Genomic DNA, 98,057 nt, shown 5'->3' on the forward strand with positions numbered 1-98,057 from the left:
GATACGAATACGTCAAAGTCAGAGGTCAAATTCAAGCCCTTGATTTGTGCCAGCACTTCATCCGAGACTTTCGGTGCATAACCCGACACTTGCAGCAAGGCCAGGATCAAGGAGGTAAATTCATGCCCCATCGGCAGACCGGCAAAGTTCACCCGTGGTTGCTCACCGGCTTTGGCAATCCCGAAGCTTGGGGTGCGTTTGTTAGTGCCATCAAAACGGGCTGTTACCTGATCCGACAGCGCAGCAACCTCAGTCACCAGTTCCTTGATCTTGTCCGATTTGTCAGAAGCATCGAGGGATGCCACCAGTTCAATCGGGCTTTCCAGACGTTCCAGTAAAGTTTTAAGTTGCGCTGAAGTATTTTGGTCTAACATGGCTAAGGTCTCCAGGGGAGTAAATGCTTATTGAATAAGGCTATATTAGGATAAATGAATAAACAGGTAAAACAATTCATTTTAATGTAAATAATCGGATAAATAGATTATATGTTTATCTACGTGATTTATCTTTCGATATTAAAGATAAGGGTTTAATGTGAATATTCAAGTATTTATTGAATATTTCATAGAAAGAATCAGGTTTATGTCATGATCAATAGAAATTTTGATTATGATGAGGGAAAATTTTTCATAGGTAAGAAGTAATGGATCTTAAATCTGGAATTTATCAACATTATAAAGGCAATTTATATCAGGTGTTTCATGTGGCAACACATAGTGAAACGCGTGAAAAGCTAGTGGTATACCAGTGTTTATATGGTGATTATTCGATGTGGGTGCGTCCTTTAGAGATGTTTCAGAAAACGGTCACTCTAGCAGATGGCCAAGTCGTTCCTCGATTTAAATTGATTCAAGAAACTTCATAAGCATAGATTTTTGTTATAGATAAGCTAGACTCAGAATAACCGCCGAAGATAGGGACATCTGCCATGAGCATGAGTTTGACATTCCAACAACGCATGCAAGAGTTGTATCAAAGTTTTATCAAATTTGATGCATTACAACATGAACGTATTCAGCGTTATCGAAATATTGAGCCTGATTCTGCATTATTTTTAGCGATGCAAATTCGTATCCAGCAATCGAAAACAATTTTGGAAATTGGAACGTCTACAGGCTATTCGACTTTATGGCTGGCGAATGCCGCGCAAAATACGCAAGGACATGTGACCACCCTGGAAATAGATCAATCGCGTACCACTCAAGCTCAACAATATGCTCAAGAGTTGGCATTGGATGATGTCATTGATTTCTGGGTGGGGGATGCGCAAAAATTTCTTGAAAAGAGTACCGATCAATATAATTTTATCTTGTTAGATGCCGAGCGCGATGCCTATGTTGGGTATTGGGCTTATCTGAAAAATATGATTCATCCGCAAGGCGGTGTTTTAATTGTCGATAATGTCATCTCTCATGCGGCAGAAGTGAAAAGCTTTATTGAACTGGTCAAAAATGATGGGCGTTTTATCACCATGACCCTGTCTATAGGCGCGGGTTTGTTTATGATTTGCTATAAATAATATAAATAAAAAAAGTCATCATTTTATTGTTAGGCTGAGCATAATAAATCAGGGAAATGACCCTGATTTATCGTATCTGATTTACGTTATTGAATTGAAATACGGGTAAAGTGCACATCGTATTCTAAGTATTTTTGTACAAAAGCGGTTTTATCATTACAGCGCAATAAATTATTATAGATAAATTCAGGAACCGGGTGATATAGCTCGCCTGATCCGTTGTTATAAAAAATTTTCAAATAGCGTGAAGATGCATTGTATTTGTAAGAAGTGACGACAAGCATTGTTCCCATAAGCGCCCCTCATTTTGTAGGGATATAAAGCAGCACTACATTGACTGCATAGTTTGAACTTAAGATAAAAAGATCAGGGCATGTATAGCAGAATTGTAATATTTATCATAAAAAGAATGCTGTTAGATCAACATCAGTCCTGCTTGGAATTTATATCATCATGATTTTAATTTAGCTGAAAAATTGAATATTTAAAGTTTTATATAGACCATAAAAAACCACGCTAAAAAGCGTGGTTTTTTGAATCAGTTCAATCTAATAGAAATTAGATTTTACCCACTAGGTCGATTGAAGGAGCTAAAGTAGCATCGCCTTCTTTCCATTTAGCTGGGCAAACTTCACCTGGGTGAGTGTGAACGTATTGAGCTGCTTTAACTTTACGAAGAAGTTCTTGAGCATCACGGCCAACACCACCAGCGTTGATTTCAACGATTTGGATTTTACCTTCAGGATCGATAACGAAAGTACCACGGTCAGCAAGACCGTTAGCTTCGATTAATACGTCGAAGTTTTTAGCAAGTGTCCAGTTCGCATCACCCACCATTACGTATTGGATTTTTTTGATTTCTTCAGAAGAATCATGCCAAGCTTTGTGAGTGAAGTGAGTGTCAGTAGAAACTGAATAGATTTCAACGCCTAATTTTTGGAATTCAGCATAGTTGTCTGCAAGGTCACCCAATTCAGTTGGGCAAACAAAAGTGAAGTCAGCTGGGTAGAAAAATACTACAGACCATTTGCCTTTAAGATCAGCTTCAGTTACTTCGATAAATTGACCATTTTGGAATGCAGTTGCTTTAAATGGTTTAACTTCTGTATTAATTAAGCTCATCATTGTCTCCATGATTGAGGTTTGTAATTGATTTCCAAAAGGATAGCGAATTTTTTGTTATTGCTGAAACAGTATTTTTACATTATTGAAATCGGAAAAACCGAATTAACTAATATAAAGCCTACAATTCCACCAAATCTGATTCTTTCATCTATTCAGCTACATAAAAAAGAAGACTGAATGACAAAATATCAGTTTTTCAGCTTGCCTAAGAAGATGAAGGTTCAGGGACTAAAATTCAAGGGTAAAATTTTTTTAAATTAAATTTCTTTTTGAAGCTCGAATCATTTTTAGGCTGAGTAAATGGTGATAAGAAGATAAGAAGAAGTATGTGAACATCATTAAAGAGGGTGAATAGTGTAACTGTTGTTATATATGGCGGATTTTAGTGTGGTTGGCGATCTATTTTCTATGCTTTTGAATATTCTTTACATCAAACGCCATGAATAAATATTTGCTTGTCTTTCTCTCTGCGGCGTTACAGCGTAAAATATTCAGTTCAATTTTTTGTTTTGGGATAAATTACCTGTGTTAAGTCATTTAAATGTAGATCAATGGGTCATGGCACGTGACCGTCATCGTTTAAATCGACTACGCAAAGGTAAAGATGCCAGTGAGGCACAATATCAAGAATTATTTGAAAAATCGAATCATAAAGTGCGTGAACGCCTGTCCCGTGTCCCCAATATCAAACTGAATCAAGACCTGCCGGTTACCCAATATAAAGATAAGTTGATTGAAGCAATTCAACAGCATCAAGTGATTATTGTGGCAGGGGAAACCGGTTCGGGTAAAACGACACAGTTACCACAAATTGCCATGCTAGCCGGACGTGGTTTAACCGGCATGATTGGTCATACCCAACCACGACGACTTGCTGCACGTAGCGTATCGCAACGTATTGCTGAAGAAGTCGGTGAAAAACTAGGTGAATCAATCGGTTTTAAAATCCGTTTTAATGAACAAGGTTCGCAAGATTCAATTGTCCGTTTAATGACGGATGGTATTTTGCTGGCAGAATTGACCAATGACCGATTCCTCACCAAATACGACACCATTATTATCGATGAAGCGCATGAGCGTTCACTCAATATCGACTTTATCATGGGCTATTTAAAACAGCTTTTGCCTAAGCGTCGTGATTTAAAGGTCATCATTACTTCAGCAACTTTGGATGTAAACCGTTTTAGCAGTTACTTTTTCGATGCCCCGATTTTTGAAGTTGAAGGGCGTAGTTTCCCTGTAGAGCTGCGTTATCGCCCGATTTCAGAAATGACGATTGGCGGGAGTGATGACGATGAATTTGATGACTTTGAAGAGAACCTGCCACGTGCAGTGGTGCAAGCGGTCAATGAATGTTTTCAGGATGCGCAGGAAAAAGGTCATCCTGAACATGCGGATATCCTGATTTTTGCCAGTACCGAACAGGAAATTCGCGAATTGCAAGAAACCTTGCAAAAGCATGGTCCACGGCATACCGAAATTTTACCGTTATATGCGCGCTTGGCTTTAGCGGAACAACAAAGGATTTTTAATCCGGGTGGCAGTGGGCGACGCATTATCATTGCCACCAACGTGGCTGAAACTGCCTTAACCGTGCCCAATATTCGCTATGTAATTGACAGTGGTTTTGCCCGTATTTCACGTTATAGCTACCGTTCTCGTGTACAGCGTTTACCGATTGAAGCAGTGTCGCAAGCCGCAGCGAATCAGCGTAAAGGTCGCTGTGGTCGTATTGCACCGGGTGTGTGTATCCGACTGTATTCAGAAGATGATTTCCAGAGTCGTCCTGAATTTACCGAACCTGAAATCAAGCGTACCAATCTGGCATCTGTAATTTTGCAGATGCAAAGCCTGAATCTGGGCGAGTTGGAAAGTTTCGATTTTATTGAACCGCCAGATCATCGCTTGGTGAATGATGGTCGCAAGCTGCTTATTGAGCTTGGGGCGATGAATGAAAAAAGTTCTCCTAAAGCTGAAGCTGAAAAGCAAGATTCAACTTCTTCCGCTTTTAATAAAGGTGGGACACATGGCGGCTTAACCAAAATCGGTCAGCAAATGGCGAAGATGCCGATTGACCCACGTTTGGCACGCATGATTTTAGGCGGTGCACATTTTGGTGTGCTGAATGAAGTCCTGATTATTGTTGCAGCGCTGGCGGTACAAGATCCGCGTGAACGTCCGGCAGATAAACAAACCCAAGCCGATCAGAAGCATGCGTTATTTAAAGAAGGTGATTCTGACTTTTTGTTCTACATCAAGTTATGGGAAACCTTGCAGAATAACCGTGATTCGATGAATGAAAAAAAACGTCGTGATTTTGCTCGCCAACACTTTTTAAGCTGGTTACGTTTGCGTGAATGGAAGAAAACCCATGAGCAACTCTCTGAACTGGCTCAAGGCTTAAAGCTTTCCTTTAATGATAAAAAAGCCAGTTATGAAAACCTGCATCGGGCTTTATTGACCGGTTTGCTTTCGTTTATTGCCAATAAAACCGATGAAAAAAATGTCTATATGGCAGTGCGTCAGCAAAAAGCCCGTATTTTCCCAGCATCGACTTTACATAAAGCCGGTGCATCCTGGGTGATGGCTTTTGAGATGGTAGAAACTTCTCAAGTTTATTTGCGCACTTTGGCAAAAATTGAACCGGAATGGATTTTGCTGGCTGCACCTGATTTGCTGAAGCACCACTATTTTGAGCCACATTGGTCGAAGAAAGCCGGCATCGTCAATTGTTATGATCAAATTTCTTTGTTTGGCTTAATTATTGAACCGAAGCGTTTGATGAACTATGAAAAGGTCGATCAGCCGGCTGCGCATGAAATCTTCCTGCGTGACGCTTTAACTACCGGTAATTTGGGTATCACGCCGCCATTTTTAAAGCACAACTTGCTCAAGCTTGAAGAAGTGGAGCGTGTTGAAGATAAACTGCGTCGCCGTGATCTGGTGGTGGATGAAGAAACCATCTATCAGTTCTATGCGTCTAAAGTCCCTGAAGAGGTGGCGAGTCGTCGAACATTTGAAGACTGGCGTGCAACGGTTGAGCCGCAAAATCCACGTTATTTATTTGTCGATGATGATGCGTTGTGGATGAATGATCGTCCAACGACACAACAATTTCCTGATTACTTGCACAACGGTTCTTTGCGTCTGGCAGCGAGTTATCGCTTTGACCCAAGCCATGATGAAGATGGCGCTACGGTTAAAATTCCGGTACAGGCATTGCCACAGGTTGACGAAAATATCTGGTCATGGGGTATTCCGGGCTGGCGTCAGGATTTGATTGAAGCGTTGTTGAAATCACTGCCTAAAGATAAGCGTCGTAACCTGGTGCCGATTCCGGATACTGCGCGTAAGCTGATGAATGGCATTGATGCAGTACATTTACGTGAGCACATTTTCAGTTATTTAGCTTTTCAGTTACGTGGTGAACAAATCACTGCAAAAGATTTCTCCTTTGACCGGGTTGATCAGTATTTATTGCCGTTCATTAAAGTCATTGATGAAAAAGGTCGGGTGCTTGAGAAAGGCCGTGATCTGGCTGAACTTAAAGCGCGTTGTCGTACTGAAACACATAGTCCTGTGAAGCAACTTAAAGGTGAATTTAAAACCTTCCCTGACAATTTTACTTTTGAAGCATCGCAAAAAGTGACAGGGGTGATTGTTAAGCAATATCAAGCCTTGGTTCCGACCAAAGCATTTGCAGAGCTGGATGCAAAAGATGAATCTGGGGTAGTGATTCAAACCTTTAATGATCAGGCTGAAGCCATTCGTCAGCACCGGGAAGGGGTGATTCGTCTGGTTTATATGCAGTTGGGTGACTTGGTTCGTCAACTGAAAAAACAGATTTCTAAACCGCTGGCTTTAGCCTATTCACCGCTGGGTGACAAAGCCAAACTCGAGCAAATGTTAGTTTATGCCACACTGCAGATGACAATAAATGATCTCCCTGTCAATGCTGAAGAGTTTCAAAACTTGATTTTAAATGTAAAAAAATCTTTCCTAATTCATGGACAAGAGGCATTATTAATACTCAGCGATATTTATATCCAGTGGCAGGATATTCGTCGGAAATTGTTGGTTTTAGACGATTCTCTGTTTGGTAAAAATATCGATGATATTGAAGATCAGCTTGATTTGATGAATCTTTCCAACTGTGTGTATGTCAAATCTTCGGACATCTGGCAGGAATTTCCACGTTATTTGAAGGCATTGGTCTTGCGTTTGGAGCGCTTGCCAAATAACCTGCAAAGGGACAATTCTGCCATTGATCAAGTTGACCCATGGATGGAAAAATTATTTAAGTTTAAAAATGACGCTCGCCTGAAAGAACTGTACTTCATGGTTGAAGAATTTCGCATTTCTTTGTTCTCACAGCCAATGAAAACAAAGATGCCGATTTCTCCAACCCGATTGCAAAAAGTATGGGATCAATTAGGCATCAGTTAACATAGCGGAATATTAGGAGTTTTACATGGGCATTCGTATTACAGGTACTGGTCTTTATCATCCAGAAGAAGCCATTAGCAATGAAGAATTAGTGGCAAGTTTAAATGCTTATGTGGAACAGTTTAACCACGACAATGCGGACAAAATCGCAGCGGGTGAAATTGAAGCGCTTCGCGGTTCAAATGCAGAATTCATTGAAAAAGCATCCGGTGTTAAAAGTCGTTATGTTGCTGAAAAGTCAGGTATCCTAGATCCAAAACGTCTATATCCACGTTTGCGTGAACGCAGCAACGATGAACTTTCCATTCAAGCAGAATGGGGCGTGACTGCAGCCAAACAGGCGATGGAAAATGCCGGTGTAACTGCAGAAGATATCGATGTGGTGATTCTGTCATGTTCAAACATTCAGCGTGCTTATCCTGCAGTTTCAATCGAAATTCAAACTGCTTTGGGTATTGAAGGTTACGCCTATGACATGAACGTTGCCTGTTCTGCTGCAACCTTCGGCTTAAAGCAAGCGGCTGATGCGATTAAATGTGGTGCACGCCGTGTATTATTGGTAAATGTTGAAATTACTTCAGGTCATACCGATTTCCGATCACGTGATTGTCACTTTATTTTTGGTGATGTTGCAACAGCATCAATTATTGAAGATACGACCACTAAAACTGGTTTTGAAATTGTAGATACGCATTTATTCACTCAATTCTCAAACAACATTCGCAACAACTTCGGTTACTTGAACCGTAGTGAAGATGCGGTTGTAGATGATAAATTGTTCCGCCAAGACGGTCGTAAAGTCTTTAAAGAAGTGTGTCCACTGGTTGCGAAAATCATTACCAAGCAACTTGAGAAAAATGAAATCGCACCAACCAACGTAAAACGTTTCTGGTTGCACCAAGCCAATGCCAGTATGAATGACCTCATTTTAAAATATGTAGTCGGTAAAGATGCTGATCGCGCGCTTGTGCCAATTATTCTGGATGAGTTTGCCAATACTTCTTCTGCAGGTGTGATCATTGCGTTACATCGTACAGCACATGAAGTGAATGATGGCGAGTACGGTGTACTTTGCTCATTCGGTGCAGGTTATTCAGTCGGTTCGATTCTGGTGCAAAAACACGTTGTTGCATAAGGAACAATACATTGCAGGTTGAGCATGATGCCAGATGGATTAAACGCCTAAGTACGCTATCTAAACTGTATTTCACGCCAACATTTTTCGGTACTGAACATATTGATGCATCCAAACCTGCAATGTATGTTGGGAACCACACCCTATATGGGGTGTTTGATTCACCGATCCTGATTGATTATTTATTTAATTATCATAAAGTGGCTGTGGTCAGTATTGCTGATCATGGCCATTTTTATTTGCCGGGTTGGCGTACCCTGTTTAAAAAATTCGGTGCGATGGTAATAAAGAACATATCCGTGCAGCGATGCAACAGGGTTATTCGATCCTGGTCTTTCCAGGCGGCGGTCGGGAAGTCTTGAAGAGAAAAGGTGAAGCCTACCAGCTGATCTGGAAACAGCGTTATGGTTTCTTAAAACTGGCGCAGGAATTTAACTACGACATTGTTCCATTTGCAGCATTAGGTGGCGATGAAGTCTTTGAACTCGGTTTTGATGCCAATCAGATTATTGAAAGTAAATGGTTTCAAAAGCTGTTGAAAGTACCTCAACTGGATAAATTACTTCGGCATGGTGACGTGATTCCATCCTTGCCTAAAAACCTTATTCCAAAACGCGTACCCTTTTATTTTCAGTTTATGCCACGACAAAATTTAATGCATATTGAAAATGCTGAACAATTAAAAGATTTTCGTGATCAGATTCAGCAACAAATTTATGCCGGATTAGAACATTTAAAACAACAACGTGAAATTGAGAAAGCTTGAGTAGGCTCGGTGAATATTTTATATAATGGATGATTAAATCGTTAAGCCTAGATGAATTGCCGAGCAGGTTTGATTAAATTCTCAAGTCAGCATACAGTAGCTTCATTCTATTATTAAATTCATCTCAGGATGGTTGTTTAATTTGAGGCGAGTATGGAACAGGATCGTTTAGTACCGCAGTATCAATTGGTTGCGAAACAGTTACTCAGAATTTCTAAAAATCTAAATGAAATTTTTCAGGATCAGCTCCGTATTGTCGGTGATCTGAATGCGCAAAATATGTTTCATATTGATCAAGAGCGGCATGCTGTAAAAATAGCCAATGGTTTATTTCAACTCCAATTTCATGCACCAGACTCAGATCTGAAAAGCATCTTGCAGTGTGATTTTACTTGTTTGGGACAAAAAGCAGAAGCATTAGAAGAATTTATACTGCATGATCTATATTTTTTAACTGGCGATTTAAAGCCGCAACATTCGCTTTTTTTACGTCAAAAAGCCCAACAATTACGACAATTATTACTTGAGCAGATTTATGTATGGGTTAATGGAGCTGAACGGGTCAGTGCTTATTTAAAATGTCTGTGCATAGATGAAGCTGAAATTATTGATCAGCTGATGATGAATGCAGAGATTTATCACTTGAAAATTCTGAGCGATTATGTACTGCATAAAACGGCATTACCTGAAGCTATTGTTCAAATGCTGCAACAGATTTGTTCTATTCAAATGGTGTGTGGTGATGAGTTTTTACCACTGCAACCCTTGATGGAATGTCTGGATGAGTTTTGTTTTAGTGCCTCGCAGTTTTTACCTGCCGCCATGTATCGCATTATGGCACTGTCATTTGAAGAGCGTTTCAATTTAAATGAGTTAATCGATCATCAAGATGATATCCATTTGCTATATCGTCATGCGCAAGAAAAAACACAGTTATTAGGTTTTGTCCGTTTAATGCGACGCGAACTTTGGCAACGGGATGATTTATTGTCAAAGCATAATTTTCTTCATGCGACCTCTACAGTTTGGCAAAAGAAAGTTGCCAAACTGCCATTATTTGATTATCCACGTGCAGTGAATTGGTTATTTAAACAATCCAGTGAGGTGCTGGATTGGTTAAGTACTCATATTCAACACAGCAGTGTCAGAGTTGCTGTGACAGCTTTAAGTTTTGTAGATACCAGTCGGGTTCACCCACAAGTCATTTTGGCCACCTTACAGTATTTTCAGCATTCTTCAGCGCGCATGTATATTCATAGTTGTCACTATTTTGCCATGCAAGAAGCCTTGTTTGAGCATGAAAACAATCATAGTGTGGTGTTAAAGGGGCAGCGGCAAGCCCTGGATGATCATCGGATCGCGATTAGTCCTTCTATTTTGTATTTAGATGAATGGATGGAGCTCATGCGGAATGTCGCCAAAGGCAATGAGCAAATCGTTAAGAAGATCTATTTACGTTTAAGTCGGGTGATGCAAGCTTATATGTTGCATCTACAGAAAATAACCCAGGCTTTACCTGAAGACTTAATGTTTTATATCCGTCCTGAAACCCATCAAAATCGTGATTTTTATCCTGTATTACAGCGCTATAAAATGCAGCTGGATGAATTTCGGCAAATCTTTTATTTACGTGATCAGCATACCAGAGTGTCAGTTTTTGATTCCTATGTGCGAGATTATTTGGTCGATTATTTTAGCGACAATAAAATGGTTCTGAAAAGCACAACCTGGATGGGGCTTTTTCATCAAGCCATTCATTGGCATGATCAAATCCAGAAACAGGAAATTATTGCCCAGTTAAAGAAAAATTATGCTAAAGCTGTATGGCAACCGCTAATGGTTGAGAAAAAGATTCAGTTTGCAGGCTGGAGCTTTGAAGAACTTGCGGATTTAGACCGAATTATCGAAGAATCTAAAAGATGCCATCATTGCCTAGCAGTCAGCTATGCACAGCGTATTATGGACGGGGAATATGTGGCTTTTCATATGGCATTGCAATCAGGTACACATCATATGACTCTAGGCTGTCATTTAAGAGATGGGCAGTTGGTCTATGATCAGTTGGAATATCCGCATAATCAAAAAGCTGAATATCTTTTTGTGAATGTCGCTCTGCAATTTATCTCCTGGTTAAATTTACAGTTAATCGCGTTTAAGTGACAGTTGCTGTCGTTAAACTTTTTTCTGTGCTTAACTTTTAGGGAAAAAATCGGTAGGCTATAGCCGTTAATTTACGGTTATAGGTCTTATGAAACAAGAAACTGCACTCAAGCTTTTAAAAGCGGGCGAAAATGTCTTTTTAACAGGTTCGGCTGGTGCAGGGAAAACCTATACTCTCAATCAGTACATCAATTATTTAAAAGCCCGTAAAGTACCGGTGGCGATTACTGCATCAACCGGTATTGCGGCAACCCATATGAATGGCATGACTATTCATACTTGGGCAGGCATCGGCATTAAGGATTTTTTATCTGATGCTGACCTGAAAAACATGAAAGAACGCAAATACTTAAAAGAGCATCTAGAAAATGCCCAAGTGCTGATTATTGATGAAATTTCAATGTTGCATGCCAAGCAGCTGAATTTGGTCAATCAGGTTTTAAAATATTTTAAAGAAAGTGATGAAGCTTTTGGTGGCATTCAAGTGATTGTCGCAGGTGACTTTTTTCAGTTACCGCCAGTCGGTAAAAATGACGAACGCAATCGCGATAAATTCTGCTTTATGTCCGATGCTTGGGTCGAAGCCAAATTCCGCGTCTGTTATTTGACTGAGCAACATCGTCAAGGTAACGATTATTTAAATGACATTTTAAATGCGATTCGTAGTCAAAGCATTACCGCTGAACATTTACAGGCTTTAGAACAAACCCGCCAGCAGGATATTGGTGAAACCTTTACCCGTTTATATACCCATAACATGGATGTGGATGCGATCAACTTTAAGCATCTGAATGCCATTGAAGCGGATGAGCGACAGTTTGAAGCTGTATGTGATGGTAATGACAAGCTGATTGAAACTTTAAAGTCATCAGTGCGTGCGCCTGAAAATCTCACCTTAAAGAAAAATGCCAAAGTCATGTTTGTAAAAAACAACTTTGACATGGGTTATATCAACGGCAGTTTGGGCGAAGTGATTGGTTTTGAAGAAGATGATGATCATGGCATTTTACCTAAAGTAAAACTCACCGATGGCACGGTACTGGTTGTGACACCTGAAACATGGTCGGTGGATAACGATGCCGGTAAAACCATTGCCAGTTTTCAACAAATTCCACTGCGTTTGGCCTGGGCGATTACCATTCATAAATCTCAAGGCATGACCCTGGAAGCGGCTGAAATCAATCTGGCCCACACTTTTGAGAAAGGTCAGGGCTATGTTGCAATATCACGTCTAAAAGCTTTAAGTGGCTTAAAACTGCTCGGGATTAATGAACAAGCTTTGGAACTGGATAGTTTAGCGATTAAAGCCGATCGACGTTTTCAGGAATTGTCCGATGAAGCGGAAAATCACTTTGAGTCGATTGATTTAGCACCGCAACATAAAGCCTTTATTCGTCATTGTGGCGGTACCTTGAATGAAACTGAAATTCAGCGCAATGAAAAGAAAATAACGAAAAGTAGCGGCAAAACCAATTATGCCACTGCTACATTGGATGAAACGCGTGAACTTTTTGTCGAAGGTTATGAAATTCAGGATATTGCGGTTGAACGTGGTTTAACCCCTGCAACGATTATCAATCATTTAGCGAAATTGCATAAAGAGCAGGGTCTGGATATTTCTGTAGCACATCCGGGTGAAGAGGTTGTTGAACAAGTGCGGAAAATTTATAAACGCTTAATGAAACGGCAAAGTCCTGAACATTTTAGTGAAGATGGTGTAATTAAGCTGCGTCCAATTGTGGAAGCAACTACACCGCGTATGGGTTATGATCAGGTGCGCTTGGCTTTGCTTTTTGTTGAATAAGCCTTAATGCTTTGAGCAAAAAAAGGACATCAAATGATGTCCTTTTTATTTAAATCTTTGTTGTGATATGAATGTTTTATGACTCAATCAATGTTTATGCTTTGGGTTCAGCAGTCATCATGCCCATACCTGCAATCCATTCCTGAATCGGTTCATAATAATGCACTTCTGAATCATATTCGCCACTTGCATAAAGTGCTGCGAAGGCTGCAATCCAGGCACGAATTTCCTGACCACCACGTCCGCCATCACGACGAATTTCATCATTAGTCATATTGGCTAAGTAATCAAAATCCGCATTTTTAAAGCGCTGTAATAAGTCTTTATCCCATTCTGGATTCAGTGGGAGCGCTACTGATAAGTCACCACTAGCCAAGCGTTGTCCAACTGCAATGACTTTGGATTGACGATGCTCACGTGCTTCTGCTGTCGGGTTACGGCCAGCAATTAAGAATTCCTGAACTTCGGGTGCTGCGGTGCTAATTTGCGGTGTCGGTGGATCATGTGATAAACCACCAGATCCAATAATTAAAATGCGTTCATCTAAGGTTTTAAGATATTCACCAATCACTTTACCCAGTTCAATCACACGTTTGGTACGTGGCATAGGGGCAGCAGCACCATTAATAAACACCGGAATAATGGGATAACGATCAAGCTGACCTTCACAAAGTAAATCGAGTGGTTGGGTAAAACCATGATCGGCCTGCATCCGATATGAATAGGAAATATCAATATCGTGATCTAAACAGTGTTCAATTAAACCTAGGGCTTTATCTTCTGGAACGTCCAATGGTGCAGGTCCATAGTTCCAGTCACCCGCAGCCGTTGCACGTAAACCGACACAGAAACTTGGCATCAGGTCGTAAAAGAAGCCATTAAAATGGTCTGGACCAAAGACCACAATGAGCGTGGGATCATAGGCTTTAACCTGTTCAGCCAGTTTTTGAAATGTTGCGCGTGCAGCTGCTTCAATCTCTGCAGGAGGAGATGCAAAATCCAGTAACGGCGTGTGCGAGACACATATGAGTTTTATGGGCATTTTTTTCTCTCAAATCTGCATTTGTTAATGATTTGAGCTTAAATATAAAGGGACAGGTAAATACAATATTTATCTTAGATCGAACTATAGGAAAAACATTCATATTAACCAGATGTCGTTAGGTTGATTATTTTTAGCGTATTGAAATATATTTGTTTATTTTATTTCTGATGAGCTTTAGATAGAGTGTATTGAAAAGATCATAGTCAGTTTAGTTTTAATTCCTGCAAGGCTAAGACCAAAGTTCTAAAGGTATTTAGATTTCTAAGTTAGGGATAGTGAAAAAGTTATTTAAAGTTAAATTTTAGGTATTATAAAAGTAATACTTTAACTTAAAAAAATAATTTGTTATGTTGTTTCTGAATAAAAAAAATTGAATAAGTTTTAAAATAGAAAAATAGGATGATTTTTTCTATTACTCAAGACAATTAAAAAAATAAAAGGGAAGAATTTATGAAGCAGTATCAGAGAGCGGCTCTCGCTTTAGTGGTGGCCAAGCTGGAATTTGGCAACACTAAATCCAATATTTATGATTATAACGAAAGTGCATATCCTCAAATAAGCGGCAATGTGAATCAACATGAAGCTAAACTTTATGATTATCAGCGATCAGTCATTTTTGAGGGGCGAAATACCGGTCGAGAGTTTAATTTATATGATTATGGTCATAGCGAATTTATCAGTTTAAAAAAGAAAGGTGTAAAAAAATACGAAGGTTATCATTATGGAAATTCAAGTTATTTCGAGATTACGATTTCGGGTTCTACCTTAAGTTTTTATGACTTTAGCACAGGGCAATATTATCGCTTTTCCTAATAGATGATTCATTTTATCCTAAGTAAATCGAGGTGGAATCACGCCTAAACGTAAAGCATGCGTCAAAATACTGTCATAAAAAAATAAAGTCACCAACCGTCACAAATGAAAGTCCGGCATCAACTTTCACTTTCCAGTTGCTTGCTTCAACCGCTTGTGCTTTAGTCAAAAAATCGACTTGGGTAGATTCGCCTTTCCAGTATGACTCGGAAGCAAATTTAAGTTCACGTTTTGCCCCAACACGTGGGTAGTCAAGAATGTGAGAAGTAATAGTCATGATGTTTTCCCTGTAACGAGATTCTTTTCGTTGAAAAGATCATCGAATAGAACCAAGCATGAAAAAAACTAATTAACTTCGTGGTATATTGAATTATATTCATTATTATTCTTTTGAAAATTTATCTGAGTGCGTATCTTTAAGTAGAGTTATTTTCTATAAAGGTTTTCTCACATGTGGCTTTGCTACATGTCTTGCACTCGGAAAAAGTTTCATTTTGCGGATCCTCCTTCACATGCTAGAAATTCGTCACTTAAAAACTTTAACTGCTTTGCGTGAGCATGGTTCATTGGTGGCTGCAGCCAATGATTTGTGTTTAACGCCCTCAGCAATTTCTCATCAATTGAAAGAACTGGATCATTGGTATGGGGTAGAGGTGGTGAATCGCCGTAGTCGCCCGGTGACTTTTTCTAATGTTGGACAGCGTTTACTCAAATTGGCTGATGATGTATTGCCACAAATTCAGATTACCCAAACTGATATTACCCGTATTGTGCATGGTCAAACCGGGCGTATTATTTTCTCATCTGAATGTCATAGTTGTTTTGACTGGTTGATGCCTTTGCTCAACCAGTATCGTCATTTATATCCAGATGTAGATCTGGACTTTGCTTCAGGTTTTGAATCCAATCCGCATGAACTTTTGCAAAATGCAGAATTTGACATGTTGATTACAGCTGATCCGATTGCATTAAAAGGCATTGAATATTTCCCGATTTTTGAATATGAATCACGTCTGGTTTTATCCAATACCCATCCATTGGTGCGTGCCGAACGTATTACCGTTCAAGAGTTGGCGGATGAAACCCTGATTACTTATCCGGTCGATAAGCACCGTTTAGATATCATGGCGAAACTGTTTATTCCTGCAAATATCCAACCGAAGCACGTACGCACCACAGATTTAACCCAGATGCTGATTCAGTTGGTGGCGAGTGGTCGAGGTATTGCGGCACTTCCAGATTGGGTGGTGAATGAATATGAGCAAAAGGGCTGGGTCACTTCACGCCGTTTAGATTGCGTCTCTGCTACAGGTTTGCGTCGTACTTTGTATGCGGGCTATCGAACCGAAGAGAAAGAGAAAAGTTACTTTGAAGGTTTCTTAAAGCAATTGGCTAAATTCTCGCAAAAGCGTAATCAGTATTATATGAATTAATCCGTATTTGAATGCATTGGCTAGGCATGTGTATACGTTTGTATATTGCGCATGCCTTAAATTGATTATTTACGATTGAATACATCTACAATCAGATTGGTGCGTGTGAGAATAAAGATAAATATCGAGAGAAAGATTGCCATAATGGCTAAATATCGAGTCCATGAATATTTGGAACCTTTTCCTTCCCAAACTTGTAACTGCACGCTTTGAAACTGAAAGTTGCTACGCTCGGTGATTTCAGCATGTGTGGCAAAACTTGAGTCTGATGTATCTTGTGTAGCATCAACAGAAAATGGATCCGAAGCCAGTACCAGTAAGACAGGCTCGTTGGCTTTATAATTATGAGTATCATCTTCACGAAAAGCTTCTGGGTGATAGCCAATTTTGCTCATTCGTTCAGTTCCTCCAATAAAGCGTAATTCTACTTCACCATCTGCAATAGCATAGCCACGAGCTACCATAACAAAACGGTAAGGGTTATTTGCTGCTGTTGCTTCATAGCCGATTGAGAGTTTAGGGCGTTTATTTATATCGGGTTTAGGCATTGTAGTGTTGTTGAGTGCCTCAATTTCTTCAAGGGTGAGATCATATGTACCTATGAGTTGTTGTCCATACTCACCAGGTTTAGGTTCATGAGAAACTTTAGCGCAAGCAGTAAGAACCAGTATTAATCCCCCAAACAATAAGACCTGCGTTTTTTGTAAAATATTTATATTTTTTAAGAGTTCCATAATTATTCCTTTTATTAGGTTTAAAAAATAACAAGCGAGTCATGTTGTTTGAAGAATAGGCGCAACGCCGCACTTTGTTGTTGGAGTGTTGGACGACTTAACATCACATCAAGACTACGTATAATGACGTCACAGCTTTTTGGATTTTCCCCATCGATATCATGCAATAACCAAATATCATCACCAAACTCTGAACGAAGGTCTTTGGAAATTTCGGACCATTGGCTTTTAGCAAAATTTTCATCATAAGGCACAGATGTTTGCTTGTGCTTCAGTACTGCTGTGATTGCCTGTATGGTTTTTTGCTGTGTGGATTTAGAAATGACATTCTGAACTTGAGTAATATCTTTATTATGGCTAGGTGAGGTAATTAGAGCACATGCTTTGTTGCGCCGGGCATCACGCAGTTGCTGAACATAAGCTTCAGACCATTGCACAAGTACAGCATCTGGTAGTTTAAAAGGAATCAGAGGATCGATATTGTGATGTAAGGTTGAAGAAACAAGAGACTTAAAGTTTTGATCATCCATACTATTGTTGGGTAGTTTAATTAATTCACTATAAGTAACAGAATCACCAGTTTCAAAAGCCCGTAGGATTTTGAACTGTTGTAATATTTCTTGTCTGTGCTGAATTGGGCTATCACTGTATTGATATTTATTTTGTTCCTGTTTGGCTTGATATTGATTGATTCCCCAAAACAATACGCAAAAGCCAATAACGGTCATAGTGATGAATTTCATAATGATTATAATGTGCTGTTTTTATCAGTGAATAATATAATATTGTTTGAAATTTAAACACATGTTTTATAGGAAATTTTCGCTTAATTCATTATATTATTCACTATGCAAAGCACAGATCGATTAGATTATAGACCTATCCTTTCTTCATATTTTAGCAATCAGAAAGTAGAAAATTAATCACGTGACATAAAACAGCTAAAACGAGTACCCTGACACGGAGTTAGCCTATACAATTTCTTCGAAAATTTCTAAAATTCATTAACACTTTTTCTTTAAATCTCCTGCATCTTTTTCGGGTCGCTTTATGCCTAAATCTAAAAAACCTTCGCAAGAACAACTAATGTCAGTCATTTAGACACAAACGGCTATTGTGAAGCTTGGACTCGATCTGAATGCAGTCATGACATTGGTGGCTGAACAAGCTCAAAGCATTACCCAAGCCAAAGGGGCTGTGGTTGAGTTGGCTGAAGACGGGGATATGGTTTACTGTGCTGTAACGGGTGGTGCTTCACGTTTTCTGGGCTTGCGTCTGAAACTGCAAAATAGTTTATCTGGCTTATGTATTGCGCAAAATGAAATCTTGTATTGTCAAGATAGTGAGGTAGAGATGCTTTTAAAGTCGGTGATTTACAGATTTTAAGCTTGATCTCAGCTGTGATGTATCATGTAATACAGTTTGGTGCGCAGGAACTTTATAAACTGGCAACTCAAGGTAATCTCCCTGGTTTAGCTAATCGGGCTCACTTTTTTAAGAATGACCAATAAACAGGGTTAATATCCCTGCAGCGATCAAAGGACCAACTGGAACACCGCGTAATACAGCAACGCCTGCAACTGTCCCGATGAGTAAGCCTGCAACTACATCAGGTTGATTGGTCATCAGCTTAACCCCGCGTCCACCCAGCCAAGCGACTAAAACACCAATGGCAATTGCCAGTAATGATTTCCAGCTCATAAAAGATTTTAAAATGGCCTCTCCCGGAATTTTTCCACTAGCAATGGGAGTCAGAACACCAATGGTTAAAATAATGATGCCAATATTTAAACCGTGTTGCTGCAAGTAAGGAAAAAATTCACTCAGCGGTGTAATGCGAAAAACAATCAGCACACCGGCAGCAATCGTGACTGCACTATTATGACTAAAAATACCGCAAGCCAATAAAACCAAGAGAACGATCAGATTCAAATCTAAATTGGACATTATTTTCAGGAGAGTGGGAAAAATAAGACCTATTGTATCGGGTTTTGAGTATAGATTTACTTTAAAGGGTGTGAACAATAAAATTAGTCTGCATTTCAGTATAGAATGCGGCTTTCGTGATAGTTAAAGGATAAGGTTTATGTTCTTGGAAAAGATGTTGCAATCGCAAGGTTTTGGTTCGCGTAAACATTGCCAACAGCTCATTAAAAATGGAGCGATTGCCATCCAAGGTGAAGTTATCACCACTGCAAAACATAAACTGGATTTAAATAATTTAAGTTTTTCCGTGTATGGCGAACGTTTTGATTATCGTGAAAAGGTTTATATCGCTTTAAATAAGCCTCAAGATTATGAATGTTCACATCAAGCCACCCATCATTTTAGTGTGTTTGACCTGTTTGATGATGTGTTGATGAACCGTGGTTTGCAATGTGTGGGCCGTTTAGATCAGGACACCAGTGGGCTTTTATTGCTTACAGATGATGGTCAGTTTCTACAAGTCTTAACCCATCCTAAAAAACACGTGGCTAAAGTCTATCGAATGCAAACCGCTGATCCTGTGACAGAGCAACAAATTCAGCAATTGCAGCAGGGCGTAGAATTGCGCAATGAATCAGGTGTTTTTGCAGCGACAGATGTGATTCAACTTGCAGAAAATGAATTACAGTTGACCATTCATCAAGGCGTTTATCATCAGGTTAAACGGATGTTGGCTGCTGTGGGAAATAAAGTTGAACGATTGCATCGTCAGCAAATTGGGGCTTTAGCGCTTCCTGAATTAGAGCAAGGGAAGTGGATTTATTTAACGGAACAACAGGTAGAGCTGGCCAAGACACGCATGGTTATTTAAGGAAACAATGATAGATTTTAAATTCATCATCTTTCACAAAACCCATTTGCTCATAGAGTTTATGTGATTGGTAATTGGTTTTTTGAGTTTCTAAGCTAATGCGTAGTGCATTTTCATGGCGTGCAAATAAAATAGCTGTATCAATCAGTTGTTTTGCTGAACCCTGACGTCGAAACGTTGGGGTGACATACACATCATCTAAAATATAATAGATGGAACAAGCGACTGAAGAAAAACCTAAATAGAGTAAAATAAAACCGGTAAAGACATCGTCTTTGATATGAATAAAAATCACACTTTCCTGATTTTCAAAGCGTTGTTTTAAGAATTGATAAGACAAATTTATGTTGGAAGAAGCACCATAAAATTGGCGATATTCATCGAATAAAACTGCAAGTGGATGTAAATCTTCTAGAGTTGCGCGTCTTACGATCATTCTATACTCCATGCTTTTTTTGTCTTCGCATGAAGCATAACTAATTTTTTATATTCAGTTTTTTAAAATTTGTTTGTAAATGCAACACTGTTAAGTTTTGTCACTTTCACCCAAAATGGCATTCAGCTCTTCAAACAAATCTAAATGGTCATCATCTAAAATAAACTCTTCGTCAGCATCAACAGATTGTTCTACATCATCATTTAAAGTGCTTTGCTGTTGCTTTAATTTACGAATTTTATACAGTTGCTCAAGGTCAATGCTTTGATTTTCAATGGAAAAGGGGATTGATTTGGTTATAACGACTTGTTTGAAAAACAGTCGAATCGCTTGTGCTGGCGTAATCCCCAATTGTTTAAACACTGCAAAAGCGTGCTTTTTTTCTTGGGAGTCAAGTCTTATTTGATAAACTTCTGTTTTTCTCATGATTTTTTGAATACGTCTAATTACTTAACTTTTCAGCATTTATTTTAATCAAATCTAATGTAATTTCAATATTCATACACTATATTTACGAAAATAAATTGTAATGACAAGTATATTACAATGTCAATTCAAACTTTGATGAAAATTCCATCTCTTTAAAAGTCACTGGATCATTGAAGCGAATATGCTTTGCTAAAAGCTGCAGTGGTGCGGAAAAGTCATCTTCCCTTTTATGCTGTACCACTGGATAAAAAGGATCATTTTTGATGGCGATGCCCAAACTGTTCAAGTGAACACGCAACTGATGTTGCTTGCCAGTGATCGGTTTAAGTTGGTATTTTGCCCAAACAGAATCATGTTCAATTAAATGAATTTCTGTTTCGCTATTTATTTGTCCTTCAACGACTTGCATCGTATAAAAGGGTTGACCTTTTTCCATTCGATAGCGTGTATAACAAGGAAATGTTAAATCTGCATGAAAAGGTGCAATGGCATGATAGGTTTTTTTAACCTGGCGTTGTGCAAACATTTCTTGATAGGCAGCACGAGTCGCTGCCTGTTTCGAGAATAAAACCACACCTGCCGTTTCACGGTCAAGACGATGAATAGGGGTCAAAAATTCATTCCCCGTTTGTTTTTTTAAACGTACTAACAGTGTTTCTTGAACGTACTGACCGGTTGGGCTGATGGTTAAAAAATGCGGTTTATCAATGACCAATAAGTGGTCATTTTCAAATAAAATTTCATGTTCAAACGGAATATGTATTTCATGGGCTAGAAAACGGTAGTAAAACACGTGGCTATTTTCAATATAATCAGAATCAAAACTTAAGATATTCCCTAGGGCATCATAAATTAAACGATCCGCAAAGCGTTGCTGCCATTCATCTGCTGCAATATGCGGAAACTGTTGACACAGATATTGATACACAGTTGCCGGTGCAGGCTTCATTTTAGGAAGAAATACTTTGCTTGCGCTTACGCCATCAATCATTGGCGGAATAAATTCAGTGCTGGTCATGTGATTTGTCGTGGATCAATCTGTCGTCAATAGAAATTAATGATATTTACAATGAAATGTAGGAAAAGTTACACATTTAGAAGTGTGAGCATGGGCAATAAAGCGGTGCGATGCTATCATAATTGGTCTTTGGAATCATGTCGTGAGTAATATGCAGTATTCATTTAATTTAGCCTTGAACAATGAAGACGATACCCAAAATTTAGCACAGGTTTTGGCGCAGCATTTTAGCACGGGCGTGGTTTATTTAATTGGTGATTTAGGTGCAGGGAAAACCACACTGACACGCTATTTTTTGCAAAGTTTAGGGCACAAAGGTGCGGTAAAAAGTCCGACCTATACTTTGGTTGAACCCTATAATATTAACGGTAAAGATATCTTTCATTTCGATTTATATCGTTTAAATGATCCTTATGAACTTGAATTGATGGGTATTCGCGATTATTTGGAAACACCGAATGCGCTATTTTTATTTGAATGGCCTTCAAAAGGTGGCGATGAAATTCCCGAGCCGGATTTGATCATTAATATTGAAAAATCTGAAGATGAACTGACACGTACTGCAAGTTTAAGTTTCTCATCGGCAGCATTAAAACAAGCCTTAGAGAGTCAGTTGAACAATGCGTGATAATTTAAGCGAACGTCGTATTCATACCCTTAATCCTGCACTGGCGAACCAGATTGCCGCAGGTGAGGTGATTGAGCGTCCAGCATCGGTGGTGAAAGAATTATTAGAAAATTCAATTGATGCGGGTGCGACTGAACTTATTATTCGCGTTGAACAAGGTGGCAGTACCTTAATTGAAATCATCGACAATGGTCATGGGGTGCATCCTGAAGATTTAGCCTTGGCGGTCATGCGTCATGCCACCAGTAAAATTCAAACTGTGGATGATTTACAGGCCATTGTCAGTTTGGGTTTTCGTGGTGAAGCATTGGCCTCGATTGCTGCTGTTTCACGTTTAACCCTGACCAGCAGCCAGAATGATGAAGGTATTGGTTATCAGGTTGAAGTGAACGGTACTGCTTTTGATCATCAGGAAATTCAAGCGGTAGCGACGCAAAAAGGCACCCATATTCGAATCCAAGACCTGTTTTTTAATGTGCCTGCACGGCGTAAATTTTTAAAAAAGCAGGGTACTGAGTTTGGGCATATTGAAGAAATTGTCCGTCGTCTGGCATTAATCCATTTTGATATCCGTTTTGTTTTAGAGCATAACAATAATATTCGTTTGAATCTGCCGGTTGCTGATAGTGGTGAGTTGCGTTTTCAGCGTGTTCAGCAATTATTGGGTCGCCAATTTACTGAAAATGCCTATTGGATTGATGCCGATAGCATCAGCATGCGTTTGTCTGGCTGGTTAGGCCATCCATCTGATGCGCGTTCACAAGCAGATTTGCAGTATGTCTATGTGAATGGGCGGATTGTGAAAGATAAAACCATTTCACATGCCTTGCGTATGGCTTACGACGGGATTCTACATGGTCATCAACATGCTGCGTATTTGCTGTTTTTAGAAGTTGATCCTGAAAATATTGATGTCAATGTGCATCCAACCAAACATGAAATTCGTTTTTTAAATCAACGTGAAGTACATGAATTTGTACGTCATTTTGCCAAAGAAACCTTATCTCAGTTTCAAACGGCAAGTGCTGACTTAGCTCAGGCAATGAAAACGCAAGATGAGGCAGCTCATACCCTTCAAACGCAACATCCGCGTTATCAGGAACAGTTTCAACTCCATCGTGCTGTGGAGACTTTACAGCCAGTAATGTCAGTTGAATCATCCACTGATTTATTAACGGATTTTAATGCCAGTAGTCCACAAACCGTTCAATATTCATCCCAGTCTTCACAAAGTCGTTATGCGGGATCACAGCAGCTCAATAATGCCTTGCAAAGCTATTTAGCGCCATTACGTGAATCAACTTCATCGACTGCCGATGCAGCATTGAATCAATTTGAACAAAGTGCAGCCGTTCATGTCGATGAGCATCCATTGGGTATTGCGATTGCACAATTGCATGGAATTTATATCCTGGCGCAAAACACCGAAGGCTTGATTATTGTGGATATGCATGCTGCGCATGAGCGGATTGTGTTGCAGCAAATGAAAGCCGCGTGGGATCAACCAGAATTTTGGACATCACAACAGCTGCTTATTCCCAAAGTCATCAGTATCAGTCGTATGCAAGCCATGCGGGTCGATGAGCTAAAAGATCAGCTTGCACATTTAGGTCTGGAAATTGACCAATATGGCGATGAACAAGTGATTGTGCGTGGGGTGCCTGCCATTTTACATAAGGCCGATTTTGAATCTTTAGTGCCAGAACTGTTGAATGATTTGGACCCAAGTGATGAAGCCCAAGGTTTGCTGCAAAAGCGTGATCAAATTTTGGCGGGAATGGCATGTCATGGCGCAGTTCGTGCGCATCGTATCCTGAGTCTTTCGGAAATGAATGCTTTGCTGCGCCAAATGGAACAAACCGAATTTGCCAGTCAGTGTAATCATGGACGTCCAACCTGGCGTGCATTTCCGCTGTCACAATTAGATAAACTTTTTGCTCGAGGAGAGTAGTTGTACATGTCAAATCAATTGCCGGTCATCAATTTAATGGGACCTACTGCAAGTGGTAAAACCGCTTTGGCATGTGAACTTTATGAGCAAGGTCGTTTTGAGCTGATTTCCGTCGATTCTGCGCTGGTTTATAAAGATATGGATATTGGTACAGCCAAACCGACGAAAGAAGAGCAGGCGCGTTATCCGCATCATCTGATTGATATTATTACGCCTTTGGAAGTGTATTCAGCTGCCCAATTTGTAGAAGATGCCTGTGTATTGATTGATGATATACATGCACGGGGTAAAACACCGATACTGGTGGGTGGAACCATGCTTTATTTCAAGGCTTTACTGGAAGGGTTGTCAAGCAATTTACCCAGTGCAGATCATGCTATTCGGGCTGAAATCGAAGCGCAAGCAGAGCAGCAAGGCTGGGAGGCAGTTTATGCAGAATTGTGTGCTGTCGATGCTTTAGCGGGTCAGAAATTTAAGATCAGTGATAAGCAACGCATCATCCGTGCACTGGAAGTATTTAAGCTTACAGGGCAGCCGATTACAAAACTACAAGCCGAGCAACCTAAAAATATACCCTATCGTTACACTTTTCATAATCATGCTTTATTGCCCGATCGTGTAGAATTACATAAACGTATTGAACAGCGGCTTAAAACTATGTGGGATATCGGATTTTTACATGAAGTAGAAGGTCTGATTGAAAAATACGATTTAAATGATAATTTACCCTCAATGCGCTCTGTCGGTTATCGTCAAACTTTAGAATTCCTGCAAAAAAGTGATCAAAGTAACGAAAAACGGCAAGAAATGAAGGATAAGTCTTTGTTTGCGACACGACAACTTGCAAAACGTCAATATACCTGGTTAAGATCTTTGCAAGAATCGCATAGTTTTAAAACATATTTGACGATAACGCAGGCTCAAGAAGACTTGCGAAACTGTTACGGATAAAGCAAAATTTGGTAACTGTCTTTTTATAATTTTTATTTGAAAAATAGAGATAGTTTTTTGCGCTGATTTTTAAAATTTTTTGGAGTTATAACATGTCTAAAGGTCAAACTTTACAAGATCCGTTCTTGAATTCTCTCCGTAAGGAACGCATCCCTGTTTCTATCTTCCTTGTTAACGGTATTAAATTACAAGGTCATATTGAATCTTTTGACCAATATGTCGTTTTATTAAAAAATACTGTAAGCCAAATGGTTTACAAACATGCGATTTCTACAGTAGTTCCTGCACGTAACCCACGTCCTGCTGGTGCTCCTGCTGGTGCTCAAGGCGCTCCTGGTAGCTTTGGTGCGCAAGGCGGTCAAGGCGGCTTCGGTGGTCAACCTGGCGGCTTCGGTGGTCAAGGCGGCTTCGGTGCTCAAGGTGGATTCGGTGGTCAAGGTGGATTCGGTGGTCAACCTGGCGGCTTCGGTGGTCAAGGCGGTTTTGGTGGTCAACAAGGTGGTTTCGGTGGTCAAGGCGGTTTCGGTGGTCAAGGTGGCTTCGGTGGTCAATCTACCCCTGGTTTTGAAGGCGAAACAAAATTTGAAGATCCTCAAGATGATGAAAATAATCGTTAATTGTTGATTTTTAAAAACCTCTCCTCGTGAGAGGTTTTTTTTATTTAAAAATTTATAGTTTTAAAATAAATGACCCTGCCAAATTCTTATGTAGAGCTGGACCCAATATTAATGAAATAAAAAACCAGTTGCTCATCACAACCGGTTTTTTAAGAATTAAATAAATCAAGTTTATTTATTTTTTTTACGATCCAGACTCGGATCCTTAATCTCTACGAAAGCATTGCTACGAATTTCACGTAACCAGCTATCTAGCTCTGCATCAAATTGGCGTTCACCTAGAATTTGTCGCGCCATACGTTCTTGATATTCACGTGTCATGTCTTGTTGGCGAGTATCTGTCACTTGAAGAATGTGCCACCCAAATTGTGTTTGGAATGGGGCACTGGTTTGACCTACAGGCGTGTTTTTCATCTGTGTTTCAAACTCAGGAACCATAACACCCGGGCTAACCCAGCCCAAGCTACCGCCATCGCGAGCAGAACCTGGATCATTAGAGAAAGTGGAAGCCAATACCGCAAAATCTTCACCCGCTTTTAAGCGATTATAAATGCTGTCAATTTGCTGTTTTGCATTTTCAGGACTCACCACTTCAGACGGTTGAATCAAAATATGGCGTGCTTTATATTGAGGCACAATGGCTTTTTGCTCTGCACCTTTACGATCTAATAATTTTAAAATATGTATTCCATCTTGTGCAGCAATCAGATCAGTTGTTTGTCCTGCCTGGAGAGGGCTTACACGTGCTGCAAGTTCGCTTGGAAGGTCAGATAGATTACGAAAGCCCGTATCTGCACTTTCTACTTTTACGCCATTGGCAGTGAATTTTTTATCAATTGCACTAATATCATTGCTGTCTTTTAATGCGGCTTTAACTTGCTCAGCAACTTTTTCCAGGTTTTTTTCACCCGAAATACGAACATGCAAAACATGCACTTGATTGCCTAAGGTTGCTTGACCTTGTGGGGTTTTTAGAAAATTTTCCACATCTTGATCACTGATTTTAATACGTGACATTACCATTTGTTGACGTAGGCGATTGATGGCTAAATCTTCTGCAATACGGTTGCGCAACGATTCATAAGTTCCTGGTGCAATCCCATCCAGTTTTTGCTGAAACGCTTCTAAGCTTGGGCTGTTAGACTGTTTTGCAACCTTCATTACCGCTTCGTTAAGCTCTTTTTCATTGGGTTTAATGTTATAGCGTTTGACTTGCTCAAGCTGTGCTTGGCGAATAATCAGCTGGTCAAGTGCTTGTTGTTGCAAAAACTGCGCTGGTGGGACTGGTTTTTTTTGAGCTTCAAGTTGATGTTTTATTTCTGCAATACTTTGATCTAAATCACTTTTTAAAATGACACTGTTGTCTACCAAAGCAACCACTTCGTCTGTTGGTTGTGCGAATGTAGTCATTGATGAAGAAAGGGCTAAAGCAAGAGCAGTCGCTTTAAAAAAATGTTTTAACTGTATTGTCTTCATTAACGTTGTGTCCAAGATTGATTAATTTTATTAAAACCTAGAATACGATTTTCTAGTAATGATGAAAGTTTTTTGTTGAAACCACCTAGGCCTTTAAGGCTGACTTCCGCCATAATAGCGCGTTTTGCACTCACGCCATCCGCATTCACATCGTCCAGGTCATTATAGTAAGAACGTCCATAAACCGAAATGCCCCAACAACAGGCTTCATAATTTACACCCAGTAGATATTCACGTGCGACGTTGTTTTCTATGTCGTATTGAGCATGCCCCATAATGCGCCAGTTGTTAGATACTGGCTGAATGAAGGATGCAACGACTTGGTCATATTGCTTTTGCTGGTTTGGAATATCTTTACGATAGAAGTAACCCAGGTTATATAGATTGCCTTGCTCGCCAGTGTAATAAAGCTGGAAGTCACGTTGAGCATTGTCGCCATTCGACATCCATGCCGAGTTTGCACCAATGGTGAAATTTTGTGACAGTTGACTAGATACGCTTAAAACAGGACCGGTACGACGTTCAGTATCAAACTGATCAGGTTCATTGTTTAGGTTTACACGACGATCTTCGAAGTAAAAGCTTTGTCCAACACTGGTTTTTAAACGTTCCAGACCAATTTCATCAAATAAGCTATAACTTAGACCTAAAGATAAGAAATTGTTGTCTTCTAAACGGTCATGACCATAAAAGCGACGCGGGCTGAACAATTGATCATAATTGATTGATGCCGTTGCCGAGTCGAAGTTTGGATGGCCATCCTGGTTTTTATACGGTGCATAGGCATAAAATGCACGGGGAGTGATGGTTTGTAGGTATTTACCTTCTTTTTCAAAGGTCAAGCCGGTATCTAAAGTGAATTGCGGTACAGTTACCGATTGATTTTCATTAGAAGAATTGAGGTCTTGATTAGCATTAATAGTGTCTTGATCGTAGAAAGTATTGATGTTACGAATCGACACTTCTGGAATGACAAATGACCACGGATTACGGTAGTTATAACGAACAGCGAAGTCATTATAGATACGCGTACCACTTGGCTCATAAGAACCAGTATTAGCTGCATTGGAAAGGCTAATATCTTTTTTAAAGTAAGCAGTATCGTTATTAAATTCGTATTGTAAACCCAGTGGATTGCCTGTTTTATAATTTAACAGGAACTGTGGTAAACGGGCATAAGGACGGTCTTCATCGGGAACAGAATTATCCAGTGTCTGGAAATCTTCAACTTTTAACTGAGCTTTTAAACCGGGAATGCCATTTTTATAGTTAACTTCCCAAGCGCGACGTAAGTTTAAGTCGGTCTTGGAGTTGGGGTTACTATTTAAATCAGAGAAATAATCTTTATCTGAGGCATAGTTATAATCTAGGTTGGTAGAAAATTGATCGTTGATTTGCCAGTTATGTAATAGATGTAAGTCTTTACGGTCTTGGCCCTCATATTTATCATCAGAAGGTAAATAACCGCCCCAAATCATGCCCGAGCCGAAATTCTCTGTTAAATAACGGAATTCGCCTTCAAGCATCGCTCCGCGATCAGCAATATATCGCGGAGTAACTGTAGCATCGTAATTCGGTGCCAAATTTAAATAAACTGGAACAGCAAGTTCTATACCACCATCATTGGTAAAGCCGAAACTTGGTGTCAAAATACCTGTAGTGCGGCGGTCATCAATCGGGAAGTTAAAGTAAGGAACCGCTAAAACTGGAACATCTTTAACATACAGCTTGGTTCCGCGAGTTTCGCCGCGACCTGTTTCCTGATTTAAAGTGATTTTATTGGCTTGAATTTTCCAGGTTGGTGTTTCATCGGGTGGACAGGTGCTGTATGTCGCATTGTTCATCACCACCACATTGTCAGAAGTGCGGGCAATTTTTCCCGCATGACCATGCGCATGTTGTTCTTCAGAAATATAGAAGCTGTTGTTTAAATCGCCTTGCTGGGTTTTTAAATTGTAATTAATTTGATCACTTTGTGCGAGTAATCCGGCTTGAGCCATTTGCACACGACCTTCAGCATTGGCAAAAGTTTGTGTTTGATCAATGGTGATTTTGTCGGCACGAATTTGACGGCCTTGTTGATCAATGAGTACATTGCCTTGAAGGACAGAGTCGCCATTTGGATCGTAATGACCATAATCTGCAGTAACGACTGAGGTTGCTTCAGATGCTTCTACGGCTTTGGTTTCTGGACTAATAGGCGTAATCCAGGCACCTTGACAATAGGCAGAGCTTAAATATTGTCCTTTACGTTGTTGCGCTTCAGGCGATGATTTATCAACGTAGTATTGTTCAAAAAATTGTTGTCCAGGATAAGCTTCCTGAATGCTGTCCTTCATTTTTTGGTTGTCGACAGTCGAAGCTGGAAGTGTGGACTCAGCATAGCTTGAAATCGAGCTGCCACATAAAAGGGTCAAGATAGCAGTCGCTAAAGGATTAAATTTGAACTGATGCTTCATTTGTATCATTAACCAAGTATGCTTAATCGCAATTAATTATTCTCGCATCATAGAGAAAAAGTTGATAAGTGGCTACACTTAGTACTTTAAAAACTCAGCCTGTTTTAGAATTTATCGCAAATGAAAACACAACGTGAACAAATCATACATACATGGATTAAATCTGTACTTGATTCAGATCAATTTGAAATTAATTTTTTGCCAGGCGATGCAAGCTTCCGTCGTTATGCACGAATCAAGCTGAATAATAAAACATTTATGCTCATGGATGCACCACCAGAAAAAGAAGATTGTGTGCCTTTTGTGACGATTGACCAGTTTTTCGATACACATGGTGTTCGAGTACCACATATCGTTGCTCAAGATTTACAGCAAGGCTTTTTATTGCTGGAAGATTTTGGTGATGTTTTGCTCTCAACCTTGCTGAACGATGACACGGTTGATGGCTATTATGCGCAAAGTTTTAAGCAGTTAATTGAATTGCAAGCAATTGATGGTACACAAAACTTTCCGGCTTATTCCTATGAGAAACTCATTTCTGAAATGGAATTGCTGACTGACTGGATGTTGCCTTCATTACAGATTCAACCCACTCAAGATGAGCAAGCATTAATTAAACGTACATTTGCTATCTTGGCCAATGCAGCACTGGCGCAACCGCAAGTGATTGTACATCGTGATTTTCATAGCCGTAACTTGATGAAAATTGAAAGTGAGACAGATCTGGGTGTGATTGATTTCCAGGATGCGGTAATTGGTGCAGATACTTACGATTTGATTTCAATTACTCGTGATGCTTATGTACAGTGGAACGCAGATCAGGTTTATCAATGGTTTAAAGTCTTCTATGACTTGTTGCCTGAAACTGCAAAACAAGATCGCGATTTTGAACAGTTTAAGCGTGATGCGGACTTCATGGCGATTCAGCGTCATCTTAAAATTTTGGGTATCTTTGTGCGTTTATTTGAACGTGATGGAAAAACAGGTTACTTGAAAGATTTACCACGTGTGATGTGGTATTTGCTTGAAGAAAGTAAAGATTATGCAGAACTACAACCCTTTATGCAGTTTATCCAAGCGAAAGTAATGCCGAAATTTTCAGCCAAATATGGCACGTATGAGGTTGCTGCATAATGAAAGCGATGATTCTTGCAGCGGGGATGGGTAACCGTATGCGTCCACTGACGCTACATAAGCCAAAGCCTTTGCTTGAAGTGGGTGGCAAGCCACTCATTGTTTGGCATATTGAAAAATTACAAGAAATCGGTGTGACTGAAATTGTCATTAATACCGCGTGGTTGGGTGAAAAACTAGCTATAGCTTTAGGTGATGGTTCGCAGTTTGGTGTAAACATCTTGTGGTCACATGAAGGCGAAGGCCTGGAAACAGCTGGCGGTATTATCAATGCCTTGGCGTTATTGGGCACAGAACCGTTTATTTTGGTCAATGGCGATGTCTGGACCACCATGGATTTTAGTTCTTTATTAAATGTGCAGCTTGCAGAAGATTTAGCACATCTGGTATTTGTAACCAATCCAGAACAGCATCCGAATGGTGATTTCACCTTGTCGAATGGTCGCGCCTATACCTTTGAACAAGAACAACCGGGTGAATCGCTCACTTATAGTGGTGTGGCAGTCATTCATCCTAAAATGTTTGATGGTCTGGAAGGTGGTAAACGCCCGTTGGCACCCTTACTGAAACAAGGCATGCTTGAACAGAAAGTATCTGCTTCGAAGATGCATGCTGTTTGGGTCGATGTTGGCACTCCGGAACGATTAAATGTACTGGATCAACAAATTAAGCGAGGCTTGTACGCTTAAGTGCGTATTCACTAAGCACTCGCTACTGTGACTTCATGTATAAATCGGTATACTTCACCTAACTTTTTCGAGACGTTAATTGTATATGCATACGTTTTTTCAAGAACTCAAGCAGGGTAGTCAGGCTTTGGGTTTAGAGCTCAGCGATGAGGCTTTAAATTTATTACTCAAATACCAAGATGCTTTGGTGTTGTGGAACAAAGCATATAATTTGACAGCAATTCGTGATCCGAAGGAAATGCTGGTTAAGCATTTGCTGGATAGCTTAAGTATTTTAAAAGACTTACCAAAAGGACGTCTGCTGGATATTGGTACGGGGGGCGGTATGCCGGGCATGATCATTGCATTATGTCAGCCAGAACGTGAATGTGTTTTGCTCGATTCAAATGGCAAAAAAATTCGTTTCTTGAAGCAATTTATTGCTGATTTAAAACTAAAAAATGTGATTGCAGTGCAAACGCGTGTCGAAAATGCAGACAGCATCAATGACTTGGGGCAATTTGATGTCATTACCAGTCGTGCCTTTGCTTCATTAACCGACTTTGTTGCTGCATCGAAACCTTATATGCATGAAAACAGTATTATTGCTTCAATGAAAGGCTTAATTCCTGAAGAAGAAGTAGCAACCATTAAGCAAGAATTTAGCTGTGACATCATTGCGTTAAAGGTTCCGCGACTGGATGAACAGCGTCATCTGCTTTTGTTAAAACGTATTTAATTATTTTCGAAGGATTGGGGTTACCATGGCACAAATTATTGCGATTGCGAACCAAAAAGGTGGTGTAGGTAAAACCACAACCGCAGTAAATTTGGCAGCATCGTTAGCTGTGTTAAAGAAGCGCGTTTTACTTGTGGATATGGATTCACAAGGGAATGCCACGATGGGGTCTGGTATCCAAAAAAATGATCTTTTGTATTCTGTCACCGATGTTTTGTTGGGTGAAGTTCCGATTGAAACAGCAATTAGCAAAGCGGAAGTCGGTTATAAAGTTTTAGGTGCAAACCGTGATTTGGCCGGTGTAGAGCTTGCGATTGCGGAACAGGATGGTCGTGAGTTTATTCTGCGTGAAGCGTTAAAAGAAATAGAACATTCTTTTGATTATATTATCGTGGACTGTGCGCCAAGTTTAAGCTTGATTACGGTAAATGCTTTGGCAGCGGTCGATAGTGTGCTTATTCCAATGCAATGTGAATATTACGCACTGGAAGGCTTGGCGGATTTAACCCAAACCATTGATCGTATTCAGCAGGCACTCAATCCGGATTTGCAAATTATAGGTGTGTTACGCACCATGTATGATGCACGGAATGCATTGACACGTGATGTTTCAGAAGAACTTGAACAATACTTTGGCAAGAAGCTGTATGAAACCGTGATTCCGCGTAATGTACGTCTGGCTGAAGCGCCTGCGCATGGTTTGCCAATTATCTATTTTGAGAAAAATTCAAAAGGCGCAGTTGCTTACTTAAATTTAGCGGCTGAAGTGTTAAAGAAAAGCAAAGTAAAAAAAGGAATTAAAGCATGACCACAAAAAAACGCGGGTTAGCTAAAGGTCGTGGTTTGGATGCCTTGCTTGGTTCAATCCAAAAAGAAAAATTACAGATGGAGGCGCAAGGTTTAGATCATGGGCAGTTGAAACAGATTGATGTTCACTTGCTGAAACGTGGTGAATATCAACCGCGTCGTTTTATTCATGAACCTGATCTTCAGGAGCTTGCAGCTTCTATTGAAAAACATGGGGTGATGCAGCCCATCGTCATTCGTCCAATCGATGATGAAAAATTTCCCTATGAAATTATTGCTGGTGAACGTCGTTGGCGTGCTGCACAGCTTGCGGGCTTAACTGAAATTCCTGCTATTGTGCGCGATTTAACCGATCAAGTTGCCATTGCATTAGCCTTAATTGAAAATATTCAACGTCAAGATTTAAATCCAATTGATCAGGCCATGGCATTGCAGCGTTTTCATGAAGAATTTGGTTTAAGTCATCAGGAAATTGCGGATACCGTCGGTAAGGCACGTACGACTGTAAGTAATTTATTGCGTCTTTTGACTTTGGCTGAATCAGTCAAAGACTTTATGCAGCAAGGTCTGCTTGATATGGGGCATGCGCGGGCCATCTTAACTTTAAAAGCCAAAGATCAGCTTAAAGTTGCAGAGCATGTGATTGAAAAAAGTTTATCGGTACGTCAAACCGAGCAACTGGTTCGTGATTTAAACGCGCCTAAACAAGAAAAAGCCAAAGAGGATGTTGCTCCGGATATCCAGCAGTTGACTCAACGTTTAGCAGAACGTTTTAGTGCAGATGTAAAAATTGATCATAATAAGCAAGGTAAAGGAAAACTTGTCATTCAATATCATTCACTGGATGAATTAGATGGTATTTTGAATATTTGTTTCGCAGAATAATTTTTTGTTGGTTTTATTGGGGAAAAACAGATGTGGGAATTAGTCAAAGCAGGTGGGTGGCTGATGCTTCCCCTTGTTTTATGTTCGATTTTTACAGTAGCAATAACCATTGAGCGCTTTATTCGATTAAAAAAATCAATGATTTTGCCCAAAGCATTGTTACTGAATCAAACTCAAAAAGCTGATGTTGTCATGCAACAATTGCAACAAAATAAAGTATTGCAAAGTAGCACTTTGGGACGCATTTTTACTGCGGGTTATCAAAGTAAAAGTAAAAATGAGCAGTATGCCCGCGCGCAGATGGAAACCACTGCTTCTCAAGAAATTGGCTATTTAGAAAAAAATATTAATTTTTTGGGCACCTTAAGTGCGGTAGCACCACTTTTGGGTTTGTTGGGTACAGTTTTGGGTATTATTGAATCATTTTTGGTGATTGATTTAGGCACCAATAGTAATCCAACATTGATGATTCCGGGGATCTCAAAAGCGTTGATTACGACTGCAGCGGGGATGTTTATTGCGATTCCTGCATTATTTGCCTACCGTTATTTTCAGCGTTTGGTGCAAGAGTATATTGCTGAACTTGAGCAACAATCGACCTTATTCCATGCAGCACTTTTCTATCAAAATTCTACAAATGAAGAACAAGATATTAGAAAAGCAGGTTAGGGTGGAAAATGAAATTCAAACGCACACAAGTTGAAGATATTCATATTAATCTGACACCCATGATTGACTGCTTGCTGTTTATCCTGGTTTTTTTACTGTTATCCACCACATTTAACCAGTTTAGTCGCATGAATTTAACCTTGCCAGATGCGCAAGGTGTTCCACCTAAGCAATATGATCATAAAGTTGAAGTGGTTGTGGATGCTTCCGGGCATTATTCAATTAACGGACAATCGCTTGCAAGTAAAGATGTGGCAGATTTAAATACTGCAATTAAACAGATTTCTAATGATCGTCGTGATTTAATGTTTGTGATTGCCGCGGATGCCAAAGCCACGCATCAGGATGTGATTCGGGTGATGGATGTTGCAGGTCAACTGGGTTTTGTTAATATCAATATTAGTACTAAAGTTCCGTCTAGAGGTTATTAGTGAAGCAAGATTTTAAAGTCTATCTACGTCTTTTGGGCTATTTGAAGCCTTTTTGGGGTGTGGCAATATTGGTTTTTATCGGTTTTTCAATTAGTGCTGCTACAGAAGTATCTATTGCAAAATTATTAGAAAAAATCATTACTGCAATCCAGCATAGAGACCAAGACTTTACTTCCATATTTCCTTTCTTGGTGATTCTACTGATGTTTTTCCGTGGGGTGGGTTCCTTTATCGGGGGCTATTTCACGGCAGTGATCTCTCGGAATCTGGTCTTTAATATTCGTCAGGAAGTCTTTTCAAAACTGTTAAAGCTTCCATCTCAGTATTATCTGGACAATACCAGCGGCCATATTACCGCTAAAATTATGTACAACGTGGAGCAGTTAACCGCTGCTTCATCAGAATCCCTCAAAACCATTGTGCAACAAGGTTTGATTACCATTGGATTGCTAGGCTACTTGTTATATAGCAATTGGCGACTGACCCTGATTATTCTGATTTTTGCTCCATTGATGGGTTTTCTTGTTCGTCAAGCATCAAAACGTATGCGTAAATTATCTTTGCAAGTTCAGGACACCATGGGCGATGTTAACCATGTGGTACAAGAAACGGTAAATGGCAATTTAGTGGTCAAGGGTTTTGGTGGGCAAGAGTATGAGCAAACCCGTTTTAAAGATCACTCGCTTGAAAACTTAAAACGTGGTCTGAAAATGGTGGTGGTACAGCAGCTCAATAGCCCTGTTGTACAATTCATTATGTCAATTGCAATGAGTCTTATTATCTGGATTGCATTACGCCCAGAAATTTTACGTGATACCAGTGCAGGTGAGTTCGTTGCATACATTACCGCAGCGGGTATGTTAAGCAAACCCATCAAAGCTTTAACCGATGTGAATGAAAAATTACAACGTGGTATGGCGGCAGCACATTCAGTTTTTGAATTACTCGATTTACCTGAAGAAAAAAATACAGGAACTTTAACGCCGGTACTTAAAGGTAATATTCAGTTCCAAAATGTGAATTTAATTTATGCTGATGGTCATCAAGCGATTCATGATTTTAACTTGAATGTTAAAGCGGGCGAAACTGTTGCACTAGTGGGGCGTTCAGGCGCAGGCAAAACATCTTTAGTCAATCTGCTGGTGCGTTTTCAGGAAGCGAGTTCAGGTCATATCTATTTAGATAAACATGATATTCGAGCGCTGGATATCAATACCTTGCGAACCCAGATTGCGATGGTGAATCAGCAAGTGGTGCTCTTTAATCGTACTGTGCGCGAAAACATTGCTTATGGGCAACTTGAAGGTGCAAGCGATGCAGATATTATTGCAGCAGCAAAAGCAGCTTATGCGCACGACTTTATTATGGCTTTGCCACAAGGTTACGACACGCCATTAGGTGCACAGGGCTTGAACTTGTCAGGTGGGCAACGTCAGCGTATTGCAATTGCACGTGCAATTTTGAAAAATGCGCCCATCTTGATTCTTGATGAGGCGACCAGTGCACTAGATAATGAGTCGGAATACTTTATTCAACAAGCTTTTGATGCAGCCATGCAAGATCGAACAACTATTGTGATTGCTCATCGTTTATCGACCATTGAAAATGCAGATCGTATTGTGGTGATGGATAAAGGTACAATTGTTGAACAGGGTACGCATGCGGAATTGATTGCCAAGCATGGCGCTTATTACCAATTGCATCAGCGTAATTTCGAGGAAAATTGATTTATGTCAATTGCACAATTGATTCAGGATGCTTGGAACAAACAAGCCAAGTGGTTAATTGTGCTTCGACCTTTGTCATGGATTTATCGTGGTGGCTTTTTATTGAATAAAAAGCTTTACCAAATGGGCATTAAATCAAGCTATCAAGCACCCGTCCCGGTGATGGTAATTGGTAATATCACGGTAGGGGGTAGTGGAAAAACACCACTATTGATTCAGCTGGTGAATTATCTACACAGTCAAAATGTTCGTGTCGGTGTGATTAGTCGGGGTTATGGTGGAAAAGGCCCTTTCCCAGCCTATGTGGATTTGGAATCTGTGCCGGAAATTGTTGGTGATGAACCCTGTTTGATTGTTCAATCCACTGGCATTCCCATGGTTGTGGGCTCAAATCGACAGCGCAGTATTGAATATTTGTTATCCAAGCATGAATTGGACTTAATTATTAGTGATGATGGTTTACAACATTTTGCTTTAGAACGTCAAATTGAATGGATTGTGCTGGATCGGAATCGTGGCTTGGGTAATCAAAAGTTATTGCCTGAAGGGTATTTACGCGAGCCTCCAAGCCGTTTAAACACAGGCACGGTAATTGAGCATGCCGCAGAGCCTGCATCTTCTTTAAATATGCATTTAGAAGTGGCTACTCCGTATTTACTGAATGCTGAAGATAGCAAATCCTTTAATCCAGCTGATAATTTTTATGCAGTTGTGGGTATTGGTTTTCCACAGCGATTTTATAAAACTTTAGATTCTATGGGTATTCATCAATTTCAATGTCATGAATTTCCCGATCATTACGATTATGAAATCTCGGATCTTCAATTTGAAGATGGAAATCCAATTATTACCACCGAAAAAGATGCAGTGAAACTTTTGCCATTATTAAAGCAAAATCCAGATTTCAAACGGGAAATTTGGGTGGTTCCGGTTGAGGCTGTACTTTCACCCGCCTGTTATGAAGTCTTGCATCAGCAATTACAGCAATTCGGTATTCAAATTTCTTAAGGTTCATCGTTTATGAAACATATTGTTATCCCCGCACGTTTTGCAAGTTCACGGTTACCTGGTAAGCCATTACTGGAAATTCATGGCCGTCCCATGATTTTACGGGTCGTTGATCAGGCAAAAAAAGTTGCGGGTTTTGACGATTTATGTGTTGCAACCGATGATGAACGTATTGCTGAAGTTTGCCGTGCAGAAGGTGTGGATGTTGTAATCACAAGTGCAAACCATCCATCTGGAACAGATCGTTTAAGTGAAGTTGCCCGGATTAAAGGTTGGGCAAGTGAAGATATTATTGTCAATGTACAAGGCGATGAACCCTTGCTTCCGGCACAATTGGTGCAACAGGTTGCACAATTATTGGAATCACAGCCTGAATCTTCTATGTCTACCTTGTGTGAGCCGATTCATAGTCTGGACGAATTTCATCGTGACAGTATCGTGAAAGTGGTGATGTCTAAATACAACCAGGCTTTGTATTTTAGCCGTGCGACCATTCCTTATGATCGTGATGGTGCTAAACAAGAGGTACAGCAATTGCATCATCAAGCTTACCGCCATTTGGGTTTATATGCCTATCGTTTGAATTTACTGCAAGAATATGTGTCTTGGGATATGGGTGTACTGGAAAAACTGGAAAGTTTGGAACAATTGCGTGTGCTTGAAAATGGGCATCGTATTGCGATTGCTGTTGCCGAAGCCAACTTGCCACCAGGCGTTGATACGCAAGCTGATTTAGATCGTCTCAATGAAATGGATGTTTCCTGCTTTGAGTAAAATTGGGGATAAGGTTGGGCTTTAATTCAATGCAAAATGATGTGGTCGCACAAGTTTATCCATGGCAACAAATCGTTTGGGATACGCTAACAGGGCGTTTCCCAAAACTTGGGCATGGCTTACTTTTTTATGGCAAAAAAGGCTGTGGCAAAGAAGCTTTTGCGCAATATTTTTTGGCTTGGGTGTTATGTGCCAATCGTCATGCCAATAATGCACCTTGCGGGGAATGTGGTAGTTGCTTGTGGTTAAAATCGGATACTCATCCGAACTATGTACATATCAGCACAGATGAAGAAAATAAAAAGCAAAACGCCAAAATTAAAATCGAAAAAATCCGTGACTTATTGCCCTTTGTGCAGCAAACGGTAGATGGTTGGCGGGTTATTGTGATTGAGCCGGCAGAAGCTTTAAATATGTCTTCTGCAAATGCATTACTCAAAACACTCGAAGAACCCGGTGATCGTGTTGTCATTATTTTATTGGCTGACCATTATCTAAAACTTCCTGCGACTATTCGCAGTCGTTTACAACATTTTGCCTTGGATCGTATATCTGAAGCTCAAGCAGGCGAGTATTTATCTGAACATTTACCGAATTTAGATCAAACACAAAAGCAATTGTTGTTGAATTTGTCCAATCAAATGCCTTTGCAAGCCATGCAATTGGCGCAAGCTGAATGGCTAAATAAACGTCAAGAGTTTTTAAATGATTGGCAAAAATTAGTGACGCAAAAGAATATGCCAATGGCAATTGCGACCAAGTGGAACAAAGCCTTAAATTTTAGTGACTTTGCGCAAATGTTTGAATACTTGTTGTCTGATTTAATTTGTGTCAAGCTAAATCAACAGGTTAAAAATCCAGATTTGGATTTGAGTGTGTTATCAGAACAATATACCTTGGAATTTTTATTTACGATTTATTCCGACTTGCAACAATCTAAACGGTTTATCGAGCAGAATGTACAAAGCAATTTGGTGCTTGATCAATTGTGTATAAAACTAATGAACATCTAAATATTTAAAGGGGAAGATGATGCAACCACGTATGGGCGGTATTATTCAGGCGAATATCCCGGATAAAGACACTTTGTATGCCAGCTATATGCCTTATGTTGTCGGTGGTGGTTTATTTGTTCCAACCAAGCAGCCGGTAAAAATCGGTGAAGAAGTCTTTGTACTGGCAACTTTGCCTGAACAATCACAAAAAATTCCTTTGACCGGTAAAGTGATTTGGATTTCTCAAAAACAAAATGGCATCAAATTACAAGGCTTTGGTATGCAGTTGACGGGGGAAAAGGGCGTTTATTACAAATCAGAAGCCGAAAAGTTACTTGTAGGTATTAAGTCTGAGGGTCGAACTAGTTACACTATGTAGCTGTTTAACCGATTTAGGATCTCACCGTGTTTGTAGATACTCACTGCCATTTAACCTTGCTGGATTTAACGCCTTATGATGGTAATTTGGATCTGGCATTAGCACAGGCGCGTGAAGCGGGTGTATCCAAATTCATGAGTATTTCGGTTGATCTGGATGACCATATCGAGCTTGCTAAAATTGCAGCACGTCATGCTGATGTTGGATACAGTGTTGGGGTTCATCCCTGTGAAGATCCCGCGACCATGTCGCGCGCAACAACGGATTATTTAATTGAACTGGCGCAGCCGGAACAGGTTTGGGCAATTGGTGAAACAGGCCTGGATTATTTTCATAGCACTGATTTCATTACTGAACAAAAACAATGTTTTGCCCGTCATATTCATGCCTCTCAGGCAGTGAAAAAACCTGTAGTGGTGCATACCCGCTCAGCCAAACATGATACGGTGGATATCATTCGTGCTGAAAAGTCCACCCATGGCATTTTGCACTGTTTTACTGAAGACTGGGAAACAGCCAAGGCAGTGCTGGATTGTGGTTATTACGTGTCATTTTCCGGAATTGTTTCTTTTAAAAATGCGCAAGATTTACGTGATGTGGCGAAACAGGTTCCACTTGATCGCGTACTGATTGAGACGGATAGTCCTTACCTGGCACCGATGCCCTATAGAGGAAAGTCTAATGAACCAAAATACGTTCCCTATGTAGCCAAAGCCTTAAGTGATGTATATGATAAGTCAGTTGAGGAAATTGCTTTCATTACCATGCAAAACTTTGAAAACCTCCTCAATCAAAAGTAAATAATTCGAATTGATACAAGCGCATAAGAGAGTTACAGGGTGAAGATGGATCGTCAGGCTCAGTTTCGAGCAAGAGAAGCGTTAATTTTTCAGGTTGCAGAGCAACTGTTATTAGAAAATGGCGAATCAGGGATGACGCTTGATGCGTTGGCCGCAGAACTCGATCTAGCGAAAGGGACTCTATATAAACATTTCCAAAGTAAAGATGAACTCTACATGCTTCTCATTATCCGTAATGAGAAGATGTTGCTCGAGATGATTAAGGATGCGGAGAAAGCCTTTCCAGAACATCTGGCTTTCTTTATGTTGCATCATTTACATCATCCAGAACGTACAGTGCTGTTCCATCAAATTGAAGAACGTCTTTCTACCACAGGTGTAGGCATTCATCATTTGTTTAGTGAGCTGTATCAGGTGAGAAAGCAGCGCTTACGGATTATTTTTCGTATGACTGAAAGCTATTTAGAAAGTATTCAAAGTAGTATGTCAGTACGGGATTATTTGGCTTCAATTTGGGCATTAACTCACGGTGCAGCGGCAATCCTGAATTCTAGTTTTTATCAGCGTTATTTGGGCTCACGCGACACATTGCGTGTGGCTTATATTGACCAAGCCTTGGCGATGCCGAAACAAACCCGTTCTACGGAACAATTTGCCTAAAGGTATGCCATGAAGCACACAGGGTCATCATCAATTCGCGGTTTTACCTTAATAGAGTTGATGGTGGTTATTGTGATTATGGCGATCATGGCATCTTTAATTTTAACCAATATTAATGGTGTTGATCAGCGTAAAGCCATGCAGGCACGTGAAGTGTTTATCATGGATTTACGCAGGATGAATCGTGAAGCCAATGATCAGGCTCGCATTTTTGCACTTGAGGTTCAAACTGGCACAGATGTGTCGCCATTTCGTTATGGTGTTGTTGAATATTTGGTCCCATCCCTTCAAGCTACACAAAATTCAGTACTTAATGAAAATAAAAAATGGCAAGACTATTCAGAGTTTGAAAAGCGCGCTTTACCCGAACATGTTTCCTTCAATGTGCAATCGCTCGATTATGCATATGAAAATGCCAATAATGATGATTTGCTGAATGCAAATGCACCGAAATTACTGTGGCTAGGTAATGGCGAAGCGAAACCTGTACGGATTCAGTTTTATTTCGAGCAACGCCCAATTGGTGAAGAAATTGAGATTGATCATTTAGGTAAAATCAATGAAAGCTAGATACTCCAAGCATAGTTCTTCGTCGTCTTGCGCAGGTTTTACGTTATTGGAAGTCATGGTGGCTTTAGCAATTTTCGCGACCGCTGCAATCGCTTTTACCAAAGTGGCAATGCAATATACCCAAGCGACATCAAACGCAATTTTACACACCAAAGCGCAATTCGTTGCTTTAAACGAAGTTGCCGTAATGGAAATTAACCAAGAGTGGTTGCAGGGAACACAGTCCAAACAGATTACCCAGCAAGGTGAAACTTGGCAAATTGATAAGTCTGCCCAATCCACGATTAGCCCAAATGTGCAACGTATTGAAGTACAAGTCAGTTTGTTTAATGCTGAATCAGGTAAAGTGGAATCCGGTATTACCAATCTGGTTTTCTTTAACTATAAGGCTAAAGTTTGATGCAACCGAAAAATAAAAAAAATCAAACTCGACATTCACAGCATCGCTCAGGCTTTACCTTGGTTGAATTGTTGGTCGCAATTGCCATATTTGCGGTACTTTCGGCACTGGGTTGGAAAGTTTTTGATTATCTGATCAAAGTCAAAGAGCGCAATACTGAACATGAAGTTAATTTGGGACAGTTGCAAGAAGCCTATCAACAAATTCTGCGTGATACCGTTCAAGCCGTGCCACTCAATGCCAATATGAATAACGATATTCAGCCTGCTTTGGTTTTGCAAAACGGCCGCTTTAATTTTAGTAAAACGGGTGTAACTGATCCTTTGCAGCAGGGTATTTCACCGGATGAGCGTGTTGAATACCAATATCGTGCAGATGAAAAGAAACTCTACCGTTTGAAATATCGTAATTTAAACAGCAGCGGACGCGATCAACCCGAATCCAGTGTGTTGTTAAATGATGTCGATCAGTTTGAAATTGTGGTGCTGAATCCGAATGAGTCAACTTCATGGCCGGATGGGCAAGTAGATTTAAATGATGCCACGCAAAAACAAATCTTGCCGAAAGGGATTAAGATTAAATTAACCGTGAAAGATGTTGCTTATGAATGGATTTTTAGTCTATTGAACACGGACTACTTAAAACAGCAGAACAATAATCAAAATAACAATTCAAATAATCCAACATAACCAAGTCTAAAGAGATTGAGCATGAAGCAGCAACAGGGTATTGCCTTAATTACGATCTTGGTGATGGTCGCATTAGCAACGATTCTTGCTGCGACGATTGCCAAACGTCAGGCCAATACTGCTGAAAATACCGCATATTTGATGCGTCAAAATCAATCATTGCTGTATGCCAAAAGCGCAGAAGCCTTTTTTTCAGAGCTTTTGGTGGATGATGCTGAAAATGCAGGTGATATCGATCATCTGCAAGAAAATTGGGCAAAACCGATGCCGGCTTTTCCGGTAGAAGATGGTTTTGTATCGGGGACTTTGCAGGACGAATCAGGAAAATTTAATTTAAATAGTTTGGTCAATAATGACGGTACACCGAATCCTCAATCGAAAGCCTGGTTTGAAAAACTGTTGCTACGTGTCGGGTTGCCTGAAAAATTGAGCGAAGCAGTGATTGATTGGCAAGATACTGATGATGAAACCATTGGTGCGATGGGGGCGGAAGCTAGCTACTATCAAGGCTTGCCGCAAGGCTATTTAGCGCCAAACAGTAAATTTCATAGCGTTGAAGAACTGAAACTGGTCCGTGGCTTTGAAGGTCAAAAATATCTGCAAATTGCAGATTATGTCAGTGCAGCACCTACATCAGAAAGTAAAGTTAATGTGAATACAGCATCCGCAATGCTGCTTGCGAGTCTTGATCCCAAGTTGGACGTCAATGCGATTGAACAAATCTTGCAGCAACGCCAGGCAAATTTAGAATATTTTTCAAACATTAATGATCTTTGGGTGATTGAGCCTTTTGCACAGGTCAATACTGATGTCCGCAATGAGGTGAATGATTTGCTGGGTGTGCAATCCAGTTATTTCAAAGCCAAGATTGAAGTGTTGTTAAGTGAGCGTAAACGTCAATTTAGTAGTGATTTGGTGCGTAAAGATAAAACGGTGTATGTGGCATATCGCAGTATGGCGCCATTTTAATCATATAAACCAACAAGCTGAAATATAATCGATCTTATTATCTTGTTTAAGTCGCATATGTTCTACCAATTGCTTTGAACTGTAAAATTAATGCCCAGACTTTCACTTTTGCTTTATAATCAAATTCAATTCACATATTTTTGATTGCATCACGGCACATGTTAATTCGTAAGTTATTTAAGTTTGAAAATGCTCATATTGTGCGAAATTGCACATCGGATCGCTGTAAGCGTTCGATTCATGGCCATAGTTATAAAGTTGAATTATTGCTTAAAGCTTCGAAGCTAGATCATGGTCAAATGGTGTATGACTTCGGATTGCTGAAGGGCGTAATCAAGGATATTTTTGACAGTTTTGATCATGCCATTTGTTTTTGGCAGCATGATGATGCTGAATATATTGAAGCCTGCAAAAAATTTAGTGCACGTTGGGTATCTTTACCTGTTTCTCCTTCTGCGGAACAATTTTCACGTATTTTCTTCTATTTAGCACAACAAGTGCTTGCGTCAACCGAAACCCAAAATGGGGAAGGGGATGTAGAGGTTTACTCGGTGATTGTGCATGAAACGGATACAGGTTATGCACAAAGCTTTATCGAAGATATTGAAAATGAGCAAATGGGTGTGCTGAGTCTTGAACAGATTGTGTTCTCTGAACAAGTTCAAGCCGAATGGACTGACCCTAATATGTATGAAAAATTACAACAAGGAATTAAATTCCAAAACCCGAGTGTTGATCTACAGGTACACATCTAAAGATCATTGAATCACGTGGTAGGTTTTAAAAAGGATTAGGAAGAAGTTATGTCTTTAACGGAACAACAGCAAGCTCAACTAGATAAAATTCAGTTAGATGCGAGTTGGAAAGGTGTTTTGAGTGATTTTTTTCTCAGCCCAAAAATGGATGACTTAAGGCAGTTTCTGATTGCTGAAAAACAGGCAGATAAAGTGATCTATCCCCCGAGTTCACTGATTTTTAATGCGTTAAATAAAACCCCATTAAACCATGTGAAAGTCGTTATTTTGGGGCAAGATCCTTATCATGGCCCCAACCAAGCACATGGATTAAGTTTTTCCGTGCAAAAGGGGCTTGCATTACCGCCATCTTTACGTAATATTTTTCATGAGTTGAATACCGATCTGGGTATTCCTATTCCGAAACACGGTGATTTAACCCGTTGGGCTGAACAAGGTGTGTTATTGCTGAATGCAGTTTTAACTGTTGAAGCAGGTCAACCCACTTCACATCAAAAACAGGGTTGGGAAGATTTTACCGATCATATTATTGATGTGTTAAACGAGCAGTGTGAGCATATTGTTTTTATTCTGTGGGGCGCCTATGCGCAACGTAAAGGTCAACGGATTGATCCGAATAAACACCTGATTTTAAAAGCTGCACATCCTTCGCCATTGGCAGCAAACCGTGGTGGTTTTTTTGGCTGTAAAGTATTTTCAAAAGCAAATAACTATCTGAAACAAAATGGCATTGAGCCGATAAATTGGCAGCTGGACGCATGACACAATCTCCTGAATTAAAAAATTATCATCCTGATCTTATTGTAGAAGAAGCAAAAAACGGCTGGCGCATTGTTCGCCTGAACCGTCCGAAATCTCTGCATGCTTTGGATGAATCCATTGTCACCGCACTTTTAGAAGTGTTCCAAGATTTTCAACATGATGATGCTGTTAAAGCCATTTGGTTGGATTCAACTACACCAAAAGCATTCTGTGCAGGTGGTGATGTTCGTAAACTTCGTCAATTGATCATTAATAATGAAGTAGAAACTGCAAATAAATTCTTTGAGCAAGAATACGCTTTAGATTTACTGTTGCATAACTATGCTAAGCCCGTGTTGATTTGGGGGGAAGGTTATGTAATGGGTGGTGGTCTGGGGCTATTCATGGCTGCACCATTCCGTTTAGTCACACCTTATTCGCGTTTGGCAATGCCTGAAATTAATATTGGTTTATATCCAGATGTGGGTGCGACACGTTTCTTGGCGGATCGTGGGGCGATAGGCTTATTTACTGGCTTAACCGGTTCAATCATGACTGCAGCCGGTGCTTATGGTATTGGCTGGGCGACGCATATTTGTGATGCACAGCGTGATTACGTGCTTGAAAAAGTCATTAACATTGATTGGGGACATTATCCAGCCGGCGATTTTCGTGCCATTGATGACACATTGAATGGCATGCATCGTCCAGTGGGTCCTGGGCCGTTGCAAAACTCATTAGATGTGATTCAGAGTGTTTGCCGTGGGGTGAACTTTGAACATGACTATGAATCAATTATTGGTTTAAGTGATGCACGTAGTGACTGGTTACGTCAGGCGAGTGAAAACTTGCAGAAAGGTTCGCCTACAACCGCTGCTTTAACATGGTTATTGTGGCAGTGGGGCAAGCAGGTTCATTCTTGGAATGAAGTGTTTGAACTTGAAACTCAAATTTCGGATTGGAAGATTCGTCATCCGGACTTTGTAGAAGGTGTTCGAGCACGCTTGGTGGATAAAGACCTTTCTCCTGAATGGACCAAAGGTACGGATTTTTCACTCAAAGCAATTTTGTCTGATTGTCCGCCTGTGACCAAAAATGAAAGCTGGAATAATTTGTTGAAACACTACGGTGTGATCGGTTAAGAATGACTGATGCAACACAATTGACAGATGAATACTGGATGCAGTTTGCCTACGAGCAAGCTGCCATTGCAGCATCGAAACAGGAAATTCCTGTCGGTGCGATTATTGTCAGTCAAAATCAAATTATTAGCGCAGGGTATAATGCGCCAATTTCTTTGAATGACCCGACTGCACATGCAGAAGTTCAAGCGCTGCGTCAAGCCTGTGCAAATCTTAATAATTATCGACTTCCGGAAGATTCAGTCCTTTATGTGACTTTAGAGCCTTGTACCATGTGTGTCGGGGCTTTGATTCATGCACGTGTATCTAAAGTGGTGTTTGGTGCAACCGAGCCCAAAGCAGGTTCCTTGATCAGTGCGAGAAAGTTATTTGAAACAGGGTATTATAATCATCAGTTTGATATTGAGGCTGGGTGTTTGAATGAACAATGTTCCAAACAACTCAGTGATTTTTTTAAGATGCGTCGTGAGCAAAAACGACTGCAGAGATTACAAGAAAAATCCCTAAATGATCAGAATCATAATTCAAACCATGTAAAATAGAATGACAATAAGTATTGTCAATTAAAATTTAGGATAAGTCATGAATTCCATTCAGGTAAAAAAAGAATTTAACGCACCCATCGAGCAGGTTTTTGATTTGTTATCAAAGCACTCAACTTATAATGTGGCTTTCGCACCGATTCAGGTAGAACGAATTAAAGACTCTGCAGATCCTGAACGTCCAGATGGGGTAGGTTCAGTGCGTCGTATGGGGTTTGGTCCAGTAAAACCACTGCAGGAACAAATTACCTTGCTGGAGCTTAATGAGCGTATTGAATATCAAATTATTAAAAATCCTTTGGTGAAACATCATTTAGGAATTATCGAGTTTGAAGCAAAAGATGCTGACAAAACTTTAGTGACTTACACCATTGAATTACAGGCGCGGGCACCATTTGTAAGTAAATTAATCCTTGCACAGCTTAAATCTGCGATTAAACTAGGTTTTTCAAAATTAGCTAAAACTGTATAGCGTAAAGTGGAAAATTAATGACAGTTCAAATTATTACTATCGATGGTCCAAGCGGTTCTGGAAAGGGCACACTTGCGGCTAAACTGGCAGCGCACTATCAATTTCATTTACTGGATTCTGGTGCTTTATATCGTTTGCTGGGGCTGTCATTACATCAACAAGACTTGCTGGATTGCCTGGATTCAGAACTTGATCGGTGCATTAAAATTGCAACAAATTTAGACATAAAGTTTGTTACAACTGAAGCCGGAACTCAGGTTCAACTCGACGGTGAAGATGTGACTCAAACCATTCGTACTGAACGTGTGGGTGAGTTTGCTTCAAAAGTTGCTGCAATTCCTGAACTTAGAGCTGCACTCTTAGAGCGTCAACGTGCTTTTGCGCAAGAACCGGGCTTGGTTGCAGATGGTCGTGATATGGCTACTTCTATTTTTCCTGAGGCTCAAGCCAAGATTTACCTGACTGCTTCGGCTGAATCCCGAGCGGCGCGACGTGTAAAGCAGTTGCAGGGTATGGGGCTAGATGTTAAAATAAACGACATTTTAGCTAATATACAAGCTCGAGACAAACGAGACATGGAGCGCACAGTCGCTCCGCTCAAGCCGGCAGCAGGTGCATATATCATTGATAGTTCAGACTTGGGCATCGATGAAGTATTCAAATTGATGACCAACTTTGTCGAAAAGCAATTAGCCAATTAACGAATTTTCAGCCAAAGCATAGCTAGATCAGTTTATTACGGACTATGTGGAGGCTTTATTAAACCGGCCTTGTCTGATCCAAGACCGCTGAACTTTATCAGGTATATCATGACCGAATCTTTTGCAGCCCTCTTTGAAGAAAGCGAATTAAATTTCAACGTTGAAAAGGGTGCTGTCATCCAAGGCGTTGTCGTAAGCATCGACTCTGACTGGGTAACAGTTGACACTGGCCTTAAATCAGAAGGTATTGTTGACCGCGCTGAATTCTTAAATGACCAACGTGAACTTGAAGTTCAAGTTGGTGATACTGTTGATGTTGTTGTTGAAGCTCTTGACAACGGTATGGGTCAAACAGTTCTTTCACGCGAAAAAGCAAAACGCGCTGAAACTTGGACTAAACTTGAAAAAATCTTTGAAGACGGCGAAATCGTTACTGGTGTTATCTCTGGTAAGGTTAAAGGCGGTTTCACTGTTGACATCGGTCCAGTTCGTGCGTTCCTTCCAGGTTCTTTAGTTGATACTCGTCCTATTCGTGATACTACTCACTTAGAAGGCAAAGAGTTAGAATTCAAAGTAATCAAACTTGACGCTAAACGTAACAACGTTGTTGTTTCACGTCGTGCAGTTATGGAAGCTGAATCTTCAGCTGACCGTGAAGCTCTTCTTGCTCAGCTTGAAGAAGGTCAAACAGTTACAGGTACGATCAAGAACCTTACTGATTACGGCGCATTCGTTGACCTTGGCGGTATCGATGGTCTTCTTCACATCACTGACATGGCTTGGAAACGCATCAAGCATCCTTCAGAAGTTGTTGAAGTTGGTCAAGAAGTTACTGTTAAAGTACTTAAATTTGACCGTGAACGTAACCGCGTATCTTTAGGCCTTAAACAATTAGGCGAAGATCCATGGTTAGCGATCATGAACCGTTACCCTAAAGGTTCAATCGTTAAAGCTCGCGTAACTAACCTTACTGATTACGGTTGTTTCGCTGAAATCGCTGAAGGCGTTGAAGGTTTAGTACACGTTTCAGAAATGGATCACACTAACAAAAACATCCACCCATCTAAAGTTGTTCAGATTGGTGACGAAGTTGATGTTATGGTTCTTGAAGTTGATGAAGAACGTCGTCGTATTTCTCTTGGTATCAAACAAACTCGTGCTAACCCATGGGAAGAGTTTGCTAAAGACCACGACAAAGGCGAAAAAGTTTCTGGTACGATCAAATCTATCACTGACTTTGGTATCTTCATCGGTTTACCAGGCGGTATCGATGGTCTAGTTCATTTATCTGACATTTCTTGGAACGAACAAGGCGAAGAAGCTATCCGTCGTTACAAGAAAGGTGACACTGTAGAAGCTGTTATCTTGTCTGTAGATGCTGAAGGCAACCGTATCAGCCTTGGTATCAAACAAATGAACAACGATCCGTTCAATGATTTCTTGGCAACTAACGAACGCGGTGCTTTGGTTAAAGGTACTGTGACTGCTGTTGATGCTAAAGGCGCAACTATTAAGTTAGCTGACGAAGTTGAAGCGTCTCTTAAAGCTTCTGAAATCAACCGCGATCGCGTTGAAGATGCAACTAAGTTCCTTGAAGTTGGTCAAGAAGTTGAAGCTAAAATCATCAACGTAGACCGCAAATCACGCTCTATCAACTTGTCTATCAAAGCGAAAGACGAAGCTGAAGAGAAAGAAGCAGTTGCTAACTTGAAAACAGTAACAACTACTTCAGAAAATGGTCCTAAGACTATTGGTGATTTGATCAAAGCTCAAATGGGCAACTAAGTAGGCGTTAAAATGTATTGTTAATGTAAATTAACTAATACTTTTTACACAAATACTGTAAACGGTAGCGTAGTATTAACTTATTGCGCTACCGTTTTGTATTTAAACACGTTATTATCGGATCATCTACAAAGTAGCTTGATAATTAAAGAGGTCGCAGATGACTACGGAAGCACTTAATAAGTCTGACTTAATAGAGCGAATTTCCCTTAAAAATCCACACTTAGCAGAGCCTTTGGTCGAAGAAGCTGTTAAAATTATGATTGATCAAATGATAGCCGCTTTATCATCTGATAATCGTATTGAAATTCGTGGTTTTGGCAGTTTTGCTTTGCATCACCGTGATCCACGTGTGGGGCGTAATCCTAAAACAGGAAAGTCTGTTGAAGTGGCTGCAAAAGCAGTTCCACACTTTAAACCTGGTAAGGCGTTACGTGATGCAGTAAACGAATCTGCACAGTAATAAAGAATTCCAAAAGGGGTATTTATGCGTTACGTACTGGTTGCTTTGCTCATTGTGCTGTTTGGCTATTCACTGGCTTTAGTTTTACAAAATGGTACTGAGTTAAGCGTAGATCTGCTATTTACTCAAGTTCCTGCTATGCGTTTAGGCTTATTGTTATTGCTAACTTTAGCTTTGGGTGTGGTATTGGGTTTATTGTTAGGTGTGCAAATTTTCCGAGTATTTCAAAATAATTGGGAAATTAAACGACTGCGTAAAGACATTGAATATCTCCGGAAAGAGCAAATTCAAACTGCCCAATTGGCTGCTGCTGAAGCTGCAGCTCATACCAGGCATGAAAAAACTGTATTAGATATTACCAACGAAAATAAAAGCCCATTATAATGGGCTTTCTTTTTGTCTGACTGAAGGTAAATTCTCTTGAGTATCATTGTTGCACTGGATGCTAAAAGCCAATATGACGCGTTAACCATTGCAGAGCAATTAGATCCTGCACTATGTCGAGTAAAAGTTGGTAAAGAGTTATTTACCCATGAAGGTCCAAGTGTAGTTAAAGCATTACACGACAAAGGCTTTGAGGTTTTCCTGGACTTAAAATTCCATGATATTCCAAATACAACGGCTCAAGCAGTATGTGCAGCTGCTGATCTTGGTGTATGGATGGTAAATGTACACGCATCAGGTGGTCGTAAGATGATGGAAACCTGTGCGGAGCGCTTAAAAGCAGGTAACTACAACACTCAACTGATTGCTGTGACTGTGTTGACTTCAATGGGTCGTGATGACTTGAAAGATATCGGTTTGGATATTGAGCCATTTGAACAAGTAAAACGCCTTGCTAAACTCACTCAAGACAGTGGTCTGGACGGTGTCGTTTGTTCAGCTCAAGAAGCGAAAATGCTTCGTGAGACATTAGGTCCGGATTTTGCTTTAGTCACTCCGGGTATTCGCCCAGCAGGTTCTAATGCAGATGATCAAAAACGTATTGTGACTCCAAAGCAAGCGATGCTTGATGGTTCAACGCATTTGGTGATTGGTCGTCCGATTACCCAATCAGAAAACCCAAGTCAAACCTTGCGTGATATTTTGGCGACAATTTAATCTGAATTTGATGTATTCAAAAGCCGACTTAATGTCGGCTTTTTTGTTTTAATTCTTTTAAATTCTCCCTCATCTTCCTTTGAAAAAGGAGGGGATAATCCCTAAATGTAAATAAAGGATTTAGTCAGATTATTTATAAAGCTGCCAATACACTCACTGCAATCGGCGCAAGTATAGAAAGAATAAATCCACTGACCATGGCATGCGGAATAAACTGATTGCCACAGGCTTGTTTTACCATGGGAAGGGTGACATCCATAGCGGTTGCTGCAGCGGATGAAATAGCAGAGCGAGGGTAGCGCCAGCCAATGCTATACATCAAAAGAATCGCAATAATTTCTCTAAATAAGTCATTCATTAGTGCAATGCTACCCAGCTCGGCATTTTTTAATTCAGTCACCACAATGCCTGTCATGGAATAAAAACCATAACCTTGAGACAGCATAATCAGGTCTTTGAGGCTAATGTCTTTAACAATTGTTGCGGTAAAAAAGGCACCGGCTAATGAACCGACAATACAACCGATCGGTACCAGCATGATTTTCCAGTTCAGCCATGAGCGGTCGAGTGGGGAATAAGCTAAATCTAAACCAATCAAGAACATGAAGATGAGCAGTAGATTCCATGTGCTCACATGCAGGCTATAATCAAAATGATTAAATATTTCAGCAAGTCCATACCCTAATGCGAGTGCAATAAAAGCATAACTAATGTTAAGTAGCGATTTAACCAGTAACTCTGCGGATACTTTACCTTGTGTGGGTTGGTAGCCAATACTTTTAAACAGGATGTAGCAGCAGAGAAAAGCACCTAGTGATGTTGCAATCGAGAGTGTTAGTGCATTGGATAAAATTTGCAGCGGACTGCTTATGCTGTGTAGTGTTTGAGAAAATTCAATTGCGATGGCAATCAGCAGTATGTAAGTAAAATAGGGTAGAACTTTAAATGCTAAACTTTCTAAGCACTGAGGAAGTTTACGTGCAAGAACGAATCCAAGGAATAAACAGAGAAGAAGTTGGATGATCAACCAGAGCGATTGCATACAAAAAGTCGGCAGGTGAAAAGACACCTGCTTATTATGACCATTAAGTATTTAGGCTGCACGACTTGCAGATGTTTTATTTAGCAGGCGGTAATCTGCGGGATTAAGTTTTTTGGTTTTTAACCAATATTTCCATGTATAAGTGGGCCAAAGTGCAAAATTTTTGCCCCCATCTTGCTGATACCAGCTCACACATCCAGATTGCCAAATAGTTCCATTAAGAAGGCTTTGTACTTCTGCATTGAATTGATCTTGGACTTGATCTTTCACCACAATTGCATGGCTATGGGTGTATTTGACCAGCTGAATCATTTGTAAGATGTAATTGATCTGTGACTCGATCATAAAAATAACAGAGTTGTGTGCCAAAACTGTATTGGGTCCTAAAAGTTGGAAAAAATTCGGAAAATGTTTGGTGCAAATGCCATAAAAACTTTCTGCACCATCATGCCAAGCCTCTCGTAAATCAAGACCATTTTCTCCGGTACATTTAAATGATTTTAAATAGATACGGGGGTCGGTAATAAAGCCTGTACCGTAAATTAGGCAATCAATTTTACGTTCTTTACCATCTTTGCTAATGATGCTGTTGGTGGTTAGTTCTTGAATGCCATCTGTAACCAGTTTGACATTACGTCGATTAAAGGTTGGATAGTACTTATTGGACACTAAGATTCGCTTGCAACCCATGATGTAATCAGGCGTGAGTCTTTGAGCCAGGTTTTTATCTTTCACTTGATATTTAATATAGGCTTCCGCAAGTTTTTGGGTGTATTTCATAATGGTTGGTTTAACAATAGGGATTACGCGTGATTCATTTGACCAATAGAGACGTGCGCGATGCAGCTTTCTAAACCAATCAAGCTGATTAAACAGCTTTTTTTCTAAACCTGAATAATTGCGTTCATCGCGTGGAATGACCCAAGCTGCGGTACGTTGAAATACATACAGTTGCTTAACTTGGGGAGCAATTTCAGGAATGTACTGAATGGCGCTACCGCCCGTACCAATGGATGCAACATTTTTATTGCTGAGGTCGTATTGATGATCCCATTGCGATGAATGAAAAACTTTACCCTGAAACTTTTCAATACCTTTGATGTGTGGAATTTGCGGAACATGTAAAGGGCCAGATGCGAAAACAACAAATTGAGCAATCAGTGTTTTTTCATTATTTAATATCAACTTCCAGTCACAACTTTGTTGATTGTATTCGGCAGCCAAAACTTCACAGTTAAATTGACAGTATTTTTTTAAATCAAAGCTGCTCATCAAGCTTTGGATGTAGGCAAAAATTTCAGGTGCCTCGGCATAGCGCTTTGACCAGTCACTTTTAGCTGCAAAAGAAAGTGAATACATATGCGATTGCACATCACAGGCTGCGCCCGGGTATTGGTTCTCACGCCAGGTACCACCGACATCATTGGCTTTTTCCAAGATGATAAAATCATGAAAATTGTTTTGTAATAAACGAATGGCCATCGCTAATCCACCAAATCCTGCTCCAATAATGGCAACCTGAGTTTGTTGTGGTATTTGCTTGCTTTGATTTGTATCGCGCATTTTTTATGGCCTTGGGTCTATTTTCTTAGACCTTAAATGAATAAATCAGTCCGCAACATGATAGGCATGACAAAAAAATTGATAGATTCGGCAATGTGCAAGCGTGGAATTTTATAGTAAAAAATGGTCATATTCTTTTAATTAGAAAATGCTATGAAAAGATCAATTCTTGGCTTGATGTATTTAATTCAAGGCATGCGTAAAGCTGGGATTGCAGTTGATCAAAAACTTCAAAGTATTGGGCTGCGTGCTGAGGCATTGGACCCAAGTTCAACGATTCATCCCAGTTTAGAGTGGGATGTTCTAAAAGTTATTGGGCAAGATGTTGCACCTGAAAAAGGTTTGTTTATCGGGCAGCATTATGCGCTTGCTGGCTATGGGCCTTTACTCATGTTGTTGGTCAGTAGTGAAAATGTGCGTACAGCTTGGGAGCAGGGTATTAAGTATCAGCCTTTAACTCATCTCACTGGGGCTTTAAGCCTGAAATATACAGAGCGCAAAGTTGCTTTGTGCTACGAGCCACAAGATTTAAACAGTGATCTTGGTTTGCTACGTGCGCAATGTGAAATTTCAGGTACCTATAAATTTATCCAAGATCTTTATAAAATGATGGGATTGAGCATTCCTCAAATTCATATTGAATTGCCATTTTCGCAACCAGAAAACCAAGCGTTCTTAAAGACCTATCATGATTACTATGGTTTAGATTTACAGTTTGGCTCGAAATGTGCAGAATTTTGGTTTGATAATACAGTACTGAATGTTCAGATTCCTTCTGCAGATAAAATGAGTTTTAAAATCTATGAAAGTAAATGTATTGCTGAATTAGAACGCTTAAGAATAGATGAACAAGTGCCATCTTTGGTGCAACGCGTGCAAGATTATTTAGAGTTACAGCAAGGGGTAATGCCAACGATGGCGGAAACGGCACAAGCTTTGCAAATTCCAGAGCGAACCTTGCGCCATCAATTGCAGCAATTACAAAGCAGTTATAAACAAATACGTGAACAACTGATTAAAGATAAAGCCTTAAGGTTGATAGAGTATAAAGAGTATTCTATTGAAATGATTGCAGAATTACTGGGCTATTCAGAGCCGGCGGCTTTTAATCATGCCTTTAAAAGATGGTTTGGATATAGTCCACGCCAGTACTTTAAATAGCCTAAGTCTATTAATGCCAAAGTGTTATATATTCCATCCCAAACTTCGCTATACTTTCAATAGCCTAAAATAGTATTCAATGATATGTCAGACTTAAATTCTAAGCACAGCACCGCCTTTATTCCTTTGTCACCTGCAGAACGTTATGCGCAAGCGATCTCTTCTGGTCAGTTCATGCCGGATGATGCACAGGCGCAAGCTGTCCATGAGTTGGATCGTGTTTGGCAAGAACTGCTGCAGCGTTTTAAGGCATCAAAAAAAGCCTTCCGTCGTTTCCGTCGTCAAACATCTCCTAAAGGGGTGTATATGTGGGGCGGTGTCGGGCGTGGAAAAACCTGGTTGATGGATCAGTTTTTTGATTCAATTCCTTTTCGTCGCAAAATGCGCATGCATTTCCATCATTTTATGCAGCATGTGCATCGTGAATTGAATAAATTATCGGGACAGCGTAATCCACTTGAGTTGGTTGCTGACCAAATTTATCAACAAGCGGTGGTGATTTGTTTTGATGAATTCTTTGTATCGAATGTTACCGATGCGATGATTTTAAGCGAACTGTTCCAAAAATTATTTGATCGCGGGATCACACTGGTTGCAACATCGAACATTGCCCCAGATGGTTTGTATAAAAATGGGATTCACCGTGACCGTTTTATCCCAACCATTGAGATGGTGAAAAAGAACTGTGTCGTGCTGAATGTGGATGCAGGTGTGGATTATCGTCTGCGTGTGCTCAAACAAGCGCAATTGTTTAAATCACCATTGACGCATGATCATAGAAACTGGATCGCACAGCGTTTTACTGCTTTGACCCAAACTCAAAAAATTTCCCAAGAGCCGATTATTATCAATAACCGTATTGTGGAAACCGTTGGGCATACTGAAGATGTTTTATGGTGTGAATTTTCGGATTTGTGCTTTAAGCCGCGTAGTCCAGCCGACTTTATTGAGATCGCCAATATTTACAATACCGTGCTGGTGAGTAATGTTCCGCATTTAACCGACTACTTGTCTGAAGGCGCACGTCGTTTTATTTATCTGGTCGATGAGTTTTATGATCGTGGGGTAAAATTGTTGTTAACCTCTGAAGATTCAATTATTGATATCTATCAGGGTGAAAAACTGGCCTTTGAAATTGAACGCACGCGTTCACGTTTACTGGAAATGCAGTCCGATGAGTATCTGAATGCAGAGCATAAACTAATCCAGAAAATAGAATCCCAAGCGAATTAAAATCAAGCGCCAGAAATGGCGCTTTTTTATTGCTAGAAAATGTGTATTTAGTCGACATTTAAGGCTGGTCATTGTTTAATCTTTGCTCTATAACTATACCAATGTCGGGTTTAACTGCTGTTTTATCTATAAATCTGCACTTAAGTCTAATTTCGACATTTCAAAAACTTTATAAACTGTAAAAAGGTATTCAAGTTGATGATGACATCGCATTTGTGAGCGGTATTTTATTTAATAATGTGCATATTTATTTTATAAAAAATGATCACTATTTAGCATTGTGATAGTACTATTCAGCTAGATTTAAATCGGTATACTAGAATCTCTTGTTATAAAAAGTAGCAATATCAGGAAAGACAATGACTGCACGTATTCAAAAAGGCAAGTTAGCGATTGCTAAAGAACTTTACGATTTCATCGAAAATGAAGCATTACCAGGTTCTGGTTTAGACAGCGAAACATACTGGAAAAACTTCGAGCAAGTCGTTGTTGATCTTAGTCCTAAGAATAAGGCGCTTTTAGCTAAGCGTGATGATCTTCAGGCTAAAATTGATGAATGGCACCGCAACAACAAATTTCAATTAGAAGCTTACAAAGCTTTCCTTACAGAAATTGGCTACTTATTACCAGAAGTAGAAGATTTCAAAATCAGCACAGAAAATGTCGACGAAGAAATCGCACTTTTGGCTGGTCCACAACTTGTAGTACCTGTACGTAACGCACGTTATTGCTTAAACGCGGCAAATGCGCGTTGGGGTTCTTTATACGATGCACTTTACGGTTTCGACGTAATCCCTGAAGAAGGTGGCGCGGAAAAAGGTAAAGGCTATAACCCAGTCCGTGGCGAAAAAGTCATTGCATTCGCGAAAAACTTCTTAAATGAAACTTTCCCGTTGGCAAATGGTTCGCATGCAGATGCAACAAAATACATAGTAGAGCACAATGCACTTGTTGTGACTTTAAAAGATGGTTCTACCACCACTTTAGTGCATCAAGCACAATTCGTTGGTTATAACGGCGAAGCTGCTGCACCGACTGAAATTGTATTTAAAAATAATGGATTGCATGTAATTGTTGAAATTGATGCAAGCAGCGCGATTGGTCAAACGGATGCAGCTGGTGTTAAAGATTTAGTACTTGAAGCTGCTGTAACGACCATTCAAGATTTAGAAGATTCGATTGCTGCAGTTGATGCAGAAGAAAAAGTGGAAGGCTACCGTAACTGGTTAGGCTTAATGCGCGGCACGCTCGAAGAATCAATCGAAAAAAATGGTAAAACTGTTACTCGTGCATTGAACAAAGATCGCACTCATAAAAATCTGATTGGTGGCGTGACATCTATTCACGGTCGTTCACTCATGTTGCTTCGTAATGTTGGACACTTGATGACCAATCCAGCCATTCTTGTAGATGGTGCGGAAATTTATGAAGGCATCATGGATGCGTTGGTTACACCATTGTTGTCTTTCGCAGACATTAAAGGTGAAAACGAAATCAAGAACTCGCGTAAAGGTTCTATGTATATCGTTAAACCAAAAATGCATGGTCCTGAAGAGGTTGCTTTTGCCGTTGAATTGTTTGAACGTGCTGAACAAGTATTAGGTTTACCGGCTAAAACGCTTAAAATCGGTATCATGGATGAAGAACGTCGTACATCTGTAAACTTGAAAAACTGTATCGCTCAAGCGAAAGACCGTACCATCTTCATTAACACGGGCTTCATGGACCGTACCGGTGATGAAATTCATACTTTCATGGAAGCTGGTCCTTTCGTTCGTAAAGGCGAAGTGAAATCTCAAATCTGGTTCCCGGCTTATGAGAACCGTAACGTGATGGTTGGCTTGAAAGCAGGCTTACGTGGTAAAGCACAAATTGGTAAAGGCATGTGGCCAAAACCAGATATGTTGCTCGACATGTACAAAACCAAAACTGAACATCCAGAAGCAGGTGCAAGCTGTGCATGGGTTCCGTCACCTGCAGGTGCGGTCATTCACGCGATTCATTATCACCAAATTAATGTAGCAAGCCGTCAGCAAGAATTGTTGGCGACTGAAGCATTACCTTTAGACGATTTGTTGACTCCGCCATTGGCTAAAGACACTAATTGGTCTGAAGAAGAGAAAACCAAAGAACTGGAAAATAACTGTCAGGGTATTCTGGGTTACGTGGTTCGTTGGGTTGATTTGGGTGTAGGTTGTTCTAAAGTTCTCGATATCAACAATGTTGGTTTGATGGAAGACCGTGCAACTTTACGTATTTCTTCTCAACACGTTGCGAACTGGTTGCGTCACGGTATTGTAACGCGTGCGCAGGTTGAAGAAGTGATGCAGCGTATGGCGAAAATTGTGGATGAGCAAAATGCCAATGATCCACTTTACACGCCAATGTCGAATGACTTTGAAAACAACATTGCTTTCCAGGCAGCTTCTGACTTGATCTTTAAAGGTGGTGAACAACCATCGGGTTATACAGAACCTCTATTGCATGCAGCACGTTTGAAATTAAAAGGTTATACAGGCGACTAATCCTGTGAACTGAATAAAAAAGCCTCCTTGTGAGGCTTTTTTTGTATATGATCGGCACATAATAATGGAGTATAAATCATGTATTTTTGGCGCACCGACCTATTAATCAAAGATTTGAAACAAAACAGCGTTAGCCAAGCTGATTTTAAAAATTATTATCTTGTCAGCGGTATTTTGACTTTGTTGGGCTTTTTTGCTTTAAGTCAGACAGGGATTGAAGAACTTAAAATCAGTTTGGCTGGATTTGTCATTAATTTAGGTTTATTGATCAGTTGGATCAATGCTGCTTTTAAAGCCAATTGCGGTGAAAAAGGTCATGCATTCTTAAACCGTTTCATTGCACTGTATTTACCGATTACCATCAAAATTACTATTTTTGCCATTGTAGTCATAATCTGTTTTGAACTGATTTTTAACGTTTTTAAAGGTCAGTTTGATGAAGTTCAACTTGCGCATATCGATGCGATTAAAAGTGCCGTGGTGGACATAGCAACTTCATTTTTAATTTACTGGCGTATATATGTTGCCATCAAAAAAGTGAACAGTTGATTTTGATCAGCGAATCATAAAATCAACCTCAGAATATAGCGTTCCCAGTTCTTTTTTGATTACGGTGGCAGGTCAAGCGGATGCTCCATTTGGTTATAAGAAAAACTCTGGTTTAGGATGCTTTAATGGGCAATGAAATTCTAGGAGTTTCACTTTACACATTGGCTGACGATTCCTAACGACCTAATACAGTCACATTGATACAGTTAAGGCTATAATCGAATAAGTTTAATCTAATACCTATGCTATGTGCGCAAACTTCAAACCATTGACACTTAAACAATTACAGGACTTAAAGCTACCGGATATTCCTTTTGAATATCCGGAAGAAGTTTATCCGGGGTATGACTTGCCTTTATTGTTTAAATCACAACAATATCTTGAGTGGCGTAAAGTGATGTTTGGTCTCGTTCCGAAATGGGCAGAAGATAAAACAATTGCATCTAAAACCTATAACGCCCGCAATGAAACTTTATCTCAGAAACCTACTTTTAATAATGCCTTGATGAAATGTAAATTTGGTGTCATTCCAGTGGCTGAGTTCTATGAGTCCAAGTATTTTGATCATAAGCCACAGCGTTGGGGTGTGCGTCGCAAAGATGGTCAAGCTATTTTTATTGCAGCACTTTATGAAATTGCTAAGATCGGGGATGAAGTGGTTCGTTCAGCCACCATGATCACGATGGATGCAAGTCATCATCATTAATATAAGTAATTGTTTTTAAATTATAATTATTATTTTAACTGCTTCATTACTCACAATATTACTCACATTTGGTTTTATTGTGAAAAAAAGGCCGCTAAATGCGACCTGTTTTTTATGCTTATACTTACGCATTCATGGTAACCATGTTATCACTATCTGGATTCACAATACACTCCAAAACATAGCTGTTCAGCCAATAGTTTTTTCGCCCATCCTTCATTGGTGATTTGATACGACCATCATTAATTCTGGCATAAAGCTCCTTTTCTGAAATATTCATTCTCAAAGCAAACTCAGCAGTAGAGATGCGACGCTCAGTATTCGTTAAATCAATTGCAACTCCCATTAAGAAACCTCCTTACATGCTTCAACATCTGCGATGGCTTGTTTTAAGGCAGCCTTAAGTTCTGGCGCTGTGTAATTTGACTCAGCATGTTCTTTTGCTCTAGCTAACCCGTAGTAATCACTCACCAACTCATGACTTTCAACAAGGCGTTTTAGGTCAGCCATCTTGACCATGCTATTTAAATCATCAACATAATCAGCTTTCGTTTTCTTGTAAAAATCCTCAGTTATAAACATTCTCGCATCATCTGTTACATGCGTATGGTTTTCATAGTGCTTAACAATGTCTTTAACAGTTCCTATTCCGTGAAATCCAACAAACTCATTCGCCTTCATGAAACCTCTCCCAAACTCAAAACCACACTTCTCGGCAATCCGCTTAAATAAGTGCTGAACAAGTGATACAACTTGTCCGCATTCATCTCATTAATTTCAATCAATGCACCTGTGCCAGACTGAACACGTTGTCTTGACCATCCGCGCATATCGAAAGTGAACTCATTATCAAAATCAACGGTATTTAAAATTGCATTGAATGAGCCGACATCACCAGCATTCCATGAATCGATGTAAGGCTTATCGCGTGCCGTCATGTTGTCGATCTGCAACTGAGCAAACTGGATGTTTGTTTTTTGGATTTCAGTCATTGGCTGGCTCCTGTTCTACAGGTGGTAATGGCAGCCAATGAGAGAAGTACACATTATTTGGATCTTCACAACCATCAATATTCTCCACACTGACAAAACCATAGTCATCATAAGTGAGAACTTGGCTGCCAGCTTTCGGCATGGCATTCTTAACCGAAATCCACTTCGGCACCGCTTGAGCTTTGGCTGCTTGCCATGCCTCCCAACAGGTTTGAGTGTGCTTATCAACATAAAAGCCTAGATCGAGCGCAAACTGCATAAAATGGGCGTCATAGCGTGATTCAAACCACGCTTCAAACGCTTCTCTTTCTTTCTGAATATCCATCACGCCACCTTCTTGTATTTTTCGTAATCTTTAGCAAGAACCCAGCAATTGCCATTTTTGCCAACACCAAGCAATTGCTCACCGTTTTGTATCTTGATGCGTCTAATCTGGATAACGCATCTTTCACGTATGCTCACTGCAAGCTGACCGACTTTAAACATCACGCCACCTTCAATTTATGAGTTTTGTCTTTAATTTTTGCCATCAGAATGCATGACTCATGTGTTTCTGGTGTGCTGTGCTTAATATATGATTGATTCAATCGAGCCAGTTCAGCACGTGTGATCAACATCAAGTTCTCAATCCGGCAATCAGTTCTGAGTGTATTTTTGAAAACTAAAGCATGGCCTTTTGGGATTTCTTTATTCACTTCACACCACACCACACGATGCTTTAATTCAAAAACATTTGGCTCGGCTGTTTTGACTTCGATATACCCATCTTTGGTAATTCGCTCAAAACCAACAGGTTTTGCATTCCAGCCTTTTTGACCTTTCTTAAAACTGGTAGCATTCGCACCCATGTAACCCTTCAAGCCATCATTCCAAGATTTCTGACCAGGTGAAAAACAACCGGTTCGACCTGTTTTTAATCCCATGCGCAAGCATTTTGCCTTGACACTATCAATCGAAAGCTTGCAGCCAAACTTCTCGTTAAACTTGCAAGCCAATTCAGCGCGTGGCGTTTCCTTGTGCTGACGTAAAAACATCAGCATTTCTTCGGTGTATTTGATTGCAATAGCTTTAGCCATATCAAACACTCACATTCATATCACCGACAGCAATCTGTGGTGTTTCCTGATTCGGGTTAAGACCCTTGTACTGAGCTACCAATTTCACAGCTTCCAATTGGGTTTTGTGCGCATCAACGATCTGTTCACTCACTTGTGAAATGACCTGGGCGCGCTTAACTTCAGACTCAAGACTGTCTTTGTCGGCCTTTGCCAAACGATCCAACTGCGCAAACAAATGCGTAAACAGTTCGACCGTGGTTTTGATCTGCATGTTCAATCAAACCAGTTGCCAATCGTGGCGAAGCCTAAAGCACTTGTGAAAGTGTCGGCTGCTGCATCAGCAGGCTAATGGTGACCTATGTACGCAGATCGAAGTGATTTGGTCTTGCGTTACGGTGAGAATGAGATTTCTCAATTAGAGCGAGGACTAACTGCTTCCGAGTCGGTTAGTTCTTACATCGAAGATGCATCTGATATTGCCGATGGTTATATCGGGGTCATCTACGATGTGCCGCTTTCCGATCCCCCTAAAAACTTAAAAATCTATATCTGTGATATTGCTCGTTTCTTGTTATGGCGTTCTAAAGCGTCAGATCAAGTGCGTCAGCGATATGAAGATGCAATCGGGTTTTTAAAACGCGTGGCGGATGGGAAGGCAACGCTTCTAATTCAGAACACTGAAACTCAGGAAGTAACCAAGCCTAAGAAAGTTAGAGCAAGCGCACCACTTGGAACGACGTACACAGGCGGTGTTTTCTCAAACGCAAAACTTGATGATATGCCGAGTCTTTAATCATGGCAGATACTATTCAGTTTCATGGTCAAGAAAAAATCACGGAGTGGTTAAACAAGGTTTTAAAGCAAGCTGGTGACCATTCCAAGTTGATGCATAACATCGGCTCAGTGCTTGAACATAATACAAAACAGCGTATTAACACAGGTATTGGTACGGATGATAAGCCATGGCAAAAATCATGGCGTGCAAAGCTTCAGGGTGGGACAACTCTGCGAGATACCAGTCGACTCTATAACTCAATCAAGTACACCGTGCTTGATGGAGGTAAGCGTGTCGTTGTAGGTACTAATGTTTTCTACGCTCCAGTTCTGCATTTCGGTGCAACGATCAGGGCAAAAACAGGAAAGTATCTAAAGTTTAAAACAACGATGGGTGGATGGGCTCAAATCCAAAGCGTCATTATTCCACCGCGGCCATTTCTTGGCATGTCAGTCGATGACTCTCAAGAAGTTCTATTTGAAATTGAAGAGTATTTGTTGGAGTTATTACTCAATGCTAAGTGATTATTTTGCAGTTGAACCCAAGATTGTTGAATTGCTTGAAACCAATAAAGACATTTTGGCGGTGAATACACCATTTAGTGTTGATGACATGCTTCAGATTACGAACATTGCACCTGCACTGAATGTAATTTATGTGGGTGACCGTGTCGGCGATAGTGTCGGGCAGGGCCGAGCAAACACGGTCACTCAGCAGTGGCTCATTGTTTTAGCTGTGCGTGACGCATCATCGCAACTTGATCAAACGAGCAATATTCGTAAAGAAGCAGATCCGCTGATTCGTGAATTGCTTGGCAAAATGCAGGGCTTCAATCCTCAAGTTGCAGGTTTTCGATCATTTGAACGCGTTGATGCGGGTGTGCAAATTGGCTCATCGGCAGGCTTTGCGTATTTCCCTTTCTTATTTGAAATCAAATTTATTAATTAGGAGCCGTTATGGTGAAGCAATATAAAGCTTTAAAACCAGTGGGGCGTTGGCAGCAAGGCGACGTTGTTGGTGAGCTAACAGAAGATCAGGTTAAAAAATTGGTAGCTGAGCGTGTGATTGAAGAAATCAAACCACAAACCAAAGCAGTAAAAGAGGATGCTAAATAATGGCGAATAAATACATTTCACTGCAAGGTCGTTTCTATCTTGCTGAAATTACCAACGGTGTAGCAGGTGCATTACGTGCGCTTGGTAACGTACCTGAGTTTGAGTTAGAAATCGGTGCCGATATTGTTGAGCACAAAGAATCAATGACAGGGCAGCGCACCACCGACTTTACGATGGTGAATGCTACTTCGGTGAATTTCTCAGGTCAGCTTGAAGAAATCGATGCTGAAAACTTGAAGTATATTCTGTCAGGTATGAATCATGAAATTGCCACAAAAACGGTGACGGATGCTTCGCTCGGCACGGTTGCTGTTGGTCAAGAAATCAAACTTGATGGTTATAACTTAACTACTGCGACATTTAAAGCTGGAGCAGAAACCATTGATGTATCGAAATACACACTTGATGCTAAGTTTGGTACGGTTACATTTAATGATGTGACTGGATTGACACAGCCAGTATCAGCAACATACACAACTGGCGCGGTGACAAATACCACATTTGCATCCGACTTTAATACAGAATACAAGCTGTTCTTTAAGGGTGTGAATACGGCAAGCGGTGATTCTGTTGCATGTACGCTATGGCGCACCAAGAAGTCACCAGAAACGACTTTCCCATTAATTCATGAAGAATTAGGGCAATATTCGATTTCAGGTCAGGCTTTGGCAGACATTACAAAGCAATCAGATGCATCACTTGGTTTGTACGGCCATATTGTGACAATTCCTGCTGTAGTCGCACCATAACAATAGAATAGGCACAAAGAACTCCACAGGCGCATAAGCGTCTTTTTTTGTGCCTGTTTTTCTTATCAATGTTATAATTTAGGTAGAATTATAAGCATTGGTGAGAAGCAGGTATGGTTTGGACAAAAGAATTAGAATTGGCTTTTGAATCACTTAATCTTTTATTAAGTGGGTGCAAATCACTGGGTTCGGATGAATTTAATAGATTTAATGAATTCGCCCCATTAACAGCTGAACTTATTGCGAATAGGCTGGGCATGCGGAGAACCGAATTAAGAGCGTATATCAATCAAAATGGCGCTATTGAATTTACTCAACTGCAACGAGACCTGCTGCACCAGAAGCAATACAGCCTTCGAGAAAAAACAATGAATAAACCAAATTTTGATGACATCGGTCAAATACCTGTTGTACACGTAAGTGTTCAAAGTACAGGTGGTGAGACACTTATAAGATATGAATCAAATGATAAAAAGCTTTTGAATGAAGTTGTAAGTCAGATTGATAAGAAAGTTTTTTATTATTAATGACCCTTTGTGCCCCCGGTAAAAGCAAAATACATAGCCACCCTCGCGGTGGTTTTTTAATACCCGAGATTCCATCATGAATGATTTTTTCTTAGCAACAAATCGAAGTATTAAGGTTAATGACATTGAGGTTCGCCAGATACAGATGAAAGACTTTGATATCTGGGCAACACATGCCGAAGTGATTAAGAACTTCATTAAAGATAGAGATTATTCAGATGAAATTTTGACAGAGCTATTTACAGATCATGGTGTGCAGGTCTTTTCCACTATGGCTTGTGTGACCGATCTGGATAATGACTCATTATTTAAACTTGCCGCTGATGAGCAAAAGTTCAAACAACTACTTAAAGCGGTTCTGAGTGTAAATCATGCTTATTTCAAATATGAAACGCCAAAACATACAGCAAAGAAACAGACCGTAGAATCCACTTGGTTCGACTCATTTCAGTTTCTGGTATCTATGGGCCACCAACACAGCGAAATCATGCAGATGACCTATGGCGCGTTTCAGGGCTACGTTAAGGCATCAAATAAGCTGTATAAACAGGGAATCTTCAATGCTGCTATTGCAGCGCGTGTGGCCCAGACGGATAAAAAGGGATTTGAATCATTTAAGAAAGAAATGGTTTCTGATTGATCAACCATTCACCTAAAGTTATGATGTAAAAATAATAATTTAGGGTAGTCAGGATGAAAAAATTACTTTTAGTGATGGCCTTGATGGTTAGCACATCTGCTTTTGCAGTGAGTACTGATTCAGTTCGGGGTAGTACTGGCTTTGTAGAGCGCGGGAATTCATACGGCAAAATGATTGATGTGCTTGGTAGTCCAGATTCTTCATACAGTCATATCATTCATGACCGCAATGGTTGGCCACACAAAGCAATCACTTATTCTTATTCGCTCAATAATGTGAAGTACGAAATAACAGTCGTTGATGGCGCTGTTTATAGCATTAACTGGGAGCGATGATTGTGAAGTTGAAATATATTTCAATTGGTGCTTTAGTTTTAATAGTGGCTCTATTTTATTTTATGAACGAAAAAAGTAAAGCAACTACTGAGCGCTTAAGACAGGCTGAAATTTCCCATCAACAAAAAATTGATCAGGAAAAAAAAGACATAACCCAAGCCCAACAAGAACAATCCAAAAAAGCTGAGACAGATGTAAGAGTAAAGGAGTTGCAAGCCAAATATTCAATGGACTATTTGGAGGCTAAGAAGATCATTGAGTCACCAAGAATGGGACAAAAAGACAAAGATTTTTATGCTGGGCTATCTGGGCGATGGGTGGATGCATTAAATATTGCTGGCGCTACATCACGAATAGCTTTATCTCAGCCAGTTAAGGACTTGCAAGATCTTCGCAGAAATCTAGCTGAAAAACAAACTGCCACATATTGTGAAGGCAGAATGAAGGATGAGTTATTAAAGTCTTATGACTTTGCTATTGATGGTTTTTTGAATTTTATGCACAAGAATGAAATTCTATCTAGTGGCTTTATGTCTTTGAGTGGTAATTATCAGCAAAATGCGAATGCTTTGATTGATTACTGTTGATATACCCTAAACAGATAAAGCACACTAGGGTGCTTTTTTAATACCTAAAATTTTACCCGCCATTGAGCGGGTTTTTTATTGCCCGGAGAAAACCAGATGGCAGGGAATTTAGACTTTCGATTAAACCTGTTGGCAAATACCACTGGTCTACAGCAGGGTATGAATGGCGCTAAATTCGCTGTCAATGCACTTGTTGCTGCTATGGCTGCGGTTGGTGTTGGTGTGTCTGTAAAAGGGCTTGCAGATGCAGCAGATAGCTACACAACTCTTTCAGCACGTATTAATATTGCTACAAAAGACGGTGGTGACTTCACATCTGCAATGGCAGGAGTCCATCAAGTTGCTTTGATGACAAATTCAAGCCTTGAGGCTACTGGTAATCTTTTCACAAAGATTAATGATACTGGTAAACAAATGGGGATGACGCAGCAACAAGCGTTAGACCTCACCAAAACAATCAATCAAGCCGTTCAAATCGGTGGTGGTTCAGCGCAGGCAAGTGAAGCCGCACTACAGCAATTTATTCAAGCATTACAGTCAGGCGTTCTTCGCGGAGATGAATTTAACTCCATCATGGAGCAAGCGCCGGGTCTAACCAGTGCCATGGCGAAAGGTATCGGTGTTACGACTGGCGAACTCAGGAAGATGGCTGAGAATGGCGAATTGGGCGCAGAGCGCATAACCAAGGCGATTCAGTCTCAAGCCGGTCAAATTCAAGCAACTTACGATAAATTTCCTACCACTATTGGTAATGCCTTAACCAAAATATCGACTCAATGGCAAATTCTAATTGGCACAATGGATCAGGCCAATGGCGCATCGTCAACCGTTGCAGATTGGCTTGTGGTGCTTGCAGATAATATTGCAGATCTCGATATTGTCTTGAATGATATTGGTGAAGGTTTTGTTTGGGTAGGGGATCAGCTTAAGAAGGTTGACTCAGCAACGATAGAAGCCTTAAAAACTGCGTTAGTAAGTGCTTATGACACAATCAAGGAGCTTGGCTCTACAGTTGGAATAGCTTTTGAAGCAATATTTGATATCTTAAATACCACCCTATCTCAAATATTCAACTTCAATAGCGGTCTTGAAACCGCATCTGATAAAACGAGTGGCCTCACCAAATTATTACAAGCGCTGAATGTTGTTATTGGATTTATTAGTGATGGCTTTTCGGCAATTGGTATTGGTGTAAACCTACTTACTGGCGCAATTTATGATGTTGCATCTGCATTTACATACTGGAAATCTAAGCTTTTATTTGGTGATGCTAAAGATCAGGCATTAAAAGAATATGAAGAACTTGCAGCTAAGGCTCAGGAGTACTACACAAAAGCTTCAAACGGTGCTATGGAATTTAAATCCAAGGGCATTGAAGCTGTAAATGATATTAGCAAAACTCAAAAAGAAAAAGATGCCGAATCAGTCGCATCATCTAAAGCCAAACTAGAAAGCTTGCTTGCTGATCAAAAAACCGAAGTTGATGGAAAGAAAGCCACTGAAGCTGAAAAACTAAGCGCTGTCCAAACCTATGCCGAAGCTGCTATCAAAGCCAATGGCGGTGTCATGGATGGCGTGATGCAAGCTGATCTGTTGACGAAGGGTTACATTGTAACCTTGGGGGAATCAGGCAAGGTTGGAGTCGAGGCGTGGAGTAAAAACAAGGAGGGAGCTGAATCCACCGCTAATGCTACAGATAAAGCTCGAAAAGCGGCAGCAACATTAAAACTTGATCTTTACGAGTTAAAAAATGGCATAACCGAAACTTTTAATACTAATTCAAAAGTATTAGGTGATTTTGCAAATGGTGTTGAGCAGCTCGGCTTTAAAGGTGAAAAAGCAGGAAATGCTATTTATCAAGCATGGTTGAAGTGGCTTGAGACAGCAAAAAGTCAGAATGAAGTCGATGCTGCAATGCTTAAGCTGCAAGAGTTTGGTAAAACAGGGCAGATGTCAGTTAAGCAGGTTGAAATGGGTATGTTGGCGCTTCGTCAAGTTATCCAAAAACTGCCTGCCGACCTTGATCCTGTTGAACAAGCTTTTGAACGATTGGGTATTAAAACCAAGGAGAACTTAAAGCTCGCTGCACAATCAGCTTTAGCTGACTTCAATACTATTCAAGCATCAGGAAAAGCTACAGCCGAAGGCATACGTCAAGCTTATGAGCGAACTATGCAAGCTGCTACAGCTTCCGGTGATGCTGGCGTAATTGCAGCTACTAATGCTAAGGCCGCATCAGCGGGGTTGTCAGTTCAAATAGATGAAACTGGAAAGGCTGTGGTTCAAACTACATCTGAGTGGGTTAAAGCCAATGTTGGTGTTGAGAATTCTGCAAGAGGAATTGGTGATGGGTATCGCCATGCAGGGAATATCGCGCGTGAAGAAGCCAAGTCATCAACAGAGGCATGGAATGAAGCGGTTGCGGCTGCTTCCAAAAACTTTGATGCAGAAATGAAGCGCCAAGGCGAGTCATTAAGTAAAGGGATTTATGACTACAGCTCATACAGCAAAGCCGATGTCTTATCGCAGCTTAAGGGTAAGGGCTATAGTGATAAAGAGGCAGAGAAATTGGCTGGTTCAATCTGGTCTGAAGCAATGGCAGCGGATCGTAGTGCTAAAGAACAAGGTCTAGGCAAGGATGGAAGTCTTGCAGTCAAAGCATTAATTAATGCCGAGTTTAATAATGCAGCATCTAAAGGCTTAACTACTCAGCACGGTACAAACAAAATTAATGAGCTGATGCGTCAAATGACTGCCAGTAACCTTGTGTCTACAGGCCCTTCAACCAAGCCAGTAGATGTAAATAGCCTTGCACCTAATGTCAGTACACCAGTTGCAAGCCCAACTACAACCAATGCATCCAAAGACGTCAATTACAACATTAGCTTTGGTGGTCAAACACTTTCATTGTCAGGATCAGCAGAACAGGAATCAGCAATGAATCAACTGATCAAACAACTTAAAACACAGGCGAAATCAACATGAAGCTCGTTCGCTTAGCAACATCAGAAACCGTCCCATTAGAGGACGGTTTTTTATGGCCTGATGAATTCTCATGGAAGGCCATTGAGCAGACGCAAAACTATGCCATGGATGGCACCTTGCATATTCAAGAAGGCAAAAAGAAGTCAGGTCGGCCCATCACTTTACAACCGGCAGATACAGGAATGGGCTGGATCAAACTTCGACACTTACGGACTGTTTTGGATTGGTCTAAGTTGCAGGATGAGGTTTTTAAACTTCAATTTGAACAGCCGCATGACAACCGGCAATTCACCGTCAAATTTAACCACCAGGATGGCGCTTTAGAAGCGGATCCAGTGAAAGGTATTCCAGCCGTATCACTGGATGATTATTACAACGTGACCTTACGCTTTACGGAGTTAAACGATGGCGATTGAAACTAAAGATTTAGTGATTTACAAGTCTGAGCGCTTGACTGACAACTCGGATGGTGGTGGTAAATATTCTGGCGTTGTGGTTCAGGATGGTATCAGTAACAACCTGTTCAATGATGTGTCAGAGATGGATCGAACCATGGGTGATGTATCCATGCGCAAGGTCTTTCCAGCGGTTACTACTGAAGATACTGATCTGCTCATGGGTGCGACGGTATTTGTATCTGAGCTAGCAGAAGACCCAAACGTGTCAGCACTACTATTCAGCACAAAAAATTGGAATGATGAGCGTCAGTCTGCCCAGAACCGGGTAGAAAATTACCTAGCAAAAGGTGGTCAGATCGCTGGCACACCACTCGATACCCACTGGCAGGGAATGTCATCACTACAGGTGGTGATGTTTCCACAAGAAACCGAGTCTTCTGTGGGTGATACCATTGTTCTGGTCAGTGATGAGGGCAAGGTATTGGAGCGCGAACAGTATGTGCGGATTACCAAGGTAGAGACCCGCACTGCCATCATGGTTATTGATAATAAGAATGTCGAATATAAGGTTGCTACGTATTCCTTGAATGATGCTCTTGAAGTTGACTTTGTCGGATTATCAGCGCGTCAGTGGTACAACGGTGAGAAATCCAAAACCATCATTCGCGATACCATTGTTGCTGATACCGGCCTGTATTACTCATCGACTGCATTGGCTTCTGATGCAAATGTCGGTGAGTTTACAGTGAATGCAAAAAGTATCTTTGCACAACTGATTCCATCGGCTCAGACCGAAACCCCAATTATTGATGTGAATGCAGCCGGTGAAAGTGTGGTGCTAGTTGCGGGTAATACTGGCACCATTACAGCTAGTTATCCAAATATGGTCATTGGTGTGAGTCAAAACCTTTACATTGGCTCAGCTGTGATTCCTTCAAGTGTGGCTTTCACATTACAAGGTCAGCAGATTACTGACCAAGGTGGCTTGCTTAAAAATACTCAAGGCACTCAGGTTGGAACCATTGATTATCAACGCGGACTAATTCAATGGACTGCAGCAGCACCATCCGGAACCGTGAGCTTGAATATCACATTTAAGCCAGCAGCCGCACCGAATCAGTATTATCAAAGTCATGCCATTCCAGTGACTCAAAATAACCAAAGCACAAACTGGACCGGAGTTTTAATTCCGATTCCTGCACCGGGTGCTTTGTCGATTTCATATATGAGTCAGGGCAAGTTCTATGAGCTCAAGGATGTTGGGTCAGGTCAGTTAAAGGCTGCCAGTCCGTCATTTGGTTCGGGCATGATCAATTATGAAACCGGCTCATGGTTATTGACCACCGGTGCCTTGCCGGATGTAGATACACCAATTTTGTTGAACTGGGGCACACCGATTGCAACTTATCAGCGAGCCAATTTACCTGTACTACCTGCGAAGTTTGATTTCAATCTTGAGCAAGAGGCTGTTCTTGCTGGTAGCGTGACAGTAACTTGGGTGTTGGAAGGTGTGACAAAAACAGCAACTTCAAATAATGCGGGTAAATTTACTGGTGATGCAATAGGCTTTATTAATTTTGCATTAGGTAAAGGTGCTTTGATTCCAAATCAGTTACCGCAAAAAGGTACTGTATTTAATTTTAGCTATCAGTTTGGTGATGCAAAAACTCAGGATGTGCCAGCAGCTATTCCAAATGCAAGTCAGCAACTCGCATTTACCGTTGGTACTGGTGCAGCACTGCAACCCAACTCAGTCATGCTTGAGATTCCACTCACATCCGCATTGAGTGACACAATTACCCTCGTTGTCACAGATAATGGCTCTGGCTCACTTATTGATGCTTTTGGTCAGGTGCAAGGGACAGTCAACTATTCGACTGGCGCGGTAAGTATGACTCCGGTTGTTTTAACTTCATCTTTCTATGAAAAGACACCTGAGACTTTTAGCCTCTCCAGCTCAACCCAAAGTGGCTCGAGTTCATCACTACCAACGGCTACAGCAACCACTAGCTATAAGCCACAGTCAAACCCCTGGGCAAATTATGTTGCAGGTTAAGTGAGGAAATATGACAATTTATCAATCACAGCCAAGTAATGTTGCTCTTGGAAATACAACATACAAAGCTTTTTCTGAAACAACAGGAATTAAAGCGCATTACCGCGATGCTTCCGGCAGTACATCTGGCACAAAATCCATAACAAGTGGTGACTTAAAGTTTGATCTCACCTATGGCTTTAGCGAGCAGATTTTATCTGGATCGGTTCGCTTTAAACTCGGTGACAGCACCTTCATTGATCGAGATGGTTTGATTTATCGTGATATCAATCCGAGCAATGGTAGTGGTATTCAATCGGGTTTAATTCGCCTTGGCACTGGTGAAATTGAACTGAGCTCATGGACACCAGGGCAAGCCAATTCACTGACACTTGAGTCGCTAATTACTACGACCGATTTACCACCAATTAATAAAATCAGCTTTAGAACACCAATTATTCCAATCCGTCCGCAGTCGATGACTATTATCGTGACATCGCTTGAATATGGTCAACTCACACTGACCGCTGATGAAAATGGCGTGATTGAAACCAGTCAAGCTCACGGACAGGTGAACTGGGATAATGGTTTTGTCACGATTTACTTCTACATCAAAACCAAGGTTACCGAAGCTAACCGGGCTGGGATTGAAGCAAATGCCTGGTACGACCCATTACTTGAATATCAGGAAGGCGTTGACACTTATATTAATGTCCCTGCATGGGTAGATGCTTCATCGGTACGTTATAACGCTGTGGCTTATACCTATATTCCGCTGGATTCAGAGATTCTGGGCTTATCGGCTACTCGTTTGCCAATCGATGGGCGAGTGCCGATATTCCGAGTTGGCGGTATCGGAATTGTGAGTTCTAGCAAGTCTCAAGAACTACCAAGCGCAATTGCGGGCACAACCTATGAACTGCAAGATCAACGTATTTCATGGGCTGAACTTGAAGATGCCAATGGCGCGAAGGTGTTATTTGACCTTTACACGGTCGATTATGATTATGGCCGTGTGACGCTCGGTGGTGATTTTGTGCTGGGTAATCTGGTTGCACCACTGACAGTCAAATATCGTTATCAGGATATGGGTTTGATCCGTGATGTGCAGATTAATGGTCAGCTGACTTTCACCAAGCCTTTAACCCATAACTATGATGCAATAGATACCATTGTTGGGTCTGCGTTGGTTATTGGCGATATGCAGGCGCGTTATACACGCAAGTTTGTGCAAGGGTCCTGGAGCAATGCCTGGGCAGATGAGCCAAGCTCAAGCATTTTAGCAAATTACAACGACTCGCTGTATCCGCTTCAGGTCACCAATAAAGGTGCGATTCAGGAACGCTGGGCATTAATCTTTACCGATGCACAATCATTCCGCTGCATTGGTGAATATTCTGGCCAGATTGGAACTGGTACCACTAATGCGGACTATGCACCGATCAACCCAGTCACTGGTGTTCCTTATTTTGTCATCAAAAAAGAAGGTTGGGGGGCGGGATGGGCAAATGGCAATGTCCTGCGCTTCAACACCATCGCTTCTAATTTCCCAGTCTGGGTGATTCGCACTGTGAAGCAATCCGAGCCGGCTGTAATTTCAGATCAATTCCAGATCATGCTGCGTGGTGACATTGACCGCGTTATTTAAAATTTAAATCAAATATGACCGCTTTATGCGGTCTTTTTATGGATATATAAAAATGGTCGCAAGTACAGATATTAAGTTTTTTGTGCATACCAATAACAATGCACCACAACTGCAAAATGCTTATGGCTCCATGATTAATGTACTCGATGCCTGTTTAGTAAATGGTATCAATATTGGTGCAGTTTCTTCACTCACAGCATCAGGCACCATAGTCACGGCATTATTCAGCTCTTCACATAATTTGATGCAGTATCAGGTGATTAAGATCACAGGAGCAAATCAGTCTGAATTTAATGGTGAGCATCGAATTTTAACAGTACCGAATGCGCAGAGTGTGACGTTTGAACTTGCAGCAGCACCAAGTGTAAGTACTGCTACAGGTACAATCACAGCATCATTGCCGCCACTTGGATGGGAAAAGCCATTCTTAAGCGTAAATGCAGGCGGTGGTGGAAAAGCTACATATCGCTCAACCAATGAATTTTTGCCAAGTCGTCCATATTTGCGAGTTGTTGATGAGCTCGACCCGCTCTGGAATGCGAACTATGCGAAATTTGCAAAAGTGGGCATAGTTGAAAGCATGATGGATATTGATACGATGCTTGGTGTGCAATCTCCTTACGATCCAACAAACCCGAATAAAAACTGGGTCGGAACAGGAAGCGGATCGGGTGCGATTAATGGGTGGATGAAGTGGTATTATGCGCATGGCGAATCATCAGGACTGCATATTTCTGAACCAAACCAGAGTGATGCATCATCACCAGCCAACGGGGCGAGAAAGTGGATAATTATTGGCACAAAGGATAGTTTTATAATTGCAAATAGTCCGGGTGTGAATACAGCTAATTATTTGATCAATGGTTTTGGTAAATACAAACCTTATTTTGGTGGTGATATTTTTAATGATTACATCTCAGGATTGACATGGTCTGGCTCTGCATCACAATCACCAGAAAGCAGGGGGTGGTCACAAGGTTTGGTTCAAGGCTCAACACTAAACACTATTTTTACTTCTCGCAAACTAAATGGAGGTACTGTTGGATCAACTGGAACAGCATCAGCTCAAAGGCTGACACACAGCGGCTATCAAAATATATCGGCATTAGTTGGTGATATTGGCGAGATTATTTATACAGATGTTGATTTATGGGCAGATAGTGTCTTTAGGGGGAAGCTTCCTTTTATTAAGTGGCTATATCAAGCTCAACCACTCCCGAACTTTCAATTTTTTGAAGACAATGGTGTTATATATCTTGCATTAAATACAGAGTTCGGTTCTCGCTATCAGGGTCAATTATTACTACAGATAGCGGGTGAATTATGAGAGTCAAGAGTGATAGGATTCATCGGCGTTTTATTGGGAAATTCACAGGAGATTCTGATTTTCTTATAAATCGGAAAATTAAAGGCATAGTAAACATACAGGGTAAAAAAGCCTCATTCCCATTGCCGGTTTTTTTACTCGACGCATTGAGCTTAAATCTAATTCAAAAAGCAATGACGGACATGAGTGGAGGTTATCAGTTTGAGTGGCTTTCTCTCCGTCCATATATCATTGTTACCACTATGCCATCCAAGAACTTTAATGCAGTCATTCAAGATAATGTGGTGCCAAAATGAGTAAAACATCCATTAATGCCCGGCTTGCCATGATTCAAGCCTTTGCAAATTTTATGGATAGCGGTAGTCAAAGTGCTACCGTTATTTTTTATGAAGGCACACAACCAGCCAGTCCAGCGATTGTTGCTGATTCAACTAAGGCGCTTGTCACCTTGGTATTGCCAGAACCCTGTATTAAAGAAACTACCGCAACCTATGTGGAGTTGCATCCAACCGATACTGCAACCGTGATTAAAACCGGTACCGCATCATGGGCACGAATTTATAACGGTGCAGGTGAGGTCGCTGCGGATCTGACAGTGGGTACAGATATTAGCTTGGCGAATACCAGCCTTTTACTTGGCGGCTCATTGTCGGCCACATCAATAAAACTAAGACCATAAACTGAGGTGTGCATGTGGGAATTAATAATGAAATTGATGCACATCATATAGACCTCGATTTTAAAAAACCGCTTGAAGTTATTGATGCTCACAATGTTGTTTTAAATTTTGGAGATGGTGATAGTGGTGATGTAGATTTCATAGACGCGGTACTCGATACTGAATTCGGATTCGATGTGGTCGCTGTATTTAGTGAAAGCGCTGATGTTGTTGGTCAAATTGATGCAGTTCTAGATACGAGTTTTAGTTTTGAAATCGAAGCATCTTTTAATGAAAATCTCTGCATCATTGATACTGTTTTAGATACTGAGTTTCAGTTTGAAGTTAAAGCGCTATTCGATATCAATCACCTGGTCGGTGTGTCTTACGGTTTTGATATGCGATATCAGAAAGCGATTGCATGCCTGAGCACCACAGAAATACCATGGGCCAAACCAATCTTAAGAGTCTCGAATGAGGCTCTTTTTTATGATCAGGGATTGGTGATTTCGAATCAGGCAAATATTCAGTATGAGCAAGCAGGATCATTAACTCGAGCGATTAGAACGCTACATGATCAAGCGACTGGATTAACTTCTGATGCATACATTATCTGGGAGGAAGGCAATAAACGCTTTATTCATCAGCGATATGTGCATGAAGAAACCGTCAAGCTGCGTCATAACCAAGAAACAGTCTGGCAGGAAATGATCCGCCGGCGCAAGACTTTTACTTACTCGCATGAGGTAGCACAGGTCTTTGAAAAGCGCTTTTCATTTGAGTGGGATAAAAGCCTTGAGATTATCACCAAGTCAGATCTGCCATGGGATAAAGCCAAAGCGATTCATTATCGCAAACATCCAGTTTTACCTTGGCCAAAGCCTGAACCTGAGCCATATCAAGGTAGTACAGATTTAAACTTTATCTGCTTATGTCATGACGTTGATTCACACAATGTTGTTTTAAATTTTGGTGCAGATGACTGTATTCCAGCGCTGCCGAAAAGGAACTGGTGGTATATCGTGAATGTATTAACAGCCGAGCGATTGGATACCGGCGAGAAGATCAAGGTCATGGATGGTACATACAGTACCAGCCGATCCCAATGGTGCTGGACTTACTCTATTACCGTGGCCCATACCGAAAAAGAAAAGCTGCAGCCGATTGATGGTCAGCCTGTGATTTTAAAGGTCATGATTAATGGTTTTGAGCATCATATCTTGCTTGAAGATCCTGAGGAAACCCGAAAGTTTGCCAGTGTTTTTTACACTTACCCTGGGCGAAGCGTCACAGCTTTAAATTCGGGTAAATATGCGCCTTCACGTTCATTTATTCAAGATAACGAACGAACCTCTGTACAACTGGTTCAAGCTGAATTAGATCGAGCAAATAGTGGCACTGCTTTAGATTGGAAGCTAATCGATGAACTTGGTTGGATCGTTCCGACTGAAAGCCTGAGCTATGCCGAACTTGCACCAATCGATGCAATCAAACAGGTCGTGGATGCCGGTGGTGGCTTTATCTATAGCCAAAAAGTCGGCAATACACTGAGTATTTTACCCAGATATCAAAAGGGTTATTGGGATTCGATGGCTGTTGCTGACTACGACATTCTATTGTCTGAAAGTTTGGTGATGCAGCAAAACATCAAGCAGAACGATGAATACATTGCTGACTTTAATGCTATTACGGTAGTGAATAGCCGCAGCGGTGAAAGTCTGAAAGTACAGCAGCGCAGTACATCCGGCGATGTTCCGCTTGAAACGATTACAGGGCCATTATTTAACGTGGTAGCAGGGGCGAGTTATGGAAAAAATGAGCTGGTGAAAGCCAATATTCAGGAGCTACACACTTTCTCAGATATTCCGGTAAGCTTCGATATTGGCGAGATGCTACCCGGTAAAAGCATTGCATTTAATGGCCTGTGGTGGGGTGTGATTGATGGTGTAAGTGGTAGCTTTTCGCATGAAAAAGTAAATGAAACAATTACTGTGGAGCGTATCAGCCGTGACTAATCCTTTATTTGAATTACGAAAGCTTTTGAATCCCACACATACGGAATACATAGGCACCATCACATCAGTGAAGCATCCCGAATACCGGGTGCAGATTGATGGTGGATCTGGTCCAGTGCTGTGTACATCCGGTACATCCTATAATTTAGGTGCCCGAGTTTTTATTGCAAACCAAGTCATTTTACGACCCGCACCGAGTGGGTCGCATTCACAAATAGAAGTTTAAAACCATTCAACACAATGCACCTTCGGGTGCTTTTTTATTACCAAAATTTAGGGGGCGCAATGGCTGATCGGGCGCATTTAACAGCAGAAACAGCAGCAGTCATTAGCGATGTTGCAAGCAAGACAACATACATCGGTGGTCTGGGTGGATTTTTCGCCTGGATATTATCAATAGACATATTGCCATGGGCGGGGCTTTTTGTGGCAATGGCAGGCTTGATAGTGAATTGGTATTACCGACGACAGGAAAATAAACGCGCTCAAGAAATCCACGACTTAACAGTAAAGAGACTGAGAGAAGATTAATGAAATTAATAAACGAAAGTGCATGGAAATATCTTTCCGTAAAGCTCCCGATCCTGGGGGCTTTTTTAATGCTCGTATTAATCCCTGCATTGCAATGGGCCTTAGATTTTCAAGTGATTCCACAACAGCATCACGCCTTGATTATTGGGATTATTATTCCCGCACTGGCATGGATTGGTAAAAAGATTGCACAGCCTGAATTGCATCAATCCACAAGTTCAGCGCAGATCCAAGCCTTTGCAAATGTGCTACCAACTCAACAAAAAATATTTATGCTCGGTGTACGCTCAATCAGTAATTTAAAAGGCGTGCATCCCGATCTGGTGAAAGTGGTTAAACGAGCCATTCAAATCTCTGAATGTGATTTCACTGTAATTGAGGGTGTGCGTACCACAGCAAGACAAGCCGAACTTGTGAAAAAAGGCGCAAGCCAGACCAAAAATTCACGCCACCTCACAGGCCATGCAGTTGATCTTGGTGCATGGGTAAACGGCACGGTGACTTGGGACTGGAAATACTACTACCAGATCGAAAAAGCCATGAAGCAAGCAGCCAAAGAACTCGATATTCCGATCGAATGGGGCGGTGACTGGAAAACTTTTAAAGACGGCCCACACTTTCAATTACCATGGGGATATAAATAATGACCACACTAACTATTACCGGTGCGCTTTCTAATTTTGTTGATGCTGTGGACATCGGGCGTGAAATTTATCAAACCGCCACAAATGCCATGGATGCAGCCGAAAAAGAGCGTGAGTCTGGTGCTGATAAAAAAGCATGGGTATTGGCGTTCGTGAAATCATTTATCACTGATCTTGGTCAAAATTGGGAACGATGGGCGAAGGTCATTATTACCTTTATTGATTTTGCGAAATCGGTATTTAATAGTAAGCGTTATTAAAAGATAAAGCCCTCAAGTGAGGGCTATTCTTTCCAACTATCCACCATATCAGCCCAGTCTTGCATCATTTTTCTTCTATCATTCAGCCATTTTGCATGATCATAGGTTGCCTTAACTTTATCGCCTTTAACATGTGCAAGCTGCAATTCAATCCAATTGGAATTATAGTTCGCTTCGTTTAGATCCGTGGATGCTGTGGCCCTAAAGTCGTGCATGGTGATATGACTTAAACCCATATTCCGAAAAGCCTGATTCAGTGTTGTAGGCCCAATCATCGTGTCATTATTAACACCAGGGAAAATGTATGGGCTATCAGGGTAGGCGGCAAACTGTGCCTTCAATATATCCACAACCTGATCTGACAGGGGCACAATATGAATCCGGTTTTTCTTCATGTTGCGTTTACCGGCAAGAATGTCAGACTTGGAAGCAATTGGAATTGTCCAGGTGCGAGCCTCAAAGTCAACATACTCCTTTAAGCCTCTGCGAATCTCGACTGTGCGTAGCATTGTATAGATAAGTGCCTTAAGCGCATTCTTAGTACTAATAGAGCCTGTGTATTTATCAATGCTTGGCATGATCAGCTTACGATCTTTAGAATTAACCGGTTGGGCATTCTCAGTTTCTGGACTATGAATATATCCGCGTAATGCATAGGTCGGGTCATTAATCAATCTGTCAGAAATAATTGCATACTGCATGACTTCAGCAATGATTTGTCTGATTGAGATTGCCTTATTCTCACCAGTACCTTTTCCTGATTTTAAAACTCGCTTAATTGCACCATCCATAATATTTTTAACATCTACAGAACTCACATCCTTGATTGGCTTATCTCCAATCATCGGGAAGATATCCACCTCATATGCAAGGTTTCGGACATAAAGCCAATTTTCTGATTTTGCCTTCTTTTTATGGTCGCAATATTCTTTAGCAATCGCTCGGAATGTTTCTTCTTGAGCCTGCATCGCCTCCAAACGTTCAGCTTTCTTGAGTGCAATTGGATCAATATTTTTAGCAAGCTGCTCCCGGAACTCATTTGTTTTTGTTCTGGCATACGACAAGCTTATTTCTGGATACTGTCCGATTGTCAGCATTTGCGGCTTATTTAGAAAGCGATAGCGATACCGCCAAAACTTTTTCCCGGTTGGTCGAACTTCAATACACAATCCAGAATGATCAGCAACACGGTACACTTTTTCTTTAGCCTTCAGCTGTTTGATTTTTAAGTCATTTAACATGATGTGAGTAACGACCATTATGGTATAAAAAGAATTACTCACCATATTACTCACAAATAAAAGGCATGTCATGTAATGCTAGGTTATATGTGGTAATAATACCAATATAATAAAATCAACTAGATAGAAAATAATGAAAGGGAAGGTAATTCAACGTAAGGATGGTGTTGCGTATGGATGCAATTGATCATCCCATGATGAAAGAATTTCATGAGCCAGGAAATGTTAAACGCTCAGTGATTGTTATCCCTCACGAGCGTTTAAATGAATGGCTAAGTTGGAAGTCTCCAGATATCCGATCATTTGTAGAAGGGTTTCCTGAAGATGAATTTGAGTGTTCACATGTACCTAAAGCAAAAATCGAAAAAATAACGCCTCAACTGAATTTTTTCGATTAAGTCTAGCTTAACGTGCTAAATTTTTGAAAATATGCTTCAGGCTTTCCATCATTTTGTCTATTTGTAATGGGGTCAAGCCATCAAAAGATTGTTCCAAAACCACATTGGTGAGGTCGTTAATCTTTTGGGTCATTTGTTGCCCTTTTTCTGTTAATAAAACACGGGTAATTCGGGCATCATCTTCACACGAATAAGTGTCTACTAATCCTTCATCTTTTAGGCGATAGACAATTTTGGTGGTTGTCGACATTTTAGAAATAATCATTTCAGATAAGTCAGAGACACTTGCATGCGATTTCGACTTTAATGCAAGTAAAATCCGGCGACGAGAATTGTCTAAACCATATTTTTTTAAGGCATGATCTACGTTTTGTACATGTTGAGCGTGTACTTGGGTAACCCAATAAAATGGAAAATTATCTAAACTAAAATTTTCGACACAAGGTAAAAATTTACTATATTTTTTTGTCATGGATGTTTCTCCTGTTTTTTAATTGTTGTAATTGTATTTTATTATTGTAACGATTTTGTGAAAATTATTGAATAAAATTTATTTAGTAATATGTCGTGTAGGTAAAGCAAAAAGTAACTCCTGATTAAATTTTTTTAAATGAAACTTAAATTAGTGCGCTAGATTTTTGAAAATATGTTTAAGGCTTTCCATCATCTTTTCAATTTGTAAGGGGGTTAATCCTTCAAAAGATTGTTCTAAAACCACATTGGTGAGATCGTTAATCTTCTGGGTCATTTGTTGTCCTTTTTCCGTTAAGACTACACGGGTAATTCGGGCATCATCTTCACATGAGTAAGTATCAACTAATCCTTCATCTTTTAAGCGATAAACAATTTTGGTGGTCGTTGACATCTTGGATACGACCATTTCGGAAAGATCCGACACACTTGCATGCGGTTTTGATTTTAAAGCGAGTAAAATTCGGCGACGAGAATTATCTAAACCATATTTTTTTAGTACGTGATCGACATTCTGAACGTATTGAGCATGTACTTGGGTAACCCAATAATATGGAAAATTTTCTAAGCTAAAGTTTTCCGGAGAAGGTAAAAATTTACTGTATTTTTTAGTCATGGAAGACAACCCCCTAATTCATTGTTGTAATTGTAATTTTTCATCGAAAAGCATTCTAATCTAAAGCTATTTTGCTTCGCAATACATATTAAATTATTTTTATTGCTTATTAATATATATTAAGTTTTTTATAATGCAATAAGGAAACTTATCTTTATAGGTTTCCTTATACGAATCAAAATTAAGCGTGATCGTTTAGAAGGGACATGGTGTAGCTGTCTTTATCTTGATGAAATCCCACAATACTCTGGGCAAACTTCAACACTTCTTCTTGGACTTCAGAATTGTGATAAGGCTCTGAAAATAACATTGCCGTAGGCATGCCGTGTTGTAAAACGACAGGCATAAGCATTTCAAACTTTTGGTTATTATGCGTGACCACGACCTTAACTTGATACTGATCAAATGATGAATCTAGATTAAGATATGCACCTTCATAGCTAGTATTAGCAATCGTTTTCGACGTTTTATTGAAGGTTAATGCTTTTTCATTTGTCATAGCAAATAATCCCTGTAAATTTTTTTGATTGGATTAGAGACTTGCGCATCTAAGTTTAGCTATCGATTATTTAAGTTAAAAATATCTTGGCTGTTTTTTATTCTAGTGAAAAAAACAGCTTTGGGAACTGATCTTTTTAACAAAAAATTTCTGATATTTGGATTGTACGCTTAATAAATTAGTATATTTATCAAGTAAATATTGTAATAAAATTCATAAAAACAATAACTTATATTGTTATCTTTTGGTTTTTTTTAAATTTTTAGTGATTGTAACAGTTAGATTTGTTCTATTTCCAAAGAAAAAAATCAGACGAATAGATGAAATAAGTCACAAAAATGAGTATGTATTTTGTACAGGTTGGCATTTTTATGCTTGAAAATGAAAAAATCTAATTACAAATTTTATAGTTTGTGCATAATTAATTTATCTATTGTTGAACAGGTCACCTCTATGGATCCGTCGCCGTGCAGGTCTACATTTAATTTTAACCAAATTCATAAAATCGGGGATATAAACTAATGGAGTTTTTATTAGATCCGGGAATTTGGATTGGTTTACTTACCCTTATTGTTTTAGAAATTGTCTTAGGTATTGATAACCTAGTCTTTATTGCCATTTTGGCAGAAAAACTCCCTCCAGAACAACGTGATAAAGCGCGGGTAGTGGGGCTTTCCCTCGCTTTATTTATGCGCTTGGGCTTATTGTTTGCTATCTCTTGGTTAGTCACTTTGACCAAACCGCTTATTATGGTCTTTGATTGGACCTTTTCAGGTCGAGATCTTATTCTTTTGTTTGGTGGTTTATTCTTGGTCTATAAAGCTGTGACCGAACTGCATGAAAAGATTGAAGGCAAACCTGAAGTTAACGTGACTACCAATATTGTTTATGCAAGTTTTGCTGCAGTTGTTGCACAAATTGTGGTGTTAGATGCGGTATTCTCTTTAGATTCGGTGATTACCGCAATTGGTATGGTCGACAACATCTATGTGATGATGGTGGCAATGATTGTCGCCATGGCTGTAATGTTATTGGCCTCTAAATCATTAACTGCTTTTGTAAACCGACACCCGACCGTTGTGATTTTGTGTCTAAGCTTCTTATTATTAATCGGGATTAGCTTGATTGCAGAAGGTTTCGGTTTCCATATTCCGAAAGGCTATATCTATTCAGGTATTGGTGTTGCGATTGCAATTGAAGCATTTAACCAATTTGGTCAGCGCAATGTAGCCAAACATGAATCTAAAATTCCACTGCGTCATCGTACAGCGGATTCTATCTTGAAATTGATGGGTGGCAAAATGGAGACGGTGGCGAATAGCGCTCAACACTTTGAAGCTAAAGAAGCGTTTGCCGATGAAGAACGTTATATGATTGGCGGGGTATTAACCCTGGCAGAAAGATCTGTTGCCTCGATCATGACACCACGTAGCCAGATTTCTTGGGTGGACATTGAAGATAGTCCTGAACAGATTCGTGAACAGGTATTATCAGTACCGCATAGCTTGTTTCCCGTGTGTCGTGGAAGTTTGGATAAGGTGATCAGTGTTGTTCGTGCTAAAGAATTGCTTGATGTAATTGATGATGACGAACAACTCAAAGCTTTAATCAAACGCCATCGTCCGATCTATATTTTCGCGAAAATGAAAGTGATTGATGCCATTAATACCTTGCGCACATCAAAAGGTTCATTGGTTCTGGTGAGTGATGAATTTGGGAATGTACAAGGTTTAATTTCTCCGCTCGACGTGTTTGAAGCCATTGCTGGAGAATTCCCTGATGCGGATGAACAGCTCGATTTAGTGAAAATTGATGATCATACATGGAAAGCATCTGGCATGCTGGATGTGTATCAGCTTGAATTAGAATTGGGCATGATGGATTTAGTCGAAGAAGATGCGGGTTATATCAGTGTTGCAGGTCTAATTTTAGAAAAAACGCACGGAGAAGTGATGTTAGGTACCTATCTTGAGTATCATGGCGTTCACTTTGAGGTGACGGAACTGGATGATAATCGAATTAAATCCGTTTTAATTACGCATCGCTAGAAGGTAATTAGGGACACTAGAAAAAGATAATGAATATCTCTAATTAGTTTCCTTTTCAAGTACTTTGAAAACCCAATAGACAGGTGCTGTTGGGTTTTTATCATTTTGATTTATCTCTAAATGATTAGAAAATAGATGAATTTTGACCTGATTCAGTTAAGATGGAGAGAGCAAGCAACTTAATCAGTCCTAAAATAGCTATTTCTAGGGATGTTGAATGTTAATAAAATGATGAATAATAAAAGTATAAAAACAAGGTAAATGGATCTAATGCGTATTACGGAAAGGATTGTAGATTTTACAAAACTTGCATCTGAACAGAAACATCGTTTTTTTGAAACAATGCTGGCATTTGATCAGCAAATTTTTCCAAATTCTACTGTAGATGAAATTTATGATTTTGTTCATGACGTAGATGCTGTTTCTGTCCAAGTGGTTCATTATTTTCATCAAGATAAACTGATTGGACAAAATATTATTGCAATATTGAAGCTTTCTTTAAATGAAAAACCACTTTTTGTGGTGAGTTCCAGGGCGGGTACTTTAGCTGCTTATCGTAAAAGGAATAGAGCCCTAAAGACTGCCATTCGCATTGCGATCAATTATCGAATTCGACATCCGACGATTCCATTATGGTTTGTACCTACAGTCATACAGCCTAAAATTTACACGAATTTTGCATCCCGATCGCAGAGTTTCTTTCCTCGTAAAGGAAGGAGTATGCCTCAGGAATATTTACAAGTTTTAGATCTTATACAGCAGCGTAAAAATGATGTGCAAAAGCGCAGGGAAGATATTTTTGTCCATCCAGCTGTGATGCCGCAAACGACGCCTGCCGACATTCAGCGATTAAGGAATAAAACAACTCCACATATTAATTTTTTCATGCAGCATGTGCCTGATTATTTTGATGGTATGGGCTTGTTGTGTGTCTGTAAATTAGATTTAAAAACGATTCTTGAAGCAATATTTAATCTGTGGTTCGATCGGCATGTGTATTAAATTTAATTGTTCATCAGCTTACTGGAAGAATGTTCTACATTCTAATTTCTGATTTTCTGCAAAAAAGCGTGGGCAAAAACGCTGACTGATCTTCAAACTAAAGATTCAAGATAAAGATTAAATTTGAGTTTCTATAGCTCAGACTGATATCGCTATAGTTAGTTTTGATAGTTTTTAAATAATCTCGACATTTTTCTTATAGTTCAATAAAAGCAAATCCAATGATTTGGATATGCACATTTAAGTGAATTGAATAAGGAAATGTAATGTCAAATCAGCCTTTTGATACGGATGTTGTGGTGATTGGTACAGGTCCGGCAGGTGCAACGACGGCTTTAGCCTTGGCCACTTATGGTATTGCTGTACACCCAGTTTAATGGCTTGGCAAATTCTCCACGTGCGCACATTACCAATCAGCGTGCGGTAGAAGTATTGCGTGAATTTGATTTAGAAGAAGAAGCTAAAAGCAGGGCAACCCTATGGCAACACATGGGAGAGAGTATGATCACCACCAGTTTGATTGGTGAGGAAATTGCCCGTATCCAGGCGTGGGGAACAGGTGATTTACGTCACGGTGATTATGTAAAGGGCAGTCCTTCACCTTTATTCGATTTGGTGCAACCAGAAATGGAAGCACTGCTAGTTAAACATGCGGTTGCGCGTGGTGCAAATCTATTTTACAACACCGAATATTTGGATCATGAACAAGATGATACGGGCGTTACAGTCTGGTTCTTGGATCGATTGGAAAATCGAAAGTATTCTGTACGTGCCAAGTATTTGGTGGGTATGGATGGAGCACGATCTAAAATCGTTGAAAAAATCGGTCTTCCAATTGAAGGTCATATGGCGCGTGCTGGGACGACCTATGTCCGTTTCAAAGCCGACTTAAGCAAGTATGTGCAACATCGCCCAAGTATTTTGCATTGGATAGTCAATCCTGCCGCGGGCTTTGGTGAAATTGGCATGGGCTTGCTGCGTGCCATTTCTCCATGGAATGACTGGATTGCAGGTTGGGGCTTCGATATTGCACAAAGTGAGCCGCAATATACCCCAGAACAAATCATTCAACGTATTCATACCTTTATTGGTACGGACGATGTCGATATTGAAGTTCAAAATGTATCGGCATGGTATGTGAATCAGGCTTTTGCCAAGCATTATTCAGTGGGTGGTGTTTTCTGCGGCGGGGATGCCGTACATCGTCATCCACCATCGAGTGGTTTAGGTTCAAATACCTGTATTCAAGATGCATTTAACTTGGCATGGAAACTGGCTTTTGTCATTAAAGATTGGGCGAAGGCAGAGTTATTAACTTCTTATAGTGATGAACGTGTTCCAGTTGGACAGCAAATTGTGGCACGTGCCAATCAATCTCGGATGGATTATAAGCACCTCAAAGATGTTTTTGGTTTTGACCAAGGTATAGCAACCACACAACAATTGTTAGATCGACTGAATGCACCAACAGCAGACGCGGCTGAATTGCGTACTCAGCTGAATCATGCTTTGGAAATTAAAAACTTTGAGTTCAATGCGCAAGGTGTGGAGTTGAATCAGCGTTATCAGTCGGTTGCTGTGGTTTTAGATGATGAATGTGATGAACAATGGCAAGCTGATCCACAATTGTATTTACAGGCAACCTCTCGCCCGGGAGCGAAAATTCCACATTGCTGGTTAATTGATGCCAAGAATGGTCAAAAGGTTTCCACACTGGATATTGTGGGGAATGGCAAACTCACCTTGGTGACTGGTTTATCCGGGACTGCGTGGAAACAGGCAGCTGATCAATTAGACCTGCTTTATTTGAATGTGGTGACCATCGGACAGGAAGTGAAAGATGTTTACGGTATCTGGCAAAAGACCTGTGAAATTGCTGAAGCAGGCATGTTGCTGGTTCGTCCGGATGGTTATGTGGCATGGCGCCATCAGGACGCATTGTATGATGATGCAGTCGCTTTGCAGAAATTAACGCATGTGCTAGAAAAAATGAATTATAAAATCGCTTAATTCAGCTTTTAAAAAGCTATTTTGAAAGTTGTTGTTGAACAGATTGCTGAATGATTTTTGCGGTAAATTGCAAAACTGGATTTTCAGCATCTGTTCGATAACTGGCATACAGCGGTAAAGTTGGCAAGTCTTGTTTTAGTTCAATTGACTGTACATTCGGGTTGAGCAATTGCCGTGCATATTCAGGAATAAAGCTCCATCCCAAGCCCATATTGATGAGATTGATATGCTGCAAAGCATTGGTGACTTGATATTTATATTGCAGTTTTAAATTTTCTTTTTGGGTGAACTCTTCAATTCGCTGGTAAAAAAATGGCGAAAATAGCTGGTCGCAGACAATAAAGTCATCATTTTGAATTTGTCTTAAGTCATAAATCTTTCGATTGGCAATATAGTTTTGATGGGCGACGAATAATAATTTTTCTTCAAACAGCATCGTACTGGTATAAACCGGATCATCAATACACACGCGACTAAAAATCAAATCCAGTTCGGAATTTTTCAATGCTTGAACCTGTTCGCTACAGGATAAACTTCTAATTTTAAGATCGACTTGCGGAAATTGAGCACGAACCTGTTGAATGACTTGAGGGATGATGGTCATTTCCGCAACGTGCAATACGCCAATAAACAACTGTTGCTGACCTTGGTTGGCGATTTGACGAGCATGAGCGACTGCAAGTTCCGCATATTTAATCGATTCTAGAGCATATTTTAAAAAACCTTGACCTTCTGCAGTCAGAGCAATTTTGCGTGCACTACGGTCAATCAGTTGTACCCCAACTTCTTCCTCTAAATCTTTAATTTGCTGGCTGAGAGAAGGTTGAACGGTACAGAGTTTTTGCGCAGCACGGGTAAAATTGAGTTCTTCAGCCAAAGCCACAAAGTAACGTAAATGTCTAAGTTCCATTGAGTATTTTCCTGCTGAAAAACGGTTTACGCTGCTGCTGAAAAACTAAAATCCATCCAGAATTATCAATATGGATAAAAGTATGGCTTAGATTTCAAGAATTTTGATATCTGCATATTGTTGAATTAAATCTGGATTTAGACTGTGAATATAATCCATAAATGCCACATTAAACTGACCAATCGTTTGTGCTTTTTCAAACGCCAATTTTCCTGCAATGGCAAAATGTGTATGTGCAGCAATGGTGGCAATCGTCGGTGTGGTTACCGCACAGTAAGCTGCAATTAAAGCACCGAGTGCGCAGCCTGTCGCAGTGACTTTGGGTTGTAAGTAAGAGCCGCCATTGATTTGAATCACTGCATCCAGTTCTTTGCTTAAAATGAAATCAGATTCACCTGAAATGGCAATACAGTCAGCATGTTCTAACAGTATTTTGGCTTGGTTATACACATCGGCACTATCTAAGGTGCTATCCACACCTTTGGAAATAACCTGATTGCCTGCAAGGGTGCTAATTTCTGAAGCATTACCACGAATAACCGTGGGATTATATTGTAGTAACTCATCCACCATATCTGAGCGCCATTTTAAAACGGGGCCATAACCGACAGGGTCAAGTACCCAAGGGGTACTGGTACGCTGCGCCGTTTGTGCAGAAATTTGCATGGCCTGCATTTGTTCATTGGTCGGTGTACCCAGATTAATGCTGAGTGCAGCGGAAATGCTGGTAAAACTTTCGGCTTCGAATGGATTATCAATCATGGCAGGAGAAGCGCCCGCAGCCAGCAAAACATTGGCCGCATAATTGGCTGCAACGCTATTGGTAATACATTGTACCAAAGGCTGCTCCGTTTGCAGCTGTGTCCATGCTTCAACAATATGCCCGACCAATGTTGAAGTTTGATCCATAGGATTATTCCTTAAGTTATACATGGGATTGGAGAGACTAGACATCTTGATCACCGTTTATTGGGTGAAATTCTATTGGGTAAAATAATGGTCTTGATGCTTACAGGTGCGACAGCATAAGGTCACATAATTTTCAGCATCATAATCGACAGTCAGCTCATTGGAACCACAATACATACAGCGTTTTTGTGAATAGAAGCTTAAGCGTGGTTCAATCTTTTTCCAGATCCGCCAAATCGGCTGGAAAAAAATACTTTCATCATAGCCCAGAAAGCGGAAAAACAGGATTTCGCTCATTTTGCTAAAAGGAATATTGTGCGGACGCGGCAGGGTGGAGGTTTCCCATTTTTCGGTCACGGCACGGTCACGATATTGCTGCAAGGTTTTCTTTAGCAAATTGGTGTTAATAAAATTTTCATTACGTGCTTGCAGGGCTTTTTGCTGATGCAAATATTCCAGCGCAGTTTGCACCAGATAATAGATTTGCCCCACAGCCAATGAATCCATCAGGCGATAACAAAAGGTTTGAAAACTGTTATTTCCCGCAATTTGTATGCCCCAAGTTCGGCAATAAAACTGGGCGAACTGAATAATTTCCTGATACAGCGCTAAATAAAGCACATTTTTAACTTCATCGGCATTTTTAAAGGGCACGCCCATGGTTAAATTTTCATAAAACCAGTTTCGAAGTTGCTGGGTGATGCTAAACAGACTTGGTTCAGAATAACCATCCAAACGCACGTTGACATAGTAGTGATGTGCCTCGGTGGCAAAATCTTTGGCTATGAGGATTTGTTCCTTAACCAGTTGCTTGACCAGATAATTTTGAAATAAATAATTCGGTGTAATTGAATGGTATTTAATGCTTTCCCAATCAATATATTCATGATGCGTGGTATGTTCCTGAACCTGATTGTCCAAAATACTCAGTAAAAACAATTTATTCAGAAAGCTGATCTGATCCAGTCGATATTCGACATTATCTTTATTTTTCGATTTGATTTTGCGCTGCTCTTGAAGACGCGTTTCGGTGAGCATTTTTTTTCGATTGACTAAACATTTGTCACAATGACAGTTGGTGCGTCCATCTTGAAAGACACGATGCTGGCAGTGACTACATTCATGAAAATTAAGTGCTTGATCGTACTGTTCTGCTTCAATCCAGAACATGGATGCCTGACACAAAGGGCATGATGTACTTTCATCTAACTGTTTTTGCAGAATCTGAAGGAGCATAGAAAGAGTCAATCACAAGTCTGGTTAATCGTTCAAACGATTATACACATCTCTTTTATTGTAACGTGATTGAATCGCGCTGAATGAACAATAAATGCAAGCAGTAAAATATAAGCGAACTTTGTGCTAGAAAAATAGCCTAAGCATTTATTATTGATTTATGTGGAGATGGAAAAGTAAATCTTCCATCTCCACAAGAGCAGAGACTATCGAGGGGGATTTAAATTCTTTAAATTAATACGAAGCAGGGCAAGGTAATGACTCATCCTCCTCGCCTAATTGCTTTGCATTGATTAAAGCCTGAACCTTTTTAGAGGGAATTTTTTTGCTGCCTAATGAATCGTAATTATTCAAAATTGCGCAAATATCGGGCGATTGCATTGGAATACCTTCGCAGCTCATAAACATGGCAATCACTTTATGGTCGATTCCGGCAGCGTCGAGAGTTTGCATAGTCTTGATATTTTCAACACGGACAATATGGTCTTTTAAATACATGGGACACCTCTTCTAATTTTGATCTAATTTTATAGTGCGCTTTACACATATATATACAAGCAAGAAACGTGCTCAAAATGTAGTCATCTTGAAAATATCTGTCACTTTGAGTTAAGTCAGGGTATAAGCCAGATAAATCTTGCTTAAATAATATAAAGAGATATCAAAATACAGTTATTTTCTATTTACTTTACTGAAAGATGTTGGCGTTATGGCGCATGATTTTTAACTGCACGTATGATAAGTAAGCAACTAAAATATTAATTGTACCAATGCTCAGACAACGAATTGAAAATTGTGAGCAATGTGCCCATATATAACTCAAATCAATCGCACAGACAGATTGTGAAAGTTGTCGTATGATCGAAGCACTCACAAAAAACAAAGTCTTGGCTTAAGAACTACAGGATTAGGACATTATATGAATATCGCGGCAAACCCAGTGGTTGAAGCAGACCAAACTGTTTATTTAAAAGACTACGAAAAACCCTCTTTTTGGGTTGATTCAATCAACTTGGATATTCAAGTTCATACAGATCGTACCGATGTAAACGCAACATTGGTGATGAAGCGCCAGACAGCAGGCGATTTGGTACTGCTTGGTCGTGACCTGGAATTAAAATCAATTATTTTAAACGGTACGCAATTAACCGAAGCAGACTACACACTGGATGCTGAACAGCTGGTGATTGCCAATGCACCAAATGAAGTGATTCTTGAGACTGCAGTGGTGATTCATCCTGAAAGCAATACTCAGCTTGAAGGCTTATATCAGGCGGGTGACGATTTATTTGTAACGCAAAACGAGCCTGAAGGTTTCCGCAAAATTACTTTCTATCCAGACCGCCCGGATGTCCTGTCTGTCTTTACCACGCGTGTTGAAGCCGACAAAAAATTTCCTGTGCTTTTAGCCAATGGTAACTTGATGGAAGCCGGTGAAGCTGGCGAAGGCCGTCACTATACCATTTGGGAAGATCCAACCAAGAAACCAAGCTATTTGTTTGCCTGCGTGATTGGTGATTTGGCGGTTCTGAAAGATTCGTATGTGACTTCTGAAGGCCGCAATGTTTCTTTAGAAATTTATGCGGTAGAAAAAGATATTCCAAAATGTCACATTGCCATGGAAGCGCTGAAACATTCTATGCAATGGGATGAAGAACATTATGGTCGTCCGTATGACCTGGACAACTATATGATTGTGGCAACCAGCGCATTCAATATGGGTGCCATGGAAAATAAAGGCTTAAACATTTTCAATACTTCATGTGTGCTTGCCGATGAAGAATTCACCACTGATGCCGCCATCATGCGTGTACAGTCTGTAATTGCACATGAATATTTTCATAACTGGACAGGTAACCGGATTACTTGCCGTGATTGGTTCCAACTGTGCTTAAAAGAAGGCTTGACGGTATTCCGTGATCAGTCTTTCTCGGAAGATTTACAATCGGCTGCTGTACAACGTATTGATGATGTTGCGGTATTAAAAGCGCACCAATTCCCTGAAGATTCAGGTCCATTGTCGCATCCGCCACGTCCAGACCATTTTGTCGAAATTAATAACTTCTATACTGCGACTGTTTATGAAAAAGGTGCGGAAATTAACCGCATGATGGCAACCTTGCTTGGTAAAGAAAAATTCCGTCAAGGCACAGATGAATACTTCCGCCGTCATGATGGTCAGGCAGTGACAGTAGAAGATTGGGTTTCTGCACTGACTGCAGGCTCTAGTGTCGATTTATCGGCATTCCTGATTTGGTACAATCAACCCGGCACACCAAAACTGGAAGCCAAAGGCGAATACGATGCTGCGACTCAAACCTATAGTTTAAGCTTGAAACAATCGTTAAAAGATCACCATAAATATCCAAACCTAAAAGCTGTACCGATTCCAGTGGCTTTGGCACTGTTTAATGCAGAAACAGGTGAGCAATATACCTTGCAGTCTGAAGCACTATTTGAAAATGGTGTAAAAGATGGCGTGTATTTATTTGATCAAAATGAGGCAACCATTGAGTTTGGCGGTGTAACGGCAAAACCTGTGGTGTCATTGCTGCGTAACTTCTCTGCGCCGGTCAATCTGGATTTTAACTATTCAGATGAAGAACTGGCTTTCTTGATGCAACATGAAACCAACGGGTTCAACCAATGGCAGGCCACCCAAACTTTGCTGGAACGTATTTTATTGGAAGGTCATGATGCTGATATTTATATCCAAGCCATGAAAAATACTTTGCCGGAAGTCATTCAAAAAGATCCACTGTTGGCTTCACGTTTGTTTGATGTACCGACAGAAGGCTATTTGGGCAGCCGCATCGACAGTGAATATCGTCCTGAAGTGATTCAAGAACAGCGTAATGCCTTGCTAGACACATTGGCACGTGAATTGGGTGCCTTCTGCAAAGAGACTTATCTAGAATTAGATCCAGATATGCAAAGTGAATTCTCTCAAGCGATGGGTGTTCGTGCACTCAGAAATATCATGCTTAGTATGATTGCACGTCAGGGTGATGCTTTTGCCTTTGATCTGGCTTATGAGCAGTATCACACCGGCAACATGTCTGAACGTTTGGGTGCACTTAAAGTCTTGGTCTGGAATGATGCACCACAAGCCCAAGAAGTTTTGGCAGACTTCTATAGCCGCTTTGAAGATGAAGCTTTGTCTTTAGATCAATGGTTTATGGTTCAGGCGGCGCATCCGAAAGCAAATGCAGAAACCATCAAATACTTAACTTCTCACCCTGATTATGATTTGGGTACCCCAAACCGTATTCGTTCAGTGAGCGGTGGTTTAAATGCCAATCCTGTCAATACATGGAGTTTTGGTGTTCAACACTTTATTGATCTGGCCAAATATCTGGATGAGAAAAACCCGATTGTCGGTTCGCGTTTACTGCAAGTGCTTTCTCGCTGGTATACCTTGGCAGAGCCACAACGTACAGAAGTCAAAACTGCACTGGAATCTTTAAAACCACAAGTGAAATCTAAAAACGTTTCAGAAACTTTAAATAGTATGTTGAGTATCTAACCGAGTATTCATTAAATGACTAAAAAAGCCTTTTCTTGATTAAAACCGAGAAAAGGCTTTTTATTTTTAGAGTGCAATTTAACGGAAGAATAAATGACCAAGTGTTTAGAATAACTAAATTAAAAGATAAAATGATAAGACATATTTTCTATTGAGTGATCATTTTAAAAGTGTCGATTAAATCACATTAATGGCGTAAAATCGTAATATTAAAGCTCATATAAAATGGGCTTTGTTTATTTAGCAGACTTTCATTGGATTAAGCCTGTCGTTTTATTAAGTGGACTGGAGGTTGGTTTTGTTAGTTAAAATTGAAGATGGTTTTTATTTAAACTCCCAACATATTATTGCTATTCGAGTTTCAAAAAGCACCAGTGATGGACATTTTGTTGTCGTGATTGAATATACGCCGAATAATATTCAGGCGATGGGAACGTACCAAAAAACTTTTGACAACAAAATTGAAGCAGAACTTTATCTACAGACTTTGCATCAGTACATTTCCAAATAAATCCCTGTGCATCATTATTAAGGTTGCAACTTAAACTGATTGAGAAAAGGGTCTTTTAGTTAGAATAAGTTTAGGTGATACAAAGCTCAATAAAAGGCTTACTGATCGTTATGGGTGAATTGATTATTTTATAATCAAGAAATTACCTAAAATGTATAAGGGAAAACTATGATTAAAACAATATTCAGCTTAAGCATGTTAATGGGTTTATCAGCATGTCAAAAGAATGATGCTGATCATGATCCAGATAAAAAAGTTGCTTCACATGCCTTGGATAAAGCCAGTTAGATCTCCTAGATTTTAAAGATAGACGCTTTTATTAGTGATCAAATAAAAAGTCCCTAAATTTAGGGACTTTTTTGATGGTTAAACTTTTACAATCAAGACAGGTATTGGCGATTGGGTGAGTACGGCTTGCGCCACACTTCCTAACATTAATTTTTTGAATCCTGTACGGCCATGCGAGCCCATAATAATTAAATCAGCACCGACTTCATCAGCCACATGAATGATTCCTTCAGCAGGCGATACACCTCGAATAATTTTGGTATCCACATCAATGCTATCTCGAATGAAGGATTGCTTAATCTCAGCCAAGCGCAACTGCGCATTCTTTTCAGCTTGTATAAAATAATCTGTAATTGCAGGCGCAACTTTATAAAAGTCCACACCCACAAATGGATCTACAGCAATCACACTGGTAATCGTAACTTGGCAATGGAGTGCTTTGGCTAAAGCTAATGCTTGTTCAACAGCTGCATAAGAAATAGGAGATTCATCTACTGGAACTAAAATATGTTTATACGTCATGAAATTATCCTTATGAATATAGCTGAATTGGAAAGATTTTTTAATTGTAATCGTCAGTCATTATGACAAATGAGAGGATCATTAAAAGACCCAAATAAACCCCACATCAATTGCAGGGTTTATTGATCAATACTTATTCTTTAACAATTAAAACAGGAAGTTTTGTGCCTTTTAAAACATCTTGAGCAAAGCTGCCCAACAAGAACTTTTGGAAACCTTTACGACCATGTGAACCCATAACAATCAGATCAATTTTTAATTTTTCTGCAGTTTCAATAATGCCTTCTTCAGAAACATTACCTTTCACGATTTGAGTGTTGGCAGTAATACCATTTTCGCTGGCAATCGCTTGAGCCTGTTTCAATGCTTTTTCAGCATTGGCATAGGCTTGGACGAAATATTCTTTCATAATGGGAGATGGGTAGTAAAAGTCTGCTTCAGAAAAAGGGTCTTCAGTGACTAAACTGATTAATGTTAATTGACCACCAAAAGCTTGGGCAATTTGAGCCGCATTTTTAACTGCAGATAATGAAATGTCAGAACCGTCAACTGGGACTAAAATATTTTGATAAGACATAAGACTTGTTCCTTGGTGTTTATTATGTGGCTATTAATTATAGATAGCACATTGTCTTTGAATGATCAATTTAGTCTGTGAAAAATGATTTAAAATTCATTAAATTATATAAAAATCATGGATATAAATGTGTTCTGTTTTGCATTTAAATCTGAGTTAAAAACTCAACATTTGCATAAGTATTTCTAAATGTTTAAACAGGGATTAAAATGCCCAAAAATATGACCGTCTCCAACAAATTGCAGGCGAAATAAGTTCAATAAGGGAAGCCTGTGTATTCAAAATTTTTCGGTTTAAGTCTGTGTTTAATTGCTGCTCTACACAGTAGCGGTTGTCAGAATACACAAAGTAATACCAAGGTGATTGCGAGTGTTTTTAATGCTTCCACCAATGTGCAAAAAAAGATGATAGATAAATATGCACCGCAAGAGATTCTGGTGCAGAAAAATATAATGTATATGCAGGAAGCATCATTAACTTTGGATGTGTATCAGCCCAAAAATGTGATGCAACTTGAGCCACGCCCAACCCTAGTCTGGGTTCATGGCGGTGGCTGGGTTTCAGGTTCTAAAGAGCACGCGCGTGGCTACTTTAAACTCTTGGCTAATCAGGGCTATAACGTGGTTTCAGTACAATACCAATTTGCCCCAAAAGTGATTTATCCAAATCAGCTGCTACAAATTAATCAGGCATTAAAATTTATAACCGAGCATGCGGAGAACTATCATATTAATGCCAATCAAATATATTTGGCGGGTGATTCTGCAGGTGCGAATTTAGTGAGTCATTATGCAGCTTTAATCAGTAATCCGGATTTTGCGCGGCAGTCTAATATTACGCCATTGATTCAACGTGACCAGATTAAAGGCTTGATTTTACACTGCGGTATTTATGATATGAATGCTTTTATTAATACGGCACCCAATGAACTGAAATTAATCGAATGGGGCGTATTTAATTTGGTTCAAGCCTATACAGGCAATAAAAAAGACGATGCGGAATTTTTAAAAAGTATATCTCCAATTCAATATTTAACAGCGAATTATCCACCGGTATTTATTAGTGGTGGAAATAAAGACTTTTTAACCAGAACCCAATCAGTTCCTTTTGTACAAGCCTTGATGAACCAGAAAATACCCGTGACCGACGTATTTTATCCAGACTCCAAAGAGTTTTTAGTACATGAATATCAATTCATGATGAGTAAAAAGGCAAGTCAGCAAACATTTCAACAAACCATTCAATTTATTCAAAAATATAGTCCTGCATTTTTTTAGAAAGTGCTTGATGTCATTTTATATTTGAAAGATTGAATACATACTTTTTGGGTTAAATCTGAAGGTCTTACTCAATTGGATCCAAGCCTTTTGGTTTTCGTCTGTAAGTATCCGGCAAAGCACCTCCTTACCAATCTCTCTAATTAGCCTTATGTTAGTCCCCACTTAAAAATAAGTGGGGACTTAATTTATGACCACAAATATCCATGC

At 40.1% G+C, this 98,057-nt stretch carries 101 protein-coding genes and 7 pseudogenes; 76 read left to right on the plus strand and 32 right to left on the minus strand.

Going from position 1 to position 98,057, the window contains the following annotated elements; translation table 11 throughout:
- A pseudogene (locus HLH14_RS08860) lies at positions 1-374 on the minus strand (alkyl hydroperoxide reductase subunit F); the annotation flags it as partial.
- A gap of 269 nt (positions 375-643) precedes the next feature.
- On the opposite strand from HLH14_RS08860, the gene HLH14_RS08865 reads away from it, so the two are divergent.
- Together HLH14_RS08865 and HLH14_RS08870 are read left to right on the plus strand one after the other, a co-directional pair.
- Positions 644-865: a DUF1653 domain-containing protein gene (locus tag HLH14_RS08865; protein ID WP_067725963.1), complete on the plus strand. Its 222-nt coding sequence runs from the start codon at positions 644-646 to the stop codon at positions 863-865.
- A 63-nt stretch (positions 866-928) separates the two neighbouring features.
- Positions 929-1,519 (plus strand): O-methyltransferase, encoded by a 591-nt coding sequence (locus HLH14_RS08870; protein ID WP_067725965.1) that lies wholly within the window; start codon positions 929-931, stop codon positions 1,517-1,519.
- Positions 1,520-1,605: 86 nt separating this feature from the next.
- On the opposite strand, the gene HLH14_RS08875 is transcribed toward HLH14_RS08870, so the two are convergent.
- The gene (locus HLH14_RS08875; RefSeq protein ID WP_067725967.1) at positions 1,606-1,812 is read right to left on the minus strand and encodes a KTSC domain-containing protein; all 207 of its coding nucleotides are present in this window, start codon (positions 1,810-1,812) and stop codon (positions 1,606-1,608) included.
- A 265-nt stretch (positions 1,813-2,077) separates the two neighbouring features.
- On the minus strand, positions 2,078-2,641 hold the full coding sequence (ahpC, locus tag HLH14_RS08880) for an alkyl hydroperoxide reductase subunit C (RefSeq protein ID WP_067725969.1): 564 nt from the start codon (positions 2,639-2,641) through the stop codon (positions 2,078-2,080).
- Between the two features lie 561 nt (positions 2,642-3,202).
- On the opposite strand from ahpC, the gene hrpA reads away from it, so the two are divergent.
- The 5 genes and pseudogenes from hrpA (at position 3,203) to HLH14_RS08905 (ending at position 12,955) form a co-directional block, all read left to right on the plus strand.
- Positions 3,203-7,090 carry an ATP-dependent RNA helicase HrpA gene (hrpA, locus tag HLH14_RS08885; RefSeq protein WP_214645738.1) on the plus strand — a complete coding sequence of 1,296 codons (3,888 nt, stop codon included), beginning with the start codon at positions 3,203-3,205 and terminating at the stop codon, positions 7,088-7,090.
- Positions 7,091-7,115: 25 nt separating this feature from the next.
- A complete protein-coding gene (locus tag HLH14_RS08890; RefSeq protein ID WP_067725973.1) occupies positions 7,116-8,225 on the plus strand; it encodes a beta-ketoacyl-ACP synthase III in 1,110 nt (369 codons plus the stop codon).
- A gap of 11 nt (positions 8,226-8,236) precedes the next feature.
- Positions 8,237-8,991, plus strand: a pseudogene (locus HLH14_RS08895) (lysophospholipid acyltransferase family protein).
- Between the two features lie 153 nt (positions 8,992-9,144).
- Positions 9,145-11,151 (plus strand): hypothetical protein, encoded by a 2,007-nt coding sequence (locus tag HLH14_RS08900; protein WP_067725975.1) that lies wholly within the window; start codon positions 9,145-9,147, stop codon positions 11,149-11,151.
- Between the two features lie 88 nt (positions 11,152-11,239).
- The gene (locus HLH14_RS08905) at positions 11,240-12,955 is read left to right on the plus strand and encodes an AAA family ATPase (protein WP_067725977.1); all 1,716 of its coding nucleotides are present in this window, start codon (positions 11,240-11,242) and stop codon (positions 12,953-12,955) included.
- 94 nt (positions 12,956-13,049) lie between these two features.
- On the opposite strand, the gene HLH14_RS08910 is transcribed toward HLH14_RS08905, so the two are convergent.
- Complete coding sequence (locus tag HLH14_RS08910) at positions 13,050-13,997, minus strand: 3-carboxyethylcatechol 2,3-dioxygenase (protein WP_067725979.1); 948 nt, start codon at positions 13,995-13,997, stop codon at positions 13,050-13,052.
- 453 nt (positions 13,998-14,450) lie between these two features.
- Between HLH14_RS08910 and HLH14_RS08915 the strand changes: the two genes are divergently transcribed.
- On the plus strand, positions 14,451-14,813 hold the full coding sequence (locus tag HLH14_RS08915) for a hypothetical protein (RefSeq protein ID WP_067725981.1): 363 nt from the start codon (positions 14,451-14,453) through the stop codon (positions 14,811-14,813).
- A 73-nt stretch (positions 14,814-14,886) separates the two neighbouring features.
- Here the strand turns inward: HLH14_RS08915 and HLH14_RS08920 are convergent, their stop codons facing one another.
- Positions 14,887-15,090 (minus strand): hypothetical protein, encoded by a 204-nt coding sequence (locus tag HLH14_RS08920; protein WP_067725983.1) that lies wholly within the window; start codon positions 15,088-15,090, stop codon positions 14,887-14,889.
- Between the two features lie 235 nt (positions 15,091-15,325).
- On the opposite strand from HLH14_RS08920, the gene HLH14_RS08925 reads away from it, so the two are divergent.
- Positions 15,326-16,246: a LysR family transcriptional regulator gene (locus HLH14_RS08925; protein WP_067725985.1), complete on the plus strand. Its 921-nt coding sequence runs from the start codon at positions 15,326-15,328 to the stop codon at positions 16,244-16,246.
- A gap of 65 nt (positions 16,247-16,311) precedes the next feature.
- On the opposite strand, the gene HLH14_RS08930 is transcribed toward HLH14_RS08925, so the two are convergent.
- Together HLH14_RS08930 and HLH14_RS08935 are read right to left on the minus strand one after the other, a co-directional pair.
- Positions 16,312-16,980: a hypothetical protein gene (locus HLH14_RS08930; RefSeq protein WP_067725986.1), complete on the minus strand. Its 669-nt coding sequence runs from the start codon at positions 16,978-16,980 to the stop codon at positions 16,312-16,314.
- A 20-nt stretch (positions 16,981-17,000) separates the two neighbouring features.
- The gene (locus tag HLH14_RS08935; RefSeq protein ID WP_067725989.1) at positions 17,001-17,708 is read right to left on the minus strand and encodes a hypothetical protein; all 708 of its coding nucleotides are present in this window, start codon (positions 17,706-17,708) and stop codon (positions 17,001-17,003) included.
- Positions 17,709-18,093: 385 nt separating this feature from the next.
- Here HLH14_RS08935 and HLH14_RS08940 point away from each other — a divergent pair.
- Positions 18,094-18,473, plus strand: a pseudogene (locus HLH14_RS08940) (GGDEF domain-containing protein); the annotation flags it as partial.
- Position 18,474: 1 nt separating this feature from the next.
- Here the strand turns inward: HLH14_RS08940 and HLH14_RS08945 are convergent.
- Positions 18,475-18,927 (minus strand): DUF441 domain-containing protein, encoded by a 453-nt coding sequence (locus tag HLH14_RS08945; protein ID WP_067725992.1) that lies wholly within the window; start codon positions 18,925-18,927, stop codon positions 18,475-18,477.
- 139 nt (positions 18,928-19,066) lie between these two features.
- On the opposite strand from HLH14_RS08945, the gene HLH14_RS08950 reads away from it, so the two are divergent.
- Positions 19,067-19,777 carry a pseudouridine synthase gene (locus tag HLH14_RS08950; protein ID WP_067725995.1) on the plus strand — a complete coding sequence of 237 codons (711 nt, stop codon included), beginning with the start codon at positions 19,067-19,069 and terminating at the stop codon, positions 19,775-19,777.
- Here HLH14_RS08950 and HLH14_RS08955 read toward each other — a convergent pair.
- The 3 genes from HLH14_RS08955 to HLH14_RS08965 all read right to left on the minus strand — a co-directional run bounded on the left by HLH14_RS08955 (position 19,770) and on the right by HLH14_RS08965 (position 21,660).
- Positions 19,770-20,213, minus strand: a complete 444-nt coding sequence (locus HLH14_RS08955; RefSeq protein ID WP_067725996.1) for a GNAT family N-acetyltransferase — start codon at positions 20,211-20,213, stop codon at positions 19,770-19,772. The two genes, HLH14_RS08950 and HLH14_RS08955, sit on opposite strands and share 8 nt — an antisense overlap.
- A gap of 90 nt (positions 20,214-20,303) precedes the next feature.
- Positions 20,304-20,639 carry a type II toxin-antitoxin system RelB/DinJ family antitoxin gene (locus tag HLH14_RS08960; protein ID WP_067725999.1) on the minus strand — a complete coding sequence of 112 codons (336 nt, stop codon included), beginning with the start codon at positions 20,637-20,639 and terminating at the stop codon, positions 20,304-20,306.
- A gap of 115 nt (positions 20,640-20,754) precedes the next feature.
- Positions 20,755-21,660 carry a pseudouridine synthase gene (locus HLH14_RS08965; RefSeq protein ID WP_067726001.1) on the minus strand — a complete coding sequence of 302 codons (906 nt, stop codon included), beginning with the start codon at positions 21,658-21,660 and terminating at the stop codon, positions 20,755-20,757.
- A 151-nt stretch (positions 21,661-21,811) separates the two neighbouring features.
- On the opposite strand from HLH14_RS08965, the gene tsaE reads away from it, so the two are divergent.
- From tsaE to hfq, 4 genes are all read left to right on the plus strand, one after another.
- Positions 21,812-22,288, plus strand: coding sequence for a tRNA (adenosine(37)-N6)-threonylcarbamoyltransferase complex ATPase subunit type 1 TsaE (gene tsaE, locus HLH14_RS08970; RefSeq protein ID WP_067726003.1), 477 nt, complete (start codon positions 21,812-21,814; stop codon positions 22,286-22,288).
- Positions 22,281-24,239: a DNA mismatch repair endonuclease MutL gene (gene mutL, locus HLH14_RS08975; RefSeq protein ID WP_067726005.1), complete on the plus strand. Its 1,959-nt coding sequence runs from the start codon at positions 22,281-22,283 to the stop codon at positions 24,237-24,239. Before tsaE ends, mutL begins: the two co-directional genes overlap by 8 nt.
- A gap of 6 nt (positions 24,240-24,245) precedes the next feature.
- Positions 24,246-25,190: a tRNA (adenosine(37)-N6)-dimethylallyltransferase MiaA gene (gene miaA, locus HLH14_RS08980; RefSeq protein ID WP_067726007.1), complete on the plus strand. Its 945-nt coding sequence runs from the start codon at positions 24,246-24,248 to the stop codon at positions 25,188-25,190.
- Between the two features lie 92 nt (positions 25,191-25,282).
- The gene (gene hfq, locus HLH14_RS08985; protein WP_067726009.1) at positions 25,283-25,807 is read left to right on the plus strand and encodes an RNA chaperone Hfq; all 525 of its coding nucleotides are present in this window, start codon (positions 25,283-25,285) and stop codon (positions 25,805-25,807) included.
- A gap of 171 nt (positions 25,808-25,978) precedes the next feature.
- Here the strand turns inward: hfq and HLH14_RS08990 are convergent, their stop codons facing one another.
- Both HLH14_RS08990 and HLH14_RS08995 read right to left on the minus strand, forming a co-directional pair.
- Positions 25,979-27,283, minus strand: coding sequence for a peptidylprolyl isomerase (locus tag HLH14_RS08990; RefSeq protein ID WP_131270736.1), 1,305 nt, complete (start codon positions 27,281-27,283; stop codon positions 25,979-25,981).
- Complete coding sequence (locus tag HLH14_RS08995) at positions 27,283-29,742, minus strand: LPS-assembly protein LptD (RefSeq protein ID WP_171532936.1); 2,460 nt, start codon at positions 29,740-29,742, stop codon at positions 27,283-27,285. The genes HLH14_RS08990 and HLH14_RS08995 overlap by 1 nt, the downstream gene beginning before the upstream one ends.
- A gap of 120 nt (positions 29,743-29,862) precedes the next feature.
- Here HLH14_RS08995 and HLH14_RS09000 point away from each other — a divergent pair, with 120 nt between their 5' ends.
- The 28 genes from HLH14_RS09000 (at position 29,863) to pyrF (ending at position 51,748) form a co-directional block, all read left to right on the plus strand.
- Positions 29,863-30,876, plus strand: coding sequence for an aminoglycoside phosphotransferase family protein (locus HLH14_RS09000; RefSeq protein WP_171532937.1), 1,014 nt, complete (start codon positions 29,863-29,865; stop codon positions 30,874-30,876).
- Entirely contained in the window at positions 30,876-31,565 is a 690-nt protein-coding gene (gene murU, locus HLH14_RS09005) for an N-acetylmuramate alpha-1-phosphate uridylyltransferase MurU (RefSeq protein WP_171532938.1), read from the plus strand. The genes HLH14_RS09000 and murU overlap by 1 nt, the downstream gene beginning before the upstream one ends.
- 85 nt (positions 31,566-31,650) lie before the next feature.
- Positions 31,651-32,283: a 16S rRNA (guanine(527)-N(7))-methyltransferase RsmG gene (gene rsmG / locus HLH14_RS09010; RefSeq protein WP_171532939.1), complete on the plus strand. Its 633-nt coding sequence runs from the start codon at positions 31,651-31,653 to the stop codon at positions 32,281-32,283.
- A gap of 25 nt (positions 32,284-32,308) precedes the next feature.
- Positions 32,309-33,091, plus strand: a complete 783-nt coding sequence (locus tag HLH14_RS09015; RefSeq protein ID WP_171532940.1) for a ParA family protein — start codon at positions 32,309-32,311, stop codon at positions 33,089-33,091.
- Positions 33,088-33,975 carry a ParB/RepB/Spo0J family partition protein gene (locus HLH14_RS09020; protein ID WP_171532941.1) on the plus strand — a complete coding sequence of 296 codons (888 nt, stop codon included), beginning with the start codon at positions 33,088-33,090 and terminating at the stop codon, positions 33,973-33,975. Before HLH14_RS09015 ends, HLH14_RS09020 begins: the two co-directional genes overlap by 4 nt.
- 30 nt (positions 33,976-34,005) lie before the next feature.
- The gene (locus HLH14_RS09025) at positions 34,006-34,644 is read left to right on the plus strand and encodes a MotA/TolQ/ExbB proton channel family protein (RefSeq protein ID WP_171532942.1); all 639 of its coding nucleotides are present in this window, start codon (positions 34,006-34,008) and stop codon (positions 34,642-34,644) included.
- Between the two features lie 8 nt (positions 34,645-34,652).
- Positions 34,653-35,075, plus strand: a complete 423-nt coding sequence (locus HLH14_RS09030) for an ExbD/TolR family protein (RefSeq protein ID WP_131267304.1) — start codon at positions 34,653-34,655, stop codon at positions 35,073-35,075.
- Positions 35,075-36,802 (plus strand): lipid A export permease/ATP-binding protein MsbA, encoded by a 1,728-nt coding sequence (msbA, locus tag HLH14_RS09035; RefSeq protein WP_171532943.1) that lies wholly within the window; start codon positions 35,075-35,077, stop codon positions 36,800-36,802. The genes HLH14_RS09030 and msbA overlap by 1 nt, the downstream gene beginning before the upstream one ends.
- 3 nt (positions 36,803-36,805) lie before the next feature.
- The gene (lpxK, locus tag HLH14_RS09040) at positions 36,806-37,810 is read left to right on the plus strand and encodes a tetraacyldisaccharide 4'-kinase (RefSeq protein ID WP_171532944.1); all 1,005 of its coding nucleotides are present in this window, start codon (positions 36,806-36,808) and stop codon (positions 37,808-37,810) included.
- Between the two features lie 12 nt (positions 37,811-37,822).
- Complete coding sequence (kdsB, locus tag HLH14_RS09045) at positions 37,823-38,584, plus strand: 3-deoxy-manno-octulosonate cytidylyltransferase (protein ID WP_171532945.1); 762 nt, start codon at positions 37,823-37,825, stop codon at positions 38,582-38,584.
- Between the two features lie 29 nt (positions 38,585-38,613).
- Positions 38,614-39,597 carry a DNA polymerase III subunit delta' gene (locus HLH14_RS09050; protein WP_171532946.1) on the plus strand — a complete coding sequence of 328 codons (984 nt, stop codon included), beginning with the start codon at positions 38,614-38,616 and terminating at the stop codon, positions 39,595-39,597.
- Positions 39,598-39,616: 19 nt separating this feature from the next.
- Positions 39,617-39,958 carry a PilZ domain-containing protein gene (locus HLH14_RS09055; RefSeq protein ID WP_067726035.1) on the plus strand — a complete coding sequence of 114 codons (342 nt, stop codon included), beginning with the start codon at positions 39,617-39,619 and terminating at the stop codon, positions 39,956-39,958.
- Positions 39,959-39,984: 26 nt separating this feature from the next.
- On the plus strand, positions 39,985-40,758 hold the full coding sequence (locus HLH14_RS09060; RefSeq protein WP_171532947.1) for a TatD family hydrolase: 774 nt from the start codon (positions 39,985-39,987) through the stop codon (positions 40,756-40,758).
- A gap of 45 nt (positions 40,759-40,803) precedes the next feature.
- Positions 40,804-41,418, plus strand: a complete 615-nt coding sequence (locus HLH14_RS09065) for a TetR/AcrR family transcriptional regulator (protein ID WP_086192787.1) — start codon at positions 40,804-40,806, stop codon at positions 41,416-41,418.
- Positions 41,419-41,427: 9 nt separating this feature from the next.
- The gene (locus HLH14_RS09070; protein ID WP_171532948.1) at positions 41,428-41,988 is read left to right on the plus strand and encodes a type II secretion system protein; all 561 of its coding nucleotides are present in this window, start codon (positions 41,428-41,430) and stop codon (positions 41,986-41,988) included.
- The gene (gene gspI, locus HLH14_RS09075) at positions 41,978-42,388 is read left to right on the plus strand and encodes a type II secretion system minor pseudopilin GspI (protein WP_171532949.1); all 411 of its coding nucleotides are present in this window, start codon (positions 41,978-41,980) and stop codon (positions 42,386-42,388) included. Before HLH14_RS09070 ends, gspI begins: the two co-directional genes overlap by 11 nt.
- Complete coding sequence (gene gspJ / locus HLH14_RS09080) at positions 42,388-43,077, plus strand: type II secretion system minor pseudopilin GspJ (RefSeq protein WP_171532950.1); 690 nt, start codon at positions 42,388-42,390, stop codon at positions 43,075-43,077. Before gspI ends, gspJ begins: the two co-directional genes overlap by 1 nt.
- A gap of 21 nt (positions 43,078-43,098) precedes the next feature.
- The gene (gene gspK, locus HLH14_RS09085; protein WP_171532951.1) at positions 43,099-44,046 is read left to right on the plus strand and encodes a type II secretion system minor pseudopilin GspK; all 948 of its coding nucleotides are present in this window, start codon (positions 43,099-43,101) and stop codon (positions 44,044-44,046) included.
- A gap of 158 nt (positions 44,047-44,204) precedes the next feature.
- Complete coding sequence (locus HLH14_RS09090; protein ID WP_171532952.1) at positions 44,205-44,801, plus strand: 6-pyruvoyl trahydropterin synthase family protein; 597 nt, start codon at positions 44,205-44,207, stop codon at positions 44,799-44,801.
- 48 nt (positions 44,802-44,849) lie between these two features.
- Positions 44,850-45,563: a uracil-DNA glycosylase gene (gene ung / locus HLH14_RS09095; RefSeq protein WP_171532953.1), complete on the plus strand. Its 714-nt coding sequence runs from the start codon at positions 44,850-44,852 to the stop codon at positions 45,561-45,563.
- Complete coding sequence (locus HLH14_RS09100) at positions 45,560-46,684, plus strand: enoyl-CoA hydratase/isomerase family protein (RefSeq protein WP_171532954.1); 1,125 nt, start codon at positions 45,560-45,562, stop codon at positions 46,682-46,684. Before ung ends, HLH14_RS09100 begins: the two co-directional genes overlap by 4 nt.
- 2 nt (positions 46,685-46,686) lie before the next feature.
- The gene (tadA, locus tag HLH14_RS09105) at positions 46,687-47,226 is read left to right on the plus strand and encodes a tRNA adenosine(34) deaminase TadA (protein ID WP_171532955.1); all 540 of its coding nucleotides are present in this window, start codon (positions 46,687-46,689) and stop codon (positions 47,224-47,226) included.
- Between the two features lie 40 nt (positions 47,227-47,266).
- Positions 47,267-47,698 carry an SRPBCC family protein gene (locus HLH14_RS09110; RefSeq protein ID WP_171532956.1) on the plus strand — a complete coding sequence of 144 codons (432 nt, stop codon included), beginning with the start codon at positions 47,267-47,269 and terminating at the stop codon, positions 47,696-47,698.
- A gap of 17 nt (positions 47,699-47,715) precedes the next feature.
- Entirely contained in the window at positions 47,716-48,399 is a 684-nt protein-coding gene (gene cmk / locus HLH14_RS09115) for a (d)CMP kinase (protein ID WP_131270756.1), read from the plus strand.
- A 108-nt stretch (positions 48,400-48,507) separates the two neighbouring features.
- Positions 48,508-50,184, plus strand: a complete 1,677-nt coding sequence (gene rpsA, locus HLH14_RS09120) for a 30S ribosomal protein S1 (RefSeq protein WP_171532957.1) — start codon at positions 48,508-48,510, stop codon at positions 50,182-50,184.
- 160 nt (positions 50,185-50,344) lie between these two features.
- Entirely contained in the window at positions 50,345-50,647 is a 303-nt protein-coding gene (locus HLH14_RS09125; protein WP_067726064.1) for an integration host factor subunit beta, read from the plus strand.
- 24 nt (positions 50,648-50,671) lie between these two features.
- The gene (locus HLH14_RS09130; RefSeq protein ID WP_067726066.1) at positions 50,672-51,031 is read left to right on the plus strand and encodes a lipopolysaccharide assembly protein LapA domain-containing protein; all 360 of its coding nucleotides are present in this window, start codon (positions 50,672-50,674) and stop codon (positions 51,029-51,031) included.
- A 36-nt stretch (positions 51,032-51,067) separates the two neighbouring features.
- Complete coding sequence (pyrF, locus tag HLH14_RS09135) at positions 51,068-51,748, plus strand: orotidine-5'-phosphate decarboxylase (RefSeq protein ID WP_171532958.1); 681 nt, start codon at positions 51,068-51,070, stop codon at positions 51,746-51,748.
- Positions 51,749-51,881: 133 nt separating this feature from the next.
- Here pyrF and HLH14_RS09140 read toward each other — a convergent pair whose 3' ends face one another.
- Together HLH14_RS09140 and HLH14_RS09145 are read right to left on the minus strand one after the other, a co-directional pair.
- Positions 51,882-52,790, minus strand: coding sequence for a LysO family transporter (locus tag HLH14_RS09140; protein WP_171532959.1), 909 nt, complete (start codon positions 52,788-52,790; stop codon positions 51,882-51,884).
- A 51-nt stretch (positions 52,791-52,841) separates the two neighbouring features.
- Entirely contained in the window at positions 52,842-54,353 is a 1,512-nt protein-coding gene (locus HLH14_RS09145; RefSeq protein ID WP_171532960.1) for a flavin-containing monooxygenase, read from the minus strand.
- A 153-nt stretch (positions 54,354-54,506) separates the two neighbouring features.
- On the opposite strand from HLH14_RS09145, the gene HLH14_RS09150 reads away from it, so the two are divergent.
- From HLH14_RS09150 to HLH14_RS09170, 5 genes and pseudogenes are all read left to right on the plus strand, one after another.
- A complete protein-coding gene (locus tag HLH14_RS09150) occupies positions 54,507-55,514 on the plus strand; it encodes an AraC family transcriptional regulator (RefSeq protein ID WP_171532961.1) in 1,008 nt (335 codons plus the stop codon).
- An 84-nt stretch (positions 55,515-55,598) separates the two neighbouring features.
- A complete protein-coding gene (gene zapE / locus HLH14_RS09155; RefSeq protein ID WP_171532962.1) occupies positions 55,599-56,747 on the plus strand; it encodes a cell division protein ZapE in 1,149 nt (382 codons plus the stop codon).
- A gap of 359 nt (positions 56,748-57,106) precedes the next feature.
- Entirely contained in the window at positions 57,107-59,272 is a 2,166-nt protein-coding gene (locus HLH14_RS09160) for a malate synthase G (protein ID WP_171532963.1), read from the plus strand.
- A 78-nt stretch (positions 59,273-59,350) separates the two neighbouring features.
- Positions 59,351-59,821 (plus strand): hypothetical protein, encoded by a 471-nt coding sequence (locus tag HLH14_RS09165; RefSeq protein WP_171532964.1) that lies wholly within the window; start codon positions 59,351-59,353, stop codon positions 59,819-59,821.
- Positions 59,822-60,068: 247 nt separating this feature from the next.
- Positions 60,069-60,521, plus strand: a pseudogene (locus HLH14_RS09170) (SOS response-associated peptidase family protein); the annotation flags it as partial.
- Positions 60,522-60,651: 130 nt separating this feature from the next.
- On the opposite strand, the gene HLH14_RS09175 reads toward HLH14_RS09170, so the two are convergent.
- The 7 genes from HLH14_RS09175 to HLH14_RS09205 are packed head-to-tail and all read right to left on the minus strand — an operon-like array spanning position 60,652 to position 62,812.
- Entirely contained in the window at positions 60,652-60,873 is a 222-nt protein-coding gene (locus tag HLH14_RS09175) for a hypothetical protein (protein WP_171532965.1), read from the minus strand.
- Positions 60,873-61,208, minus strand: coding sequence for a hypothetical protein (locus tag HLH14_RS09180; protein WP_171532966.1), 336 nt, complete (start codon positions 61,206-61,208; stop codon positions 60,873-60,875). Before HLH14_RS09180 ends, HLH14_RS09175 begins: the two co-directional genes overlap by 1 nt.
- Complete coding sequence (locus HLH14_RS09185) at positions 61,205-61,519, minus strand: hypothetical protein (RefSeq protein WP_171532967.1); 315 nt, start codon at positions 61,517-61,519, stop codon at positions 61,205-61,207. Before HLH14_RS09185 ends, HLH14_RS09180 begins: the two co-directional genes overlap by 4 nt.
- Positions 61,512-61,844 (minus strand): hypothetical protein, encoded by a 333-nt coding sequence (locus HLH14_RS09190; RefSeq protein ID WP_171532968.1) that lies wholly within the window; start codon positions 61,842-61,844, stop codon positions 61,512-61,514. The genes HLH14_RS09185 and HLH14_RS09190 overlap by 8 nt, the downstream gene beginning before the upstream one ends.
- Positions 61,844-62,005, minus strand: a complete 162-nt coding sequence (locus HLH14_RS09195; protein WP_171532969.1) for a hypothetical protein — start codon at positions 62,003-62,005, stop codon at positions 61,844-61,846. The genes HLH14_RS09190 and HLH14_RS09195 overlap by 1 nt, the downstream gene beginning before the upstream one ends.
- A complete protein-coding gene (locus HLH14_RS09200) occupies positions 62,005-62,595 on the minus strand; it encodes an HNH endonuclease signature motif containing protein (RefSeq protein ID WP_171532970.1) in 591 nt (196 codons plus the stop codon). The genes HLH14_RS09195 and HLH14_RS09200 overlap by 1 nt, the downstream gene beginning before the upstream one ends.
- A 1-nt stretch (position 62,596) precedes the next feature.
- Complete coding sequence (locus tag HLH14_RS09205; RefSeq protein WP_235940485.1) at positions 62,597-62,812, minus strand: hypothetical protein; 216 nt, start codon at positions 62,810-62,812, stop codon at positions 62,597-62,599.
- On the opposite strand from HLH14_RS09205, the gene HLH14_RS15835 reads away from it, so the two are divergent.
- From HLH14_RS15835 to HLH14_RS09305, 21 genes and pseudogenes are all read left to right on the plus strand, one after another.
- On the plus strand, positions 62,813-62,926 hold the full coding sequence (locus HLH14_RS15835; RefSeq protein WP_235940486.1) for a major capsid protein: 114 nt from the start codon (positions 62,813-62,815) through the stop codon (positions 62,924-62,926).
- 9 nt (positions 62,927-62,935) lie between these two features.
- Complete coding sequence (locus tag HLH14_RS09210; protein WP_171532971.1) at positions 62,936-63,370, plus strand: gp436 family protein; 435 nt, start codon at positions 62,936-62,938, stop codon at positions 63,368-63,370.
- A 2-nt stretch (positions 63,371-63,372) separates the two neighbouring features.
- Positions 63,373-63,876: a phage virion morphogenesis protein gene (locus HLH14_RS09215; RefSeq protein WP_171532972.1), complete on the plus strand. Its 504-nt coding sequence runs from the start codon at positions 63,373-63,375 to the stop codon at positions 63,874-63,876.
- A complete protein-coding gene (locus tag HLH14_RS09220; protein WP_171532973.1) occupies positions 63,866-64,300 on the plus strand; it encodes a phage tail terminator protein in 435 nt (144 codons plus the stop codon). The genes HLH14_RS09215 and HLH14_RS09220 overlap by 11 nt, the downstream gene beginning before the upstream one ends.
- Before the next feature lie 8 nt (positions 64,301-64,308).
- A complete protein-coding gene (locus tag HLH14_RS09225; protein ID WP_171532974.1) occupies positions 64,309-64,467 on the plus strand; it encodes a hypothetical protein in 159 nt (52 codons plus the stop codon).
- Entirely contained in the window at positions 64,467-65,216 is a 750-nt protein-coding gene (locus HLH14_RS09230; RefSeq protein ID WP_171532975.1) for a phage tail tube protein, read from the plus strand. Before HLH14_RS09225 ends, HLH14_RS09230 begins: the two co-directional genes overlap by 1 nt.
- A 113-nt stretch (positions 65,217-65,329) precedes the next feature.
- Entirely contained in the window at positions 65,330-65,743 is a 414-nt protein-coding gene (locus tag HLH14_RS09235) for a hypothetical protein (RefSeq protein ID WP_171532976.1), read from the plus strand.
- A 76-nt stretch (positions 65,744-65,819) separates the two neighbouring features.
- Positions 65,820-66,383, plus strand: coding sequence for a hypothetical protein (locus tag HLH14_RS09240; RefSeq protein ID WP_171532977.1), 564 nt, complete (start codon positions 65,820-65,822; stop codon positions 66,381-66,383).
- 83 nt (positions 66,384-66,466) lie between these two features.
- Positions 66,467-66,718: a hypothetical protein gene (locus HLH14_RS09245; protein WP_235940487.1), complete on the plus strand. Its 252-nt coding sequence runs from the start codon at positions 66,467-66,469 to the stop codon at positions 66,716-66,718.
- Between the two features lie 2 nt (positions 66,719-66,720).
- Positions 66,721-67,305: a hypothetical protein gene (locus HLH14_RS09250; protein ID WP_328703810.1), complete on the plus strand. Its 585-nt coding sequence runs from the start codon at positions 66,721-66,723 to the stop codon at positions 67,303-67,305.
- Between the two features lie 96 nt (positions 67,306-67,401).
- Complete coding sequence (locus HLH14_RS09255; RefSeq protein ID WP_171532979.1) at positions 67,402-70,290, plus strand: tape measure protein; 2,889 nt, start codon at positions 67,402-67,404, stop codon at positions 70,288-70,290.
- A complete protein-coding gene (locus tag HLH14_RS09260; RefSeq protein WP_171532980.1) occupies positions 70,287-70,706 on the plus strand; it encodes a hypothetical protein in 420 nt (139 codons plus the stop codon). The genes HLH14_RS09255 and HLH14_RS09260 overlap by 4 nt, the downstream gene beginning before the upstream one ends.
- Positions 70,696-72,615 (plus strand): annotated as a pseudogene (locus tag HLH14_RS09265) (hypothetical protein); the annotation flags it as partial. The gene HLH14_RS09260 and the pseudogene HLH14_RS09265, both read left to right, overlap by 11 nt.
- A gap of 139 nt (positions 72,616-72,754) precedes the next feature.
- Positions 72,755-74,371 carry a hypothetical protein gene (locus tag HLH14_RS09270; protein ID WP_171532981.1) on the plus strand — a complete coding sequence of 539 codons (1,617 nt, stop codon included), beginning with the start codon at positions 72,755-72,757 and terminating at the stop codon, positions 74,369-74,371.
- A 52-nt stretch (positions 74,372-74,423) separates the two neighbouring features.
- Positions 74,424-75,698, plus strand: coding sequence for a hypothetical protein (locus HLH14_RS09275; RefSeq protein ID WP_171532982.1), 1,275 nt, complete (start codon positions 74,424-74,426; stop codon positions 75,696-75,698).
- A gap of 292 nt (positions 75,699-75,990) precedes the next feature.
- Positions 75,991-76,377, plus strand: a complete 387-nt coding sequence (locus HLH14_RS09280) for a hypothetical protein (protein ID WP_171532983.1) — start codon at positions 75,991-75,993, stop codon at positions 76,375-76,377.
- Positions 76,378-76,391: 14 nt separating this feature from the next.
- The gene (locus HLH14_RS09285; protein ID WP_378321060.1) at positions 76,392-78,371 is read left to right on the plus strand and encodes a hypothetical protein; all 1,980 of its coding nucleotides are present in this window, start codon (positions 76,392-76,394) and stop codon (positions 78,369-78,371) included.
- Positions 78,364-78,597 carry a hypothetical protein gene (locus HLH14_RS09290; RefSeq protein WP_171532984.1) on the plus strand — a complete coding sequence of 78 codons (234 nt, stop codon included), beginning with the start codon at positions 78,364-78,366 and terminating at the stop codon, positions 78,595-78,597. The genes HLH14_RS09285 and HLH14_RS09290 overlap by 8 nt, the downstream gene beginning before the upstream one ends.
- A 59-nt stretch (positions 78,598-78,656) precedes the next feature.
- Positions 78,657-78,902, plus strand: a complete 246-nt coding sequence (locus tag HLH14_RS09295) for a holin (protein WP_171532985.1) — start codon at positions 78,657-78,659, stop codon at positions 78,900-78,902.
- 68 nt (positions 78,903-78,970) lie between these two features.
- Complete coding sequence (locus HLH14_RS15960; protein WP_235940489.1) at positions 78,971-79,546, plus strand: M15 family metallopeptidase; 576 nt, start codon at positions 78,971-78,973, stop codon at positions 79,544-79,546.
- On the plus strand, positions 79,546-79,806 hold the full coding sequence (locus HLH14_RS09305; protein WP_171532986.1) for a hypothetical protein: 261 nt from the start codon (positions 79,546-79,548) through the stop codon (positions 79,804-79,806). Before HLH14_RS15960 ends, HLH14_RS09305 begins: the two co-directional genes overlap by 1 nt.
- A 23-nt stretch (positions 79,807-79,829) precedes the next feature.
- Here HLH14_RS09305 and HLH14_RS09310 read toward each other — a convergent pair whose 3' ends face one another.
- Positions 79,830-81,047 (minus strand): tyrosine-type recombinase/integrase, encoded by a 1,218-nt coding sequence (locus HLH14_RS09310; protein WP_171532999.1) that lies wholly within the window; start codon positions 81,045-81,047, stop codon positions 79,830-79,832.
- 164 nt (positions 81,048-81,211) lie between these two features.
- Here HLH14_RS09310 and HLH14_RS09315 point away from each other — a divergent pair.
- A pseudogene (locus HLH14_RS09315) lies at positions 81,212-81,445 on the plus strand (DUF159 family protein); the annotation flags it as partial.
- A 7-nt stretch (positions 81,446-81,452) separates the two neighbouring features.
- Here the strand turns inward: HLH14_RS09315 and HLH14_RS09320 are convergent.
- From HLH14_RS09320 to HLH14_RS09330, 3 genes are all read right to left on the minus strand, one after another.
- Complete coding sequence (locus HLH14_RS09320) at positions 81,453-81,917, minus strand: MarR family winged helix-turn-helix transcriptional regulator (protein WP_171532987.1); 465 nt, start codon at positions 81,915-81,917, stop codon at positions 81,453-81,455.
- Positions 81,918-82,067: 150 nt separating this feature from the next.
- Positions 82,068-82,532, minus strand: a complete 465-nt coding sequence (locus HLH14_RS09325; protein ID WP_067726085.1) for a MarR family winged helix-turn-helix transcriptional regulator — start codon at positions 82,530-82,532, stop codon at positions 82,068-82,070.
- A 181-nt stretch (positions 82,533-82,713) separates the two neighbouring features.
- Positions 82,714-83,031 carry a hypothetical protein gene (locus HLH14_RS09330; RefSeq protein WP_171532988.1) on the minus strand — a complete coding sequence of 106 codons (318 nt, stop codon included), beginning with the start codon at positions 83,029-83,031 and terminating at the stop codon, positions 82,714-82,716.
- Positions 83,032-83,552: 521 nt separating this feature from the next.
- On the opposite strand from HLH14_RS09330, the gene HLH14_RS09335 reads away from it, so the two are divergent.
- From HLH14_RS09335 to HLH14_RS09345, 3 genes and pseudogenes are all read left to right on the plus strand, one after another.
- Complete coding sequence (locus HLH14_RS09335) at positions 83,553-85,079, plus strand: TerC family protein (RefSeq protein ID WP_171532989.1); 1,527 nt, start codon at positions 83,553-83,555, stop codon at positions 85,077-85,079.
- A gap of 270 nt (positions 85,080-85,349) precedes the next feature.
- Positions 85,350-86,081 (plus strand): hypothetical protein, encoded by a 732-nt coding sequence (locus HLH14_RS09340; protein ID WP_171532990.1) that lies wholly within the window; start codon positions 85,350-85,352, stop codon positions 86,079-86,081.
- Positions 86,082-86,347: 266 nt separating this feature from the next.
- Positions 86,348-88,091 (plus strand): annotated as a pseudogene (locus tag HLH14_RS09345) (FAD-dependent monooxygenase).
- 16 nt (positions 88,092-88,107) lie between these two features.
- On the opposite strand, the gene HLH14_RS09350 reads toward HLH14_RS09345, so the two are convergent.
- The 4 genes from HLH14_RS09350 to HLH14_RS09365 form a co-directional block, all read right to left on the minus strand.
- Complete coding sequence (locus HLH14_RS09350; RefSeq protein WP_067726095.1) at positions 88,108-89,001, minus strand: LysR substrate-binding domain-containing protein; 894 nt, start codon at positions 88,999-89,001, stop codon at positions 88,108-88,110.
- An 87-nt stretch (positions 89,002-89,088) separates the two neighbouring features.
- Positions 89,089-89,910, minus strand: a complete 822-nt coding sequence (thiM, locus tag HLH14_RS09355; protein WP_171532991.1) for a hydroxyethylthiazole kinase — start codon at positions 89,908-89,910, stop codon at positions 89,089-89,091.
- A gap of 72 nt (positions 89,911-89,982) precedes the next feature.
- Complete coding sequence (locus HLH14_RS09360; RefSeq protein WP_171532992.1) at positions 89,983-91,146, minus strand: hypothetical protein; 1,164 nt, start codon at positions 91,144-91,146, stop codon at positions 89,983-89,985.
- 234 nt (positions 91,147-91,380) lie between these two features.
- The gene (locus HLH14_RS09365) at positions 91,381-91,644 is read right to left on the minus strand and encodes a hypothetical protein (RefSeq protein ID WP_067726101.1); all 264 of its coding nucleotides are present in this window, start codon (positions 91,642-91,644) and stop codon (positions 91,381-91,383) included.
- A gap of 421 nt (positions 91,645-92,065) precedes the next feature.
- On the opposite strand from HLH14_RS09365, the gene pepN reads away from it, so the two are divergent.
- Complete coding sequence (gene pepN / locus HLH14_RS09370; protein WP_171532993.1) at positions 92,066-94,672, plus strand: aminopeptidase N; 2,607 nt, start codon at positions 92,066-92,068, stop codon at positions 94,670-94,672.
- A gap of 298 nt (positions 94,673-94,970) precedes the next feature.
- Positions 94,971-95,183 carry a hypothetical protein gene (locus tag HLH14_RS09375; RefSeq protein ID WP_067726105.1) on the plus strand — a complete coding sequence of 71 codons (213 nt, stop codon included), beginning with the start codon at positions 94,971-94,973 and terminating at the stop codon, positions 95,181-95,183.
- A 366-nt stretch (positions 95,184-95,549) separates the two neighbouring features.
- Here the strand turns inward: HLH14_RS09375 and HLH14_RS09380 are convergent, their stop codons facing one another.
- Entirely contained in the window at positions 95,550-95,993 is a 444-nt protein-coding gene (locus HLH14_RS09380) for a universal stress protein (protein WP_131270769.1), read from the minus strand.
- A 133-nt stretch (positions 95,994-96,126) separates the two neighbouring features.
- Entirely contained in the window at positions 96,127-96,570 is a 444-nt protein-coding gene (locus HLH14_RS09385; RefSeq protein WP_067726109.1) for a universal stress protein, read from the minus strand.
- A gap of 272 nt (positions 96,571-96,842) precedes the next feature.
- Between HLH14_RS09385 and HLH14_RS09390 the strand changes: the two genes are divergently transcribed.
- Positions 96,843-97,847, plus strand: a complete 1,005-nt coding sequence (locus tag HLH14_RS09390) for an alpha/beta hydrolase (protein WP_171532994.1) — start codon at positions 96,843-96,845, stop codon at positions 97,845-97,847.
- Positions 97,848-98,057 lie beyond the last annotated feature (210 nt).

Source organism: Acinetobacter terrae (genome assembly GCF_013004375.1).
In the GTDB taxonomy this organism is placed as follows: Bacteria; Pseudomonadota; Gammaproteobacteria; order Pseudomonadales; family Moraxellaceae; genus Acinetobacter; species Acinetobacter terrae.

Excerpts from the sequence above, each read along its gene's own strand:
- HLH14_RS08865 (WP_067725963.1), top strand. The coding sequence starts at position 644 with ATGGATCTTAAATCTGGAATTTATCAACATTATAAAGGCAATTTATAT.
- HLH14_RS08870 (WP_067725965.1), top strand. The coding sequence starts at position 929 with ATGAGCATGAGTTTGACATTCCAACAACGCATGCAAGAGTTGTATCAA.
- HLH14_RS08875 (WP_067725967.1), bottom strand. The coding sequence starts at position 1,812 with ATGGGAACAATGCTTGTCGTCACTTCTTACAAATACAATGCATCTTCA.
- ahpC (WP_067725969.1), bottom strand. The coding sequence starts at position 2,641 with ATGAGCTTAATTAATACAGAAGTTAAACCATTTAAAGCAACTGCATTC.
- hrpA (WP_214645738.1), top strand. The coding sequence starts at position 3,203 with ATGGCACGTGACCGTCATCGTTTAAATCGACTACGCAAAGGTAAAGAT.
- HLH14_RS08890 (WP_067725973.1), top strand. The coding sequence starts at position 7,116 with ATGGGCATTCGTATTACAGGTACTGGTCTTTATCATCCAGAAGAAGCC.
- HLH14_RS08900 (WP_067725975.1), top strand. The coding sequence starts at position 9,145 with ATGGAACAGGATCGTTTAGTACCGCAGTATCAATTGGTTGCGAAACAG.
- HLH14_RS08905 (WP_067725977.1), top strand. The coding sequence starts at position 11,240 with ATGAAACAAGAAACTGCACTCAAGCTTTTAAAAGCGGGCGAAAATGTC.
- HLH14_RS08910 (WP_067725979.1), bottom strand. The coding sequence starts at position 13,997 with ATGCCCATAAAACTCATATGTGTCTCGCACACGCCGTTACTGGATTTT.
- HLH14_RS08915 (WP_067725981.1), top strand. The coding sequence starts at position 14,451 with ATGAAGCAGTATCAGAGAGCGGCTCTCGCTTTAGTGGTGGCCAAGCTG.
- HLH14_RS08920 (WP_067725983.1), bottom strand. The coding sequence starts at position 15,090 with ATGACTATTACTTCTCACATTCTTGACTACCCACGTGTTGGGGCAAAA.
- HLH14_RS08925 (WP_067725985.1), top strand. The coding sequence starts at position 15,326 with ATGCTAGAAATTCGTCACTTAAAAACTTTAACTGCTTTGCGTGAGCAT.
- HLH14_RS08930 (WP_067725986.1), bottom strand. The coding sequence starts at position 16,980 with ATGGAACTCTTAAAAAATATAAATATTTTACAAAAAACGCAGGTCTTA.
- HLH14_RS08935 (WP_067725989.1), bottom strand. The coding sequence starts at position 17,708 with ATGACCGTTATTGGCTTTTGCGTATTGTTTTGGGGAATCAATCAATAT.
- HLH14_RS08945 (WP_067725992.1), bottom strand. The coding sequence starts at position 18,927 with ATGTCCAATTTAGATTTGAATCTGATCGTTCTCTTGGTTTTATTGGCT.
- HLH14_RS08950 (WP_067725995.1), top strand. The coding sequence starts at position 19,067 with ATGTTCTTGGAAAAGATGTTGCAATCGCAAGGTTTTGGTTCGCGTAAA.
- HLH14_RS08955 (WP_067725996.1), bottom strand. The coding sequence starts at position 20,213 with ATGATCGTAAGACGCGCAACTCTAGAAGATTTACATCCACTTGCAGTT.
- HLH14_RS08960 (WP_067725999.1), bottom strand. The coding sequence starts at position 20,639 with ATGAGAAAAACAGAAGTTTATCAAATAAGACTTGACTCCCAAGAAAAA.
- HLH14_RS08965 (WP_067726001.1), bottom strand. The coding sequence starts at position 21,660 with ATGACCAGCACTGAATTTATTCCGCCAATGATTGATGGCGTAAGCGCA.
- tsaE (WP_067726003.1), top strand. The coding sequence starts at position 21,812 with ATGCAGTATTCATTTAATTTAGCCTTGAACAATGAAGACGATACCCAA.
- mutL (WP_067726005.1), top strand. The coding sequence starts at position 22,281 with ATGCGTGATAATTTAAGCGAACGTCGTATTCATACCCTTAATCCTGCA.
- miaA (WP_067726007.1), top strand. The coding sequence starts at position 24,246 with ATGTCAAATCAATTGCCGGTCATCAATTTAATGGGACCTACTGCAAGT.
- hfq (WP_067726009.1), top strand. The coding sequence starts at position 25,283 with ATGTCTAAAGGTCAAACTTTACAAGATCCGTTCTTGAATTCTCTCCGT.
- HLH14_RS08990 (WP_131270736.1), bottom strand. The coding sequence starts at position 27,283 with ATGAAGACAATACAGTTAAAACATTTTTTTAAAGCGACTGCTCTTGCT.
- HLH14_RS08995 (WP_171532936.1), bottom strand. The coding sequence starts at position 29,742 with ATGAAGCATCAGTTCAAATTTAATCCTTTAGCGACTGCTATCTTGACC.
- HLH14_RS09000 (WP_171532937.1), top strand. The coding sequence starts at position 29,863 with ATGAAAACACAACGTGAACAAATCATACATACATGGATTAAATCTGTA.
- murU (WP_171532938.1), top strand. The coding sequence starts at position 30,876 with ATGAAAGCGATGATTCTTGCAGCGGGGATGGGTAACCGTATGCGTCCA.
- rsmG (WP_171532939.1), top strand. The coding sequence starts at position 31,651 with ATGCATACGTTTTTTCAAGAACTCAAGCAGGGTAGTCAGGCTTTGGGT.
- HLH14_RS09015 (WP_171532940.1), top strand. The coding sequence starts at position 32,309 with ATGGCACAAATTATTGCGATTGCGAACCAAAAAGGTGGTGTAGGTAAA.
- HLH14_RS09020 (WP_171532941.1), top strand. The coding sequence starts at position 33,088 with ATGACCACAAAAAAACGCGGGTTAGCTAAAGGTCGTGGTTTGGATGCC.
- HLH14_RS09025 (WP_171532942.1), top strand. The coding sequence starts at position 34,006 with ATGTGGGAATTAGTCAAAGCAGGTGGGTGGCTGATGCTTCCCCTTGTT.
- HLH14_RS09030 (WP_131267304.1), top strand. The coding sequence starts at position 34,653 with ATGAAATTCAAACGCACACAAGTTGAAGATATTCATATTAATCTGACA.
- lpxK (WP_171532944.1), top strand. The coding sequence starts at position 36,806 with ATGTCAATTGCACAATTGATTCAGGATGCTTGGAACAAACAAGCCAAG.
- kdsB (WP_171532945.1), top strand. The coding sequence starts at position 37,823 with ATGAAACATATTGTTATCCCCGCACGTTTTGCAAGTTCACGGTTACCT.
- HLH14_RS09050 (WP_171532946.1), top strand. The coding sequence starts at position 38,614 with ATGCAAAATGATGTGGTCGCACAAGTTTATCCATGGCAACAAATCGTT.
- HLH14_RS09055 (WP_067726035.1), top strand. The coding sequence starts at position 39,617 with ATGCAACCACGTATGGGCGGTATTATTCAGGCGAATATCCCGGATAAA.
- HLH14_RS09065 (WP_086192787.1), top strand. The coding sequence starts at position 40,804 with ATGGATCGTCAGGCTCAGTTTCGAGCAAGAGAAGCGTTAATTTTTCAG.
- HLH14_RS09070 (WP_171532948.1), top strand. The coding sequence starts at position 41,428 with ATGAAGCACACAGGGTCATCATCAATTCGCGGTTTTACCTTAATAGAG.
- gspI (WP_171532949.1), top strand. The coding sequence starts at position 41,978 with ATGAAAGCTAGATACTCCAAGCATAGTTCTTCGTCGTCTTGCGCAGGT.
- gspJ (WP_171532950.1), top strand. The coding sequence starts at position 42,388 with ATGCAACCGAAAAATAAAAAAAATCAAACTCGACATTCACAGCATCGC.
- gspK (WP_171532951.1), top strand. The coding sequence starts at position 43,099 with ATGAAGCAGCAACAGGGTATTGCCTTAATTACGATCTTGGTGATGGTC.
- HLH14_RS09090 (WP_171532952.1), top strand. The coding sequence starts at position 44,205 with ATGTTAATTCGTAAGTTATTTAAGTTTGAAAATGCTCATATTGTGCGA.
- ung (WP_171532953.1), top strand. The coding sequence starts at position 44,850 with ATGTCTTTAACGGAACAACAGCAAGCTCAACTAGATAAAATTCAGTTA.
- HLH14_RS09100 (WP_171532954.1), top strand. The coding sequence starts at position 45,560 with ATGACACAATCTCCTGAATTAAAAAATTATCATCCTGATCTTATTGTA.
- tadA (WP_171532955.1), top strand. The coding sequence starts at position 46,687 with ATGACTGATGCAACACAATTGACAGATGAATACTGGATGCAGTTTGCC.
- HLH14_RS09110 (WP_171532956.1), top strand. The coding sequence starts at position 47,267 with ATGAATTCCATTCAGGTAAAAAAAGAATTTAACGCACCCATCGAGCAG.
- cmk (WP_131270756.1), top strand. The coding sequence starts at position 47,716 with ATGACAGTTCAAATTATTACTATCGATGGTCCAAGCGGTTCTGGAAAG.
- rpsA (WP_171532957.1), top strand. The coding sequence starts at position 48,508 with ATGACCGAATCTTTTGCAGCCCTCTTTGAAGAAAGCGAATTAAATTTC.
- HLH14_RS09125 (WP_067726064.1), top strand. The coding sequence starts at position 50,345 with ATGACTACGGAAGCACTTAATAAGTCTGACTTAATAGAGCGAATTTCC.
- HLH14_RS09130 (WP_067726066.1), top strand. The coding sequence starts at position 50,672 with ATGCGTTACGTACTGGTTGCTTTGCTCATTGTGCTGTTTGGCTATTCA.
- HLH14_RS09140 (WP_171532959.1), bottom strand. The coding sequence starts at position 52,790 with ATGCAATCGCTCTGGTTGATCATCCAACTTCTTCTCTGTTTATTCCTT.
- HLH14_RS09145 (WP_171532960.1), bottom strand. The coding sequence starts at position 54,353 with ATGCGCGATACAAATCAAAGCAAGCAAATACCACAACAAACTCAGGTT.
- HLH14_RS09150 (WP_171532961.1), top strand. The coding sequence starts at position 54,507 with ATGAAAAGATCAATTCTTGGCTTGATGTATTTAATTCAAGGCATGCGT.
- zapE (WP_171532962.1), top strand. The coding sequence starts at position 55,599 with ATGTCAGACTTAAATTCTAAGCACAGCACCGCCTTTATTCCTTTGTCA.
- HLH14_RS09160 (WP_171532963.1), top strand. The coding sequence starts at position 57,107 with ATGACTGCACGTATTCAAAAAGGCAAGTTAGCGATTGCTAAAGAACTT.
- HLH14_RS09165 (WP_171532964.1), top strand. The coding sequence starts at position 59,351 with ATGTATTTTTGGCGCACCGACCTATTAATCAAAGATTTGAAACAAAAC.
- HLH14_RS09175 (WP_171532965.1), bottom strand. The coding sequence starts at position 60,873 with ATGGGAGTTGCAATTGATTTAACGAATACTGAGCGTCGCATCTCTACT.
- HLH14_RS09180 (WP_171532966.1), bottom strand. The coding sequence starts at position 61,208 with ATGAAGGCGAATGAGTTTGTTGGATTTCACGGAATAGGAACTGTTAAA.
- HLH14_RS09185 (WP_171532967.1), bottom strand. The coding sequence starts at position 61,519 with ATGACTGAAATCCAAAAAACAAACATCCAGTTTGCTCAGTTGCAGATC.
- HLH14_RS09190 (WP_171532968.1), bottom strand. The coding sequence starts at position 61,844 with ATGGATATTCAGAAAGAAAGAGAAGCGTTTGAAGCGTGGTTTGAATCA.
- HLH14_RS09195 (WP_171532969.1), bottom strand. The coding sequence starts at position 62,005 with ATGTTTAAAGTCGGTCAGCTTGCAGTGAGCATACGTGAAAGATGCGTT.
- HLH14_RS09200 (WP_171532970.1), bottom strand. The coding sequence starts at position 62,595 with ATGGCTAAAGCTATTGCAATCAAATACACCGAAGAAATGCTGATGTTT.
- HLH14_RS15835 (WP_235940486.1), top strand. The coding sequence starts at position 62,813 with ATGCGTAAACAGTTCGACCGTGGTTTTGATCTGCATGTTCAATCAAAC.
- HLH14_RS09210 (WP_171532971.1), top strand. The coding sequence starts at position 62,936 with ATGTACGCAGATCGAAGTGATTTGGTCTTGCGTTACGGTGAGAATGAG.
- HLH14_RS09215 (WP_171532972.1), top strand. The coding sequence starts at position 63,373 with ATGGCAGATACTATTCAGTTTCATGGTCAAGAAAAAATCACGGAGTGG.
- HLH14_RS09220 (WP_171532973.1), top strand. The coding sequence starts at position 63,866 with ATGCTAAGTGATTATTTTGCAGTTGAACCCAAGATTGTTGAATTGCTT.
- HLH14_RS09225 (WP_171532974.1), top strand. The coding sequence starts at position 64,309 with ATGGTGAAGCAATATAAAGCTTTAAAACCAGTGGGGCGTTGGCAGCAA.
- HLH14_RS09230 (WP_171532975.1), top strand. The coding sequence starts at position 64,467 with ATGGCGAATAAATACATTTCACTGCAAGGTCGTTTCTATCTTGCTGAA.
- HLH14_RS09235 (WP_171532976.1), top strand. The coding sequence starts at position 65,330 with ATGGTTTGGACAAAAGAATTAGAATTGGCTTTTGAATCACTTAATCTT.
- HLH14_RS09240 (WP_171532977.1), top strand. The coding sequence starts at position 65,820 with ATGAATGATTTTTTCTTAGCAACAAATCGAAGTATTAAGGTTAATGAC.
- HLH14_RS09245 (WP_235940487.1), top strand. The coding sequence starts at position 66,467 with ATGGTTAGCACATCTGCTTTTGCAGTGAGTACTGATTCAGTTCGGGGT.
- HLH14_RS09255 (WP_171532979.1), top strand. The coding sequence starts at position 67,402 with ATGGCAGGGAATTTAGACTTTCGATTAAACCTGTTGGCAAATACCACT.
- HLH14_RS09260 (WP_171532980.1), top strand. The coding sequence starts at position 70,287 with ATGAAGCTCGTTCGCTTAGCAACATCAGAAACCGTCCCATTAGAGGAC.
- HLH14_RS09270 (WP_171532981.1), top strand. The coding sequence starts at position 72,755 with ATGACAATTTATCAATCACAGCCAAGTAATGTTGCTCTTGGAAATACA.
- HLH14_RS09275 (WP_171532982.1), top strand. The coding sequence starts at position 74,424 with ATGGTCGCAAGTACAGATATTAAGTTTTTTGTGCATACCAATAACAAT.
- HLH14_RS09280 (WP_171532983.1), top strand. The coding sequence starts at position 75,991 with ATGAGTAAAACATCCATTAATGCCCGGCTTGCCATGATTCAAGCCTTT.
- HLH14_RS09295 (WP_171532985.1), top strand. The coding sequence starts at position 78,657 with ATGGCTGATCGGGCGCATTTAACAGCAGAAACAGCAGCAGTCATTAGC.
- HLH14_RS15960 (WP_235940489.1), top strand. The coding sequence starts at position 78,971 with ATGCTCGTATTAATCCCTGCATTGCAATGGGCCTTAGATTTTCAAGTG.
- HLH14_RS09305 (WP_171532986.1), top strand. The coding sequence starts at position 79,546 with ATGACCACACTAACTATTACCGGTGCGCTTTCTAATTTTGTTGATGCT.
- HLH14_RS09310 (WP_171532999.1), bottom strand. The coding sequence starts at position 81,047 with ATGTTAAATGACTTAAAAATCAAACAGCTGAAGGCTAAAGAAAAAGTG.
- HLH14_RS09320 (WP_171532987.1), bottom strand. The coding sequence starts at position 81,917 with ATGACAAAAAAATATAGTAAATTTTTACCTTGTGTCGAAAATTTTAGT.
- HLH14_RS09325 (WP_067726085.1), bottom strand. The coding sequence starts at position 82,532 with ATGACTAAAAAATACAGTAAATTTTTACCTTCTCCGGAAAACTTTAGC.
- HLH14_RS09330 (WP_171532988.1), bottom strand. The coding sequence starts at position 83,031 with ATGACAAATGAAAAAGCATTAACCTTCAATAAAACGTCGAAAACGATT.
- HLH14_RS09335 (WP_171532989.1), top strand. The coding sequence starts at position 83,553 with ATGGAGTTTTTATTAGATCCGGGAATTTGGATTGGTTTACTTACCCTT.
- HLH14_RS09340 (WP_171532990.1), top strand. The coding sequence starts at position 85,350 with ATGCGTATTACGGAAAGGATTGTAGATTTTACAAAACTTGCATCTGAA.
- HLH14_RS09350 (WP_067726095.1), bottom strand. The coding sequence starts at position 89,001 with ATGGAACTTAGACATTTACGTTACTTTGTGGCTTTGGCTGAAGAACTC.
- thiM (WP_171532991.1), bottom strand. The coding sequence starts at position 89,910 with ATGGATCAAACTTCAACATTGGTCGGGCATATTGTTGAAGCATGGACA.
- HLH14_RS09360 (WP_171532992.1), bottom strand. The coding sequence starts at position 91,146 with ATGCTCCTTCAGATTCTGCAAAAACAGTTAGATGAAAGTACATCATGC.
- HLH14_RS09365 (WP_067726101.1), bottom strand. The coding sequence starts at position 91,644 with ATGTATTTAAAAGACCATATTGTCCGTGTTGAAAATATCAAGACTATG.
- pepN (WP_171532993.1), top strand. The coding sequence starts at position 92,066 with ATGAATATCGCGGCAAACCCAGTGGTTGAAGCAGACCAAACTGTTTAT.
- HLH14_RS09380 (WP_131270769.1), bottom strand. The coding sequence starts at position 95,993 with ATGACGTATAAACATATTTTAGTTCCAGTAGATGAATCTCCTATTTCT.
- HLH14_RS09385 (WP_067726109.1), bottom strand. The coding sequence starts at position 96,570 with ATGTCTTATCAAAATATTTTAGTCCCAGTTGACGGTTCTGACATTTCA.